Genomic DNA, 115,343 nt, shown 5'->3' on the forward strand with positions numbered 1-115,343 from the left:
ATCTATGCTTCTTGCAAACAGGTTCAGACTCACAATGCCTGCCCGACTCAGGTAATGTTCAAACGCGAGGTCTATACCCTTAGATAATTCAGGTTTCAGATTCGGATTGCCAGTGCGGTCAGGCCGGGTAGCGCTGTTTTGATTTGAAATACTCGGTATCGCAATCAAGTCATTTAAAGCAGGTGCACGGTAGGTACTGGTCAGACCTAGCCGGATCTGATCCTTGCTATCAGGAATACGCCAGACGCCATGCAAGACTGGGCTCCAGACCCTGCTATCGCTGTCTACATGCTGACGCGTCGATGAACTGGACGTATGTATACCTTCCCAACGCACGCCCGCATAAGCTGAGAACTGCGGGCTGATATCAAATTCATCCTGTACAAACAAAGCGATACGGCGCGTGCTGGCATCGAGGTTATCGCCTGATTCTGCATACTGCGGCAAACCGTTATCCAGCGACGTGCGGGTCTGGCTACGCTTACCCGCTTCCAGCTCCCAGCCCGTCGCTATCGTATGCGCATCGCCTATCGGCATAGTCAGTTTGCCGCCGGTATTTGCAGTACGGTCACGGGTATTGTTCACATCTGAAATCACGTCAATTTGCTGACCAGCCTGATTGAACTGATAGCGCATTGAAGAACTATTCATTTTCCCGAGTCCGCCGCCAAAGCGCACGACCAGCTTGCCATTGTTTTCAAATTTATGCTGCCAGTTACCAAAACCACGCAGGAAATTCGTCTCCGCTTCATTGGACGAATTCGCTGTCGCATATGACTGTGGCCCAAAGTAAGTGGACGAACGGAATAACTCATTGACCTGATTCCAGGTTTGAGAATTACTTTTCGACGTCATTAAAAATGGCTGAAAATTCAGGGTATCGCCATTTTCAAATTTATAGTTAAAACGCGGTGTCAGATGCAAGCCAGTGGTTTCACGATCGGTCTGATCCTGCTGGTGCTGCTTCAGCACCGTTTCGCCAGCAGTATTTTTTTCCAGGCTATCAGTCAAACTCTGGTCATGCTGCTTGTTTTTAAAGACAGAGCCACTCATGACATAACTCAGCGCGCCAGCCTCACCCGGCACAGTCAGCGCAACATTCGGTGCCAATCGTCCCTGCTCCGATCCAAGTGAAATTTTCAGGTCGGTAGTCTTTTGTTTGTATTCTTCACGCAAGACGATGTTAATCGTCCCTGCGATAGCCTGAGTACTGAACTCAGCAACAGCACCACGGACGATTTCTATACGCTCAACCTGATCCGGCGACAAGGAATCCATAGAAAACCCGCGTGGTGCACGTTCACCATTAATCAAAATTTGCGTATAGCCATTACCCATACCACGCATACGGATATCGCCGCCACGACCGGGGCGCCCACCCACCGTCACACCAGGCAAACGTTTTAAGACTTCGCCTAAACTGCTGTCACCATTACGATCCAGCTCTTCACGACCATAGATAATCTTGCCCGCTGTCGATTGCCTGCGCTCCTCCACTTCAGTGCGACCGCCGCTCACCGTCACTTGCTGCACCACTTCCTTACTCGTTGCTGGTTTTGCTTGCTTGTCAGACTTCCCCAAATCTGCTTTCGCCTTGGCCGGAGCAGTCGGAGCCTCTTTTACTGGTGCTTCTTCCTGTGTCGTCTGGGCATAACCAGAACTGACGGAAAACAGCATGCAAATTGCAGCTGCAATAGGAGAAAGGCGAAATGGTGTGAACATGAAAACTCTCTTGAACAGATGCTACGCTAAGGAGGCTTTGGCTGAGGACTAACTGGCTGGCCACCTGAAAAATGCGTCAGGAATTGAATGTCACTTATTGTATTTTTTGCTGCACCTAGGCGCCACCGATTTACCCAGTTGTTTTGTATAGAAATGAAACGAAGTGAGTCAGCTATCTATGTTTTGACCCAGATGCCTGATTTACCTCCTTGTCATTTCGCATCTTTACGAGGCAAAGAAAAAGCCCGCACACCTTACGGTATGCGGGCTTTACTCAATCAGACGCTGTGCGCTGAATCAGTTCATCGTTTAGTCCTGGCGTGCAGCCAGATTCAGATTTAATTGCGAACGCAATAAATCTTCTGTTTCGGGACGTGGATTGCTACGGGCATGTTCCAGCTTATCGAGGTAAGCAGGTGTTACGTCACCGGTGATGTAGAAACCATCGAAGCAGGAAGCCTCAATGTTTTTCAACAAAGGGTTCACATCGGAGATGGAACGCTTCATTGCATCGACGTCCTGGTATACCAGCGCATCCGCAGTGATTTCACGGCACACTTCCTCGTCCGAACGACCAAAGGCGATCAGTTCGCTACGTGTAGGCATATCAATACCGTACACATTCGGGAACTTCACTGGTGGCGCGGCGGACGCGAAAATAACCCGTTTAGCACCGGATTCGCGTGCCATCTGTACGATTTCACGGCTAGTCGTGCCACGTACTATCGAGTCATCGACCAGCAAAACACTCTTACCTTTGAACTCTGAGCCGATCGCATTCAGTTTCTGACGTACCGATTTGCGACGCACAGACTGACCAGGCATCATGAAGGTACGGCCGATATAGCGGTTTTTGATAAAGCCTTCGCGATAATCGAGATTCAGTTTCAATGCAAGTTCCATCGCCGATGGACGTGAAGAATCAGGAATCGGCATCACCACATCGATATCACCGGCGCTGAACTGGCTGCGTACTTTTTCAGCCAGATACTCACCCATTTTCAGACGGGTCAGATAGACCGAAGCGCCATCAATAATGGAATCCGGGCGAGCCAGATACACGTATTCAAACGCACAGGGATTGAGACTAGGATTATCGGCGCACTGCTGGTTATACAATTTGCCATCGAGGTCGATAAACAAGGCCTCGCCTGGCTCTACGTCACGAAGGAAAGTGAAGCCCAGACCTTCCAAAGCGACCGATTCACTGGCGATCATATATTCTCTGCCGCTCTCATTTTCCGAGTAGCCTATGCACAATGGACGGATACCGAAAGGATCGCGGAAGGCCAGCAAGCCATAACCGGCAATCTGCGCCACCACTGCATAAGAACCACGCACACGACGATGCAGCATAGACACCGCACGGAACAGTCCTTCAGGATCCAGAGAGTAACCGCTGGTCACTTCCTGAATCTGATGCGCGAGAATATTCAGCAGAACCTCGGAATCTGAATCCGTGTTCAGATGACGGCGGTCATTCTTGAACAACTCAGTTTTGAGTTCAACTGCATTCGTCAGATTACCATTGTGCGCAAGCACAATACCAAACGGCGCATTTACGTAGAAAGGCTGCGCTTCCTCTTCGCTGGTAGAACCGGCAGTCGGATAACGCACCTGCCCGATACCGACATTACCCGGTAAAGAACGCATATTGCGCGTACGAAATACGTCACGAACCAGACCATTCGCTTTGTGCATGGCAAATTTATTGCCGTGGTTGGTAGCTATACCAGCAGCATCCTGACCACGATGCTGCAATAGCAGCAGCGCATCATAAAGCAACTGATTTACGGGATTATTTGAAACGACACCTACGATGCCACACATGGTGGACTCCTAAAAAGACAAGTTAAAACCGAACATGTTGGGAAATCGACGCAGGCAGAAATGGGATCACGGTATGTGCCGCTGTTTCTGCCAAAGGACTGAGCAAGGCTTCTTTCCAGAAGGCTTGCTGTGGCATGGTGGTCATGCCGCATACTAAAACTGCCGCCAGGACTAGCACACAGCCTCTGGCAAAACCGAATAATCCGCCCAGGCCACGGTCTGCCAGCGATAAGCCGCTGGCCTTGATGACGGCATCGACCGCCATCATAACCAGAGCCATGAGCAAACGTACGCCGACAAACAGCAGGATAAATGCGACGATCAGGCGCACGATCTGGCCTGGAAAAAAAGATGGCAACCAAGAGGCCAGCAATTCACTGTAGGCGTTGGCAATGACAAAAGCGACAGTCCAGCTGACCAGGGACAGGATTTCCTTGATGAGTCCACGCATGGTGCTGATAACGATAGAGCAGATCAGTATCAGCAGAACGATGTAATCAAAGAGTGTCACTTAAATTCCCGCTCAGTTTGGAACCAAAGTACCGCTTAAACCCAGCTTATCCAGTTTAGCGCGCGCTTTATCTGCTTCTTCCTTGGATTCAAAGGGGCCGATACGTACCCGTATCTTGTCACCGGAACTGGTCGCTACCTTTTGCGTGTAAGAACGGATATTGGCGGACCTGAGTTTAGACTGCAATTCGTCGACTTTTTCCTGAGAAGCCAATGCGGCTACCTGCACAGTATAGGAAGATTTTTCTGTATGTTCAGCTTTTGTTGTTGCCTGTGGCTTAGCAGGCGTTTTCCCTTCCAGAATTGCTAATGCACGGGCGGCTTCATCGTCACTAGCTGCATTTTTCACCGGCTTGGCGGGCTCAGCTTTTGGCTCTGGCTTGCGTTCAGGCTTAGCTTCCACTTTGACTTCCGGCTTCACATGCTCTTTTTCAGACGCCTTCTGTGTCTTGTCCGTGGACTTAGGCTCGGGTTTCGCTTCAGCTTTGGACTCGGTTTTGATCTCTTTGATATCGCGTCGGGCTTCCGTCATGACGTCAGGCTGACGTTCAGTTTTGACGTTTTTTTCAGGTGTTGCAGCCAGTGCCGCTATCTGACCAGTTGCTGGTTTACTTTCCGTTTTGGGGAGTGATGGCAGATCCTTGGCTTTTGGCAAAGGTGGTGCTGGTTCGATAATTTCTTCAACCGGTTCAGCCGGTGTGATCACAGGCCGTCTGTTAGAACCAGCCTCGGCTGATTCAGCCTGATTTTGATTGGACGCCAGTTCAGGTGCTTTGTCTTTGGATGGAATACGGATTTGCACATCATCGCCCAAAGGTTTGGGTTCAGAGTCAAACAGCATAGGCAGACCAATTACAGCAGCCAGCGCAATCGCACTGGCACCAATCAAACGGCGACGCGCACGCTTTTTTTCAGGCAGGATAGGATCTTCTACCCTGGAACGACGGGAAGCAGCGGCTTTCTTAGTGCGCGAGCGCGTTTCCACGCTATCCTCTTCCGCGCGGGAGCGGAATTCGCCATTTTCATAGCTATCGGACGTATCTTGCTTTTTGAAACGCGAGAACAAACCCATGTGCAAATTTCTGTCTGGTTAGCAGTCCCCACCGGCACAAGCCAGTGGGGTCGCAAAATCATGTATGCATTGCAGATCTTCTGGCGCGCATCACACCCGCAACCGTCAGGAAAGATCCAAAGACCACTATTCTATCATTTTCCCCGGCTTTACTCATCGCATAGTGATAAGCTTCTTCAGGATTTTGAAATGTTTGTACGCTGTGTTCTGTGTCAGGGACCACGCCGGTATCCAGCAAACGCTGTTCTAACTGACCGGCCGACGCTGCACGCGGCAAAGGCAGATCAGTCACGCACCAGTGATCAATCTTGTCCTTCAACTGCGCAATCACACCATCAATATCTTTATCCAGCATAGAGCCGAATACCGCGTAGGTATAAGCATGAAAGCCCATGTTATCCATATTCTGCGCCAAGGTGGCTGCCGCATGCGGGTTATGCGCCACATCCAGCACAACCACCGGACGTCCTGGCATCACCTGGAAGCGCCCAGGCAAATCCACCATCACCAGACCGGTGCGCACTTCCTGCGCTCCAACCGGCAATACATCTTTAAGGGATTCTAAAGCAGCGAGTACCGCCGCTGCATTCAACAATTGATTCGCACCACGCAGACTAGGATAGCCCAGCGAATTGCGACGCTGACTGCGCCCACCATAATTCCATTGCTGCTTGTCGCCGTTATAGTTGAAATCACGCCCAAACAGCCACAAATCAGCACCTATCGAGGTGGCATGATCAATCAGGGATTGCGGTGGCACCGGGTCACCGCAAATCGCGGTACGGCCTGGGCGAAAAATTCCTGCCTTTTCGAAACCGATTTTTTCACGGGTATCCCCTAGATAATCAGTGTGATCGATATCGATGCTGGTAACGACAGACACATCCGCGTCAATCACATTCACAGCATCCAGCCTGCCTCCCAACCCGACTTCCAGTATCACCACATCCAGCGGCGCTTTGGCCAGCAAATCACAAATTGCGAGTGTAGTGAATTCGAAATACGTCAGCGAGACATCGTCACGTGCGGCTTCCACACGATCAAAGGCTGCGATAAATTCTGCATCAACCACGTTTTCACCATTGATACGGGCGCGCTCATTAAAGTCGAGAAAATGTGGCTTGCTGTATAAACCTACCCGATAGCCCGCCTGCATCAGGATGGCTTCCAGCATGGCGCAGGTAGAGCCTTTTCCATTAGTACCAGCAACCATAATCACCGGGCAGGAAAACTGTATTCCCATGCGGTTCTTGACCGCAGCAACGCGGTCCAGTCCCATATCAATTTCTTTAAAGTGGCGTTGCTCTAACAGAGACAGCCATGCAGGTAAGGTAGTTGGCAGATTTTGCATGATATAAAAAAAGCCCTCAGCAACGGGATCTGTACACAGACCCCTAGCCTTGGGCTTCCTGAAAAATAGGTTAAAACTTAAGCGACTGCTTCGGCAGGCTGGTTTTGCAGCAATGCGAGCAAACGGGCGATTTCTTCGCGCATCTTACGGCGGTCTATGATCATATCGATCGCGCCTTTTTGCAGCAGGAATTCCGAACGCTGGAAGCCTTCCGGTAATTTTTCACGTACTGTGTTTTCAATCACGCGTGGACCAGCGAAGCCGATCAAGGCTTTTGGCTCGCCAATCACCACATCGCCCAGGAAGGCGAACGAGGCAGATACACCACCCATGGTCGGATCGGTCAGCACAGAAATAAATGGCAGACGCTGTTCTGATAATTTGGTCAGCATCGCAGTCGTTTTCGCCATTTGCATCAAGGATAACAAACCTTCCTGCATACGCGCACCACCGGTAGCCGTGAAGCAGACAAACGGTACTTTCTGCTCTAACGCAGCTTGCACACCACGCACGAAACGCTCACCGACGACGGACCCCATAGAGCCCCCCATGAATTCAAATTCAAAGCAGGCTGCCACGACTGGCACCGACATAATCGATCCCCCCATCACTAGCAAGGCATCAGTTTCACCGGTGGTTTCCAGTGCGTCTTTCAAACGGTCAGGATATTTTTTACTGTCTTTGAATTTCAGTGTATCTACCGGCAGCACTTCCTGACCGATTTCATACCGTCCGCCTGCATCCAGCAAGGCATCCAGACGCTCACGCGCACCGATACGCATATGGTGGCTGCACTTAGGGCAGACATGAATATTGGCTTCCAGATCAGAACGGTACAACACCGCTTCGCAGGATGGGCATTTCACCCATAAGCCCTCAGGAATGGACTTGCGTGTTGCAGATTCCGAGCGCTGTATGCGCGGTGGTAACAGTTTTTCTAACCAACTCATGTTTTCTCCTCTTGCCAGTTTGGTTCTGACAGGTCAAGCACATGACCCCGCTAATACGGGGCCAAACAGTTGCCACAAAGTGCAATAGCCGCGTATTTTACTCGTCTAAAGCCTCTCTGACACCAGAAATAAAAGTTTTTACGGCATTCACAGCCTGATCCCTGGGGGTGGTTTCGAGCTCCTGAATAATCCGGGACCCGATCACGACCGCATCCGATACGCTGGCAATCGCCCGCGCCGTCTGCCCATCACGAATGCCAAAGCCAACACCAACTGGCACCTGGACATGCCGCTTAATTTTTGGAATCATCTCTGCCACAGCAGACAAATCCAGACTACCGGAACCGGTCACCCCTTTTAAAGACACGTAGTACACATAACCGGATGCGATTTTACCTACCAGCGCAATCCTCTCCTCGGTTGAGGTGGGCGCCAGCAGAAAGATCGTATCCATGCCATGTTGCTGCATGCTTTTTGCAAATTCTTCGCATTCTTCCGGTGGATAATCCACCACTAACACGCCGTCCACGCCTGCTTCTGCGGCAGCCTCAATGAAGACTTGCTGCCCCATGCGCTCTATAGGATTAGCATATCCCATCAGCACCACCGGCGTTTTTTGATTGTTTACTCTAAATTCGCGGACGAATTGTAATACATCCCTTAAGCCAACACCAAATTGCAATGCTCTTTCGGAAGCGCGCTGTATCACAGGGCCGTCTGCCATCGGGTCGGAAAACGGTACGCCCAGCTCGATAATATCGGCACCACCCTCGACCAGAGCGTGCATCAGCGGCACGGTCATGTCGGGTGCAGGATCACCGGCAGTAATGAAGGGAATCAGACCTTTACGTTGCTCTGCCGCGAGCGCAGCGAGTACGGATTGAATTTTTGACATATTGATAGACCAAAGAGGATAAACATCAGGCAAGCGGCGCCGGGCGACTTGTATTTTCTGGCACGGCTATGCTTGCCACTTCAGATACTGCAGCGACAGCACTCAGAACTTGAGACCTGCACGCTCTGCTACCGTGTGCATATCCTTATCACCGCGGCCCGATAAATTGGCCAATATGATTTTATCTTTCGGCAACGTCGCCGCCAATTTGGTCGCATACGCCAGCGCATGACTGGACTCCAGCGCCGGGATGATGCCCTCGATACGACAGCAATCATGGAAGGCTTGCAAGGCTTCCTCATCCGTAATGGTCACGTACTCCGCACGGCCGCTGTCTTTAAGCCATGCATGTTCAGGGCCAACACCGGGATAATCGAGGCCAGCTGAGACTGAATGCGTTTCTATCACCTGACCATTCTCATCTTGCAGCAAATAGGTGCGGTTTCCATGCAGGACACCTGGCGAGCCTGCCGTCAGCGAAGCCGAATGACGGCCGCTGTCTACGCCCTCACCTGCAGCCTCTACACCAAGCAAACGGGTTTGCTGATGGTCGATATAGGGATAGAAAATACCCATGGCATTCGAACCTCCGCCGACACAAGCGACGACATAATCCGGCTGACGCCCAGCCAACTCGGGCATCTGCCATAGGCACTCTTCGCCTATCACAGACTGAAAATCCCTGACCATCATAGGATAAGGATGTGGGCCAGCCACTGTTCCTATGATGTAAAACGTATTTTCTACGTTGGTGACCCAGTCGCGCATCGCTTCATTCAGTGCATCCTTGAGCGTCTTCGAGCCGGACTCGACAGGCACAACGGTCGCACCCAGCAGCTTCATGCGGTAAACATTCTGAGCCTGACGTTTGACGTCTTCCGCCCCCATATACACCACGCATTCCAACCCAAAACGCGCACAGATGGTGGCGGTTGCGACGCCATGCTGACCCGCGCCGGTTTCCGCTATCACGCGCGGCTTGCCCATACGTTTTGCCAGCAAGGCCTGACCGATCACATTATTGATTTTGTGCGCGCCGGTGTGGTTTAAGTCTTCCCGTTTAAAATAAATCTGTGCGCCGCCCATTAGCTCGGACCAGCGCTTGGCGTGATACACCGGCGATGGCCGTCCTACAAAGTACTTCAACTCCTGGCGAAAATCCTCCAGAAACTGCGGGTCATGCTGATAAGTCGCATAGGCGTCCTTCAGCTCGCTCAGGGCATGCGTGAGTGTCTCTGAGACAAAGCTGCCGCCATAGGGGCCGAAGTGACCACGCTGATCTGGCAAATGATAGGAGGCAGATTGGTAGATTGCCGTTGAAGCCACTGTGGCTGCTGTGGCTGATGTAACTGATGCATGCGCAGCTGCGCCTGCATCGGAACTGATGTTGGTCGTCATGACTATCCTTACAAATGGAGGTGATCAACACCCCGGAATATTGTCTGCATCTTGTACCGCACGTAGGAACGCACGGACTTTCTCTTCATCCTTGATTCCTTTTGACGCCTCGACACCACTGCTGATATCAACCGCAAAAGGACGTACCTGACTAACTGCGCCAGTCACATTTTGTACGCTCAAGCCACCACTTAAAACGACCCGAGGCGCGAGCTCTTTTGGAATGAGAGACCAATCAAACACCTTTCCACTGCCACCGTAACCATCTACAAAGGTATCCAGCAGCAAACCATTGAATAAAGGACTTGCATCACGATAGATGCGTTCACATTCTAACAAATCATCCGGCTTTGTGTCAGCCTTCACACGGAACGCTTTCAAAAATGGACGCTGCACCTGTGCCGCCAGCTGCGCGCACTGAATAGCACTCTCATCACCATGAAATTGAAGCAGCTGAACCGGACATTGCCGCAGCGTGTCCTGCAATTCCTGCCCACCAGGGTTGACAAACAAACCCACCGAAACCACAAATGGCGGCAAGCCGGATAACAGCTCAGCGGCACGGCCTGGTTCCACATAGCGCGGGCTGGGTGGATAAAACACGAAACCCAAGGCATCCGCGCCTGCTGCTGCAACTTGCGCCAGATCGCTATGATTCGTGATACCGCATATTTTTACTCGGGTTCGATGTCGCATGCTTGGCTACCTGTGTTGTTCTGCCCGCCGGTTGCGGGATGTTAAAAATAAAAAAATAGAGCACCGGCAGGTATTATGCATAGAAATCAGAAACCAGGCGTCGCAAGCCTGTTCAGTTCTGAGATAATCAGGCACATTCAATCCGGCATCCCCTGAGTTTCTATGACCCTGCTAACTGATCAGAAGCATACAACACGTTTATTTGAGCTGAACATTCAATGCCAGACTTTCGCTGAGGCACATCAGTTACTGATGCAAACGGCACGCACCAGAGGCAATCCATCCAGCGTTGTTGTGACACCCAATGTGGACCACATCGTGCGACTGGATCAACAATCAGAGTTCAAACAACTATACAGCACCTCCGATTTGATTTTCGCGGATGGCATGCCGGTCGTCTGGGCCAGCAAAATTACCAGCCATCCTTTACCTGAACGTGTCACCGGTGCCGATTTATTTGTATCGCTGTGCCGTGCAGCGGCAAACGAAGGCCTATCGATATTCGTGGTCGGTGGCATGCCAGGCCAGGAAGTAGAATTATTAGCCGCATTTGCCAGGGTCTATCCAGGATTGCGGGTTGATTTGTTCTGCCCTTCCATGCAATTCACCCCTGAGGGTGCCGAAGCCGATGAGGCGATACGCCGTATCCGCACTGCCAAACCACATATTGTGTTTATCTGCCTCGGCATGCCCAAACAAGAACTCTTTGCCTTCCGCTACCGCCGCGAAGAAAGCACGGACAATGCCCCGCTGCTGATGTGCGTAGGCGCAGCGATGGAATTCGCCCTGGGCCAAAAACGGCGTGCGCCGCTATGGATGCAAAAAATCGGTATGGAATGGTTCTGGCGCCTGGTCAGCGAACCACGCCGGCTGTGGCAACGCTACACGATACAAGGCACCAAGTTTTTTGGCATATTTTTGCGTGAATATCGCAAGCAAAAAAGCAAGCGTTGAAACATAGTTAAGCATAGATAATCTCGGCTCAGTGAGATCAATCGCAAACACAAAAAAAACCGCAAACTTCTGCGGTTTTTTTGTTACTACGGGAGATCGTCAGGCGAATCAGGCAACCTTCTTCGCATCGAAGAATTGTTCGTCTTCGGTAGAACCGTGCAATGCTGTGGTCGAAGACTGACCCTGCTGGATAGTCTGGGTCACTGCATCAAAGTAACCTGTACCAACTTCACGCTGATGTTTCACCGCGGTAAAGCCTTTTTCAGCTGCTGCGAATTCAGCTTCCTGCAATTCGACGAACGCAGACATCTGACGGCGTGCATAGCCATGTGCGAGGTTGAACATGCCATAGTTCAGTGCATGGAAACCAGCCAGTGTAATGAACTGGAACTTATAGCCCATTGCGCCCAGTTCCTTCTGGAATTTCGCAATCGTTGCGTCGTCCAGGTTTTTCTTCCAGTTGAACGATGGTGAACAGTTATAGGACAGCAGCTTGCCAGGGAACTTAGCGTGGATCGCATCAGCAAAAGCCTTAGCAAATTCCAGATCAGGCTTACCTGTTTCACACCAGATCAGATCGGCATATTCCGCGTAGGCCAGACCACGCGAGATTGCCTGTTCCAGACCGGGTTTAGTTTTGTAGAAGCCTTCAACAGTGCGCTCACCTGTGCAGAAAGGTTTGTCGTTATCGTCCACATCAGAAGTCAGCAAATCGGCTGCCTCGGCATCAGTACGGGCTAAGATCACGGTTGAAGTGCCCATGATGTCGGCGGCTAAACGTGCGGCATTCAGTTTTTCAATTGCTTCACGGGTAGGTACCAATACCTTGCCACCCATGTGACCGCATTTTTTTACGGAAGCGAGCTGATCTTCAAAGTGAACACCAGATGCACCTGCTTCAATCATGGCTTTCATCAGTTCAAATGCATTCAGCACACCACCAAAACCGGCTTCTGCATCGGCAACGATAGGGGCAAAGAAGTCGATATCATCTTTACCTTCCGACCATTGAATCTGATCAGCGCGGGTCAGCGTATTATTGATACGTTTAACCACGAGCGGTACCGAGTTAGCTGGGTACAGCGACTGGTCGGGATACATTTCACCCGCAACGTTTGCATCACCCGCAACCTGCCAGCCAGATAAGTAGATTGCTTTCAGACCTGCTTTTACCTGTTGCATCGCCTGATTACCAGTCAAGGCGCCCAGTGCATTGATGAAAGGCTCATTGTTCACCAGATCCCACAATTTAATCGCGCCGTTCTTAGCGATCGTGTGCTCAACCTTGATCGAGCCACGCAGACGAACTACGTCTTCTGCAGTGTAGTTACGTTTAATGCCTTTCCAGCGTGGATTGGTATCCCAGTCTTTTTGCAATTCAGCGACTTGCTGTGCACGTGTTGTCATGATGCTCTCCTGTGGTCAAAACGAATAAAAGTGGTGTTCCGTTGAGATCAATAATAGGAGATATTTTGCGGAGCAACAAGGTCTTATATAAGACATATAACAAATATTTTTCACTTTAAAATCATATACTTATATTTTAATTTTTGCGATATGAAATCTCTTTTCTTAAAATGAGAAAAATATTTTGTGCAGAGCCAGTTAATTTTCCACATTATGAAAACCAAATCTCACAATGCAGCAAATCATGACAACTCAGGCAACAATTTTGTTCTATATGAAGCTCCCCAGTCTCAGTAACATTGCAACAGTTGCTAAAATCCAAAAAATAGTCTGCCAAATACAACAACGCCCCATCCAAGTGGGGCGCAGAAACTGAATTTAACGATTCAAATCGCGTTTCATTACTATCTTTGACACAAAAAATTATTTACTAACAATTTGCATCTCGCATCTCAATAACACCTGATTCCAAACATAATTTCCAATACTGGTCGGAATCCATACACGCCATGAACTGAAGCAACGAGTAACTCATTTATAAAGCTGGACTCAATACAATCTCATACCAAGGTGTACGCTGGTTGAAATTCACTTGAAATCCCCCTGGAACCTGCTGAATATTTTGCTTGAGCAACGGAGGCAGACGACTCCCCTTTTCATCTAAAGGGTAAATCTCTATACGCGGATAAGCGCTGGGCACAAACAGCTGAAACACGATACGTTCCATCCAGACCGGCGCGACACCATCTCGTGACCCGGATGGCTTACCAGCAAGCCCGACATCAGGCTCTAAGGTTTTCCAAATCATGTTACCATTATATGGAATCAGCTTCTTGGCTAGTGCTTGCTCTTCTGCCCCCTGACTGGCTGTCGTTGCACCGCTGGCCACTAATAAAAGCCGCCTTGACTGCTTTAAGGGCAAACCATCGCGCGACCCCATCAGGAACGTGGCGTATTTACGCGCTTCGCCACTAATCTGGGGCTTCAGGATTTTTAAATTCAGATTCGCCGTATCCGACACGCCTAACTGCAGCGCACCGTATAGATTCTGCATCCAAAGTTGCGGCTGCTCACGCTGGTATACCAGTTGCTGGCCAGGCGCACGCACACTGACTTCGGCACCTGGCTCTGCGTCGTGCTCTGCGTCTGTGGTCGTGTTGGACATGCTCTGAATTTTACTCTGCGTCATTGCCGCAAAATCCATTGCTATACGCCTGCTCGTAGCCGTGTCTTCAGATAAGTGCATATTCGCACGCAAATAGCCGGGATAAACCGCAGGATTCACACTTTCCAATTGTGCGGCGAGGCTAAGCCTGACATTTGCCGGCAAAGCCAGCTGCGCCAGATCTGGATTAGGCTGTAATTGAAACTGGCGAAATAAGGACGAAGACAAGCCGGTTGTGACCAGTTGACCGCTGTGCCCGGTCAGGCTGAAGCTGTCCGGCGCAGGATCACGCAAATTTACATCCCCATATTGAAAGAAAAATAGCCCATCCCAGTCCTGCATGCTGGCCAGCGTAGCCATGACCGGGATAATCTCCGCAGATTGGCGGTTAGGGTAAGCCTGGTTAAACTCACTGATCACAAATGGCTTGCGTGCATCACGATAGTAAGCACGGCTCAGTAAATTATGCCAGCCGTCTTTCAACGCAGACTGATCCCGGATTTTCCAGTCATTTCTATCCCACTCCTTACCGGGAAACTGGTAGTGATCGACATAGACATGTTCATCCACATAATCCATCGCTACGTGCGAGTCTACATTCAGCAGTCCGCCATAATAGGCCTGGGTTCCAGCCACGGGCACCAGATTGCCGACCTCAGCCCTTACCGTTTTCTTCATCAATTCCAGATACTGCTTATCGCTTTCAGACAAAAAGCGCAGGAAATCGATGACACGACGTCCTAAGCCACTGTCAGGCAACTGATGCTGACGTTGCAAAACGGCAGGCACCGTCCATTGAAATTTCTCGAATACCCGCCTCAGCATATCCTGCGCCTTGAGGGTCCAGTCATCACCCTGCTCCAGGATAAGCCGGTCTTGCAAGCTCACCAGCAAACCACCTTTTTTGGGTAAGCTGCAGCTGTGCCAGACTACACATGCCTGCTCAATGCTGCCGTACTGACGCTGTATCCAGCGCTGCCATTGCAATTGCAAGATGCGTTGATATTCACCTTTGAGCTGATCTATCTGCTGCCTTTGCCATGCACCGACCAGTGAGGATTCATTATTAATTTCCACCATCGCCAGCACCGGGTCGTCATTCAATTGCAGACGACGCAGTAGTTGCTGAGCATATTCCACTTGCAGAGCCTGCATTCTGGGCTCAAACATATGCATAGGCTGGCTCGCAAACGGCATACGTTCGCCAGCAAACAAAGGGGTGATCTGATCCACCGCAGGCCTGAACGCATAGCCTACATGCAGATTTAAGTTGACGTATATCCCCTCATTCTTACAGGCGTCAATCAACAGCCGCAAACGCCTGATGGCTTCATGGTTAAAACTTGGATACGCACCGGTCGTGAGTATGCCCTGAGGCTTGCTTGTATCATCACTCAGCGTCGTATCCAGATGATGCAACCTGACTGCATTAAATCCCAAGCGCCGCAGCCGTTTTGCCAATTTGACCGCACCCTGCTCGTCTGGAAAATTATCTGCCGCCGAGAGGCTGATGCCAAAAAACCGCAAACGTTTATCGTCACCGGTATTTGGCCTTCTGTCAGCACCAGTCGTATAAAAATGAGCCTGCCTGACGAAGACGCGGTCGGCAGCGGTAATCGGCCGGTTCAGTCCTGAGAAATCCACGACTGGCTGCAACTGATCTTCGTTGACAGAAAAACGGTACCAGTCGAATTGTTCGGCACGCACGGTCTGGACTGTCAGTCCTGCCAGTAAAATCAGGCACCGCCAGCGTAAGGGCAAAGAAAATAATTTCATGAATAAAATCGCATCCAACTGACTAGCCTATAAAATACCAGCTATGCCAATAAAAAGACCGCCTGAATGACACCCGGTACGCAAAAAATTTACCCAACTGAGATGCATCCCTTGGAAATCGGGATTTTGCGTATCATTGTTGTGCTGTTCGTTGTTTTTTCTCTGCTGCCTTACGGCATTTCCTGGGATTATTCGGGCAAGTCCGAATTGACGATGGAAGGCTCCCTGACGACTAAACTGGAATGGGGTAGCCTGTTCCTGATTTCCGGCATGTTACTGTACCGTCATCTCGACACAGCATGGAAGTACCTGCGCGCACTCAATCCGTTTCTGATGATGGTGTTGGTCTGGTGTATTGCGTCCAGCCTGTGGTCACCGATAAGCGGCGTGACCTTCAAACGTGCGATTCAGTTATACGGCATCGTCGTGATAGGCATCAGCCTGCAACTGTCACCCAAGCCCCTGCATCTGATGATTGATTCACTGGTCTACACCCTGATGGCTATGTTAATGCTGTCATTTGTGATGGCACTTGCCTTCCCTGGCATAGGCATAGACTATGAGTTAAATGGTGCATGGCGTGGCGCACTGTCACAAAAGAATGAATTGGGCCAGGTCGCTGCGATGTCTATCCTGTTCTGGCAGGTGAAAGCTTGTCTGGAACAAGTCAGCTACAGAACCCTGTTACTCGCAATTTTATTCAGCTTTTTCATGCTGGTGATGAGCAAAAGCTCGACTAGCATGATCATCACTTTATCGACCAGCGGGATCTTTCACTTGCTACGTAAGCGGCATCTGAATTCGGATTACCCGCTGGTGCGGATTTTCCTTAGCCTGTTATGTATGGCTTTGCTGGCAGTCTATGTGTTTTATATGTTTGAGTCACGTATGCCAACCTGGGCAGAAATTTCATCCCCAATTGCGAGCATTTTTGGCAAAGGCTCAGATCTGACTGGCCGTACCGATATCTGGGAACTGGTCTGGCTGGAGATCAATAAACACTGGTTGCTTGGTCTGGGCTATGGCGCATTCTGGTTAGGCCCCGACAGCCTGTCCCAGTTTGTGATCGATGCTTTGCACTGGATTCCCCTGCAGTCACATAATGGCTATCTGGATATACTGAATGAACAAGGCATCATCGGCTTAGCACTGACTATACTGACCCTAGTGTCGCAAGCCTATTACCTGACCCGGCTCGCACAACACGATAAAATCCAGGCAGCGTTCTGGACTGCGATGCTGGTGGTGATCGTCGTAACCAACTTCACCGAAAGCAGCCTGTTCCGTGGCTTTGGCTTCCTGAACGTTTTCTTTATTTTCGCCCTGATTGCCGTGACCTCAGCCAATCAAAGAAACCAGGAACAGCTGCGTCTGCAAAGATGAAAATTCAGCGCTTGGTACCAGCCTGCAGATAACGCTGCCCCAGACGCAGGAATGGCGCTTCAACCAGACGCTGCGAGCCATCTGCCAGCGCGAATGAAGCCAGCATCATCAGGCAGAACCTGGCCGGCAGTGACCAGTCTGGTAACCAGAAAGTGATGATACCGAACACCAGCCAGTGATACAGATACAACGAATAGCTGATGCGCCCTATGTACACCATCGTTTGTGATGCCAGCAGGTGACTGACGAAATTAGACGCGGTAATCAGATACGTAAACATCAAGGTCAACGCAATGCCCTGTATCGAGTAACGCCAGGATTCGCGGAAATTCTCATCGCGTATCAACAAAGAAGCCAGCATGAGCAACAATCCGGCTATGGCTGCTTTGCGCTGTGCGAAGTACGCTGCCCAAACTGGGTAACGCGCCTGTATCAAGGCAAAGCAGGTTCCGTACATAATCGAATCTGCCCGCGTATCGGTGGCCTTATAGATACGATAATGAAGCAGATGATCCAAACCCACCCCATACACCAGGTACAAACGCCATAACAGTATCGCTATGATGAAGGTGAGCAAGCCAGCAAGAAAACGTCGGGGGAAAGCAATGCAAACCGAAAACACAAACGGGAACAGCATGTAAAAATGCTCTTCAACTGCCAGTGACCAGGTAATCGATAATGGTGGCGGCAACACGTCGCCACTAAAACCGACAAAAATCCCGAAGTAATTTGCGAAATAAAAAAACACCGACATCAGCTCTATCCACTGCCACTGCACACCGGCCAGTTGCATCACGCCAAGCGAGATCAGCACAAATACGATCAGCGCCGGCATCAGTCGAAAAAAACGACGTAAGTAGAATTTAGAAATGCTGATATGTTCAGTCTTATCCCATTCCGCAATCATCAGACGGGTAATGATGTAGCCACTGATAAAAAAGAAGATAGTCACACCCAAACCACCAGGCACGATATGGCCTAGCCAGGCGTGGGAGATCAGCACCAACAGAATGGAAACACCACGTAACCCATCCAGGGCTTGCAGGCGTGAATGCGAGGCAGAATTCATGTTAACTTCATTAAAAAAATCAGGAGGATTCCGCACCGCCATAGGCTTCGGGAACTTTGCCGGCAAAATGATTGAGCTTACCAAACTGCGATGCGACTATTCTGGCCCAGCTAAACGCACGCTGCGGTGCCAATAAAATAAATAAGACCACACACAGCATACCTATCAGTGCCTGCACTATTGCGCGCAGAGCAAGCCAGCAAGCCCTGAGCGGACGCTGTGCTGCGGGCGTCATCAGTAATTCTGTACGCATAAACAACTGACCGGTACGGAACGAGCGCTGTAATAACCATTTGCGAGTGGCACGCTCGGCGGGTACAGATTCAAACACGGGCGCATCATCACACCAGATCATTTTGGCACCGGCCATGTCGAGACGCCGGAATAAAACGGAGTCTTCGCCACCGGTACGCCCGAACGCAGGATCAAACACTGCGCCATTCTGCGCCTGAGCCAGTAAAACACTGCGTCTGACCAGTACGTTGCCGCTGCGTGCATCATGGTGATCAATGACCGTGCCGTTTGGCAAGCGCCGTCTTTCAAAATAGCCGCCACGCCTGACCCAATCAGGCGTGCTGGCATCGTATTCAGGAAGCACAGGGGCAAACACCACATCCGCCTGATAGCTGAGTTGCGCACTTTTGAGTTCTCGTAACCAGGAACTGCGCGGATATTCATCATCGTCGACCATACAAATCCACTCGCCATGCGCAGCATCAATCGCTGCATTCCGGGCCAGTGAGATGTTGGAGACGGGTAAATGGATATACATCAAGCGCCCACCGAACAGGGTGAGCTGTTTCTGCAATTCGGATTGAGCAGAGTGAGCAGGATCGTTGTCCACTACGATAATTTGCAGCGTGACATCCTGAATATCCTGCATCCGTATTGCATTCAGCAGGCGTGCCAACAATTGCGGACGCCGGAAAGTGCAAATACAGATACTGATTTCAACCATGTCCGCTTTTCCGCCTCGCGTTTTTTTTGCCACGACCTGGCATCCAGTTCAGTACAGCCTGGAGCCAGCTTTTCTTTTGCAGCGACTGGTGTTCGTTGTACACCGTACCGACAATTTCAACACCCGCTGCCTGCATATCATTTCTGACCTGACGTAAATCGCTGATACGAGTCAGGTCCTTCTTCGCCACCAGCAATGCAGCACCGACCTGATGTGCAAGCATCTGTGCATCGGAAGCGCTGCCTGAAGCATGGGTATCAACCACAAAGGCATCAAAATCTGCATGGCAGCTATCCAGCAAATCCTTAATGCGCGGAACCTGTAATAGCTCCAGAGGATTAGGTGGCCTTGGCCCCGATGGCAATAGCTGTAGTCCAGGTAATAAAGGGATCAATACTTCATCGAGCTGCTGACGTCCGGCCAGTACCGATGACAAACCATCGGGCGAACCCAGGGCAAAAAACTGATGCAGGCTGCCGCTACGTAAATCACCATCAATTAACAGTGTACGGCGCCCTACCTGTGACAAAGCAATCGCGAGGCTGACTGCCATATAGCTTTTCCCCTCGCCACTGACGGAACTGACGACCGCGATCCGGATTTTGTCCGCTGCATCAAATTTCAACAGCAATTCACTGCGCAAGCGCCGGATTTCTTCGGCCTCTTTTGAAAACGGCTGATGAAAAAAACACAGAGAAGAATCAGCTACACCGTTTAACAGATTCTTAGAAGTGAAACCAAACTGCTGGCCTAAGGCCTGATCAATCTGCGCCTGTGTCAGCAAACCGAGACGCAAAGCCGCATCACCAAAACGCAGCTTATGCTGACGTTGTTCATGCGCGATCTGTTCAATATGGGCTTCTGTCAGTAAACCTTGCTGCAGGAATAATTCGCCCAACCTGCCAACCTGATGCCGCTCTGATCGCGTAGAAATTGCCTCAGACATGCTTACTCCTTTGAGCAGTAGCGAAGTGTGAGCTGCCGCCATCCGTACGCTCTAAAAATCCTATCTGAGCCAGCACAGGCACATCAAACTCGCGTGCAAGGTCTTCAGCACATCGTACTTTGCGCTGCATCAGCTCCAGCAAGAATGCAAGACTGAAGCCAAACATCAATCCGGCAATCAGGCCAAAGACGAGGTTATTGCGCAGCAGTGGCTTAGCATGTTTTTCAGGTAATTCAGCCCAACGCATCACGGATGCATTAGAAATCGCGACATTACTGGTCATGAGCAATTCATCAAATTTTTGTATCGCGGCGTTATACACTTTTTGTACACTGTCGAGCTGGCGCTGATACGAGCTGATCACATCACGGTGACGCTTATTTTCAAAGGTCTTTTTCTGGTAACCAGCCAATTCTGACTCCATCACCTTTTCTTGCTGGCGCAAACGGGCTTCAGCGGAATTGACTGAGTCAACTGCGGTAGCCGATTCACGTTTTAATTTTTCTATCAGAGACTGGCGTTCATCCTGAATCGCAATATATTTTGGATGGCGCGGCCCCAGCGTCGTTTTAGCATTCGCAAGCTGAGTGTCGAGCGCCACCAGCGCCGCTTTTAATCCTGAAATATGGCCTATACCCGCGATTTCAGGTAAGTCAGAATTGGTGTTGCCCTGTCTGAGCATATTTTCCAAGGCCTGCCTTTTGGCCTGCGCCTCGACGCGTTGTAACTGAGTTTCGATCAGGCGATTACTCAGTACCCCCATCTGGCGTGATTCGACATCAGCGCGTTCATCCACATCGACGATCTGATGTTCTTGCTGATAAGCGGTGAGCTTCTTCTGGATATCATCCATCTGACGGCTCAGCGTCTCTAGTTGGGCATTGTATTGATCGCGGCGGGCACGGGCAGGTGCGTTTGCCATTTCCAGCGACAGGTCGATATATGCCTTGATCACAGCATTTACCACATCCCTGGCATGCGCCGGATCATGGGACGAGTATTGAATTTCGATGACACGGCTATTTTTATGCGGTGCGACTTCGATTTTATCAGCGATCGTTTCCGCCAAGTGCCGCAAACCACGCTGTTCGCCGTAACGAGCGATCAGCTTGCGTGCCTCTTCTGTATCATGTAGTCCCAGGGCAGCAATCACATGCTCTGCGGCTTTGACACTTTTCATGACGTCATACTGGGTTTGCAGATAGCTCTCGTCTTGCAGAGGATGGAACTGACGCCCTGCAATCGGATCGTTCATTTTGTAGTCGATAAATACATCTGCATTCGCCACATAGGTCTTGGGTACCAGCAGACTGGCAATCGCTGCCACACATACCGCAATCCCTGTCACGACAGCAATCAGATTACGGCGCGCATTGAGCATTGCACCTATCTGGGTAAAAGATAAAATCAGGTCAGCTGAGGGAGAGCGCATCGACTACCTTAAAATATACGTTCATTAACCACTACCACATCTCCTGGCAGCACAACATCTTTAATATTGGCAGGCATTTCTATCAGTTCGCCATGCTTGTCTTTACGATGAATCACAATGCGCGATGAAGAGCCACGCTCAGAAACGCCGCCGCCCACAGCCAGTACCCGCATCACATTCATCGCTTCTTCCATAGGATAGCTGCCGGGACGGCGTACTTCGCCATACACATAAAAAGTCTTTTGCTGACCGACGACCAACACATCATTGGGCAGAATTTTCTGCATCAGCTTTTCATTGTTTTTATGACTCTCGAACTCAATTTGCATGGTATCGACTTCAGCAGCATCCTGATCTGCACCTGCATTTTTACGTAATAATTTGACAGACTTATCTGCGCGCGTGGTCAATCCACCGGCCAGACTCAGCGCATCCAGCACGTTCAATTGTCCCTGCATAGGAAAACGACCTGGCCGGACCACCTCGCCAAAGACTGAGAAATTACGACTGATCTGCTGACCGATGCGTACTGCGACCTTGGGATTGATCAGGTACTGCCCCTGCTCTAATTTATTGGCAAACTGAATCGCCACATCCATGGTCGATTTGCCCTTCACTTCCATCGCACCAACCAAAGGTAAGGTGATAATTCCCATCGAGCCCACCACCACATCTGCACTCAGATCAGGCTGACCGAACACAGTAATAATCAGCTGATCCCCCTCACCGACAATATCACCGCGCGTTTCCATCATTCCAGAATCAGCGCTGTTTTCAAGTACGGCAGGAGCCTTTCTGGCAGGCTGACTGGCTACTGGCTGGTAGGAGAAGCTGAAATCCAGTTTTAAACGCAATCCAGGCAGTTGTGATGACTCTTCGGCATAAGCAACCGAAAAAAATGAAGAAAGCAGTATTCCGCAACAACAAACGCGGCGCATGTCACTCTTCAAATTTACAATTGGTGAAAAAATCATTGAAAACCGATTATTGGGGTGGAATGTGCTTATTTTATCGTGCTGTCGCACTTATGATTGCATATTTTTGTCATAGAAACAAAATTACCAGACAGTTTGTTTGAATTTTTTCCACATGACAATTATTCCAGCGTATTTAACGTGGGCAAACCCGGTTAATTCCAAGCGGTTTGCATGGGCGCCTCGCTTGCCTTATTCGCTGAATAGGGTAAAAGTGTACGCCAACCATCAACAAGTATGTCGCCCCCAGGCAGTCTGGATTGCACTTACCCAACAATTTCTACCTTTAAAATAGTGCAAAAAAAATATTTTCTTTTGCTCACGATGCCAGTTTAGCAAAAATCCCAAAAAAAACGCCTATCGGGATGAATCCCAATTAAATCATTGCCTTAAAGCACTTATTGCACACCAAACATGGTCACAAAGACAAAATATTAGAACCAGTGCCTCAAAATAATTTCCGCAATAACAATTGTTCACTTTCATTAATTGTCCTCAGCGCAGAGCTGCGCTACCATTGCACAAAAGGAACGACGCGAGCATGATGCGGCAGTTCTGGCCAACCTACCTTCCATACCCTCATCATTCGCTATGCAAAATATAACTACAGTCCCTTTGGTCATCATTGCCCCGGTACGCGACGAGGCAGATTTGATACGGCTGACACTGGACTCAATGGTGGCGCAAACCGTGAGGCCAGCTGAATGGATCATCGTTGATGACGGCTCCAAAGACGATACGGCTGCAATTGTGAATGAATACGCGCAAAAATATCCGTTTATCCGCCTCGTACAAAGGCCTGACCGTGGCTTTCGCAAGGTGGGTGGGGGCGTAGTCGCTGCGTTTAAATTCGGCATTACCCAAATCCAGCATCAGGACTACCAATACATCGCTAAACTCGATGGTGACATGTCCTTTGGTCCCCGTTACCTGGAAAAAATGTTTGCCGAGTTTGAGCACGATCCTCAACTGGCAGCGGTATCTGGCAAAGTGTTCCGTACTGAGCAAAATCAGCTTATAGAAGAAATCATCATTGATGAACATGTGGCCGGGCAGTTCAAACTTTACCGGCGTACCGCGTTTGAAGAAATCGGTGGTTTTGTCGAAGAGGTGCTATGGGACGGCATCGATGTCCACACTGCCCGCATGAAAGGCTGGAATACCAAGAGCTTTTATGATGAAGATGCGATACTGATGCATCATCGGCTGATGGGCTCGTCCGATAAAAACGTGTACCGTGGCCGCCTGCGCTGGGGTCGTGGTATCTGGTTTATGGGTTATCACCCACTCTATGCGCTGGCTTCCGGCGTTTTCAGAATGCGTGAAAAGCCCTTTGTAATCGGTGGTCTCCTGATTATTGCGGGCTACCTGGGCTCAGCTTTACGTGGTGCACCACGCTACGACAATCCAGAGTTCCGGCGTCATTTGCATCAATGGCAGCTGTCGCAAATCAAGAATTTATTTTTTAAATCCAAAGCAAAATAATAACGGATTCTATGTTCAGCCAATCGACCTCTGCTCATCACACGCAGCGTGCTCATCTGCTGTCTGTCCTGACGGGAATTGCATTCAGCATCGTCATTTGCCTCACCCTGTTTTGCATCATACTGAATGTAGAAACCGCAGACGTAGAGGTATTCGGGGTACGCATTCTGATCGCGGCACTCAGCAGCATGATTGTTTTTTCCAGCCACAGCCTGCTCAACTCCTTGCAAGACCGCCGCGCCTACACCTTGTTTCCCAAGCTGACCTGGCGCTGGTTTATTGTATTCATGGTAGTTTTACTGACCGCCTATGTTGAAAAATCTTCAGAACAATTGTCGCGCAAGGTGATGTTGCTGTGGCTGTGCATCACACCTTTCGTGTTGATGACGACTGCATTATTGATCCGTTCTACTGCCGTTTTGTATTATTCCAATCCAGCCCGGCGACGCAAAGCAGTATTGATCTGGTCGAATTCAGCGTGTGCAGATCTGGTCGACTCACTCAGGCATTCACCTCTGGCCGCTGTGGATATTGTGGGTTTTTTTGACAATCGCAGCGAATCGCGCCCCCCAAGTGGCATAGAGCGGCTGGGCAATCTGGAAGATGCAATTGAATGGATAGTCGATCCTGAAACCGGCAAGGTCAAGGTCGATGTGGTCTTTATCGGCATGAATACCAAGGAACCACCGGAATTGGCTGAAGTCATAGAAATCCTGTTTGACAGTACGGCCACTACCTATTTTGTGCCTGAATCGTTAATCTTTGGCATGCCGGGCATACAGTTGCGCGAACTGGCAGGCAAGCCGGTGCTTGCGTCCGTCGAGACCCCGTTTATCGGTGTGACCGCATTGCCTAAACGTCTGGTCGATTTTTTCGGCGCGTTGATTGGTCTGATTTTACTGTCACCCATCCTGTTATTTGTCGCACTTTGTGTCAAGCTGAGTTCACCAGGGCCAGTCTTATTTAAACAAAAACGCTATGGCATCGCCGGCAAAGCGATCAGTGTTTATAAATTCCGCTCGATGAAAATGGCAAGTAAGGATGCGCCGGTGATACAAGCTACCATCGGTGACCCGCGTGTCACCCGCTTTGGCAGTTTCATCCGCAAAACCTCGATCGATGAATTGCCACAACTGTTCAATGTACTCAAAGGTGATATGAGTCTGGTCGGTCCACGTCCACATGCAGTCGCGCACAATGAGTTATATCGCAAACTGGTGACTGGCTATATGTTCCGCCATAAAGTCAAACCCGGCATTACCGGATGGGCGCAGGTCAATGGCTTGCGCGGTGAGACAGATACGCTGGAAAAAATGCAGGCCAGGGTAGATTACGATCTCTACTATATGCAGCACTGGTCAATCTGGCTGGATTTTGTGATTATCTGGCGTACCGTCAAAGTGCTGTTCGGCGACAAAAACGCGTATTAATTTCTCCAAAGCTGAGTCATCTGAGTCCTTTTTGTCGTGTTCAACGATTGCAGGACTCAGGATTGACGCCAGGCTTTCAATTTCGAGCCCAAGGCGGAATCACGCAGATAACGCTTACCGCGCCACAAGCTGCCATGTACTTTTGCCAGCAAGGCCGGGCGTGACACAGCGCCTTCACACAATTCAGTAAAACCAGTGGCAAAACGCTGCTTATAGGCTTGCTCACCGCGCCCCAGATCAATCAGAGTAAGGCCCTCAGCCGCGCCGAATTCAGCGCAACGTGCGAGCAATATCAAGCCCGGTGAATACTCACCAAACTGCGTGTCATACCAAGGGAACCAGTAATGCAGGGTCGTAGCGCTGCGCATGCCAAAATGCGCGGCTACCAGTTTGTCACCTGCATACAGGACAGACAATACCCCCGAAAAATCATTCCCACGCTGAGCCTGTATCCCCTCCATCAATTGCCGTATCCAACCGATGGCGAAGATGTCAGCTTGCGGACCCAGCGTGCGTATGAATTGTTGCGACTTCCCATTCAGCAGCGCCTGAAAATCTGCGGCATCCACAGAACTGAATTCGAATCGCACTTCGCCCACACGCTGACCTAATTTGCGGGCATTGGTTTCTACCTTCTTTAACAGGCTGGCTTCGCGACTGGCAGCCAGCTTTGCAGCATAGGCAGCATAGCCACCGTCCAGATTCAGGCACAGCGAACGGCTGCCGGTCCAGGCATGGCTGGCAAATTCCTGCATAACGGCAGGCACATGATCGAACGCCAGATACGATTTGCCCATCGCCTTGAGCAGATCGGCCATAGGGAAAGTCAGTTCAGGCGCATGTAATACACCTTGATAATCGCTAAGACCTTCACCGATAAAATTGAGCGTTTGACCTGGGAGCTGATGGTAGGGAAACAAGCCCGCGACCTGCCCCGCATCTTCCATCACCAGCAAACGGGCGTCGCCACGCTGCTGCGCCACCAGCTGGGAAAAACGCGGGTGAAAATAAGGACTGTCATAGACGGCTGCCGTCTGCTGCAGACGATGCCAGCTTGAAATTAAGCCTGCGTCCAGCTCGGAAAAACTAATTATGCTGAATTTCATTGCCGTTTTCGCTGCTGTCTTCATTATTCAGAAAATACTGCTGCAAGCTCGTTTGCAAGCCTGTTTCTATCTGGCTCTCAACCAGGGCAGACAAGCGACTACCCTGCACCGGCGCATACACAAATACACGATAGACATCGGCGATACGCAATTCAGCCGGGTTTATAGTCAGCACCCAGTATTCTTGCTGATTACGCTCGGACCGCCAGCGCCGCCTGGCCGGTTCGGGAACTTGCTCAGGCATCACCTTAGCGACCCATTTCAGCTCAGCCATACGCTGTAGTAAATCCTCAATTTCATCAAGACCAAACCAGGTAAAGGTACGAATCTGGGCGATACTGACACTGGATAGTCGACCTTCCTGCCGCGCGCGAACCAGGACGCCAAGTATGCGCACCGCATCATCAAAGCGGCTGCCCGGTGTAGGCACATGCCACCAGCGTTCAAAACGCACCACCGGCAAAGCCGCAGCGATCACTGCCCCGACCAAGGTAATCAGCCAGGACAAATAAATCCAGACCAGAAAAATCGGTATCGCTGCCAAAGCGCCATACACAATGGTATACGTCGGAAAATGCGTGACAAACTGGGCAAACCCGCGTTTAGCTACCTCAAATGCAAGCGCTGCCACCAGGCCACCCCAGGCGGCATCCTGCCAGGCTACCGGGCGGTTCGGCACTGCGGTATAGAGCAAGGTGTACGCACCCGTGGTGAACAGAATGGACACCAAAGTATAAAAAACAGCGCCGACCAGCGGCACAACATTGACTACGCCACTAGTCGCCGTGAACAAGTAAGAGGTTGTAGAGATAGAGACGCCGATCAGCAAGGGCCCCAGCGTAACGATGGCCCAGTACACTAACACCCGCTGCACCACCGGGCGTGACCGCTTGACTTGCCAGATCTGATTAAAAGCGCGGTCTATCATCGCCATCGTCGCGAATGCAGTGAGCATCAACGCCACACCACCTACCGCAGACAAGCGGGTGGCCTTGGTCGCGAACTGGGTCAGATAACCAAGTATGGTGTTGGCTATTCCCTTAGGCATCAGGTTCTGCACAAAATACGCTTCCAGTGAGGTACGGAAGGTATTGAACAAAGGGAAGGCAGTAAAAATCGCGAGTGCCACCGTCAGGATAGGCACCAGCGCCAGTACCGTAGTGAATGTGAGACTACCCGCAACTTGCGGAAGTCGCCCTTCCTGCAACCTGCGTAATGCGAATTGAATGAGATTACGAATTTGTTGCCAGGTCATACCGCGCATAACTGCCTAATTAAATTTCACCAGACTCTATTTTAATGAGTTTAATGAGATTGCAAGCATAAAGCTTCATAATATAGGCCGTATGCGAAATTGATACCACGGTGAGCCACACTTCACAAGCATACTGAGAACCGAGATTTTTAAGAAAGACGTCCGATGAGCCATTCATCCATACCACTTACTCTGCTGGTTTTATATTATTCGCGTCATGGCAGTACCCGCAAAATCGCTGAATGGATAGCACAAGGAATAGAGAGTGTGCCCAATTGCGATGCCCGCCTGCGTACAGTGCCTCCCGTATCCAGCGATACCGAAGCAACCGCCGCTGCCATTCCCGACAGCGGCGCGCCTTATGTGGAACTACAGGATCTGGCAGAGTGCGCCGGTCTCGCTGTCGGTTCACCTACGCGCTTTGGCAATATGGCCGCCGCAATGAAATATTTTTGGGATGGTACCAGTGCCGACTGGTTATCCGGTACGCTGGCCGGCAAGCCAGGCTGCGTATTCACTTCGACCGGCAGCCTGCATGGCGGCCAGGAATCGACCTTACTCAGCATGATGCTGCCGCTCTATCACCATGGCATGCTGGTGCTTGGCATTCCCTACAGCGAGGCCGATCTGATGCTGACCTCCAGTGGCGGCAGCCCCTATGGCGCGACGCACTGGTCCGGGCTGGACGGTAAGAAAGCGCCGACCGATGAAAGCCGCAGGCTGGCGATCGCCCTCGGCAAACGTCTGGCGCAAAACGCACGCAAACTGGCAGCATCCACATGATCAGCCGCAGCCAACAACGCTTCCATCGTCTGGCTTGCATAAGCCTGCTCGCCCTGATCATACTGTGCATCGTCTGGGAGCTATGGCTGGCGCCGTTGCGCGCAGGCGGCAGCTTTATGGCACTCAAAGCCCTGCCCTTATTACTGCCTTTATGCGCCGTCTTAAAACGCGATAACTACACCATGCAATGGACCACTATGCTGATCTGGCTGTATTTCACTGAAGGTGTGGTGCGTGCCTACAGCGATCAGACACGTCTGTCAGCAGCACTGGCAATGGCAGAGTTATGCCTGTCGCTCTTGTATTTTATTGGTGTTGCTGCGTATCTGCGCCCTATCAAGCGGGCTGCCAAAGCAGCACAGAAAGCGAAACTCGTGCAACAGGATAGCGAACAACATGGATGATTTTCTAAGCGCCTGTCGCCTGTGCGTGGGCCACGCGAATGTGCTGACCGCGGAGCAGGACAAGACGCCTTACGAAACTGAGTGGCGACGCCGGGTACAAGGCAAGGCGCTGGCTGTCATCCGGCCCGGCAATACGAACGAAGTCGCAGCTATCGTCGCGCTGTGTCTTGCGCATCGGGTACCTATCGTGCCGCAAGGTGGCAATACCGGACTGGTGATCGGCTCTATCCCAGATCAGCAAGGGCGTGCCATCATTTTATCCTTGCGGCGTATGACGCAGATACGTGCTGTCGATGCGGGTAATTTCACACTTGTTGCGGAAGCTGGCTGCACCCTGGCGCAGGTACAACAGGCGGCTGACGCCGCAGGTCTGTTATTTCCGCTGTCGCTGGCTTCCGAAGGAAGTTGCACGATAGGCGGGAATCTGGCCTCGAATGCAGGCGGTACAGCCGTACTACGCTATGGCAATGCGCGTGAACTCTGTCTGGGTCTGGAAGTGGTCTGCGCGAATGGGCAAATCTGGCACGGGCTTAGCGGTCTCAGAAAAGATAACACCGGCTACGATTTGCGTCAGCTGTATATAGGCTCGGAGGGAACGCTGGGCATCATCACCGCTGCAGTCCTGAAGCTCTACCCCAAACCAGCAGCGCAAAAAACAGCCTGGCTCGCACTCGAATCCCCTCAGCAAGCCTTGCAGATCTTACGTGCGGCAAGCCAGGCGCTGGGCGCCATGCTGACCACGTTTGAACTGATGGCTGATATCTGCCTGCAGTTAGTTCTACAACATATACCAGGCAGTACCCCACCGTTGGCACAGCCTGCGCCCTATTATATTTTGCTGGAACTATCGGATCAGGAATCTGAACAACATGCCAACGTAGCGATGGAACAGCTGTTACAGCACTTGTTCGAGGCTGGACTGATCAGCGATGCCGTCATTGCCGTATCATTGCAACAGGCACGCCAATTGTGGTCATTACGTGAAAACATCTCGATGGCGCAAGCGGCCAAAGGTAAAAACCTCAAGCATGATATTTCCGTTCCGATTTCCGCTATCCCAGCTTTTATTACTCAAACCAATGCTTTGCTACAGCAGCACTTTCCAGCTTGTCAGGTAGTATGCTTCGGGCATATGGGCGACGGCAATTTGCATTACAACGTGTCACCACCAAGCGACAATCAAGACGCTTTTTTTGCCGCAGAAAAACAAATCACGACGCTGGTACACGATCAGGTGCAGTTATTCCACGGTTCTATCTCCGCAGAACACGGTATCGGTGCCATGAAGCGCGCTGATCTGGCAAAATATACCAGTCCCACCGACATGCTTTTAATGCGTACGATTAAGCAAGCTCTTGACCCACTCGATATCATGAATCCGGGCAAAATACTGTAACAGTGTTGCGGGCTTGCAGAACAGGGAGTCAACTCATGCATACCATCTACACTGTCCACGCCACGACGCTAGTCAGCTTGATGCTGCTGTTAAACGCAGCCCCAGCCCATGCCGAGACCTATCGCTGCATCAGTCAGGGGCAAACCGTTTATCAGGAAACACCCTGCCGTCAGGATCAGCAGGCAGCAGGAACCGTGCAGCCGGCCTCCCAGCCAACGAGTCAAGACAGCGCTGCGGCACGTACCCGGCTCAAACAGCAACAGGAAGAATTACGCCGTATCGATCAGCAGCGCCAGCACGAAACGGAACTGGCGGCAAAACAACAGCGCCACATAGCCGCAAAAGCAGAACGACAAAAACTAGCCTGTGATAAAGCCAGCCTGCAACTGCGCTGGGCAAAAGAAGACCTACGCCAGGCGACGCCTGTTAAAGAAGCGAAGGCCAGACAAAAACTCAAACGTCAGCAAGAAAAAACCAACCTGGCTTGCGCTCAGCACTAAGCCGTGTACGCTCTGCAAGTTGCGCGCAGTTTCGGCATAATAGCTGGCAGGAAAGAGCACTCCGCTCTCGCTACTCCAGAAAGAAAGCCCCTGCCCATGAGTCTGCTATTCACTCCAACTCAATTAGGAACACTCAAGCTCAACAACCGCATTGTGATTGCCCCCATGTGCCAGTATTCAGCACAGAACGGCATCATCAGTGACTGGCATCTGATTCATTTAGGCAGTCTCGCGCTGTCCGGCGCTGGCTTGCTGATTATCGAGGCGACTGCTGTCGAACCGGATGGGCGGATTTCACCGGCCGATGTGGGCTTATGGTCAGATGAAACCGAAGCTGCCCTAGGCAACGTATTGCAAGCGGTGCGCCGTTATTCCAACATGCCTGTTGCAATTCAGCTGGCGCATGCCGGGCGCAAAGCTTCGAGCCAAGTTCCGTGGGAAGGTGGTCAATTACTACAACCGCAAAATGGCGGCTGGTCAACCTGGTCGGCCTCTGCCATTCCGCATGGCGCGACTGAGACACCGCCAGTTGCGCTGGATGCGGCTGGCATCGCACGTGTGAAACGCGCCTTTGTCGATGCAGCAATACGCGCCCATCGCCTGGGCATAGACAGCATAGAACTGCATGCTGCCCACGGTTATCTGATGCATCAGTTTTTATCGCCCTTATCCAATCAGCGTGAAGATGAGTACGGCGGCAGTCTGGAAAACCGCATGCGCTTGCCTTTGGAAATTGTCGATGCGGTCAAAGCTGCGCTGCCAGCGGACTATCCGGTCGGTATCAGAATTTCTGCCAGCGACTGGGTGGACGGTGGCTGGGATCTGGCGCAAAGTATCGTTCTGGCGCAAGTGCTGGAACAACGCGGCTGCGCCTTTATTCATGTATCCAGCGGTGGTTTGTCGCCACGCCAGCAAATCCCGCTGAAACCCGGCTATCAGGTACATTTTGCTGCGGCGATTAAAGCTGCACTCAGCCACTTACCCGTCATCGCGGTTGGTCTGATTACTGAGCCTGAACATGCGGAACAAATCCTGCAAGATCAGCAGGCTGACCTGATCGCGATCGCACGCGGCATCCTGTATGACCCGCACTGGCCATGGCATGCCGCTGCCAAACTGGGCGGCACCGTTGAGGCACCGCCACAATACTGGCGTTCACAGCCGCGTGATCAGAAAGCCTTGTTTGGTGAAACCCGCATCGGCGGACGTTAACCCGGAACACAAAACCACAGCGACGAGCTAAGCAAAAGCGGACACCACATGGTATCCGCTTTTTGTTTTTGCCTGAAATCTTGAACCTGAAAAAAACTGCTGACTGACCTGAACACAGGAAGATCAGCAGCTACTGCACTAATCCAGCTTTTTCAGCGCCTCGCGCACGTAACTGACATTACTGCTGTTCGGCGCCAGCTCCAGATAGCTTTGATAAGCTTTTCTGGCCTTGTCTTTGTCACCGCCCCGCGCGAGCGCATCACCCAAATTCATATAGGCGATGGCCCGTGAAGGGTCCATACTGATGGTATTTTCAAACCAGCGTGCCGCCTCAGGATATTTTTGCTGTTTGAAATAAACAAAGCCCAAATTGTTGGCCGCCAGCGCAAAGTCAGGCCGGTATTTGAGCGCTTCGGTAAAAGCCGCTTCCGCTACTGCATACTGCTTTTCTTTGTAAAATTGCAGACCCTGATCATTGGCTCTTTGTGCCAACTGACGTGAAGAGCCCTGCACCAGCTTAGGTGCAGAAATTTTCTGTTCACCGCCATTGAGATTTTTAATCACAATCGGCGTCTCACTGCCCGGCTTGGCGGCAACTACACTGAGTTTATTATTGAGTGCGATTTCTTCTGAAGACAGCTGATTGGTTTTAGCACTTAGAAACTCCGTTTCGGCACGTAGTTCAAACACAAATTCGCCACCTTCCGAACCAGGTAAGCTGCCAAAGGCCGGCGTCTGCGCTGACATCCCGGCGACTGCCGGTGCCGTGTAGGCCGCCAGCTCAGTAGCGGTAATGATGCCATCCCCGTTCAAATCCGATTTACCGCTCAGGGCTTGTAGCAAAGTCCAGGTAAACACAGAATGCCCATTCGGGCCGCCGTCTGCGACTAACTGATCAGCACCGCCTGCAGTCAACATCTGACGTCCCAGGCGTTTCGCATTATCTTTGAGAAAAGCTGCATTGCTACCACGGGTAAGACCCAAACCGCTATAACAGGCATCCATGACAAAGAACACGTGCTTAGCCTGCAGGTTTTCTGCAATATTCTGCAAATCAGTCATAGGAATTGCATCGACCGACAACTGCGCCGGATCCGAATCAACTGGGATGATATACCCCAGATTACGTCCCGAACTCAGCTGACGGGTAGCACCATGCCCTGCAAAAAAAATAAAGACGCGGTCATCTTTTTTCAGTTTGCCATGACCTAACTGATCATGAAATGCAGCCAGTATGTGATTGCGTGTGGCTTCCGCATTACTCAGCGTGATCACCTTTTCCCTGGCAAAGCCAAAGCGGTTGATCAAGGTATCGCGGATCGCATTGGCATCCTGCACCGCATACTGCAGCTTAGGCCATTTCTGATAATCGTTAATGCCGATCACGACGGCCCAGCTATCCTGATAGTCGCTGCCCAGACTGACTTTTTCCGGTGCGGCCTGACGCTCTTTACCAACCTTGAATTCGCTGCCGTCCCAGGCCGCAAAGCGATACCCATCCGCGATCAGTTTATCCAGTACCAACGGCAAGGCTTTGACGGTACGCTCGTGGATATCATGGAACAGAATAATGCCGCGCTGCTCTTTTTCGACAGAGGACAGCACACGTTCTACGATAGAATTCGGCACCGGATCGGCCCAGTCCAGCGAATCAATATTCCACATCACCGAGCGCAACCCCAACTTGCTCAGTAATTCCATTCCCTCTTTATTCTTGGCGCCGTAAGGAAAGCGGAACAAGGGTGAACGACCGGGATCGATTGCTTTCAGTAACTGATCGGTCTGTCCGATTTCAGCACGCAGGTTATCGCCACTTTCTTTCGACAATAAAGCATGACTGTAGCTATGATTGGCTAAAGCATGGCCTGCGGCTTTCAGACTTTTGCTGATGTCCGCATTTTTATTCAGTTTTTCCTTACCCTGTGCATCAATATTGCCCACGTTACGACCAACTTCAAAAAAGACGGCAGGTACATTGTATTGCTTGAGTATCGCGGCGATTTCCTGGGTATAGCTGGCATGTGGGCCGTCGTCGAAACTCAGCACCACGGTTTTTGGCGGCAAGCCACGGCCGAATATCTCTTTTTCAGCACTCGCATCCGGAATGTCTGGATAAGGCAAAATCACGCCGTAATCTTTCAGTATCTGCTCGCGCTGATACAATTTGCTAAGCTTAGCCAGATAATCATCCCACCTCTCACGTTTAAGCTCAATGGAACGGGTTTCAAAGCGCGCGAAAATCGCCTTGAGTTCCTGGTCATAGTTTTGCTCTATGTCGGCCAGTGCACTCAAATCTTCCGAAATGCGCTTATGTTGTTTCACTGCAGGCAGCGTCTGCTCTTTCGCCACCAACCGCTGCAAATACGTGAGCACCTCGCGGAAGGCAAGGCGGTCAGCGTCGTATAAGTTGTCGCCCGATTCGATGTAATTGAGTATGCCGTTCACGTAACTAAGGCGCTGACCGGGGCTCAGGCTGGATGTTTGCTCTAACCTTGTCTCCAGCTTTTTCAAGCGTGCCAGGTTATCGTGGAATAAAGCGCTGCCTACCCGTATCGCTTCTTTGCGCTCTTTTTCACTCAGTTTTTTTTCGTCTGCCAGCAAGACGATCGTCTGGCGGTAGGCTTTGAGCAAGGCGGGTAGTTCTTCCGGTAACTCAGCCTGCACATCCTCAGTCTGTGTAAGGACAGGTGCTGCAGTCAAGGGAGTGGATTTGTAGAGATAGGCTGCGCCAGCAATGCCGCTCAGGCTTATCGCAGCGGCAATCAAATAATGGAATTTCATGAGTTAGTCATTGGCAAGTAGCATGGATACGGCTTTAACCATATGGTAGGTGAAAGCTATGCCTCTGTGGGTTGCTGACAAGATGAAAATTGTAAATATTTAGAAACACTTTGCCAGCTACGCCGTCTGATCAACATCACCCCCGTGCGCTGTGCAAACCCGGGAAGCAAACAATTTAGGCGTTGCAACCTTGAACTACAAGCTCAGATTATGTGCGATTGCGACAACTAGGTTTTTATGCAACATTGTATTTTTTAAATGCAAAAAACATTCTAAAAATCAAAAACGCCGTGCTAGAGTCGCCTCGCTATTGCATAAATGCATAATTTCCTGAATACCATGCCTTTTGCATAGCCCACCTACACCGAAGCATCTCGTGTCTGAACTGACTGAACAAGGAGATACCTATGTATTCAGCTGTCCCAGAAGCACCACAAGAGGCAATCAAAAATCGCCCACTGGAATTTTTCGCTACCGATAAAGCTGCCGTGCAAGCTATTGCTCAGGCCGCGGTCAGCGTGGAATTATTTACCATCCCGGTTTACATGAATTCCATGTATTCCATCTATGGTACCCACCAGATCAACTCCAAAGGCAACACCTATTACAAAGGCCGTCAATGGCCAGGTATGTCAACCAGTGCGCATCCGCATACCGCCAATGAACGCGCCTTTAATGTGATTTTCAGTGTATTCATCCAGGAAATGCTGCATCTGCAGATGGCGGCCAATCTGGCGACTGCAATTGGTGTCAAACCCCAATTTACTGCAGGTTCCGGCCTGCAAAATGCGGAACGTGGCTGGACGTGCTACGGCCCACAAAAGAGCGTCATCCCCTGTATCGTTGACCTGAAAGACACTCATAGTTATCACAATGTAAAAGTGAATCTGGAAGCGCTGAATCACAATCAAATACAGCTGTTTCTGGCGATAGAGCAGCCGGAAAAACAAGCACGTGAAGAATTGCGGCTCAATGCGCACAAGTATTTTCCGGACGTGCCGTTTGCTGGCTGGACTCCGTCCAAGGGCTTTGCCGACCTCCCTCTGTTCGGTACAATCGGTTATATGTATGAATGCTATGCACGCTACATCAGCATGGAATATAGCGATGGCCAGACTTTATGGCAAAAACTGTTTGTGAATGGATCTGTCCAGCAGGACATGTTCAATACGAATAACAGCTCCCACCCGAAAAAAGAATATCCCCATTTCTCTACCCTGTTCGGGCCGGAAGAGCAGGATGGCGGCGGCGCACACTCGTACAATAAAGCGATCGATATGATGTGTGCCATCACCGACCAGGGTGAAGGCAATGCGGCCGGTATCCGTCATTACCGCCACACCCATTTATTGCGCGCCGTGCAGCCGGATTACCGCGAGAACGATGAGGCACTCAAGGCCGATTATCCGTCCTATAACGGTGAAGGCAAGCCAGTCGCTTCAGCCGATGCGGCAGCGCGCTACCACAGCGCAGCCTTTGATCACTATGAGCGCTTCCAGGATGTCAAAAACATACTGGAATCACGCAGTGAAATAGTCTCTGAACGGCTGACGACCTGGGAACAATGGCATGCACAAGGTCATCACTGGACCAGCGACATGCTGATCAACCATGAATATGTCGCGGCCCAGGCGCCCACCAACATTCCAAAACCCGAGGAAGTAGCTGGCGCACTCAATCGTCTCAAAGCGGCGGGTACCGGCACCTTGAAGACCCTGAGTCAGGTTTCAGCCGGCGCTATTTATGGCATTACCTCTGTGCTGGATGAATACTGGCAGCAGCAAAGTACCGGCTTCCCTTACCCGTCCATGGTCGGCTCCGGTGACCGGATCGCTATTTGCTGGGCCATTACCGGCCAATCGCCCGATCTGTCGGTCTCTGTACCACTGCCAGACCCGGATACGCTGTACCACGCCTGTCAGGGCCTGCAGTTGAGTGGTAAAGACAGCAGTCATCAATGTGCAGCGATAGAGGTCTATCATACTTGTCGCGGCTCCAATGGCTGCCATGCCCAAGGTGGATGTGGCTTTGCCCAGCTCGATAGCGGCGGTGGCTCTTGCGGCAGTTCATCCTGTGGCAGCGTGAGCAACAAGTCCGCGTCCGCCCAATCTGCCACGACAGAGACTGCTGGACAAAATCTGTGTGGTGGTCCCACACCCGGCCCGGCACCATCGGATTTATACAGTGCCCCCAGCGACAATAAGTGCAAGTCATTTGGCGGGTGTGCGGTGCCGATTTCCGCATCGCAGTTGTATCCAGAGAGCGGCACCATGAAGCTCTATAACTTTGAAGATCAGCCACCACATCGCTCTATACCGTTGAATGAAACCATGCCTTTCCATCAGGGTGAAAATGTGTACGATCTGGCCTGGCAAGCCTATGTCAATGTAATGAAAGCCAGAAAACAGGAAGCGGGAACGCGGCCAGCACCGACTGATTTACGTCTTGCGCTGCCGCCATCAACCTGATTTTTGCTGATTTTCTCCAGCTTATTCATACACTGAAATGAAGACAACGACCACGTCAGGATCACACAGCAAAGCACGCCTGGGCCTCCCACACCTGGGCCTGGGTGTGGGTCTGCGGCATGTTCATTTTCAACACATACTCGAGCATGGCCCCGGGGTCGACTGGTTTGAGATTATTTCTGAAAACTTTATCGATCACCATGGTTTTGCAAAGCATGTATTGAATCAGATTGCCGAGCGTACGCCAGTCGTGATGCATGGTGTATCCATGTCTATCGGCAGCACCGATCCGCTCGACATGGTGTATTTGTCTAAACTCAGGCACCTCGCATCGGAAATCCAGCCTGCCTGGATTTCCGATCACTTATGCTGGACTGGCGTTCAGGGCATTAACAGCCACGACTTATTGCCCATGCCGTTGAACGAAGAATCTCTTCGCCATGTGGCGGCGAGAATCAGGCTGGTACAGGATTTTTTACAAAGACCGCTGATACTGGAAAACCCCAGTACTTATCTCGAATTTCAACATTCTGAATTCACTGAGTCCGCTTTCCTCGCCGCACTGTGCCAGGAAACGGGCTGCGGCCTGTTGCTGGATGTGAATAACGTCTATGTCTCGGCCTATAACCATGGCTATGATCCCCATGCCTATTTAATGGAGCTGCCGGCTGATCGCATTGTGCAGATACACCTGGCGGGACCAACAGACTGCGGCGACTATCTGATTGATACCCATGACCAGCCTGTCCCGACAGCAGTCTGGGCCCTGTACGCGCTGGCTCATCAACTGACCGGCGGTGTGTCGACCCTGTTGGAATGGGATGCCAAAATCCCCAGTTATCCAGATCTGCTGGATGAGTTACATAAAGCAAGACAGGTCATACAAGGCAATTTACCTGAGCCGCCCGCGGTCACCGCCAATCCGGCAGAAGCGCATGCCTTGGCAGGTTCATTACAAGCCTTGATGGCCTGATGCAGGTTACTAGTATGATGCCTAATCTGAACGATGTCTCTATGGCTAAATCTGAAGTAACACTTGTGCAAATACAGGCGTGGTTCATGACCGCGATCAGCCATGCTGACGGATATCGTGCGGGCCTGCACGCCGCACAACAAATGTTTGCGCTGAATGAGTCAGCGCTGCTAAAACCGGGTCATGAACAGGCCTCGCGTTTGCCTATCTATGCCAGTGGCTATCTGTTACGTTTGCAAGAGTGTCTGGAGGCAGATTACCCGGTACTGATGCAAGCCTTAGGGAAGGAATTGTTTCATTTTTTTTGCCGGCAGTATCTGGCTCATCATCCGTCGCGTTCGCCATCCTTATTTGATCTGGGCGCAGGATTTCCGAAGTTTTTGCAGCAGTCACAGCCAAGCAGTGGCGAGCACGAAATGGACCTGCTGTTTGCCTTTCCAGTCGAACTGGCATTTCTCGAGCGCGCGTATACCGAGGTATTGCGTGCACCCGGATTAGAAACCCTGTCTGTGACCGGCCACACACATAATCAGGAAACACCCGTCCCTGCGCTGCTGACGCTTATGTCAGATCTGCAAGCTCCTGTGGCACTGAATGCAGAATCCGATAACAGTGACTGCCCAGGCTGGTCAGCGGCGCCCTGCCTGCGTTTGCTGTCGGTGCAGTATCCTCTGGCAGATTTCTGGCACGCTGCCAAGTCGGCGACCGAAAGCAGTGCCGATCTTATGCAACCGGAACCGCAGCCCGGCTGGCTTGCTCTGAGCCGAATACGTTATCGTGTGCTGCTGCATACCTTACAGGAATGGCAATTCCATGTTCTTTACGCCTTGCAGCAAGCCGAAGCCCCGGTCAATGACATGGAATGGCTCGCTGGACAAGTTGCAGTACGCAGCGGACTGCGCACCACCGCTACGACGGATGCACTAGTTTTGTGGTTGCCGGTCGCGGCACAAGAAAATCTGGTTGTTCGCACCCCTTAACTAAGGCGCAGGGGCAAGCGGAAATTACACGCTCCGTGGAAGGCAGCACATTAGATCTAGCGCCTTACATACCTCCAAGAAGCCGATGAGCAAAGCTGAACTCAACGCACGCTGATGACTTGAACTGACGTGAAAATTCTCGAACCCAAGTTTTCTTTTTTTGGGAATTTACAGAATTTTTGAGATATGGGACTATCGCCGCCCAAATGAAAACAGCCATGACGAGCTTGCGACCTGGCTCGTCATGGCTGACAGTAAGATATTAAAAAGTACCCTTACTCAAAAAGCGCTAGCGACTTGTCTTCATCGTACACAAAGCACCTCAGGTATTGCCGCTTTGATTCGCAACGACCCTAGTCGCAGCATGGGTGGACGCAGGCTGGGTTTTGATTACTTGCATTGCGGTTGCAATCAAACCACTCATATCCCCGAGATTAGCCGGTACGATAATCGAATTATTGGTCTTCGCCAGATTACCGAAGGCACCAACATACTGCTCTGCCACCTTCAGATTGACTGCATCGGCACCACCTGGTGACTGAATCGCCGCAGCGGTTTTACGTATCGCTTCTGCGCTCGCCTCAGCGATGGATAATATCGCTGCAGCCTGACCTTCAGCGCGATTAATGGATGCCTGTTTTTCACCTTCAGAACGGGCAATAGCGGCCTCGCGTTCACCGTTAGCGATATTAATCTGCTCCTGCTTACGACCTTCAGATGCCGCGATCAGTGCACGCTTTTCACGCTCTGCGGTAATTTGCGCCTGCATCGCATGTAAAATCTCTTTGGGCGGCGTTAAATCCTTGATTTCATAGCGTAAAACCTTCACACCCCAGTTTGCAGCAGATTCATCAATCGCACTGACTATCGTGGTATTGATGTGATCACGCTCTTCAAACGTTTTGTCCAGTTCCATCTTACCGATCACTGAGCGCAAAGTGGTTTGCGCGAGCTGGGTAATCGCCGCAATGTAATTCGACGAGCCATACGAGGCGCGCATCGCATCGGTAATCTGAAAATATAAAATCCCATCGACCTGTAATTGTGTATTGTCTTTAGTAATACAAACTTGGGGTGGCACATCCAATGGGATTTCTTTGAGACTGTGCTTATAAGCAATACGGTCGATGAAGGGAACCACGATATTCAGACCGGGCCCTAGAGTGGCATGATATTTACCCAAACGTTCGACGACCCAGGCGTGCTGTTGCGGCACGACGTTAATTGTTTTGATGACGAACACCAGAGCCATGATGAACAGTATCAGGGCTACTCCGCCTATATTTTCCATATGATTACCTTTATTGTTATTAAGAGAAAAGTTGAAACGATGTATGCGTGATCGTTTCGTATTCAGCTACAACACGCAAACCACTACTGTCAAATTCAGCCGACTCAGGCTGGCCTGACAATCAGGCGACTACCCTGTACTTCCTGTATCTGATACGAGCCTGGCAATCCAGCACCGTGATGCAGCTCTACATCCCACATCGCGCCGCGATACATTGCTCTGGCCTGAAAACTGCCGACACCCAGATCGCGCCACTGCTCTACCTGTAAGCGCTGGCCGACATCCATATTCACATTCGGATCACGCTCTGCTTGCTGACCTGGTTTCCAGCCATACGGACTTTTATGTAATATCAGTGTGGCCAGTCCTCCTACCAAGCCCGCCACGATCAGTTGCGCACTGCTGGCTGCGCCAAAAAATGCGGCCAAAGCAGCAGCGGCTAAACCCAACGCTATCATTAATAAATAGAAAGTACCGGTCAGCAGTTCCAGACTCACCACTACACCAACTGCGATACACCATAGGGTCCAATTACTCATGCTTCAGCCTCCTGTTCTTATTGGTATTGCAATCGGAATTGCATTTTGATGGATAAAACGACAAAAATCAGCGGTAATCGCAGTCTAATGTATACACCGTTTCCATGAAACTTGTGTGACTGCCCTTCAGCCAGGCCGCAATAAAAAACGCGGACTGAACAAAATTCAGTCCGCGTTTTTTTCATGGCGACGATGTATGTATCGCTCAGGTGCCTGTTTATTTAGCGACCTTTGCCAGCTTTTGCCAGGTATCGACCACAGAATCAGGATTCAGCGAGATCGACTCTATCCCTTCCTGCATCAGCCATTCAGCAAAATCAGGGTGATCGGATGGGCCCTGACCGCAAATACCCACATATTTATCGAGTTTGCGGCAAGCCGCGATAGCGCGTGACAGTAAGGCGCGTACTGCAGGATCACGCTCATCGAAGTCAGCAGCCAATAACTCCATGCCGGAATCACGGTCCAGACCCAGTGTGAGCTGAGTCAGATCGTTAGAACCGATAGAGAAGCCATCGAAGTACTGCAGGAATTCTTCTGCCAGAATCGCATTGGATGGAACTTCACACATCATGATCAGACGCAGGCCATTTTCACCGCGTTTGAGGCCATACTGCGCGAGCAGATTCACCACTTTTTCTGCCTGACCCAGAGTACGCACGAAAGGCACCATGATTTCCACATTGGTCAGCCCCATGTCATTGCGCACGCGCTTCATTGCCTGACATTCCATTTCAAAGGATTCTGCAAAATCCGATGCCAGATAACGCGCTGCACCGCGGAAGCCCAGCATAGGATTTTCTTCATCCGGCTCGTAGCGTGAACCACCGATCAGTTTTTTATACTCATTGGATTTAAAGTCAGACAAACGCACGATGACTTTCTTAGGCCAGAATGCGGCCGCAATCGTCGCCACACCTTCTGCCAGTTTGTCGACATAAAAGGCTTTAGGCGATGCATGGCCACGCGCAACCGATTCTACTGCTTTCTTGAGTGCAGGATCGATGTTTGGATATTCAAGGATAGCCTTAGGATGCACACCAATATTGTTATTGATGATGAATTCCAGACGTGCCAAGCCCACACCCTCGTTAGGTACAGACTGGAAATCAAATGCCAGTTGCGGGTTACCCACGTTGAGCATGATTTTCAAAGGCAGCTTCGGCAATTCACCGCGGACTTCTTCGGTGACTTCGGTTTCCAGCAAACCATCGTAAATCTTACCTTCATCACCTTCAGCACAAGATACGGTCACCAGGGTGCCATCTTTCAGCATATCGGTCGCGTCGCCGCAGCCTACTACGGCTGGTACACCCAGTTCACGCGCGATAATCGCGGCGTGGCAAGTACGGCCACCACGGTTAGTCACGATCGCGGAGGCGCGCTTCATCACTGGTTCCCAGTTCGGGTCGGTCATGTCTGCGACCAGCACGTCGCCCGGCTGTACACGTTCCATTTCAGACGGATCGTGAATCACACGCACGCGGCCAGCACCGATCTTCTGGCCAATCGCACGGCCGGAAGCGAGCACAGTGCCACTGCCTTTGAGTTTGAAGCGTTGTTGCGCGTCAGTTGCTTTTTCCTGTGACTTGACCGTTTCAGGACGGGCCTGCAGGATGTACAACTTACCGTCGCGACCGTCTTTACCCCATTCGATATCCATAGGGCGACCATAATGCTTCTCAATGATGACGGCATATTTGGCCAGCTCAACCACTTCGTTGTCATCCAGCGAGTAGCGGTTACGCATTTCAACCGGTACATCCACGGTTTTGACTGAACGACCAGCCTTGGCTTCGCCAGTAAATTCCATCTTGATGAGTTTAGAACCAATGTTGCGGCGGATCACAGGCAATTTGCCTTGTTCCAGCATCGGTTTATGCACATAAAATTCATCCGGATTCACCGCTCCCTGCACCACGGTTTCACCCAGACCATAGCTGGAAGTGATAAACACCACATCCTTAAAGCCGGATTCCGTATCTATCGTGAACATCACACCAGCTGCGCCCAGATCAGAGCGCACCATACGCTGCACACCAGCTGACAGCGCCACTTCAGCATGGGTAAAGCCTTTATGAACGCGGTAAGAAATCGCGCGGTCATTGTAGAGCGAAGCAAATACGTGCTTCATGGCTTCCAGTACGTTCTCGATACCAACCACATTCAGGAAGGTTTCTTGCTGACCGGCAAAGGACGCATCCGGCAAATCTTCTGCTGTGGCAGAAGAACGTACTGCAAACGAGACCTCTCCGACGGAGTCAGCCACCAGTTTGTTATAAAACGCTTCAATTTCCTGTTGCAGACGCGGCTGGAACGGTGTGTCGATAATCCATTGACGGATTTCTGCACCAGCTTTCGCCAGTTCTTTGACGTCTTCGATATCCAGGGTTTCCAAACGGTCGGCGATACGTTTTGCCAGCGGCAAGCCACCGTTTTCGCTATGCGACAAAAAATCACGGAAAGCCTGCGCTGTGGTCGCGAAACCACCTGGTACGCGCACACCGGCCGTGGCCAGCTGGCTGATCATTTCGCCTAGAGAGGCATTTTTACCGCCGACAGATTCAACATCTGTCATCCGTAAATGCTCAAATGAGGCAACGTAAGTTGCTTCAGTATTTGCTGCGTTGGACATAACAACCTCTTTTTGATGGTAAGAAATCTGTACTGCTTCGTGTCTGGCCTAATTTTTGTTATTCTGGTCACCAGTCACGAAACACATGCTATTTCAGCATTTTACATGCTGTGCTGCAAAATGGATCGCTGCTGCACAATATATTGGAATGATATATTGACACGCAAGCAGAAAATTTTTTTCACCTACAGCATTCTTAATGCATAGAGCTCATGAGCGAATCCGACGTCAACAATAACCCTATTGCCAACCGCACCGTTTTCTTTGTCTCAGATGGAACTGGTATTACCGCAGAGACCTTCGGCCATTCTGTGCTGACTCAGTTTGATCTCAAATTCAGACAAATCCGGCTGCCTTTTGTAGATACCCTGGATAAAGCCCATGAGGCCTTGCGTCGCATCAATGACGCCTACACGACCGAAGGCAATCGTCCCATCGTTTTCTCTACCCTGGTCAAGACCGAACTGGCAAATGTTGTTTTTCAATCCAAGGGTTTGCACATGGATCTGATCCAGACCTTCGTGTCGCCGCTGGAACAGGAACTGGGGATCAAATCCACCCATACCATAGGTCGTAGCCACAATATCGCCGATACCGAGGAATATAAGAACCGTATTGAAGCGATCAATTTCTCGCTCGCGCATGATGATGGTCAGTCAAATAAGAATCTGTCCACCGCAGATGTGATACTGGTGGGTGTGTCACGCTCAGGAAAAACACCAACCAGCCTGTATCTGGCGATGCAGTATGGGATTAAGGCGGCAAATTATCCCCTGATACCGGACGATTTTGAACGCGGCAAACTGCCTTCGGTGCTGCCTGAATTTAAGTCCAAAATGTTTGGATTAAGTATTGCGCCGGAACGTCTGAGTGAGATCCGCAATGAGCGCCGGCCAGGCAGTAAATATGCATCGCTGGAAAACTGCCGCTACGAAGTGAATGAAGCAGAAGCGATGATGAAACGCGAAGGCATACGCTGGCTGTCCTCAACGGCTAAGTCGATTGAGGAAATCTCCACGACGATCCTGCAAGAAATTAAAGCCGATGTGCGCGTCTATTAACTGAGCGCAGATTTAGAATCACTAAGGGCTGAACGCGATGCGAGTTCAGCCCTTAGTGATTTTGAACGTTTTTTTCAAGGCTTTTTAAGTTAGCTGTTGTCTGACCTGCTCAAAAAAACAAATCGCAGCGCTGGCAGCCACATTCAGAGACTCTATTGCCGCCTGTTGCGGGATGGTCACAGTCTGGGTGGCCTTTGCCATCAATGCCGCAGACACCCCCTGCCCTTCATGGCCGAACATCCAAACCACAGGCTGGTTTAAAGTGGATTGGTAAATGGTGGTCTTAGTATGGGAACTGGTGGCCAGCACCGGGATCTTGCTGCGGTTCAGGACCTCGACCAGATCGCAATTCTCATAAATATGCAGTAAAAAATGTGCGCCCATGCCAGCCCGCATCACCTTAGGCGACCAGGCAGACACCGTGCCGTTGCTGCAAAATACATGACGGATACCGGCAGCTGCCGCACTGCGCAGTATCGAGCCCAGATTGCCGGGGTCTTGCAAACCATCGAGTACCACGGCCGTTTCTGTGAGTGCCGCGGGCACGGCACGCGCCGGAGTAGGCACGACGAACAGGATGCCGACGCCGTGCTCAACCTGACTCAGCGTCTCATACAAGGCATCCGGCAGACAGATTTTCTGCGCAGCATCGAGCAGGCTGGCGCTGACCAGCTGATTGACTTCCGTGTTCGCCAAAGCCGATTCAGAGACGACACAAATCTCTGGTGCACCCAACTGCTGACTGTAGGCCTGACACAAATGCACCCCATCGAGTAAGGTCCTGCCTGCCTTGCGGCGTGCCTGCGCCTGCGTCGCCAGCTGTCTGAGTTCTTTGAAAAGCGGATTATCCCGCGAGGTAATATGTTTCATGCTAACAAAGCCTTGACTGGCCCAAATGATTTTCTGTGTACCGGTGTGACGCCGTGCTGCTGCAAACGTGCCAGATGCAATGCAGTCGGATAGCCCTTGTGCTGATCGAAGCCGTAATCCGGATACAACTGATGCAGATCTAACAAGGCATGATCTCTGGCAGTTTTAGCCAGGATAGACGCGGCCGATATCGCCGGAACTTTGTCGTCGCCCTTGACGATGGCTTCTGAGCGCACCGCCATCACTGGACAGCGATTGCCATCGATCAGTGCCAGCTCAGGGGTAATGCTGAGTTGTTCAATCGCACGGCGCATCGCCAGCATGGTCGCTTGTAAAATATTGAGCTGGTCGATTTCCTCGACTGAGCTTTCCGCAATCGCCCACGCCAGTGCTTTTTCCTTGATTTCTACCGCCAGCGCATCTCTTTGCGCTTCGCTAAGCTTTTTGGAATCACGCAAACCGCTGATCGGCCGCGCCGGATCCAATATCACCGCTGCTGCCACCACGCTGCCAGCCAGTGGCCCGCGACCAGCTTCGTCGACGCCACAAATCAGTAAATCATCATGGCTGAATAGCGCCAGCGTTTGCTGCAACACTGTATCGCCCTGTACTTCCTGTGGCGCCTGCTTCTTTTTGGCCATCTTAAACCTTTGCAAAAAACTGCCTGAGCGCCACTTCATCGAGGTGGTAATGACAGATGCGCTGTGCGTCACCGCCCGGATGACGCCCGACCAGTACGGGCACCAGTTCGTCGTACAGACTCAACAGTTCGTCATCCGCGTCAACATCCAGCACATCCACGGTAAAAGGATATTGCTGGGAGTAGCTGTTTAATTGGGTCAGCATGTCATCACACAGGTGACAATAGCTGCGTGAATAGAGGGTGAATGCGATCATATCGCGCTGCCTGCAGTCAGTAAGCTAAAAACTGGCATTATAAATGCCGATCAGCAAAATACTGGCATATTTTATGTCTGCGGCGTACTTCACAGCACTGTACACTGAGGTTTGATGCGGTTCTCAAAGCAAAAACTGGCCAGAAGGCGCGCCAAACCTGGAGATTCAGAAAAACAGCGTCAACCCACAAGCCACTCAAAATAAAAAAACTGCCCACTTTAGGGGCAGCTTAGGAACAACTTAAGGTCAGCGCAACAGTTTGCTTTACTGCGCTTGCGGGCGTATCAGCACAAACTGCGATGCGTTTTCGCGCCTCACCAATAACACGGCAGGTTTTTTCGGGTCCAGCTTGGCCAGCATCGCATTGAATTGCTTGGTATCTTTCACGTCTATCTGATTCAGCGACAGTATCAGATCGCCAGGACGCAGACCAACGGCTGCCGCAGCACCATCAACGGACTCGATCACCACCCCCCCTGCAGGCAAGGCTTTCTTTTGTGCTTCATTCAAGTCAGCGACGTATACGCCGAGTAAATTGCTCAGCTCTTTCTTTTGCTTTTTGTCCGCTTTTTGCGCGACCTTGTCCGCATCACGCTCTGCCACGACCAGCGTCAGTTCTTTGATCGCATTTTTACGCCAGACACTCATGCTGACTTTGGTGCCAGGACGGGTAGCACCTACTGCCCTGAGCAATTCAGCACGGCTTTCGATATTTTGACCATTGAATTTCAATACCACGTCACCATCCTGTACACCGGCTTTTTCAGCTGGAGAACCTGACTCAACCGCAGCAATCGGTACGCCCTGCGCTTTTGGCAGGCCTAAGCTTTCTGCGATTTCTTTCGACATTTCGCCCATCTGCACACCGATACGACCACGCGATACACGGCCATGCTGCTTAAGCTGCTCAGCCACACGCATTGCCTCATCAATTGGGATAGCAAAGGAAATCCCCATGTAACCACCGGAGCGGCTATAAATCTGCGAGTTAATGCCGATGACTTCACCGCGCATATTAATCAGCGGGCCACCGGAATTGCCAGGATTCACAGCCACATCCGTCTGTATCAATGGCACATAGTCGCCGGTATCACGTGCTTTGGCAGAGATGATACCTGCTGTGACGGTATTCTCCAGATCGAATGGGGAACCAATCGCAATCACCCATTCACCTGCCTTGATTTTGTCAGAATCACCGATGGTGATCTTAGGCAGCTTACTCGCCTCAATTTTCAGTACCGCGACGTCGGTACCCTTATCACTACCGACTACCTTAGCCTTGAATTCGCGTTTATCCGTCAGTTTGACATAGACTTCTGACGCACCATCCACCACGTGTGCATTGGTCAGCACATAGCCATCAGCAGAAACGATGAAACCGGAGCCAACTCCGCGCGGCACTTCTTCTTCCTGTGGAGCCTGCTTACGATTGCGTGGTGCCGGTGTTTGCTTAGGAATCGGCATGCCAAAGAAGCGGCGGAAAAATTCCAGCTGCTCGTCATCTGCACCTTGTTGCTGACTGATTTTTTCTGTGGTGCGAATGTTCACAACAGCCGGGCCGGATTTTTCAACCAACTCAGTAAAATCCGGCAATCCGACAGGTGCAGCAGCCATTGCAACTGGGGTCAGTTGCATGAAGGTGGGGGCAACAAAGCCCATACAGGCACTCACTACTAAAGTGGACACCATTTTTTTAACTGGAGACAGTGTTTGTGCTTTCATAGTTAGTCAACTTCCTTTGTTTATTACGTATTAGCTATCACGTATTACTTGTTTGCTTTCAGCTCGATCGAATTCATGACCTGTCGAATCGCACTGACTGGCACTTCGCCTACCACGGTCAGCCAGTATTCGCCCTGACGTTTGCCCATGATAGTCATCGCGCCCTGTTGCAGACTACCTTCCGTCCTTCCCTCGCTATAAGGCTCGATAAAAACAGACATGGCAGCCAGTCCATCAGAAAACATCATTTGTATCACCTGATGCGATTTCGCTGTTTTGTTCGCTGCGGCGTTAGCCGAGGCACTGCCAGCATTGCCAGAGGCAGAGGCGTTATTCGCATTGGCCGGCGATGGAATGACGCGTTTCAATTCCTTGGTTTTAGTAAAACCTGCAGGCAAAGCCTTAACAACCCAGCCAGACTGTATATTGGATTGCACCGTCAGATTTTCAATACGCCATTGATTGACATTTGGAAAACTGGGCTTGAGTTTATTCTTGTCGATATCATTGACTTGCAATTGCGTGAATGCGATTTGCTCAATGACTTCATTTTTAGGATTGACCGTCTGTGCACGCAACATCAGTCCAGATGATTTTTCCGCACACAGACGATAACCATAACGAAAGCCATCCTTGGGTTCCAGCGAATAGGTCTGGCATTCAAGGCCTGCAACGCGGCTCATTTCACCTTTACGGATGGTATAAAAATCAGGCAGATACTGGGCATTCTGGGTCAATAAGGCCGGAAAGGACTCCTGACTGACATCTTTCTCCACCTGTATAGTTTTACTATCCGGCAGATAACAGGACACTTCGTCATTTCTGCGTATATATTCGCGTGGCTTACCGTCGAGTATTTCCAGTTTTTCTGTCTCACCGCCCGCATCCAGGTGGTGAGTGATTCTGGAGGTACGGATCTGACTCGCTTGCTGATAAACAAAAGTGCCGGAATAATTCATTTTTTGCGCAGAGGCTTGTATTTTGCGCAGCACGTGCTGAATTTCGCGCTTATCTTCCGCATTCTCAGTGGCAAACACCGAGCTGCTCAGCGTACACAGTAATGCCAGGTTCGCTGCGGTATAGAGACGACGACCAGACATCTTGTTATTTCTCCGCAGCCGGCGTAACGACGTTGGCGCGCGTCACATACTGCGCACCGCTACTGATGGCGGGTGAAAAGCGCTGATGCGCAATCAGGTAACTGTCTATACGCGGATCGCGCAGCATGTCCATTTGATTGCTGTTACCTGTTTTTGCTGCCTGCTCGCTACCATCAATCGCCGACTGAGCTGCCGCGGCAGTTTGTACCCGCGCGGAAGCCAGTTGAATTTCGGGTGTGGCATTCCTTGCTACAGGTGCCTGCTCGCTAACCACGGCAGGCTGCAGGATTTTGGGTGCGATGACCAACGCCAGCATGGCTGCCGCAGCGATGCCGGCAACCCCCGCGTAAGAACGCAACAAGGATTGAGAGAAGCTGCGCTTGGCCGCGTCTGGCTCCCGCTGATGCAGCGCCGGCATCAGCAATACCGGCTCAGACTCAAAGCGTGCGGCAAAACGTGCAGTAAAATCTGCACTCATAGGCTGAGCCAGGTCGTCAGACCGCAGCACATCGCCGATCTGATGATAAATATCCCAGTCCGTCTTATCGTCAGACGCGATCAGTTCAGCGATAGCTGCCTCAAGCTGGGCATCATCGGTTTCACCATCCATCAATGCGGATAAGTTTTCTTGTTGAGTCGTATTTTTCATCATCATTTTCATGGTCCTGCAAAGTATTTCTATCGCTGCCAGGCTTACCAGCGCTGGTCCAGATTGGTTCCCAACATGGGCCGTAAACGCTCGGCAATCGCCTCCCGCGCCCGGAAAATACGGCTTCTGACCGTACCGATCGGACACAACATGACTTCGGCGATCTCGTCGTAACTTAATCCCTCAATCTCACGCAAGGTAATCGCGTTCCTTAATTCTTCCGGCAAAGCCGCCATCGCGGCATTGACCGTTTGTGCAATCTGTTTACTCGCCAGCAAAGATTCAGGCGTATTAATATCGCGCAGACCTTCTGCATCAACAAAGCTTTCTGCCTCTTCCACATCGGCGTCAGTCGAGGTCGGTGCCCGGCGGCCTTGTGTCACCAAATGGTTTTTCGCGGTATTAATCCCGATCCGGTACAGCCAGGTATAAAACGCTGACTCGCCGCGAAAATTCGGCAAAGCACGATACGCCTTGATGAATGCCTCCTGCACCACATCCTCTGCTTCCGCCTGATCGTAGACGAGCCGGGACACGAGCCGCATTAGTTTCCTTTGGTATTTGGAAACCAGAAGCTCAAATGCCTTTTTATCTCCACGCTGCACGCGTTCGACCAGCAATTGGTCTATCTCGCGCTCTGTCGTCACTCAATCATCCCTATTCTTCTTCTGAACAGCTGGTATTTATCCCGGTCTCTTGCCGTACACACGGAATTTTTCCCGTTTTATGCCCCAATAGAGTCGCTTTCATTCAGGGAAGTTCCCGGATTTCATGACTTTCCTGATTTCTTTTTGCTGAAACTGCTGCAAACTGATCAGCGCACGCCTCAGGTCCCGCCGGACTGCTACAGGTGCGGAATCTGGCATCAGCAAAAAATATAGTTTAGAACCATCCTCACGCACAAATTCCAGCGCCGCCAGATGACTCCAAAACAGAGATGCAGGCCCCAGCGTACAGACCTGAGCAGGCGACCAGGCAGGCGCACGCCAGACATGCAGCAGACACAGTCCATCGCTGCTTACGATGACGCGCAAAGTTCGCTGGGTCCGCCACCAGTGCCAAATCTGACGAGCGAGCAAGATACCTGAAATCACTGTCAGTGCAACCATCCATGGCCAAGGGCTATTGATAATTAACAATGAATAACAAACACTAAAACAGGTACCGACTGCCATAATCAGCACAAATACCAACAAAGCGCGAGAGGGCCTCAGATCAGCAAGCACAGATGACGGCATCAGCCCGCTCCCCTAAATGAAAAAAGCACTTCATTCCCGAAGAAATGAAGTGCTTTTATGCAGATGCTTTGCATCAGTCAGATGTATGAGGCAATCAGACTTTTGCAAAGATCAGCGTGCCGTTCGTTCCACCAAAACCAAACGAATTTTTCATCGCGTAATCAATCTTGACATCTCTCGCTACGTTGGCGCAGTAGTCGAGATCACATTCAGGATCCTGATTAAAGATGTTGATTGTTGGCGGTGAAATCTGATGATGCACAGCCAGTACCGAGAAAACAGATTCCAGACCACCCGCACCACCGAGTAAATGCCCGGTCATGGATTTGGTGGAATTGACTGTCAGCTTGTAGGCATGATCACCATAAGCAGCCTTGATCGCATCTGTTTCGTTTTTATCACCCAGAGGCGTCGATGTGCCATGCGCATTCAGATATTGAATCTGATCCGCATTCAGGCCGGCATTTTTCAATGCATTGACCATACTGCGGCGCGGGCCATCCATGCTTGGAGAAGTGATATGGTAGGCATCACCACTCATACCGAAGCCAACGACTTCTGCATAAATTTTGGCGCCGCGGGCTTTCGCATGCTCATACTCTTCCAGCATCATGACACCGGCACCTTCACCGAGCACAAAGCCATCGCGGTCTTTGTCCCACGGACGCGATGCCGTTGCCGGATCATCGTTACGTGAAGACAAGGCACGCGCTGACGCGAACCCACCCAATCCCAGCGGGGAAATCGTGGATTCAGCACCACCGGCTATCATTGCGTCTGCATCACCGTATTCAATCATACGGGCAGCAGAACCGATGCAATGCAGACCTGTGGTACAGGCTGTGACGATCGCAAGATTTGGCCCCTTCAGACCATACTTGATCGACAGATGACCGGAAATCATGTTGATAATCGAGGCTGGCACAAAGAAAGGACTGATGCGACGTGGACCACGTTCAATCAGCGTTTCCTTGGTTTCTTCTATCATAGGCAAGCCGCCGATACCAGAACCCACAATAACGCCGACACGATCAGCATTTTCTTCTGTGACAGTGAATCCACTATCCTGAAACGCCTGCATCCCGGCAGCAATACCGAAATGGATGAAGGTATCCATGTTACGGGCTTCTTTTGCCGGCAGATATTCCTCGACATTGAAGCCTTTCACTTCTCCCGCGAAATGCGTAGAAAAGGGAGTTGCATCAAATTTGGTGATCGTGGCAATACCTGACTGACCAGCCTTGACGGCATCCCAGGCACTGGAAATTGTATTACCTACTGGAGAAATACATCCCAGACCGGTTACCACGACACGACGTTTAAGCGTACGACTCAAGCGCTTCTCCTGGATTTAAAAACGGGGTAATGAATTACGCCTTGAGGTGTGCAGTTGCGTAATCAATCGCTTGTTGCACTGTTGTGATTTTTTCAGCTTGCTCGTCAGGGATTTCCATTTCGAATTCGTCTTCGAGCGCCATCACCAGTTCAACTGTATCCAGGGAATCTGCACCCAGATCATCAACGAAAGAGGATTCGTTTTTGATGTCAGCTTCAGCGACGCCCAGTTGTTCAGCGACGATTTTCTTAACGCGTTGTTCGATATCGGACATGTGTATCTCCAGTGAAAAAATCAAAAATAAGGGCCTACAGAAAGTGCGCGCATTTTAGCAGGTTTGTAGACAAAAAATGCAAGACCCAATTTATTTAGTCATAACTCCGCTTAAAATCGGTGAAATGTCTAACTTTTACCAACAAACTACCAGATACCTACGCAAAGCCGTTCCAAACTAAATTGACAGTAAACAATCAAGTCAGTCGAATCCGGCTATGCCGGCATCCTTTTTTAAGCCAGGTACATCCCGCCATTTACGTGCAGGGTGGTACCGGTAATATATCCGGCATCAGGTGAAGCCAGGAATACAGTCGCGGCGGCGATATCTTCGGGACGGCCAAGTTTCGCCATCGGAATCTGCACCAAGATCGCTGCTTTTTGCTCATCGCTGAGCGCCTTAGTCATATCAGTATCAATGAAACCAGGCGCAATACAGTTAACCGTGATATTGCGGCTGCCTATCTCACGCGCCAATGCACGACTCATGCCAGCCACACCGGCTTTAGCTGCAGCATAGTTCATCTGCCCCGGATTGCCGGAAGAACCGACCACGGAGGTGATATTAATAATACGACCATGCTTGGCTTTCATCATGCCGCGCAATACGGCGCGCGACAAGCGTGCGACTGAATTCAGATTGGTGGTGATCACATTATCCCAATCCTCTTCTTTCATACGCATCGCCAGCTGATCTTGAGTAATCCCCGCATTATTCACGAGTATGGACAGACTGCCGAACTCTTTTTGAATTTCTTCAACCAGGCCGGAGCAGCGTTCTACGTCGTTCACATTAAAGGCAACGCCCATACCCGCTTCAGGACTGATTTCAGCGAGGTAGGCAGAAATTGCCTGCGCACCGGATTCCGTGGTTGCAGTGCCAATCACTTTGGCACCGGCCTGCGCCAGCGCAACTGCAATTGCCTTACCGATGCCACGTGATGCGCCTGTGACCAGCGCGACTTGATTTGTTAATGCTTGAGTCATTTTAATAATTCCAAGACTTTTTCTAAACTTGCCTGATCAAAAATAGCTTCGCCGACCAATTCACCCTGTATGCGCTTAGTCAAACCGCTCAATACTTTACCCGGACCGCATTCAATCACATGACTGATGCCAGACTGGTGCATGGCCTGCACCGTTTCCACCCAACGCACCGGACTCGCGGCCTGGCGCACCAGCGCATCTTTGATTGCAGATGGATCGCTGACTATCGCCACATCGACGTTATTAATCAGCGCGATTTGTGGGACAGAAAAATTCAGCTCTGCCATATAAACCTGCAAACGATCCGAAGCTGGCTTCAGCAGCGACGAATGGAATGGTGCAGACACTGGCAGCGGCAATGCACGCTTGGCACCTTTGGCCTTAGCGATTTCACAGGCGCGCTCAACTGCAGCCTTGGAACCCGCAATCACGACTTGCGCCGGCGCATTGAAGTTAACCGCCTCAACCACTTCACCCTGCGCCGCTTCAGAGCAAGCCGCTTTCACATCGTCGTCACTCAGACCCAGGATCGCTGCCATGCCACCCTGGCCAACCGGTACTGCCTCTTGCATTGCCTGTGCGCGGAAACGCACCAGTGGCACAGCATCTTTAAAAGCAATCACACCCGCAGCCACCAACGCAGAATACTCACCCAAACTATGACCTGCCACCAGGCGTGGCACGGCACCACCAGCCGCGATCCAGGCGCGATAGCAGGCTACCGCCGCAGTCAGCATTACAGGTTGCGTATTGGTCGTCAGGTCCAGTGCTTCTTTCGGGCCCTCCGCGATCAACTTACCCAGGTCAAATCCCAGTGCGTCTGAGGCTTCCGCAACGGTTGCCTGCACCACAGGATTATCAGCAAAGCCATTGAGCATGCCGATAGCCTGAGAACCCTGACCGGGAAAAACAAATGCAAATTGGGTCATTTTTCTAAGTCTCTCTTTATCGAATAACAGAAATGAATTTCTTCCTTAACACTGCACCATGCTGCCGGCTCTGCATGCACTCAGGCAGCAAGCACGTCTTACATCTGTACGATTGCCGCGCCCCAGGTAAAGCCACCACCCACACCTTCCAGCAAGACTTTATGCCCAGGCTGCACGCGACCATCACGCACGGCCAGATCCAGCGCCAGCGGGATCGAGGCCGCCGAGGTATTCCCATGCTGATCCACCGTAACAACCAGCTTCTCCAGCGGCAGGCGCATTTTCTTTGCGGTGCTTTGCATGATACGGATATTGGCCTGATGCGGGATCAGCCAGTCGATATCACTGGCTTGCAGTCCAGCCAGTTCCAGCGCCTCATTCGCCACTTTCTCCAGTACCGTCACCGCCAGCTTAAATACCGCCTGACCATCCATGTGCAAATAGGCACTGCCAGCCAATACGCCCTGCTCTACATTCCCCGGCACGCACAGGATATCCTGATGACTGCCATCTGCATGCAGCTTAGTTGCCAGCACACCTGGCGCTTCCGAGCGTGACATCACCACTGCGCCCGCACCATCACCAAACAATACGCAAGTAGTACGGTCTTCAAAATTCAAAATACGCGAAAAAACTTCAGCACCAATCACCAGTACGTTTTTGTGGGCACCGGATTTAATCATGCTATCGGCTACCGCCATTGCATACATAAATCCACTGCACACCGCCTGCACGTCCATCGCCGCCGCACCGTTCAGTATCCCCAGCTTGTTCTGCACCACACAAGCTGTACTTGGGAATCCACCGAGAAAATCGGGGGTCGATGTGGCAAGGATAATCATGTCGATATCCGAAGCAGTCATGTGTGCTGCTTCCAGCGCACGTTTTGCCGCTTCGACGCCCAGATCGCTGGCTTTTACACCAGGTTCTGCGTAATGGCGGGAGGCGATGCCGCTGCGGGAAAAAATCCAGTCATGCGATGTTTCTATCCCTTTAGCGGCAAGCTGCTCTGCCAACTCATGATTACTGACTGCTTTAGGCGGCAGATAACTGCCAGTACCGATAATTTTGCTGAAAAAAGTCATGCGGTTTTTTGTACCAGTGGTTCGTTATATTCAGACGAAGCCGGGTCTGCCACCGGCATCAGTTTCGCCATCGAAGTCGAGATACGGGTGAGCACATCATTTTTTGCAGCGTCAAACGCCCGCTGTATCGCCCACTCGTAACTGTATTTATCCGCACTGCCATGACTCTTAAATACCAGACCGCGCAGACCCAGCAGGCTGCCGCCGTTGTAATTCGAGGGATTCATGGTACGTGAGATAGATTTCAATGCGCCACGTGCAATCAATGCACCCAGCATATTGAGGGGATTGCTCTTAAATGCGTCGGTCAGGGTGGTTTTTACAAAACGCCCCATGCCTTCCGCTGCTTTCAGGGTCACATTACCAACGAAGCCATCGCAAACCACGATATCGGTAGTACCCTTAAAGATGTCATTGCCTTCCACGTTGCCATAGAAGTTCAGCAGACCACGCTCATGGTCGGCGCGTAGCAAAATCGCGGTTTTTTTGACCACGTCATTGCCTTTAATATCTTCTTCACCCACGTTCAGTAAGCCTATGGTCGGACGCGCATTGCCTTCCAGCGCTGAAACCAGGGCTGAGCCCATAATCGCAAACTGATGCAAGTGCAAAGGTTCGCAATCGACGTTAGCGCCGAGATCCAGCATATAAGTGGGACGATTTTTTTGATTTGGCAACATGCTGCAGATCGCAGGACGGTCCACGCCCTGCATCGTCTTTAGCACGTAGCGCGAGACTGCCATCAGAGCACCGGTATTGCCGGCGGAGACACAAGCCTGAGCTGCGCCCTCTTTCACCTGAGTCAGCGCGACACGCATAGAAGAATCTTTTTTACGGCGCAGAGCAATCTCGATAGGATCGTCCATCGCGACCACTTCGGACGCATGGATTATCTTCAGACGCGGATGATTGCTCGCATGGTTCTTTTTCAGCTCTTCCTGAACTTCAGATTCCAGGCCAACCAGCAGGAACTCGACATCCGGTTCGCGATTGGCAAAGGCAACAGCTGCTGCCACAGTAACCGCAGGCCCATGATCCCCGCCCATGCAGTCAATGGAAATTTTTATTGTCATGTAGTATTACGCAACTTCAAGCCGAAACGCCTAGTGTATCAAATTAGAGGACTATTTCAGTTATTTTCATTGCTAATTTGCAAGTATTTAATAAAAAAACCGGCAAAACAAGGCTTTTACCGGCACCGGTGCTGCAAAATTTTCAAGAAAACCCGTTCAAGCGCATGCATCCCAGAAAATTTTGCCCATAAAAAAAGCGGCGCCAAGTTCTAGACTTGTCACGCCGCTCTTTTTACCAAGAAAACGAATTATTCGTCGTTCTTAGTTTTCAATACTTTACGACCACGGTAAAAGCCGTTAGGGCTGATGTGGTGACGCAGATGTGTCTCACCAGTTGTTGGCTCGATACCCAACTGTGGTGCAGTCAGGAAATCGTGGGAACGGTGCATGCCACGCTTGGATGGGGACTTTTTATTTTGCTGAACTGCCATGATAACTCCTAATACTTCAAAAAATGTTTCTAAAAATTTACACACCTGGCTAAAGAATGCGCACATCGCAATGCGAACATCGCCAACCAAGAATCCCTAACAATACTTCGACCTGAGTGTTTTTTCAGAATAATGCCACTAGGTACGCCCATTTATTGTCTTCAGCACGGCAAACGGCGATTCTTTTTTACCGACTTCTGCGTCAATCCCTGCAGTAGGTTTTGCTGAAGCCAACGATACATCCGGGCATACTGCATGTTTGGGCGATTGGGGTATTGCCAGCAGCGCCTCATCCTCTATCAAATCCATGATATTGAACGTTTTACTGCCTACTACAACATCGACCTCGTCATCTTCTAGCAATGCCTCAATTTCATCAGCATTTTCTTCGTTTTTGGCGAGTATCAATACAGACTCTGAATCTATCTCATATGCAAACGGTACCAGACAGCGCTGGCAAATCAGATTCACATTACCAGTCACATCCAGTATCAGGCGAGGATGCCCCAGCTGATCCTTACCACCTGTCAGAGACCAATTCAGACTCCCTTCGGTGCCTGCACATTCCTCAGCCAGACGGGGTAAATCTGCGACCAGTATGCTTCCAGAACGCTGCTCTTCGAGCCGGCAAAACGTGAAAGCGTCAATCACAAAAGCTTGCATAGGATTATTTGAACCCAGAAAACCTGCGATAATAACAGCACTTGCGCTTCTTAGTCAAAGGTCAGGCCGATTTTTTTCAGAAAAATCATATGCTTGCAGTGCATTTTTTCTGTTCAGCACGCGAGCCAAGCCTGACCCGGTATCAGCGCAGCATCCCTGACACTTCTCAACGCCAGCCAACAACGATGATAAACCCGACAATTATACTGGCTTCCAGCTCTGCTTACCGCAAAGAATTACTATCCAGACTGCAACTACCCTTTCTGAGTATCTCCCCTGACATTGATGAGTCCCCCAAACCCGGAGAAAGTCCGGCCGATACTGCCCTACGCCTGGCGCAGCAAAAAGCAGCCGCCATCGCGCAATTGCATCCCGATTCCTTAGTAATCGGTTCAGATCAAGTTGCTACGCTGGATGATTTGCAAATCGGAAAACCGGGCAACCATGCCAATGCGCTCAAACAATTGCAATTGATGCGAGGGCGTGAAGTGATTTTCCATACCGCACTATGCCTGCTCGACAGCAGACAGCAGGCGCCCCAGCCTTTACAATTGCGCAATGTACAGACCAGAGTACAGTTCCGTGATCTCAGCGATGCAGAACTGGATGCCTACCTGCACCTGGAACAGCCTTACGACTGCGCAGGCAGCGCTAAGAATGAAGCCCTGGGCATCAGCATCCTGTCCGCGATCCATAGCGATGATCCGACCGCATTGACTGGCCTGCCGCTGATCGCGCTCACGGATATGCTGAGGCATGCCGGCGTACGCTTCTTTCGCTGAACGCTGCACGCTGCAAACCCGCTGACTCCCGAATACCCAAATTTCCAAAGAATACTCACCCTTATGATGAAAACCGGCACCTTATTTTTGATTCCCAATACCTTGGGTCTGTGCGAGACACAACAAACCAGCCTGCTGAGCACCATCATTCCAGACGCGGTACAGCAAATGTCGTCGCAACTCGGCTATCTGGTCGCAGAAAATGCCAAAACCACGCGCGCCTATCTCAAATTCCTGTCCCAGCAGCATCCTTTGCGACTGGCCATGCAGGAAATTCAGATTCAGGAATTGAATATCAATACCCCGGCGCAGGCATTAGAAGGCTTATTGCAGCCCCTGCTGCAAGGGCACGATGTGGGCCTGATTTCTGAAGCCGGTGTGCCTGCCGTGGCCGATCCGGGCGCCAATCTGGTCAGACTGGCGCATAGCAAGGGCATTGCGGTGCGCCCACTGGTCGGTCCGTCTTCGCTATTACTGGCATTGATGGGCAGCGGCCTCAACGGTCAGAGTTTCGCGTTTCACGGCTATCTGCCGACCGATGCCGCACTGCGTGCCAAACGCATTAAGGAACTCGAAGACCGTTCACGCAAGGAAAAACAAACGCAGTTGCTGATAGAAACGCCTTACCGCAACGCAGCCATGCTGGAAGCACTGGCAACGCAATGCCAACCGTCCACCCTGATCTGTGTCGCGACCGATCTGACACTGGCCAGCGAAGCGATACGCACGCTGACTGCCGCGGAATGGAAGAAGAAATTAGCAGCCAGCCAGGCACCGGATTTCCATAAAAAGCCGACGGTATTTCTGTTCCTCGCCACATAAAAACGCACGACCGGTTGATTTTTCTAATTTCAGCTAAGATGGATGTTTTTAGGAAATGACGTAAAACAAGTCCGCTGCATCTCAGCGCCACCTGTTTTGCGCCCTCCCCCTACATGCAATCGTTACCGGAGCCATCCATGCTGAATTTTGATTTTTACAATCCTACCCAGATCCTTTTCGGTCAAGGCAAGATTGCTGACCTCGACAAAGTTGTTCCCAAAGAAGCCAAGGTATTAGTGCTATATGGCGGCGGCAGCATCAAGAAAAACGGTGTGTTTGATGAAGTCATGCAAGCCTTAGGGCAGCGCAGTGTGACGGAATTTGCTGGCATAGAACCGAATCCCAGCTACGAAACGTTAATGAAAGCCGTCGCTGTCGCGCGCGAACACGGCATCGACTTTTTGCTCGCGGTTGGCGGCGGCTCTGTCATCGACGGTACTAAATTCGTCGCAGCTGCCGCGTTGTTTGAGGGCGAAGACCCATGGGCGATACTGGAAAAACGCGGCAACAATATCACCCGTGCCCTGCCCTTCGGGAGTGTACTGACCCTGCCGGCTACCGGCTCGGAAATGAACGCCGGCGCTGTCGTCACGCGCCTGTCGCTGCACGCCAAACTGGCATTTTCCAACCGACTCTGCTTCCCACAGTTTTCTGTACTGGACCCAAGTAAAACCTTCAGCCTGCCAGTACGCCAGGTCGGCAATGGTGCAGTTGATGCCTTTGTGCACGTGATGGAACAGTATCTGACTTACCCGGTCAACGCGCCAGTGCAGGACCGCTTTGCAGAAGGTCTGCTGCAGACCCTGATAGAAGAAGGCCCGAAAGCACTCGCCAATCCGGAGGATTATGAAGTACGCGCCAATCTGATGTGGTGTGCCACCATGGCACTGAACGGCGTCATTTCCACCGGCGTGCCGCAAGACTGGGCGACCCATATGATAGGCCACGAACTGACGGCATTGCATGGTCTGGATCATGCGCAAACACTGGCCATTGTGCTGCCAGCCATGCTCAGGATACGCAAAGACGCCAAACGCGCCAAACTGCTGCAGTTTGCTGACAGAGTCTGGGGCCTGCGCGAAGGCGAAGAAGATGCACGCATAGAACAGGCGATCAGCCGCATGCAAGCCTATTTCGAGCAAATGGGCGTCAAAACCCGCCTGCGCGACTATGGCTTAAGTGCAGCCGATATTCCCGCCATCATCAGCGCACTCGAATCGCACCGCATGATCGCGCTGGGTGAAAGACGCGAAGTCACACCCGACATCAGCCGTCAGGTGCTGGAACTGAGCGTATAAGCTTAAACCAGCTCCCTGAAGCAAAACGCCCACTGTTTGATGCAGTGGACGTTTTGCTTACAAGAGGAATGCAACAGTAAGTCAACGCTTAGCGGACGGCACTTTCAATATGGCAGTGCAGACTCAGGAAGCGCAACGCGCCACTGTAATTGCTGTCCCAGTCATCCATCAGATAATTATTGGCTTCCTCGATAAAATTATCCCAATCTTCCAGCAAACCTTCCTGCTTTTCATGAGGTGCTGCCGTTTTAATCCACTGGCTAGCCAGCTCATGTGTAAAACCCCGTTCGCGGAATTTTTTCACGATGCTTTTCGCGTTCTTTTCCGGCAGGCTGGTTTTAGGCGTGACGCCTGCTGCGATGCAGACAAACAAAGTCATGAGCGAGTCCACATCGGTTTTACCCTTGGTCAGACGGGTCCATTCCTTAGAGACCAGTGCATCATACGCCGAGGTATCCTCGATTTCATGATCGCGCAGATAATAGCGATCCTTGAGCGAAAACACCAGCTTATCCAGCGATGCTTTTTTATCTTTAAACAGTGGCAGATCGTGCTCACAGATTTCCTGCACGATGCGCCGCACGAGCGGATGAAACTGCAGCGGCACCTCGGAGATATCCAGCATCTCCATCGCCTGCACGCGTTCTTTCGGGGTCAGGCCGCGTATCGCGTCGACCAGGGTGGCAAATTCCACCTGATTTTCCAGACTGCCATCCTCGCCACCAAACACGGTCACCAACAAAGCACTGCGCACGATACCCACTGCCTCTGCATCCTCATCCTGCAGATAGCTACGCGACAAACCCAGCACTTCACCGAACCAGAAGCCGGCTTCGATTTCCAAGGCATTTTGCTGGCGATGTTCCAAAGCCTGGCGGTAATCCGCCGGATTGTCGCGTAAGGACCAGGCTTCCAGAAAATCCTCGACCTTACCCTTGACCTCGCGTCCCAGCAAGGCGTATTCCGGCATCGCAAACAAGGCCTTGAGTAAACCTGAACCACCACGCGACAAAGTCAGAAACGTATTATCCCGTATCAGTTTGGCTGCAATCTCCAGATCGCCGCCTGAGGTTTCCAGCAAATACAAACTCGCCAGATTCACGATACGCTTACGCGCGAGTTCAATTTCAGGGCGCAGGTATTTACTGCCAAACGCTTCAGCGATCTGCACCATGCCTTTAGGTGCCTCAGTTTCAATCGCCGCGATCTTACTGCTGGTCAGGATGGCGCGTTGCACCCCATAGCGCAAGGCGGTTTCAAAAAACGGACGCTGATCGAGTACCGCAAGCTCAAAATTGCTGCTTATTTCGCTCATGTGGCTTATTTCCTTCAATTCCAGAGGTAACTATCAAAAGCCGCACACAGTCTAGGGCCTGTTAACATTTAAATTGCGAGATGCGTTCAAGCCAAAACGTGGGCTGGCAAGGCGTGTGTCGCAGTCAGGGCTGGTGCCCCTGACAAGACACACAACGCAGTCCAGCGCGCGTTTTGGATTGAACCCGGAGGGAAAGGGGTAAAACAGCCGCATGGCGTTGTTGCATCCCGCTGACAGTGATCACACTGATGCGCGGGCTGCGCCTAGCCCTGCAACTGTTTTACCCCTTTCGCACACGTAATTTAAATGTTAACAGGCCCTAGCTACGCTGTGCACAACTGATGGGCCCATAAAAAATGCAGAAGACGTCATCCGCGCTCTGCATTTCAGGGAGCGGGCCCGCCGCGCGGGCCCTGTCTGCGATCCACCTGTTACAGTGCGGACTCCTCATCGTCATCGTCATCACCATCATCATTGTTTTTCGGCGCTTCTTCAGGCTCCCCCTCAGCGGCAGCCGCTTCCGGATCATCGCTTTGTAAATTCGCCAAATACACTTTGTAACGTGCACGTAATTTCATCAGCACTTCACGGAAAATTTCTGGCAATTCGTAGCGCAGGATATAGGTCACCTGCATCCAGTCATGATCTTCCAGGTTCGCCATATCTAAGGGCGACGCCAAGCCCTCGTTGTCATGGTCGAGGTTCATCAAATCATCTTCACGTGCAGCGGTGCGCTCGCCGTCACCGTATTCGTACAGATCAAAGGTCGCATACTTGTAAAAATGTTCGACCATCTGGGTACGGTCGAGCAGGTAATCGACCAACGCGTCGTAGCCGCCATCCACTTCCGCGATTTCATACAAAAATTCCGCCGGATCAGCACCATCACGGAAAATGACGGAATTGATCATGCCGCGCAATTGCTCATGGGTCTGGTCACCATAACGACGCTCCAGTACCACGGCCTGAGCGAATTGTTCAGGTGTGACCACCAGATTCACCAGTGACTCTTTGGATGCGTCATATTCACGTATCACGGCCAACAAATCCTTGGCAGGCAAATCATCCAGCGCCGCAACCAACGCTTTGTCACCATGGGTTTCCGCGATATTCGCCAGCGCGAATTCAGCGCCGGCGATGTCGCCAGCTAAAATCAAACTCTGCGCTTCAATAACTGCAGGTAAAGTCATACTCAATTTTCCTTAATCTTTACGGTCAAAGCCTTGTTCGGCCAGCCAGTCAGCCCCCGCCTCACCCAAATCATAGTCGTCACCATCATCGCCATCATCACGGCCATGACGTCCATACTGGCCATCAAGATCGCCGTTTTCACGATCTTCAGACTCGTCATCAAGCTCATCATGATCCGTGTCATCAGCCGCATCGGCTGTGCTACCTGCACGTCGGCTCTGCGCGCCACGCATCAGATATTCCAACACGGCGGCGATCACCAGAAAGCGGTCACCGGCAGCTTCGGTTTGCACGACTTTCGCCAATGGCTCAGCCCAGGGTTCCAGCCTGACCGCAGTAGCCAGTGTTTTCCAGGCGGGCAAACTAGCCTGCTCTTTGGCAGTCAGTGCCTCCAGCGCGAGCGGGTTGAGAAAAATAAAACCCTGATGAAAGGCCGAGGCCAGCATTTCTGGATTGCTTTCCATCATAGGCAACAGCAAAGGCAATTGTTCCGCCTTTTCGCGCAAACGCGCCTTCAGAATATTTTTGCCTTCGGAATCAGATTTCAGATCGTCGATTTCAGCCTTATAGACCGCCATCAAATCCTCAAAAAAACGGGACAATTTCACTGCAATACTCCTGATAAATAAGCTTTCCAGATTTCGCTGGCGGTTTCCAGCGGCGAATCCAGCAAATTACGGCGTCGGTTCTCATCATAGGCCGCGCGCTTACTGTCGTCGGTCAGCACATCATAGGCTTCCTTCACCGCATGAAATTTGGCAGGCGCCAGTTCAGAATCATTGCGGTCAGGATGGAATTCCGCCGCTTTCTGGCGGTAAGCTTTTTTGATATCTGCCAGCGTCGCATTCGGCGCGACACCGAGAACAAGGTAATGGTCTGTCATCTGCTCTCTGAGATCGGTAAAAAACAGAGCGGCTGCAGGATTGCAGCCGGTCTAAGTTGGTCTGTTTTGGTCTAAGTTTTGGCAGACCAAAAGCTGGTCAGCCAAGGCACAGTCTGGTATCAGTCCTGATTCATTCAATGGTCCGCACCATGACCTGACCAGGCTACTCCCGACTATACGGCGATCAGTGGTGATGACCACCAACACCGTGCGCATGACCATGTACCACTTCTTCATCGGTCGCAGCACGCACTTCCAGCACTTCGGTATCAAAACGTATAGTCATGCCAGCCAGAGGATGATTGCCGTCGAGCTTGACCACACCTGCATCGATACTCAATACACGGAACTGCATGGTTTCTTCCGTTTCTGGATCGCGTGTTTCAAACATCATGCCAACTTCGATATCCGGCGGGAAGGCACTGATGTCTTCTTCACGCACAAATTCAGGAATCACATCACCAAATCCATCTTCCGGCTGCAACACCACCGAGACTTTATCACCTGCTTGCTTACCCTCTAAAGACGCTTCCACAGCAGGCAAAATATTATCGTAATCACCATGCAAATACACGATAGGTTCACGATTCTGATCGATCAGCTGGCCTTCCATATTAAACATAGAGTAATTCAGGCTAACGACGGTATTGGCTTTGATTTGCATGGCTAAAAAAAGGAAATGAGAGGAAGAACCGGATCTGGTCAGCATTGTGGACATTGCCAGCAAGCTGTCAGAGCGGCACGGGATTGCCAAATTCGTATTTAGTCTGACAATTCCCGGTTAACTGACTCGCTATTGTACCAGAGCCAGCCGCTCAGCTGCAGCCTGTCAATCCGCCAACCCACTCTTGAAGCGCAACGGATGAAGACTTAAACGCCTATTTTCTCCAGCATAGAGCCAATTTCACGCAAGGCAGGTTCCAGTTTGGGATGCTGGGCTGCAAACTTGGCGGATAAGGCCAGCGAACGTTCACTCAGTGCGGCAAATACAGGATCATCGTGCTGACGGTCTGCCTGTAAGACGTGATGGATATCCTGATTCAGATCTTCCAGCATGGATTTCAATTCGTCATCCAGCGCTGCCTGCCCGGATAATTCAGTATGCAATTGACTCAATAACTGTTTTAACTGTTCTCGTTTCATGATCCACTCCGGATTTGAATAATCGGCTCTGTGCTGAGCGCCGGTTCGACTTACGTCATTTCAGTTTAGCTGGCGTCCAGCGGATATACCAGCACCACCGCTTCCGCTGCGATGCCCTCTTGCCGTCCCAGATAGCCTAGCTTCTCATTGGTTTTGGCCTTGATATTGACCTGAGAAACAGGCACCTGCAAATCTTCTGCCACATGCGCAATCATCAGCGGGATATGCGGCGCCATCTTCGGTGCCTGTGCAATGATGGTTGCATCCAGATTACCAACCGCGTAGCCCGCTTCATGCAGACGCTTAACGGCTTCGCGCAATAAGACCCTGGAATCAGCCCCCTTAAAACGCGCATCGGTATCCGGAAAATGACGACCGATATCACCCATGGCCGCAGCACCAAACAGCGCATCAGTTATCGCATGCAGCAAGACATCGGCATCAGAATGGCCCAGCAAACCCAGCGTATGCGGGATATCAACCCCACCGATAATCAGTTTGCGATCCGGCACCAGCGCGTGGCAGTCATAACCTTGCCCGATACGGAAAGGAGGGAGTTTATTCTTCATCAAATCACCTGTAATTTTTTAATACTTACTTGAAATCAGCTCAATTTCAGCTGAAATTCAGCGTTCGCGGGCTCAACCCGGCAGCAGATTCATCAAACGCGCCACCTGTTCCAGATCGGCAGGCTGCGTCACCTTCAGATTGCAGATATCGCCAGCCACCAGCAGCGGCGTATAGCCAGCGGCTTCTACCGCACTGGATTCATCAGTCACTTGCGCAGCCTGATCCAGTGCATCACACAGCAACGCATAACGGAACATCTGCGGTGTTTGCGCCAGCCAGACCTGCTCGCGCGGTATGGTTTCCACCCTGCCTTGCTGATCTGCATGCACACGTTTCACCGTATCCACCACCGGCAATGCCAGCAAACCGCCCACCGCATGTTCACCAACCTGTGTCAGCAAATCCTGCAACAAAGACTGCGTCAGGCCGGGACGCGCGGCATCATGCACCAGCACCCAATCCTGCGCCTGTACGCGACCGTCCGCCGCCAGCGCTGCCAAGCCCTGGCGCACGGTATCGCGCCGGGTGGCACCACCACAGCGCAGCACCGTCAGCTTGTCATGCGCTGCCAAAGCCTGATCAACATACGCATCTTCCGGGCTCACCACCACATAGATATGGCTGACTGGCGAAAAATCCAGGAAGGCATTGACGGTATGCTGCAACAAACTGGCAGCGCCAATTTGCAAATATTGTTTAGGGATATTGCTACCCATACGCGCGCCTACGCCGGCGGCAGGAATCAGGGTGATATAGGCTGGCGAAGAGGACTTGTCGGCGTGTGGACTGGTTTGCTGCATAAAGTCAATTGGCCGCCCGCTGCCGGACGAGCCTTCGTTTATAATTAGGCGCTCATTTTAACCGTGTATGTCTGCCCGGTGACTCGCATAACCAGACTTTAATTTCGGTCTGACCTGACAACCACAGACGAAAAGCACAGCAACTGACCGACCGTTATAACGGCAAGGTGTTTCACCGCACTGTTTATTCACCAAATCAGCCCAATTCAGCCGCAATGTCATTTGATTTCAGCAAAGCCCTAGCAAAACCCGGCCACCGCTACAGCTTACCAGCGCTGCATGGCTCCTCTGACGCCTATGCACTGGCGCAGGCCGCAACCACGTTAAAGGCGGAACAGCGCATGCTGACGGTGTTTGTCGCCCAAGCCGGTGATGCACAACGCCTGCTGGATGAAATCCCATGGTTCAATCCGGAATTGCGCTGCCACCTGCTGCCCGACTGGGAAACCCTGCCGTACGACGCGTTTTCGCCGCATCAGGATCTCGTATCGGAACGACTGGCCAGCCTGCATGAAATTCAGAATGGCCGCTGTGATGTGTTGCTGGCCCCCGCCAGCACCGCCTTGCTGCGTATGGCGCCACCATCCTTTCTGGCCGCTTATACCTTTTTCTTTAAAAAAGGCGATACGCTGGATGAAGCCAAACTCAAAACCCAGCTCACGCTGGCAGGCTACAACCATGTGAATCAGGTGATGTCACCCGGTGAGTACTCGGTACGCGGCGGACTGATCGATTTATTCCCCATGGGTTCCGCACTGCCCTACCGGCTGGATTTGTTTGGTGACAGCATAGAAAGCATCAAGACCTTTGATGCTGACACCCAGCGCTCTATCTTCCCGGTACCCGAAGTGCGCTTGCTGCCGGGGCGCGAATTCCCTATGGATGAACCGGCGCGTGCTGCTTTCCGCAGCCGCTGGCGCGAACAATTTGAGGGCGATCCTTCACGCAGCGCGATCTACAAAGACATCGGCAATGGCATTGCATCAGCCGGCATCGAATACTATCTGCCCCTGTTTTTTGAAGAAACAGCCACGTTATTTGATTACCTGCCAGCGCAACCGTATTTCGCTTTACTGGGCGATGTCGACGAAGCGATCAAACGCTTCTGGACCGATACCCGCTCACGCTATCAGTTCCTGAAGGCGGACCGCGAGCGCCCGGTCTTGCCACCGGAAAGCGTCTTTCTGCGCGACGAAGATTTTTTCAGCCTGCTGAAAACCCAGGCACGCTGGGTGTTACCAGCAACGGACAAGGCCACGCCTGCCTCCGAAATCAGTGCCTTCCTGCCTGATATCGCTGTCAATCGTCGCGCGGATGATCCGCTGACCAATCTGCGTGCATTTTTAATGCAGACCGATAAGCGGGTCATGATCTGTGCTGAAACGGCAGGCCGACGCGAGACCCTGCAACAGTATTTCAATGAATTTGATATCGCACTGACTTTGTGTGATGGTTATACCGATTTCATCACCGGCGGCGCGCGCCTGATGTTGGGCGTCGCCCCTTTGCATGCCGGCTTTATGCTGGCCGAAGACATCGCCTTTATCACCGAGGCCGAGCTATACGCAGGCAGCGGCAAACGCATAGGCAGAAAAAAACAGGAAGCAGTGACCCAGGTCGAGCATATGGTGCGCGATCTGTCCGAACTCAAAATCGGCGACCCTGTGGTGCATAGCAACCACGGTATCGGGCGCTACATGGGCTTAATCAGCATGGATCTGGGGGAAGGTGAAACCGAATTCCTGCACTTGGAATATGCCAAGGAAACCAAGCTATATGTGCCGGTCGCACAATTGCATGTGATTTCGCGCTATTCCGGCGCTTCGCCGGAAGACGCACCGCTGCATAGCCTGGGTTCCGGGCAGTGGGAGAAAGCCAAACGCAAAGCAGCCCAGCAGATACGCGATACCGCAGCTGAATTGCTGAACCTGTATGCGCGCAGAGCCACCCGCCAAGGGCATGCATTTGAATTCTCAGCCAGAGATTACGAAAGCTTCGCTGAGAGTTTCGGCTTTGAAGAAACCCCTGATCAGGCGGCTGCGATCAATGCCGTGATCGCGGATATGACCTCAGGCAAGCCGATGGACAGGCTGATCTGCGGCGATGTGGGCTTCGGTAAAACGGAAGTCGCACTGCGTGCGGCCTTCGTTGCGGTCATGGGTGGCAAGCAGGTCGCAATCCTGGCGCCGACTACCCTGCTGGCAGAACAACATGCACAGACTTTCGCCGACCGCTTCGCTAACTGGCCAGTACGTATCGCCGAATTATCACGCTTCCGTACCGGCAAAGAAGTCAGTCTGGCCATCAAAGGCATGGGCGATGGCACCGTCGATATCGTGATCGGGACCCATAAACTGCTGTCAGATGATGTGAAGTTTTCAAGGCTGGGACTGGTCATCATCGACGAAGAACACCGCTTTGGCGTGCGTCAGAAAGAAGCGCTGAAAGCCTTGCGCGCCGAGGTTGATGTGCTCACGCTGACAGCCACGCCTATCCCACGTACGCTGGGAATGGCACTGGAAGGCTTGCGTGACTTTTCGATTATCGCCACCGCACCGCAAAAACGGCTGGCCATCAAAACCTTTGTACGCAGTGAAGATGATTCCGTGATCCGGGAAGCCTGCCTGCGCGAACTCAAGCGCGGTGGTCAGGTCTATTTCCTGCACAATGAAGTGGAAACCATACAGAACCGTAAAGCCATGCTGGAAGCCTTACTGCCAGAAGCGCGGGTGGTGATTGCGCATGGTCAGATGCATGAACGCGATCTGGAAAAAGTGATGCGTGATTTCGTGGCGCAGCGCTTTAATATTCTGCTGTGTACCACGATTATCGAAACCGGTATTGACGTCCCCAGTGCGAATACTATCCTCATGCATCGCGCCGATAAATTCGGTCTGGCTCAGTTGCATCAGCTACGTGGACGGGTTGGCCGTTCACACCATCAGGCCTATGCCTATTTGCTGGTCCATGACGTACAGGGTCTGACTAAGCAGGCTAACCGCAGGCTGGAAGCGATTCAGCAAATGGAAGAACTGGGCAGCGGCTTCTATCTTGCGATGCATGATCTGGAAATTCGTGGTGCCGGCGAAGTGCTGGGCGATAACCAGTCCGGCGAAATGCATGAAATTGGCTTCCAGATGTACTCAGACATGCTCAATGAAGCGGTCCGTTCGCTGAAAAACGGCAAGGAGCCCGATCTGGCTGCACCTTTGCAAAGCACCACAGAAATCAATCTGCATATACCGGCGCTGTTACCCAACGAATTCTGCGGCGATGTCCATGAGCGCCTGTCTATCTACAAGCGCCTGGCCAATTGCAGCAAACCGGCTGCGATTGATGATCTACAAGAAGAATTAATCGACCGCTTTGGCAAATTGCCTGAGCAGGTCAAGTCCCTGCTGGAAACCCATCGTTTACGCGTTGCTGCCAAGCCGCTGGGCATTATCAAAATTGATGCCCACAGCGAAGCTGCCACTTTGCAATTTGAGCCGCAGCCACCGATAGATGGCATGCGCATCATCGAACTGGTACAAAAGAACAAGCACATCCGCTTGAATGGACAGGATAAATTGCGCATCACCGCCAACATGCCTGATCTTGCCAGCCGCGTAAATCATATTAAACAGACTCTGAAAGCCCTGCATTAAGATGACGCAATCTACGACACCTGCTTTTCTGACCTTACATAGTCCAGCCGCATTCAATGAAGCACAACTGGCATTGATTCATACCCTCAGCACACACCTGGCGAGCGAAGCCAGCTTACTGAGCCCACAAGTCGCCCGTTACACACTGGCCGCTGCCAGCAATAATCTGGAACAGGCAACTGCGATTGCAGCCTGGCGTGAACAGGCCGATCAACTGGGTCTGGACAGTGCCTTGCTGCCAGTTCAGCGTCGTCTGAGCGAGTTTGGCTTACTCGCGATGGATATGGATTCCACCCTGATCACGATAGAGTGCATCGATGAAATCGCCGACATGCAAGGACTGAAGCCGCAGGTATCTGCCATTACCGAAGCCGCCATGCGGGGTGAACTCGACTTTCAGGAAAGCCTGAAGCGCCGGGTCGCACTGCTGCAAGGGCTGGATGCCAGCGCCTTAGAGCGTGTATATCAGGAACGCTTACAACTCTCGCCCGGCGCCGAACGCCTGATCGCAGCGGCACAGGCTGCGGGCCTGAAAACCTTGTTGGTATCAGGTGGCTTTACCTATTTCACGGAGCGTGTGAGCCAAGGTCTGAAACTCAGTTTTCACCATTCCAATGTGCTGGAAATCATCGATGGCAAACTGACCGGCCGCGTCACTGGCACGATCGTCGATGCCGAAGAAAAACGCCGTACCGTGGCTGCTATCTGCGCGCAGCTGGGCATCCCAGGCAGTGCTGCCATTGTCATGGGCGATGGCGCTAATGATCTGCGTATGATGGAGATCGCCGGCCTGTCGGTCGCCTTCCGCGCTAAGCCGGTAGTACGCGCTCAGGCCAGTATCGCACTCAATCATTGCGGACTGGATGGCGTATTGAATGTGTTGATGTGAGCGCGTTGTGATCCTGAAGGTGAACTCAAGCGAGCGCAACGCGCTTGCTCTCAGTTGATCTCACCGGCCGCAATTCAAACTCAAATTTAAAATTCGAATTTCAAATTCAAATAAATAGCACGACCGTATTTTTTAGCTTACACTCATGCAAGTTTTATCCATCACAGACTGTCCCGCCAACGCCGGCTAAGCAGATGCAAAGCTGGCTGCCTATATGGTCAGGAAGTCCTGAACAAAACAATACAGGAGACCAGCAATGTTTGAAGACTTCATGGGTACCATGCCCGTCGCTGCGCGCCAGCAATTTGATCATGCAGCGCTAGCCGATTATCTGCGTCAGCATGTCCCCGATTTTACGGCTGCGATGGCTGATCAGCTGCAGGTAGAGCAATTCAAAGGTGGACAATCCAATCCCACCTTCAAACTCAGCGCGGGCCAGCAGCGTTATGTGATGCGCGCCAAACCCGGCCCGGCAGCCAAGCTGCTACCATCGGCACATGCGATAGAACGTGAATTCAAGGTCATGGATGCCTTACAAAAAGCCGGCTTCCCGGCTGCTCGCCAGTATGCGCTGTGCACCGATGAGGATGTGATAGGACGCGCCTTTTACATCATGGAATACGTCGACGGCAGAGTATTGTGGGATCAGTCGCTGCCCGGTATGACGCCGGTGCAAAGAGCTGAAATCTATGATGAACTCAACCGAGTGATCGCGCAATTACACAGTCTGGACTATGCCGCGATTGGCCTCGCGGATTACGGTAAACCCGGCAATTACTTTGCACGTCAGATCGATCGCTGGACCAAACAATATCGCGCCTCAGAAACAGAAACCATAGAGGCCATGGACAGACTGATAGAATGGCTGCCACATCATATCCCTGCCGGTGACGACACCAGTATCGTGCATGGCGACTACCGGCTAGACAATATGATGTTCCACCCGACTGAACCGCGCATCATGGCAGTACTGGACTGGGAGCTGTCCACGCTGGGCCACCCGCTGGCCGATTTTTCTTATCACTGTATGAGCTGGCATGTATTACCGGGGCAGTTCCGTGGCATCAAGGGACTGGATCTGAAAGCGCTGGGGATACCGGATGAACAGTCGTATATCGCCAAATACTGTGAGCGGACTGGTCAGCAAATTCGTGCTGAAGACTTTAATTTTTACCTGGCCTATAACCTGTTCCGTATGGCTGGCATTTTACAAGGCATCATGAAACGCTATGTCGATGGCACCGCATCCAGCGCGCAGGCCAAAGCTTCGGGTGAGGCGGCGCGCCCCATGGCAGAGCTGGGCTGGGCCTATGCGCAGCGCTGAGTGACTTTGGCACACTGATGAAGCCGCATCGGTGTATGAATTGCGAATCAGTCAGCAAAATTGTCAAAACATCTGCATAATGGTGGGCGCATATTTCTGGCGGCAAGAGCAAGATAACCTGAGCGCCGCTCAGCCGGATCAGCCCTCAGAATGCCGCCCCCACCCTGCTAACAAAGACAAAGGAAGATCATGATTGACGTTTATTCCTGGCCTACTCCAAACGGTCACAAAGTGCATATCATGCTGGAAGAATGCGATCTGGCGTACCGGGCAATTCCCATCGATATCGGTGCGGGCGACCAGTTCACACCCGATTTTCTGGCCATCTCCCCTAACAATAAAATCCCCGCCATCGTCGATGCTGACGGGCCGGATGGCAAACCAATTTCACTGTTTGAATCGGGAGCAATTCTCGTATATCTGGCGGGTAAAACAGGTCAGTTTCTTGGCAATACCGACCGTGAGCGCTATCAGACTCTGCAATGGCTGATGTTCCAGATGGGCGGTTTCGGCCCTATGCTGGGACAGGCGCACCATTTCCGTATCTATGCACCGGAAAAAATCCAGTACGCCATTGACCGTTATACCAATGAAGCGCAGCGTCTGTATGGCGTGATCGATCAGCAATTATCGAAAACGGAATTCCTGGCGGGCGACCATTACACCATTGCCGATATCGCAGTATTCCCATGGACCAGGTCGTTTGCCAATCAGGGCATAGACTGGGCCGACTTCCCGCATGCCAAGCGCTGGTTCGATCAGATCAACACACGAGCTGCGGTGCAACGCGGCGTACAGGTATTGGCCGATTTACGCAAACCGCTAACCGATGACAAAGCGAAAGATGCTTTGTTCGGAAAAACACAGTACGCAAAAAAATAAGCGATGCCAGGGCATTTGCGCCAAATTATGCTGACTATGGAGTGAGCTCATTGCTACAATGGAATCACTCCAATTTTACAGAGTGACGTATGCGCCGGATAATCAAAAAAAACAGGCTGAAATTAGCCGCGGAAAGCCAACGTCTCGTCAATCTCGCGTTGGCTGTCGCCCAATCCGCAAGCCGGATTGAAGACAATGCCTGGCAAGCCAGGCTCGATACCTATGTTCGCAAAAACCTCAGACTACAGCATCAGGATCAGCTTGATGGTGCGGCTGAGCATGTGTTCCACAGCCATCCGCATGGTTACGAAGTGCTGGTAGAAACGCTGGAAACCATCAGCACTTCCTGCACCCTGAGCCATCAGGGACAGGACTGGCAATGCCTGCTGGTGGCGGCCCCCGTGCTGGCCTGGACCCGCTATGACATTGCGTCCGGCGCATTGCCTGCCAACATACTCAGTCACCTGCATCAGCAAATGCAGACCCATGTACTGGCAAGTGCCACACGTTTGCAGTTGCTGCCCAATCTGTATTCTATCGATCAGTTGCCACGCAATCATTGTGAGACCTTCAGCCTGCTGGAAAAACAGGCGCAGGCGCTGGTCACACAAACGCAGTCAGCGGCTGAGGCACAAAAAGAAAAAACTGTGCCCTTCCTGGCAGATATACGCTTTTTGCTTGGCATAGTCGCAGCGCCGGCAGGTGAGAATCTGTTCCGCTGGCAGCAACTGGATGCCCCCTATGACAGCGAAGCGGCCAAAACCCTGTGTCTGGAGTCCTGGAAGGCAGGAACCGAAGAACAGTTTAAACATGTCTTACCCGGATGTGGGATAGACCTTCTATTACCGGAAGCCTATTTCAGTGCCTGCCGTGACGCTGATGTTGCGATCCGCCCGGCGTCAATTCTGGCCGCCGTGTATTACCTGACACAGACTTTGGAAAAAGACAGTAGCCATTTCCGTGTCGTGATCGGTGCCTGCACCAATGCTGACAATGCCGGTCAGGTCGATGAATTACGTCTGAGTTTCCTGCTCAACGACACGCCGGAAGTGATCTACGGCGTGATCTGGCCCTTGTATCAGGCAGAAGACCAGCAAACCGCTATCGGTCTTGATGATCAGCAGGACTTACAAGGCGACATTCCTGAAATCCTGCGTCAGGCTGGCATCACCGACATCGTGCTGCTGGATGAAATTTTTTCTATGGAATTCTGCGACGACTGCGGCACACCGCTGTTTCCGGATCATGCAGGCGATCTGGTACATCCGGAAATGCCGGACGACATTCCCGCACCAGGTACTGCACATTTCCATTGAGATGAATTCTGTGCCCCGTCTTATGCGGGGCTTTTTTTTATCGTCTTTATCTGCTTTTATTCGCAGTCCTGTACTGCGTAGTTTCATCCAAACGCTGTAGACGCAAAAAAATTCTTGTACCAGTTCACTTAAACCAAGGTAGAATCGTTGCGAACGATCGTGCTATTCTAGTTTTTGCAGTATCCCTTCGTCGATAACCACAATGCGGCAACCGGAACCCGGTCAGCCCAGTCCCGTACAGGAGACAGTATGGATTTGAATTACAGCGCGCAAGATCTTGCCTTCCGTGATCAGGTCAGAGCTTATCTGGACACCCACCTCCCGCCCGATTTGCAGCACAAAGTGCTCAATCATTTACGCTTATCCAAAGAAGACTATGTGCGCTGGCATCGTATTCTGGCCAAACAAGGCTGGGTTGCGCCCGGCTGGCCGGTGGAATACGGCGGTCCGGGCTGGAGTGCGACCCAACGTCATATTTTTGAAGAGGAATGTGCGCGTGCTGGTACCCCGGCAATCCTGCCGTTTGGTGTGAATATGGTGGCACCGGTGCTGATGGCATTCGGTAATGAAGAACAGAAAGCCCATTACCTGCCACGCATTTTGAGCTGCGAAGACTGGTGGTGCCAGGGCTATTCTGAACCCGGTTCAGGCTCAGACCTGGCCTCGCTAAAAACCCGCGCCGAACGTCAGGGTGATCACTACATCGTGAACGGTCAGAAAACCTGGACCACGCTGGCTCAGCATGCCGATATGATTTTCTGCCTGGTGCGCACCGATCCGGATGCGCGCAAACAGGAAGGCATCTCCTTCCTGCTCATCGACATGAAAACGCCGGGTATTACGGTAAGACCCATCATCATGCTGGACGAAGACCACGAAGTGAATGAGGTGTTCTTCGACAATGTGAAAGTACCTGTCAGCAATCTGATCGGCGCTGAAAACAAGGGCTGGACTTATGCGAAATATCTGTTGGGTCACGAGAGAACCAATATCGCCGCCGTCGGCCGCGCCAAACGGGAATTACAATTCCTGAAGCGCGTCGCTGGCAAGCAGCAAAAACGCGGACAATCGCTGCTGGCAGATCCGGTCTTTGCGCACAAAGTAGCAGCGCTGGAGATAGAAATCATGGCGCTGGAAATCACGGTCTTACGTGTGATTTCTCAGGACAGTGGCAAGCCCGGTCCGGAAGCATCTCTGCTCAAAATCAAGGGCACAGAAATTCAGCAACGCTTAACCGAACTGATGGTAGAAGCCGTTGGCCCCTATGCGCTGCCGTTTGACCCGGCCTATCTGGACGGAGAACAGGCACATAGCGTGTCTGAACAGGATGATGCTGCGCCGCTGGCTTCGTATTACTTCAATTTCCGCAAGACCTCCATCTATGGCGGTTCGAATGAAATTCAAAAGAACATCATCACCCAGATGATACTGGGACTGTAAAGGAGCGCGCTATGAATTTTGATTTCAGTCAGGAACAGATTCAGTTTGCCGACGCACTCCGTCGCTGGGCAAATCAGGATTATCAGTTTGAACAACGTAAGCATATTATTCAGTCTGCCAGCGGCACTTCTGACCATGCATGGGCAGCCCTGACCGAGCTCGGCGCGCTGGCGCTGCCTGTTCCGGAAGACCAGGGTGGTTTTAATGGCAGCGCTGTGGATATGCTGGTGCTGATGCAGGAACTGGGACGGGCACTGGTAGTGGAACCCTACTTCGCCACGGTATTTGCGGCTGAATTCCTGAAACTGGCGAAAGCCCATTTTGATATTCTGGAACAGGTAGCAACGGGTCAGACTAAACTCGCAGCCGCGCTGTATGAAGCGCAATCACGCCATGAGGCTTACGATATCAAAACTACCTTCACGCCCAGCGCAGATGGCTATGTGCTGAATGGAAAAAAGACGGTCGTGATTCACGGTGCGCAGGCAGATCATCTGATCGTTTCCGCCAGAGCGGGCGGTGATCAGTTTGCAGCAAAAGGCATCATGCTGTTTCTGGTCGATGCACGCAGCGCGGGTGTCAACCGTCGCGACTACCGTACACTGGATGGCATGCGTGCCGCCGATATCAGCTTTGAACAAGTACAGTTACCCGCTATTGCCTTGCTAGGCCGTGAAGATGGCGGTGCGGACTTACTGGATGCCGCGCTGGACTATGGCACCACCTTGCTGTGTGCGGAAGCGGTCGGCATTATGGAAGCCACCATTGCCGCCACACTGGAGTACCTGAAAACCCGTCAGCAATTCGGCGTGCCTATCGGTAAATTCCAGGTGCTGCAACACAGGATGGCGGACATGTATATGGAACTGGAACAGGCACGTTCTATGGCCATGCTGGCAGCGGTGAAGCAAACCAGCGCTAATACGCAGGAGAGAAAACGTACTGTCTCGGCAGCCAAAGCACGGGTTGGTCAGGCTGCGCGCCTGATTGGCCAGCAAGCAGTACAATTACACGGCGGCATGGGGGTCACGAATGAATTACCGGTGGCGCACATGTTTAAACGGCTCACCATGATAGAACTGAGCCTGGGTGATACCGATCACCATCTGACCCGCTTTATCGCACAATCCGATTTTGTTCCCGCCTGAGACAGCCCCCGGAAAAATCCCAGCCTCTGCGCTGGGATTTTTCTTCCCCTATCAAGTCTGCACACGAAAGGAAGGAAAATACGATGTCCGAGCAAACCAACTGGTGGTTTTTTGAAGACTTTATACCCGGTGCAGTCATAGAACTGGGGCAACGCAATGTCACAGAAGAGGAAATCCTGCGTTTCGCGACAGAATTTGACCCACAATCCTTTCATATCGATCATGAGCGTGCGAAAGACTCTATCTTTGGCGGCGTGATCGCCAGTGGCTGGCATACCTGCAGCATGATTATGCGTATGGTGGTGGATGGTTTTCTAGCGCGCTCGTCCAGCATGGGTTCACCAGGTGTGGATGAAATACGCTGGATCGTGCCGGTCAAACCTGGCGACGTCTTGAGCGTCCGTGCTGAAACCCTGTCCCGCCATGCTTCGGTATCCAAACCTGACCGAGGTGTCGTCTATACTTTGTGGACCGCTGAAAATCAGCGTGGCGAAGTTGTGTGCGCCATCAAGGGTATGGGCATGTTCGGACGTCGCCCGCACTGATATCGCATAATCCGGGCAGCAGCCGGGTTAAAAAATAGTATAGTCAACATTACACGCTAAGGATATTGTCAAGCTTGTGTTATGTCGGCTACTATCAGGCGCATTGCGCTTATTTGCGAAAAAACCATCAGGAGAATATGCATGAGTGAGTCCACGAAATCCCTGCCAACACAGATCAGCAATCTGGCACGCCGGCGCTGGCTTGCTTCAGGCAGTGTCGGTGTAGCCGCTGCAGGACTGGCGGGTTTACAGCAGAATGCAATCGCACAAGCGGTCGCCACCACTGCAACAGCCAGCCCAGCCGCAAAGCCCTTGCCATCTTATGTGAGCTGGAAAGATAGCTCCGCACTGATAGTGCACTCCAGCGGGACGATAGAAACACGGCGCAGCGCCTTCGGCACCAGCGTGATCACCCCGGCTGAACAACTGTATGTGCGCAACAACCTGCCGGCACCCGATGCGTCCATCATAGCCAATCGCGATGCCTGGGAATTGCAGATCGAAGGCGTGAAACGTCCTGCCACACTCAAGCTCCAACAGTTGAAACGTATGGGGCTGGAAACCGTCACGGCTGTATTGCAATGTTCAGGCAATGGACGCGGCCTGTTCCCAAGTAAGCCCAGCGGTACGCCCTGGCAGATCGGTGCTGCAGGTTGTGTGGTCTGGAGCGGCGTACCGGTACGCGCGCTGATCGCAGCACTCGGCGGCGTGGCCGATGGTATGGTGTATATGACGGGTACCGGCGGAGAAAAACTGCCGGAAGGAATAGATCCGAAGTCGATCATGGTAGAGCGCTCGGTCCCCCTCAAAGCACTGGACGAAGCGATACTGGCCTGGGAAATGAACGGTGCTCCACTCCCCCTCGCCCATGGAGGTCCACTGCGTCTGATCATACCTGGCTACGCAGGTGTCAATAACATCAAATACATCAAACGTCTGGCCTTCACCACGGAACAAACCGAAGCCAATATTCAAAAGCATGGCTATCGCATTTCGCCACCGGGCCAGAAAGGGGATGCGACTCATCCTTCCGTCTGGGAAATGAATGTGAAGTCCTGGATCAACTCACCGGCACCGGAAACTGGTGATATCCCAGCTGGTGATACACTGATACAAGGGGTTGCGTTTGGCGGTATGCATGCAGTCAAAACAGTAGAAGTGTCTGTTGACGGTGGAAAAACCTGGAAAGCTGCACGCTTTATCGGCCCGGACATGGGTAAATACGCCTGGCGTCAGTTTGTGTTGGCGGTGCGCCTGGATGCCGGCAACTATACCATCGCCTGTCGTGCAACCGATAGCCAGGGTCAGGTACAGCCAGAAGCCAGGGCAGAAAATGCGGGCGGCTATAACAACAACAGCTGGAAAGATCATGCTATGCAAATCAATGTGGTGGCAGCATGAATAAGCAACTGATACGCGCAGGAGCACTCCTGCTAGGCATGACGGCCGCACTGACCACAGTCAATGCGATCGCTCAGAATAAAGATCAGGATGGCACTAAGGCGCTTGAAGCTGGCAAAAAAGTGTTTACCCAAACTGCGCAACCCGCGTGCATCGTATGCCATACGCTCAGGCATGCAGGTGCAAGTGGTGAAATCGGGCCCTCACTGGATGAATTAAAACCGGATGCGGCCCGGGTAGAAAAAGCGGTCAGGAATGGAATAGGTCAGATGCCCGCATTTAGCAATCTGTCAGATGCGGATATCCGGCTGGTAGCAAAGTATGTGTCCACCGTAGCCGGTCAGTAATTCAACGAACAATTGACCGCACAGGTAAAAAAAAGCTGCCCAATAAACGGGCAGCTTTTTTGTTTAATTCTTCGTTTCAGACGGCAACTTATTTTCACGCCACTCCGGCATGCCGCCTCGATACCAGTATATTTTGGTTACGCCGGTGGCCTTAGCGACGACCGATGCCTTATATGACTTCCAGCATTCCGGTCCATTACAGTAAAACACCAGCGCTTTTTCTTTGCCTAACTTCGTAATCGCCGAATAGTCATCCAGGCTGGAATCGAACTCTCTGTCCTTAAGACTCTTTTCCACATAAGGAGCGTGGATTGCCCCCTTAATATGCTCCTGATCATACTCTTTGACCGAACGGGTATCGACCAGCACAGCACCTGAGGCCGCCAGTTTCTGTACTTCTGCAGAACCAACGGTCGCCACACCGGATATGACTTTAGGAGTCAGAATACCCAGCGCCGCAATGTAAGCATATTGTGTTTCATCTGCACTGCTGGTGGTCACCATTTTTCCCAGACCAGCGGCTTCTGCATCCGACCCGGATAACCAGCGCAGCACTTTCTTTTTCTCTGCATCAGGCATGGATTTTTTAACCATCAAGGCCAGACCGGAAGGCAGTTCAGGAGTGGACTTCAACACCACTGCGACCTGTGGATTGGCCTTCATCCAGACTTCGGCTTCTGCCTTCGACGCGATCGTCACATCAGCAATATTGGCGCTCAGCGCCAGCAAACCGGCACCGCTGGTCTTACCATAGGTGACGCTCTTCAGACTTTTCAGACTCAAACCGGCCTCATCCAGCAAGCCCTTTGCGACATAAGCACGTACCGAATCCTGTTGAGTCAGGTAAAGGCGCTTGCCTCCCAGCTGATTCACGCTGCTAATGTCCTTGCGGGCGATCAGCACAAACTCAGAATTAATTTTCTGACGCGCCAGCAATTGATACTGATGTGAAATCGCAGAGGCCGTGACATGCGGTGGCCCTACCAGCATATCGTTTTCCTGAGTCCGGGTGGCACGCATGACATCCGTCAGATCCGATGTTTGTTTCAACACAACCGGTGCACCGAGCGTGCTAATCAGGGATTGGGTTGGAACGCTGCCAAAAGACAGGGACTTTTTATTGGTCTCGTCAGCCGGATCAATACCAATCAATACTTTGTAGTCTGCCATCGCGTACAGTGGGCAAGCGAGAGTCAACCCCAGCAGCAGATGCTGCCAATCATTGCGTTTCATTATGCGCATTTCATTCACAGATGTTAGTCAGCCCAGTCACTCAAGGCAAAATATATCAAAAAATGAAATTTTCACAGATAACAATCGTGTCAGGCAAGCACATTCGTTTACTAACTGACATTTTACACAGTGCTACGGGCACAAAAGCCTGCTGTTTCACCAGTTTTTATACGGATTTTTTATCAGGCTGGCATTCGCATAACGGCGATCATGACTGACCTCTTCTCCCAGCCAGGATGGGCGCACGAATATCTGATCTTCGGCATTCAGTTCTACTTCTGCGACCACCAGACCCGCATTATCGCCAAAAAACTCATCAACTTCCCAGACTACACCATCACGCGCAATGCGGTAACGCTGCTTTTCTATCAATGGACGCTGGCATACCTCGTCTAACAGGGCACGCGCATCTTGCAGCGGAATCGCATATTCCCATTCGCCGCAACTGATGCCGGTGGACTTGCTTTTGATGGTCAGACAGGCAGCGCCCCCCTCTATCCTGACACGCACGATGCGCTCAGGATCGGTGCTGATATAGCCCTGACATAAGAGGCTGCCAGTCGTGCCTGCGCGCCAACTGTCATCCACCACCAGAAACTTACGTTCAATTTCTACACCCATTTTTTCCTGCCTGTTCTGTTTATCTTGCTCAATCTTAACAATAAAAAAGAGAGCGCCGCAGCGCCCTCTTCCGCCTTCAATCTGCGCCCTGTTAAGCGCTGACAGATTTCAGGATAGGCTGCAACATCGCTTCGCCCAGTTTGGCACTACGTGCGCCGTCCCAGCCTACTTCTGCATCTGGCAGATTGTCATTGTCTTTGAACGGCAGCTCCAGAGTCAGCGATACGCATTTATAGGTATGGCCTATGTATTTAGATGCCAGTTTCAGCATATCTGCATTGTACTTCGATGCCTCGTAACCGATTTTAGTCTGGAAATCCGGGCTCGCTGCGCAGAAGCTGTCGACGAACACTTGTTGCTCATGCGCCTGCTGTTCGGTAAAGCCTTCTATCATCTCGCTGCCTGCTACGAATACATAAGGCAAGGCTTCATCACCGTGAATATCCAGGAAGAGATCGCAACCAGTTTCTTGTATCTTGTTTTTCACATGATAGACTTCCGGGCTTGTTTCCAGCGATGGTGTCATCCACTCACGATTCAGATTCGCGCCGGCTGCGTTGGTACGCAGATTGCCACGATAAGCGCCGTCCGGATTCATGTTCGGCACTACATACAACACAGCCTGATCCAAGATTGCACGTGCAATCGGATTGGCAGGATCAAGCAAAGCATTCAGCATGCCTTCAACCAGCCATTCGGCCATGGTTTCACCCGGATGCTGACGCGCAATCACCCAGACTTTTTTCTTGGCCGACGGATCTCCAACGACTACCAGGTTCAGATCGCGGCCATCGACGGTATTGCCCAGATCCTGCACGCGTGCCAGCGGCGATTGCTCCACCGCACCCAACAAGGACAAATGACGTTCCCAGCTGTAAGGCTCAAAGTAAGCGTAATACACGCTGTCAGTCTCTGGAGTATGGCGAATAGTCATGACTTTGCCATCGAATTCCGTATCGACGCGGAACCAGTTTTCACGATCGTAGCTGGCGACAGCGCGATAGTTTTCCCAGCCCTTGGCATACGTAGCCTCACCCGCGTTCAGAAAACGCATCACCGTTTCCTGATCACGCGCACCTTGCAAACGGAAATGGAACCATTGCCAGATATCCGCATGCGAGTCTTTGCGCAGCTTTAATTCGATGTCGCCCGCTTGTTCCGCTTTTACGACTTCAATCGCGCCCGCGTCGAAGTTCTGACTGATTTTAATTGTCATATGAGTTTCAGATTGATCGTTTATTTTACCGCCAGTCAACACTGCACCTTTGGGTTTCAGGTTAGACGGCGACCTATGCACCGTATTGTCACAGCTTTTCAAGAATATGAAAATAATTTAGTCAAATTTTGCTTTGAATATTTTCAAATCTAATTTTCTATCAAAGTATGCGGCGACTTCCCTATGCGTATCAAAATAGCTACTCCACTTACCTTAGCGATTGCGACTTAGGGTGCGCTCAGCATACAATCAGTTAAAAATAGCTGTTTATCTATATTAAATGACATCAATCTGGAGAAGCCAGGTATGAAAGCCGTGATTGCTACTGCCCTTCTTTTTCTGTTGGCCTCCCCGCACTGTAAGTCTCAGGAGTCTTGCCAGCCCGCGAGTTTAAATATAGAACTGGAACAGGTCTTGGAACGTGACCAGAGTTCGCTCCAAAAATATAATCTGGCAGATCAGGAGCAAAGATTTGCACCCAGCGCTGAACATCTGGCAGATAAAGAACGCTTACTAAAATTGCTAAAGTCCGCAATGCAGCAAAACAAAGAAATTTTCGAAAAAATCATCGCTGACTGTGGCTGGCCAGATGCGCGAAAACTGAGTTACAAGGCCAACACGGCACTTTTTCTGATTGTTCAGTATGGCAGCAAAGATGAGCGCATCAGGTATTTCCCCTATTTTGAACAGCAATATCAGGACAAACTACTAAACAGCCAGCGCTATGTCATGATGGTAGATCGCATGCGTTTTGATCAGGGGCTGGCCCAGTTGTATGGCACGCAGTTTTTCCCGGAGAAATCTGGCACCGCTGTATATGGTGACGTATTTGAGCCCGAGAAGCTCAATGAAAGACGCGAACAGATGGGTATGATGCGTATCAAGGCATTTGATGACGCTTACCCTCAGCCTAAACAAAGCAGAGACAAAGCCAAAACGGATTCAGCAATAGGGAAAAAGCATTCCTGAGTTTTTATCGCTCGGTATAGAACGCCCCAACAGAAACGCGCCTCCCAGACAAATTGCGGGCAGCAGTTAAGGAACGACCAGCAACACCTTCACGGTGGAATCTACCGACGCCTTGTCGATATAGGCCAATGCGCTGGGTTCTGCAGCGACCGCTTTCTTGACTGCCGCATCATTTGGAAATTCTTTTGGTGCGGTTCCCTTGCCTGAAAATGAAGCCTTGGCCCAAATCGCCTCTACCTGAGCAGGTGTTTTTTTGATGACCTTTTCATAGAATTCCTTACGTATCGCTGCATCCTTGCTTTGATCCAGCGGTGTGAAAATTGTCGAACCTCCCAGAAAAAACTGAGAAACCTGCTCTGGCAGCATACGTGTTGCCTGGTTGGCCGGATTCGTGACAACGACAATCTCTGCCGACGCGGGTAGCGCATTTATTGCAACTAACAATGCAAACATCAGTCGTGTTTTCATCATATTTCCTTTTACCAAATGTTGGACAAGCCATAAGCATTTTCATGACCATCTTTGATGGCGCAGATTGTTGCCTGTGATGTCTGCCTGTTAAAACAGTCGATCGTAAGAGATGCGGAACACGTTGACGTTACCGCCAAAGTTATTCGTGACGTCCTGATTTTTATCCAGTTGTAGTTTGACGGCACTTTTTGCATCGACGTCATACCGCAGAGTCAGGGATAAGCGTTTGTAGGACTGGGGTTGATATTTCGTCAGATCAGACGATTTTTCTTTATAACTGGCGTAGTTCAGAAACGGCGTCCAGGCGCCCATGCGATATCCGGCCCCCAAGGTAAATGCAGGTGCCGTTACGCTAAATCCGCCATCCTGGAAATCTCTCGAAAGCTGGGTCAGTTCACTCAAGACAAACCACTGATCCAAATCAAGATTGACTGCAACGCCATAGGCCTTAAGTTTGGCAGCACTGTCCAAAGCAATGGAATTATTGATTACCTTTACATCGGACTGAACATACACCGCCCTTACCGTAAGCGGCCCCCGCTCAAGCTCTGCATCTGCACCAATGATATTGCTCCAGGTGACGTCGGTCTGACCGCTGTAAACCAGTTTTTCATAGAGCGAGTCTTTTGACTTCTCTTTACCGCCAAACACGCTGAATGCAACATTGTTATCCGCCACACTGGTCCGGTAACGGACACTCGCGCCGTTATAATTGGTCACTTCCCAGCCATATAACTCCGGCGGTGGACTGACCCACGGGTAGGCCACGCCCACGTCCTGGAAATCGGAGTAAAAATACAGCGGTATGCGCTTACGCCCTACCTGAACTTCCCATTCTTTATTCAGTTTATAACTGGCATAGGCCCATTGAATATTGGGCGTGGAATCAGTACCACGCACCACCACCTGCCCCGTCAAATTGAAGTCTTTGCTAATGGCATAAGTCGCCTGCACGCCGGCCCGGGATTCAGGCTGCAAAGAAAAACTGTTGTTGTAGACACCCGCATTTGACCAGTCCGCTACATAGCAGGGGCAGGTTTTATCATTGATGGTAGCCGGCCCGATATAGTTTGCCGGTAACTCACCGCCAAAGCTACGTCCACCAACGACGGACAAAAACCCACTGACTTTGAGTTTAGATCCTGCATCCGCCTCCTCAGCATACGCGCTACTGACAGAAAAGCTGAGCAAGCCCAATACACTGCCACACAATCCGGACCAGAGTTGAAGTTTAACTGAAGTCATCATGCGATCCTTTAGATAAATTGCCAAATGCGTTTGACGTAGAAGCTGCGCTGTAAAGCCGTTTCAGAAATCTAAGGTGCTGGGGACAGGTGCGATATGGAAAGCTTCCGTGGCAATCCTAAAGCTTGAATTTTGTATCTTTAGCCTGTCAATAATGCTTACGAACAACTACAGTGTAGGTCAGTCTTGACGCGAGCAATCTGAAATTTTCCACTTCAGTTGCTACGACGCAACCACTTGAAAAGAACTGTCAGATGAACGGCAGCTCACAGGATGTTGCATATAGGCATTGCAGGGTATATCGAATAATGAGTGCTGACTCATTTGACTATGCCATATGCACAAACACCATCATTCAAACGGTGGTGCGAACTTGAGCGCGCCGGCAATACGGTTCCAGGCATTGATTGCAGCGACAGCAGAAGTCAGAAATGTAATTTCCGTTGCTGTGAATTCAGCTTGCAACTGAACATAAACTGAATCAGACACCGGGTGTTGCGTCATATTTGTCAGAGCCTCAGTCCACGCCAGCGCAGCCCGTTCGCGCGATGTGAACACCCCCGCGTCCCGCCATGTTGCAAGCAAATCCGTTTTGACTGCGTCTATTCCTATCTTACGCGCCAGATTTAAGTGATATTGAAGGCAAAATGCACAACCATTCAGTTGTGAAGCTCTTAATTTGATGAGTTCAATCAATGGCTTCTCTAAACCTGAATCATCTATCGCTTTCCCAAGCAGGCTTAATGCATGCACAACACCTGGCGCGGTATTTGAAAAAGTGTCCCAAGTGATGGTCTGGCTTGAAGCGCTTAATATCGTCATTGCTTTTCCTTGAAGTTAATTACATTTACAGAAATTAATACCATGTTAATAGCGTGACAATTGACCGTAAAATTAGAGAATAAGTCTTGCTATCACAGATCTTCGCTTGCTGTTTTTTACTGACAAAGGCAGTGCAAAAGCTATAATATCAGAACTATGATAATAATATTCGAATTCTTACATTATGAAAAAAATAAGCTTCACCCATACGTCGGTTCCTGAAGCAGGAGAAGGCAAACGAGGAGAGAAAGGGCATATTGGCTACTTGTTACGACAAGCATATGCCTCACACAGAACCCGTATGGAGCAAGCCTTGAGAGAAACTGGTCTGACACTTCCTCAATTTTCGATACTCACCATGCTGGCAGCTTATCCAAACGCATCCGGTGCGGAACTGGCCAGGCTATCACTACTCACACCACAGACAATGAGTGTCATCGTAGCCAATCTGGAACGCGCCGGTTTCGTCGTTCGCACCCCACACAAAGTCCACGGCAGAATTCAGCAAATTCGCATTACTGCAGACGGTGCAGAGATTTTATCCCGATGCAAGTTGCTGGTTCAGTCGGTTGAACAATGCCTGCAGACAGAATTAAGCGATCAAGACGAAGCCTTAGTGAGGCGATGGCTGGTCAATGTTGCCAAGTAGGCCAAGTCGCGATGCGCCACCCCGATTGAGATTACTCAGCGTAGCAAAAAATGGACGCAATAAGCTTGAAGTTAGAATGAGCTAAATAACTGAATTTGATCTGACAATTCCACACTTCAAACCGGGCGACTGTCAGATCGGGGCGCAACTACGACAAATTACTTAGTAGGATTCGACACACATATCTAAACCGGTAACTCTCATCTTTTCAAGTCGATGTGTCAGATCAAGTCTGAACTAATACAAATTACTACAACTAAATCACTTGATCATTAGTGTCGCTTTTGCGTAATTTGATCCAATATTAAATACCTCGACGGTTTGCACGAGTTCTTTTGCCTGAGAACTTAGGCTCAGAGTAGCTGCAGCCATTTGCTCAACCAACGCTGCGTTCTGTTGAGTCGTTTGATCCATGTCAGTGATCGCATGATCCACTTGTGTGACACCTGCAGCCTGCTCCTTACTGGCAGTGCTTATTTCTGCAATCAGAGTGCTGACATTCTTAATAGACGCAAGGATTTCTTCCATTCTTGTACCAGCTTCGTTGACAAGCGTGCTCCCAAGTTCAACTCTTTCCATATTGGACGTGATTAAGTCTTTTATTTCCTTTGCTGCAGATGCGCTACGTCCAGCCAACGATCTGACTTCTGTTGCAACAACAGCAAAACCACGACCTTGCTCTCCCGCCCGCGCAGCCTCAACAGCTGCATTCAATGCCAGGATATTCGTTTGAAATGCAATTCCGTCTATAACACTGATAATATCTGCGATCTTTTTTGAAGAGTCATTAATTTCCCGCATTGTGGATACAGTACGATCGACAACTTGCCCTCCCCGCTCCGCAACACTAGAGGCATGGCCAACTAACTGGTTTGCTTGTCGGGCATTTTCCGCATTATTACTAACTTGTGAAGTTAGCTGCTCCATTGACGCCGCCGTTTCCTCTATCGAGCTTGCTTGACTTTCAGTTCGCGAAGAAAGATTTTGATTTCCCTGAGCGATTTCTAAGCTGGAAGTCGCAATATTTTCCGCACCACGTCGCACCTGCGCGACAACGCCAGCCATGCGATTTTGCATTTCGGCAACCGAATGAAGAATACTATCTGGACTCTTTATTTGTGACTCATGCACAGCCTTTAAGTCGCCATGTGACAATTTATTCAAAAGCACATTGATTACCTCAGGCTCCGCACCCAGCGTTTTTTGAATATTTTTCCAAATTAAAACACCGAGGGTTATTGAAATCCCCAGTGAAAATAAGGCTGTGCAGAGTAAGATTATTTTTTGTGTGTTAGTCGTTGAAGTTGTATCCAGGATAAATGCATTGACTCGCTCATCGGTGATTCTTTCATAATCGTTGATCGCCGCTGTCAGCTCGGCGAGTGTTGGGGTACAAATTTCTCGAATTTTGCGGGTCGCGTCATCCCTTTGACCATTTTTAAGATCGCTAATGATTTCTTTGGCAACAGGTCGATATTTCGATTCAACTACTTTTATTCGATCGATACTGTCCGTGACATTCTTCGGGAGCTGTGCAGATGTTGCTGCCGACTCAAGTTCACGAATGTTTTTTTCAATTTTTTCTTGAAATCGATCAAATTCTTTAAACGTTACCTCTAATTGGTTCTTTTCTTCCAGAATGGCTGCGTTCCTGACTGCGATTGCCCGTCCATCTGCTGAGCTTTTTAAAGCACTCGCAATTTCAAGGCGATGCAATATCCCATGCGTCAACGATGTCAACTTATCACTTACTGAACCAAGAAAAAAGTATGCGGAAGCTCCAAGCACTAAGACACAAATATTGCTGATAAGGAGCGTGCTAAGCAGACGATTCTTAAAACTGAGTACCATGGTATGTTGCCCTCGAGTTCAATTTTGATAAATGCAAAAAAATCCTGACGCAATTTATGTTTCCGCATGGAACTTATCTAAGAATGGCATACTTACACGCAACTAACTACTTAAAATTTAACTAAATAAATAAATTTTACAATTCACAAAACACTGAACTTCAGAATGAAGCCCATGCTTGCACAAGCAACAATCACGTGGATCACATTACATTTGAATTTGAACAATGCAATGACTGCGCCAAGCATGATTAAACCCGACGCCCAGTCGATACTCGCACCGAATCCGTTTGGCCAAAGTACATGATAGCCAAAAAATAAGGCTAGATTCAAAATAACGCCTACGACAGCTGCGGTAATTGCAGTCAACGGCGCGGTAAAGTTGAGGTCGTTGCGAGTGCTTTCTACAAACGGCCCACCAGCCAAAATAAATAAGAAAGACGGCAAGAAGGTAAACCATGTAACGACAATGGCGGCGACTACGCCGCCTAAAAATAATGCATCGGATCCAAAAATGGTTTTAACGTAGCCACCTGCGAAACCAACGAACGCCACTACGATGATCAACGGACCGGGCGTCGTTTCTCCAAGCGCCAAGCCATCCATCATCTGCGTCGAAGTCAACCAGCCAAATTGTGCAACGGCCCCTTGATATACGTAAGGCAGTACTGCATAGGCGCCGCCAAAAGTTAGCAAGGCTGCCTTGGTGAAGAACCAGCCCATCTGGGGCAAAGTGTGGCTCCAGCCGCAAATGAATACTAACAGCCCCATCGGGACTAGCCACAGTGCAGCTCCCACTAAAGCAACTTGAAGCAAGCGGGGCCAACGAAACCGCGCGTGTTCTGGTGTCGGCGTATCATCATCGATCAACGACGGACCATAATTTTTATCGGCTTGCTCATGTCCGCCACCGTTTTTGAAATGGTGGGGTGCGAATCTGCCACCAATATAGCCTGTCATTGCAGCGAAGAGGACAATCAGCGGAAATGGAAGATTGGCAGCGAAAATAGCAGTAAATGAGGCCATAGCGATGCCCCATAACCAGTTATTTTTAAGCGCACGCGTACCGATACGGTGGGCTGCCTGCACTACAATCGCAGTGACTGCCGGTTTGATTCCAAAAAATAAGCCCGCGACCAATTGCGTCTCACCAAAGGCAAAATAGATACACGACAGCGCAATCAAAATCAGCAATGACGGCAATATGAACAAAGTGCCTGCCACCACACCGCCCCAGGTGCCATGCATCAGCCAGCCGATGTAGGTGGCCAATTGTTGGGCTTCTGGACCAGGGAGAAGCATGCAGTAATTGAGCGCATGCAAGAAACGCCGCTCAGAGATCCAACGCCGGTTTTCCACCAACTCCTGATGCATGATCGAAATCTGTCCAGCCGGGCCGCCAAAGCTGATCAATCCCAGCTTCAGCCAAAAGGTGAATGCCTGCCAAAAGCGAACAGAATGCGGCGCTGAAGTGGCGCTGGTCTCTACCTGAAGTCTGATTTCTGTCATGAAGTTACTCTTCCTTTGTCTCAGAGCTGTCCGCCAGATGTGGCAACTTCCCGGCTTTGGCGCGATGGATTCATCAATCAAAAAGAGCAATCAAGCTCTGCTCTCATGCTCTAGGCCTGCGTGTAGTGCAATTCAATGGTGGCGTGAACTATCTCTTCGTGAACGGAAAGCCTTTTACGCACCTCATTTGTCGTCAGTAACCGGTCTTGCGTAACAACGGTCATTGCACACGAATAGACTTGTGCACCAACCCGCCAAACATGCAAGTCAGTTACTCTTGTGCCGCCGGCGTCATCTCGATTTTCGACAACATCTCTGATTTCGTCGACCACAGGATGATCCATCTCGCGGTCAAGTAAGACTTTTCCAGTATCTACGATAAGGCCTTTGGCCCAGACTGCAACCAGTACAGCGCCCATGATTCCCATCAGCGGGTCAAGCCAGGCCCAACCAAAAAACCAGCCCCCAAATAGTGCAGCAATCGCCAGTACCGAAGTCGCAGCATCAGCTATCACGTGCACGTAAGCAGATTTAAGGTTCAGATCATGGTGGTGTTCGTCATGGGATTGCCCATGACTATGGTCGTGTAAATGCACATGATCATGATGATGCGCTTTACCCAAGATGAATGCACAAGCAACATTCACGATCAATCCTAAAACAGCAATGATGATCGCTTCTTTATATTGGATAGCCTGCGGAGAAATAAGCCGTTCTGCGGATCCAATCACCATCATGGCAGCAACACCTAATAAAAATATCGCGCTGGCAAAACCGCCAAGAATCTCAACCTTCCATGTACCAAAAGCAAAACGGGGGTCATTTGCATATCGTCTGGCAGTCGCGTAAGCGAAAGCTGACAAACCAATCGCAACTGCATGAGAACTCATATGCCAGCCATCCGCTAACAAGGCCATAGAATTAAACCACCAGCCAGCCCCGATCTCAATCAACATCGTGACAGCCGTTATCCACATGACGACCCGAGTACTCTGCTCAGCAGCCTCATTACTTGTGTGAAAACGGTGATCATGTGTCCAATCGGAACATTTTTCAATTTGCACAGTAACTCCTATTTAATATATGTGCGAAGGACTGCGATCAGTTCCTCTGCCCCTTGATTACGCAATGCAGCGCTGGAAATTTCCGGGTCGGCGATATGTGTACGAATATGCCCTTCCAGCACCTCCGCCATCAAACCGTTAATGGCCCCACGTGCAGCTGCGATTTGATGAAGGATTTCGGCACAACTTTTCTCGGAGTCCAGTGCACGCTCCAACCCTTCGATCTGCCCGCGAATTCTTCGCACCCTAGCCAACATTTTCGTTTTTTCATGGATAGTATGTCCCATATAGCCTCACTCATCATAGCATAGGGGGGTATAGTACCAATCTTACAAATGGATCTCAAGTGAACTCAATTTATTCGTCCAGCTGCACATAAGTAGCCACCTAGCTGCAAGCTAAACCTCAGCCTTCTCTGAAAATCAAACACGTCGACAGCTTAGTAAATTTCATTCGTTTTAGATGAAACGACAGGACTCCTCTCACCTCACCTCACTGGCGATTGGAATGCTAGTCAGAAACAGTTCCTAAGCGGGAATTCGTCTTCACTACCCTATTCTTGTTCGAGGCTCTTGAAGGAGATATTGGAAAACTACACTGGCGTTGGGGTAAAAACCAGGAAAGAAGAGCATTGGAGTCAAATCCCCAGAAAGCAAAAAGGCCAATCTACTGATTGGCCTAAGTCCTTGATTTTATTGGTCGGGGCGAGAGGATTCGAACCTCCGACCCCATGCACCCCATGCATGTACGCTACCAGGCTGCGCTACGCCCCGACTCGAGGCACAGATTATAGTAGATGATAAGCATTTTTGCCATGTACCCAGATAAAAATACCCGATGCCTGGCCAGACTGCCTCTTCATTTGCACAGCTTCAGTCAACCCCTATTGGTATCCCTCATATAACGCAATCAGAGTGCGGCGCCCAACATCGGAAAAATTCAGAACACCATACAGCATGAAAAGATGGGCTTTGCGCTGTGCGAACTCAGCAAGCTGTGCTGAAACAGTCGCTCAACGCTGAGGCCGGTTTGTAAGCCCAGGTTCAGCCAATGGGCTTATGATAGACGCGTCAAAGCGAAGGATAACCCAATGCTACCCGCCTACATTACGCATCACGACTGTCTCCTGCACGATATGGGGGAGCAGCATCCGGAATCCCCAGCCCGGCTGGGTGCTGTCAACGATCAGTTACTGATCCATGGGTTGCTCGATTATATGCATGCGTTTGATCCACCGCTGGTCACCCAACAACAGCTGACGCGTGCACACGATGACGCTTATCTGGATAATTTTGCCCAAACCGGAGCCAATGTGCCGGACGACGGCTATGTACAAATCGACCCTGACACCCGCATCAATGCTTACTCTTACCTGGCTGCGCAAAGAGCCGCAGGAGCCGCGGTGATGGCGGCGGAACTGGTTGCGAGCGGCAAAGCGCCGGTCGCGTTCTGCAATATCCGCCCACCCGGCCATCATGCGGAACGCGCAGCGGCTGGCGGATTCTGCTTTTTTAATAATATCGCGGTGGCCATTCTGCATGCGCTGGATACACAAGGCATCAACCGGTTGGCATTGCTCGACTTTGATGTACATCACGGCAATGGCAGCGAAGATATTCTGGCGGGCGATCAGCGTGTTTTAATGTGTTCCAGCTTTGAAAAAGACATTTATCCGTTTTGCGGTGAAGTTCCCAAAGCGACTAATATGATTAATGTTGGCCTGCCTTCGCGTTCAGGTGGCAAGCTGTTCCGCGAAATGGTGGCGGCGCACTGGCTGCCTGCGCTGGACGCATTTGCACCGGAGATGATCTTTATCTCAGCCGGATTCGATGCACATCGCGAAGATGACATGGGCAATCTGGGCCTGGTGGAGGCCGACTTTGCCTGGGTCACTAAAGAAATCGTGGCAGTCGCCAATAAGCATGCGCGTGGCCGCATTGTGTCCTGCCTGGAAGGCGGCTATGAATTGTCGCCGCTGGGACGCAGTGTCGCTGCGCATGTACGGGTCTTGATCGGTGCGGATTAGGACGTTGTGGCACATCACTTAACAAAGACGATTATGGACAAACACTACCTGTCATCCTTATTTTCTCCGCAATCCATCGTGGTCTTTGCCGGACCACAGGAGTCGTCAGAACCGCAGGCTGATCAAGTTCCAGAACAACGCAACAGCCTTGCTAAAGTATTGGTGGCGGATCTGCAGGCAAGCGGCTTTCAGGGTCCGGTCAGCTATCTGGACATCAACATGACAGGTACATTGGGTGATCTTGCAGCATCGCGTGCTGATCTGGCACTGATCGCACTGCCGAATGCACAGTTAGCTGATGCCCTCGAAGTGGTAGGACGCATACAATGCCGGGCCGCGGTGATCGTGTCCAATGGAGTCGACAGCCAGCTTGCTGCGCATTTGTACCAAATTGCGCGTCAGCACAATATTCATTTACTGGGCCCGAATTGCATGGGTTTCCAGCGACCTAAAAATCAGCTCAATGCCAGCGTGCTGGGCAAACTGGCACGGCCGGGCAGCATTGCTGTCGTGTCGCAATCCGGAGCACTGGCCAGCTCTATCCTGGACTGGGCAGCAAAAAGCGGCATCGGCTTTTCAGCAGTGGTGTCATTGGGTGCAAATACCGTGGTGGATATCGCCCAGGTGCTGGACTTCCTGGCCGAAGACCGGCATACCCAGAGTATTGTGGTTTATCTGGAAGGCATACGCCATGCGCGGCGCTTCATGAGTTCGCTACGCGCAGCTGCCAACGCCAAACCGGTCATCGTACTCAAAGCAGGTCGTCAGCCGGATGGTTCAAAAGCGGCTTTAACTCATTCAGGCGCGATTGTCGGCAGCGATGCCATTTTCGATGCGGCCCTGCAACGCGCCGGCGCTGTGCGAGTGCGCTCTATGGTACAGATGTTTGCTGCCATCAAATGCCTGTCGGCGCGCTATTTGCCGGTGGGACGACGACTGGCAATCATCTCAAATGGCGGCGGCCCTGCCGTGCTGGCCGCGGATGTACTGAATGAACTGGGTCTGCAACTCGCCACGCTCTCCACCCCCGATGCAGAACAACTGACGACACGCTTATCACCGCTGGCTTGTGTGCGCGACATACTGGATCTGGGCCAGGATGCCGATGCCAGTCATTTCCGCGCTGCGATTCAGGCTTGCGCCCATAGCCAGCAAGTCGATGGCATGTTGGTAATCCTGTCACCTACCCCGGGCATTGATACCGGTACCATTGCGCAGGCACTGGCTGATGAGCAGCCGAATGTGGGCAAAACCATGATCAGTTGCTGGATGGGCGATGAACAGGTCGCTGATGCACGCAAGATACTGTACCGGGCTGCGATACCAAGCTTCCGCACGCCTGAAGCCGCAGTCGACGCCTTCCATCATATTTCTCTGTTTCACCAGAACCAGCAATTGCTGCGCCAGGTGCCCTCACCCTTATCACAGCTGGCTAAGCCAGACATAGAAGGGGCGCGCATCCTGATTGAAAGTGTGCTGGCTGAACGCCGTAAAATTCTGACCGAAATGGAATCCAAAGCCTTGCTCGCGGCTTTTCATATTCCAGTCACCAAAACCATACTGGCACGCTCTGCGACTGAGGCCATGCTGGTAGCGAATCAGTTATGCTACCCGGTCGCACTTAAAATCGACTCACCCGACATCCCGCATAAATCCGATGTACAGGGTGTAGCACTCAATATAGGCAATGCCGCTGCGGTACGCGATACCTGGCAGGATATGCTGGCACGCATCAGCCGCTTGCGTCCTGACGCTAAAATTCATGGCGTCACGGTACAGAATATGTCGGGCAAACCAGATGGGCGCGAGTTATTTATCGGTGTGTCGACCGATGAGTTATTTGGCCCGGTGATTTCCTTTGGCGTTGGCGGCGTGCTGATAGAACTGCTGACTGACCGCAGTATAGAACTGCCGCCACTGAATCAATTCCTGGCGCACAGACTGATAGAAAGAGTCAGATCATCCAGTATTTTGCAAGCATGGCGCGGTGCGCCCGCAGTCGATCGGGAAGCGCTGGAGCAAATCCTGTTACGCGTGTCGGAAATGGTATGCGCCCTGCCGCAATTGCGCGAAATGGATATCAACCCAGTCATCGTTGATGAGGATGGTGCGGTGGTGGTGGATGCGCGTATCGTGATCGACAATGTGGCACTCAAACCCGGCAACTACGAGCATTTGGCGATTTCGCCTTACCCGTCGGACTCGGAAATGGAATTCCCGCTGCGCGATGGCAGCCGCTACATCGTGCGACCCTTGCATCCACATGATGCCGGTATGCTGCAAACCCTGGTGCGTGGCTTGTCCGATGAAAGCCGCTATTTCCGCTTTGTTTCTTCGATTAAGGAGTTATCCGAGCGCATGCTGGCCAAATTCACCCTGATCGACTATGACAGGGAAATGGCACTGGTGGCAATCTATCCGGAACGTACCGCCCTGCCCGATGGCGGCTTTGCAGAGACGGAAAAAATCATCGGCGTGTCCCGCTACGTGACCAATCCCGACAAGAGCAGCTGTGAATTTTCTTTGCTGATCGCCGATGAATTCAATGGCCAGGGCCTGGGTTCACGCATGATGCTGTCCATCATAGAAGTGGCACGTAACCGTGGGCTGAACCAGATCGAAGGTCTGGTACTGAGCAAAAATGCGTCCATGCTCAAGCTGATGCGTAGTCTGGATTTCCGGATACAGGCTTATGAAGATGATCCGGATTTCCGGCTCTGCGTGAAATCCCTATAAATCAGCCTGCTTCGGAGGCGCTCTGCGATTGAGTCTCAGGAGCAGGCTGTGTAGTCTTAGCGCGACTTACGGCCACGTTGATACAGTTGGATAAACGACTCGTAGAAATCCGCACCACTGCGCTCATAGCCATCTTCAGTAAAATGGATCAGATCCTGACCTGCCAATGGTGGATTGGCCGCCGCATAGCGCTGTATGGAGCAGGCACCACCCATGGCTTTTTCCCAATCCCAATACAACAGTTTTTCCTCGATCGCGATTTGCTTTTGTATGGTTTGCACATTCCTGAGCGCAGCTGGGATTTTGTAACGGCAGCCGACTTGCTCGCCGGGGCCGGTTTTTCTGGCTGAATTGGGTGCGCCGATCAGCAATATCGCGGCTTGCGGGGCTGCGGCGCGCAGATTACGTACCGAGGTTTGCAAGTCGTTGTAATACGCTTCAAAATCAGGCTTAACATCAAAGGCTTCGTTAGTCCCGTAGGACAAAATCAGCAAATCGGGTTTACGCCAGCGCAGCTGATCACGCAGGGCTTCCGGTTGCCAGCGCAGGATCACACGCTGCATCGCACCGACCACGCCCAGTGCATCCACCGTCACGCCAGGTGCCAGCGCATCAATGACGATGCCGCCCAGCTCTGCCGGTGTCTCGTCGGCGCGCAGAAAAAAACTGTTCTGCTCATTGCCAGCGCCATACACGTAACTGACTTGCCAATCCTGCGACAACGGCGCAGCCAGTTCGCGCTGTTCGCCATCCGGCATGACAATGCGCCAGCCACCCGACGTCACGTCACTGCTGCGGCGCGACCAGACGCTGACGCGCAGCGGGCCATTGACCGGAAATTTGGGCTGTATCTCCATGTAGGCACCAGAATCAGGTAAATTGGCGACGCCGCCTACCGGGAAATTCTCAGGGTTCGCGCGCGCGATACGGGTTTTCCAGTTACCGGCCATTTTCATCAAGACCTGGGCCGAACGTTGATTTTTGACGTAGCCCGGCGTAATCCAGCCTATGCCAGCATTGCCAAAACGTTGCTGCATGCGGTCGCGAAACGCATGCGTAAAGTAATCGCCACCGGTATGCGAATCACCAAATTGCATAATCCTGAGCACATCCTTGCTTTCCCCACGTTCCAGCGCTGCCATCTGGCGCCAGACACGATGGATGTGAGGATCGCCATAATCCACAACCTGCGCCAGCCCTGCCGCCTGACTTAGTTGCGGCAGTAACAGGAACAGCGCAGTTAAACAGCTTAATGTGGATTTACGCATCAGTTTCAATCAGTGGTTCAGGAAGAAGAGGAGGACGTCACAGACGTGGTGACTGGCGACGAGAGTACACGACGCTCTTTGCGGCGCGGATGCGCAAGCGGACTGGAGACCGGACTGCTCACTGTTTGCGCGGCTGGCTGTACGACTGGACGTGGCGCCTGACTCAGGCTCTGCGTCGCGCTGTCATTCTGCGCCTGCTCTGTGTTGGCAGGCTGTGGCAACACGAACTGACGCATCACCAGTTGTGTGATCAGCTTATGCCCATCACGCGTAAAATGCACGCCATCGCCACTACGGACCACAATCTGTTCACCGTTTTTGCCGGTAATCGTGCGCTGATACTCGTCGGCTTTGTCGCTCAGAATTTCACGCGTGGACAGATAGCGTGAGGTGCCGTCTTTCATTGCCCCCGCATACAATTGATTCAGCACCGGCACACCTTTCTGGATATTGTCTTTCCCCATATTCGGTGCGCCCAGCCAGAGTACTCTCACATGCTGAGAGTGCGCAAAGTTCAGGATACCTGCCACCCGCTCTGCGTACAGGCGGCGCCAGGTCTCGCTGCCGAAAGGCTCATATTTCCCGCCCAATACCATATCCCAGGTATCGTTGGCACCCATGAAGATCACCAGAATACTGATTTTTTCTTTAGGGATCAGTTCACGGATGCGGCCCGGCCAGTCAAAATAATTCGGATACGTCAGCCCTGTGCTTTGCTTACTTACATCCAGTGCTTTGACCTGCACATTCTGCAAAGCACGCGCCAGATGCGGTGCGACGCCTTGCATCATCGAGTCGCCGACCAGCAATACACGATCCGTCTTGGACAACACGATACGGCCGTCGTCTGCCAGCCGTGCAAACTGCGTCACAGCGGGCAGCTCTTCACTATCGCCGCTGTCAGCCTGTGCAAGTTGTGCTGAGACGGTATGTGATACAGATGCAGGCGCTGCTTCCGGATTCATGTTAGCAGCACTGACCGCCGCATCTGCGCCAGTCGAGTCATTTTCCTTCCGGCGCGCTGCAGTTTCTGTTTGCACTGTGCTCAGGGTACCTAATTGCTGAGCATGCGCCTTCAGCGACAGGCCTGCCTGCGCCGAGCTCTTAATCACTGGCTCGGAGACTTGCACAAAATCCTGTTCTGAAAGCGCAGCTTTCCCGTACAACAGCACATTTGCCGCCAACACCATACGCTGCTGTATTTCTGCCGCACCGGATAAACGGTTTTGCAGTGCAGATTCCAGCTGCGCACTGAGTACTGGCCCCTGACGCCACCAGGCATGCGGAATCGCCGTCGACAAACCCAGTTCGGCGTGACGCGTCTGCTGCCAGTACAAATCCAGCGCATCCTGACGCAACCAGGCGATCAGCACCAGGCTAGAGCCCAATAAACTCAGCACCCGCAGCACAGTCGCTGGCTGCGGTTTACGTTCTGGATGATCACCAAAATACATATTCATTCTGTTTAGTACGAATAATACAAAAATGCAGGCACGCCAGAGGGGCCCAGATAATTAATCAGTAAGACGGTCAGTGTCACCGCCAACACTTGCAAGGGCCAAGGCGTTTTTTCCAGCCAGCGTACGGCCTGTCCTTGCCAGCGCTCATACCCTAATGCACCCGCAAAGAATACGCCCAGCAATAAGAACCCGGCCATCACATTCATTTGCAGCGGGCCGTCAGTACGTGTGAGTCCGGCCAGATAATGCAGCGCTTCCTGCCAGTTCTCAGCACGGAAAAATACCCAGGCCAGACAAACGAAGTGGAAGCTGAACACGGCACCGGCCAGACCCTGCACCCGCTTGCCAGTCAGGCGTTCAAAACCATTTTGCAGCACCATACCCAAACCATGTAAGGCACCCCAGATCAGGTATTTCAGACTTGCGCCATGCCACAGACCGCTGATCAGCATAGCGTTGAAAATCGTCATCTGGGTCAGCCACCAGCCACCACGGTTGCCGCCCATGGGGATATACACATAATCCCGTATCCAGGTCGACAGCGAGATATGCCAGCGGCGCCAGAATTCACGCAGACTGGTCGCCAGATAAGGCTGGTTAAAGTTATCTGCCAGACGATAACCCAACAATAACGCGAGCGCGATCACCAGATCGGAATAACCGCTGAAGTCAAAATAAATCTGTATCGCAAATGCATACATACCGACCAGCAGCTCCAGCCCTTGATAGGCATCCGGATTGGCAAACAGTGGTTTGACCCAGGCATCGGCCAGCCAGCTGGCCAGCCAGACTTTCTTGATCATTGCACTTAGCAGCAGACAAAGCGCCAGCGCCGGGCGCTGAATTTCACGCTGTTCACTTGCTTCGATTTGACTTATTAAGCCGGCAGGTCTGCAAATCGGTCCCGCAAACAAGGTCGGAAAAAAGGCCAGATACAGGCTGCCATCCAGCCAGGAAGCGGGTTCACGCTCACCGCGTGCGAGCGCAACCAGATAGGCTATCGATTGAAAAGTGTAGAACGAAATCCCGACCGGCAGAATGATATCAAGTGCCGGAATCGCCCATTGCCAGTGAAAAAACGCCGCAACGCTTAACATGCCTTCACGGAAGAAATCAAAGTATTTGAATACGGCCAGGTTCGCCACCGACAGCGTAATCGCGATCGCTGGCAAACTGCGTCTGAGTGTGGGTCGCCAGCTGACAAGCTGACTGGTCAGACTGATAAACGAAGAATAAACCGCTAGCACAGCCGCAAAACGCCAGTCTATCGAGGCATAGATGCCGTAACTGGCCGCCAGCAAAGACAATTTCTGCGCAAGCGGCCATTTCATCAAAGACCAGTACAGCACCAGAAACAGAAAAAAAACGAGCGCAAACTCAGGAGACAAATAACTCATACATGAACAACAAAATTGAGGATAGCGCTGACAACGACCTGTAATCAGTCAAAGACTCATGCGGTTAAACCAAGGTACGCCTGACTACGCCCAACCATGCCTCCGTTAGCGATTTGGTCAACGCAATCTGGGGGACCCTTGAGTCACATCAGGAAAACAAAGCTGCGCGCCTGAGCTGGCAATTGGTATTTCCAATTTACATTATTCTAACATTGACTGACACCGATGGTCAGTAAGCTTGTTGTCTGTTGACACCTGCAGGCAACAAGCCCTGCTCGCGATAACGCTTTACATTGCCTGCGACTATCTGTGCCGCACTCTCTTTATCCGTCGGCGCAGAACAATGTGGCAGCACGGTTACAGCAGGATGTGTCCACTGCCAGCTGTCCGGCGGCAGCGGCTCGACCGCAAACACATCCAGCACCGCGTGCTGCAAATGCGTGGCATCCAGCGCTGTGCGCAAATCCTGTTCGACCACGATGGGACCACGTGCAAAATTAATCAGACTGGCACCTGCGGGCAGCATGGCCAGCCGTTGAGCATTAATCAAGCCCGTCGTTGCGGCAGTGAGTGGCAGCAGGCATACCAGGATATCAGTCTGCGCCAGCATCGCCGCCAGGCCCGCCTCGCCGCTATAACAATCGACGCCATCTAAATGCTTCTGCGTGCGGCTCCAGCCCAGCACAGGAAAACCAGCCTGCTGCAAACTGCGCGCTGCCGCCTCACCCAACGCACCCAGTCCCAGCAAACCTATCTTACGCTGTGCCGCACGGCGATATACTTGCGACTGCCAGCGTTGTTCTTTTTGCTGCTGCAAATAACGCGGCATATCACGATGCAGGTAAAGCACCCAGGCCAGCACGGCCTCAGCCATCGTTGCCGCGAGACGCGGATCGATCAGTCTGACAATATGCACCTGACTGTCCTGCATTTCAGCCAACAGACGCTCTACCCCGGCCCATACGGAATGCAGCCAGACCAGATTCGGACAGGCTGCCAACTCAGCCGGATCAGGATTGGCAACTATCGCAACCGTCACTGCCGCTTGATCAGCTGGACTCAAAGCAGAAAAGGGCACGATGCGCTCGTCTGGCATGGCTGCCTGCAAAGCCGCCACCCAGGCATCGGTCGCGGCATAGCCAGGAGCGGCCAAAAAAGGAAGTGGGGGAAGCGAAGGACGCAAATCAGCAAAGGCATTGGTGGATACAGCAGAATTCGGCATGGTCGTTCAATCTGAACTTCGGAAAAGCGCATAGCATAGAACTTTCCGCATAAAATTGCAGGTTTTTCAGCCTGCAATAACGCTTATGCCTAAACCACCTGCCCCCGACTCCAGGCTCAATCTCAGTCCCGCCGACTGGCTGGCCTGGTTCGATGGTTCTTGCAAGCCCAATCCGGGGGCCTGTCAGATCGCCTGCATTTTGCAGGGACCGGACGGCCAGCGCATCACACATACTCAGGCGGCAGGCCACGGTGACAGCAGCGACGCCGAATACCAGGCGCTGATCCTTTGCCTGCAACTGGCCCAGCGCCATGTCGCGCCCAGCCAGTCGCTGCGCATCCATGGTGACAGCCAGGTGGTGATTGACGATGTGCTGGCACGCTATGGCAAAACTTCAGCCCTGCTCGCGCATTACCGCGAGCGCTGCCTGCAGTTGCTAAGTGCGTTGGCGAATACACAAACAGCCTGCGATCTGCAATGGATACCGCGCCATAAGAATATCGAAGCCGACCAGTTAATGCGTGCCCAGTCCTGATTCTTGACGCGCATCAGCGGGCCCATCGAATGCTGAAAATTGTCGCAAGCTTTTGATTATTCAGCAAAAAACCGCAGCGACCCCGGCAAGCGCCAGCACTTTCCGGTACAATCGCGCCCATGAATGCTCAGCCTAAAAATTTATTTTCTTTTCCGCGTTACCGCGCCGATGTCGGCGCTGGCCGTACTGCCCCGTTTTTACCCATGTCCCGCGCCGAAATGGACGCCTTGGGCTGGGATAGTTGCGATGTGATCCTGGTCACGGGCGACGCCTATATCGATCATCCGAGTTTCGGTATGGCCCTGATAGGCCGCCTGCTGGAACACCACGGCTTCCGGGTCGGCATCATCAGCCAGCCAGACTGGCATTCGGCCGAGTCTTTCCGAGTGTTGGGTAAGCCGAATCTGTATTTCGGGGTCACCGCAGGGAATATGGATTCCATGGTCAATAAGTACACGGCTGACCGTAAAATTCGCTCGGAGGATGCTTACACGCCGAACGGTGAAAAAGAGAAACGCCCTGACCGCGCACTGACTGTGTATGCGCAACGCGCACGCGAAGCGTATCCGGATGCGAATATCGTCGTTGGCAGTATTGAGGCCAGCCTGCGCCGTATTGCACACTATGATTACTGGTCAGATAAAGTCCGGCGTTCAGTGCTGCCAGATTCCAAGGCGGACATTCTGTTATTCGGCAATGCTGAACGTGCGCTGATTGATCTTAGCCACCGTCTCGCTGCAGGTGAACCGATCAAGCAAATACGCGACCTGCGCGGTACCGCCTTCATGGTACCACGCGGCTGGTTGCCGGATGAAGAATGGACCGAGATTCAGTCGGTGAAAATCGACAAGCCGGGCAAAGTCGATGCGCATACCGATCCGTATGCGATGACGCCGGAAAAAGATGCGAAATGCAAAACCGAAGGCGGTGCGCCAGACAGCGGCACCTCCACAGCCAGCACAGCTGCCGCCGAGGCAAAGCCTGACGTAGTTCAGCAACAGACTATTCGCATCATGAGCCGCGAAGAGCGTCAGCTGATGCTCAAAAACCGCCATCACAAAAGCGTGATACGACTGCCTTCGTTTGAAGAAGTCAAAGACGATCCGGTCATGTATGCGCATGCTTCACGCGTATTCCATCTGGAAGCCAATCCCGGCAATGCCAAAGCCCTGGTGCAGGCGCATGACGGACGCGATGTCTGGCTGAATCCGCCACCGCTACCGCTGGCCATGGATGAAATGGACGGCGTGTATGACCGTACTTACGCACGTGCGCCCCACCCTTCCTACGGCAATGCGCGCATTCCAGCGTGGGAGATGATACGCTTCTCGGTCAATATCATGCGCGGCTGCTTTGGCGGTTGCACCTTCTGCTCGATCACCGAGCATGAAGGCCGTATTATCCAGAGCCGTTCCGAGCCCTCCATCCTGCGCGAAATCGAAGAAATCCGAGACAAGGTCAAAGGCTTTACCGGCACCATTTCCGATCTGGGTGGCCCGACTGCGAATATGTACCGGCTCGCCTGCAAGGATAAAAAGATCGAGGAATCCTGCCGCCGCCTGTCCTGCGTCTACCCTGGCATTTGCTCTAATCTGGGTACCGATCATAGCAAACTGATTTCGATTTACCGCAAAGCGCGTGCGCTGCCCGGCATCAAAAAAATCCTGATCAGCTCCGGCCTGCGCTACGATCTGGCGGTGCGCTCGCCCGAATATGTGAAGGAATTAGTCACCCATCACGTGGGTGGTTTGCTGAAAATCGCACCGGAACACACAGAGCAGAATACCCTGTCTAAGATGATGAAGCCTGGTATCGGGACTTATGACGAGTTCAAGGAAATGTTCGACCGCTATTCGCGCGAGGCAGGCAAAGAACAGTATCTGATCCCCTACTTCATCGCCGCCCATCCGGGAACCACCGATGAAGACATGGTCAATCTGGCGCTGTGGCTCAAAGAAAAAGACTTTAAGCTGGACCAGGTGCAAACCTTTATGCCTACTCCAATGGCATTGGCGACCACCATGTACCACACACGCAAGAATCCACTCAAAAAAATCAGCGATGAATCTGAAGTGGTGGAAACCGCGCGTTCCGGTAAGGTCAGAAAATTCCATAAAGCTTTATTACGCTATCACGCACCTGAAAACTGGGAAGTCCTGCACGAAGGCTTGTTGCGTATGGGGCGGCGCGATCTGATCGGTAACGGCCCACGTCATCTGATTCCCTCGCGTCAGCCAGCGGTGGCACTGACCGTGGAAAACAGCGGCGTGCTGAATGGACGTCGTGTGGCAGCACCCAAAATCAATACCTTTGGCAAAAAACCAGCCAGCCGCACGGCAACAGCCAGTACCAAACCAGCGCCCCCCGCTTCGCGCAATGGACTTAGCTATAACAGTGCAAAACCGAAAGCCAAGCCAGCCCAGGCGGCAGGCGCTCATAAATCGGGACGCCGCGGATAAACAGCAAGCACGCTTAGCCTGACCAGAAAGCCACATGCCGGATTTGCATGTGGCTTTTTTTTGGGCTGAAGGCAAAGTCATCATCTTGCTGATGTACAATAAATTGTCGGTACGTCCCCTTTTCAACAGCCTACCAGTCCGGAGGAAGTATGAAACACATGAAAACCGTCTTAATCCTCGAACATACCGAAGAGGTATTCGATAAGCTGACCTGCGATGTATGTGGCACAGAGTCGCACTGGGATGAAAACTGGAGCAACAATGAGCATGAAAAAGTGATCACCACGATTTCACTCGAAGAAGAAGATTCACGTGCCAGCGGTGGCAATTCCAAACTGACCCAATATCATATCTGTCCGGCTTGCTTTAAAACCCAGCTTACTCAATGGCTGGAAAGTCATCGCAAAGCAGAACCTACCGTGACCACCTCGGTCTGGTAAGCAACTCCGGTGCTGTACTTCCGGTGCTGTACTACATGCACAAATACCATTTTCAGGCTTTTTTCACGTCTGACCGGACGCGCCGACAAAACATCGCCGCGTGATCCGGTTATAATGCAAGGTTTTATTGCATTAGAAAAGCGACATTATGGAAGCCGAACGCCTCAATAGCCTGTCCTCCCTGCTTGCCGACCTGACGGTCCGTGAAGCCGAACTCCGGAGGTATCTTTGACTTCGATATCAAGTCAGAGAAACTGGAACAAGTTAACGCCGAATTAGAAGATCCTAACGTCTGGAACGACCCGAAACGGGCGCAGGACTTGGGTAAGGAAAAGAAATCCCTGGAAGCTGTGGTCAATACACTGACCGAGGCGGAAAGCGGCCTGCGCGATGCAAACGACTTGTTTGCAATGGCCAGGGAAGAAAACGACGACGACACCTTAGAATCCATCGAAGCCGATACGCAGCATCTGCGCGAGCTGATCGAAGGCATGGAATTCCGTCGTATGTTCAATAATCCTATGGACCCGAACAACTGCTTTATCGATATCCAGGCCGGTGCCGGCGGTACCGAAGCGCAGGATTGGGCTTCCATGCTGTTGCGTCAGTATCTGCGTTATTGCGAGCGCAAAGGCTTTAAAGTCGAAATTCTGGAACAATCCGATGGTGACGTGGCAGGTATCAAAACCGCGACACTGAAAGTGGAAGGCGAATACGCCTACGGCTTCCTGCGCACAGAAACAGGCGTACACCGTCTGGTACGCAAATCGCCATTCGATTCCAACAATGGCCGCCATACTTCTTTCTCCAGCCTGTTTGTGTATCCTGAAGTGGATGAGTCGTTTGAGATCGACATCAATCCGGCGGATGTGCGTACCGATACCTACCGCGCTTCCGGTGCCGGTGGTCAGCATATTAATAAAACTGACTCCGCTGTACGTCTGACCCACGGCCCTTCCGGCATAGTAGTGCAATGTCAGAATGACCGCAGCCAGCATCGTAACCGTGCAGAAGCCTGGGAAATGCTGAAAGCTAAGCTGTTTGAATTAGAGTTACGCAAACGCATGAGCGAAAAGCAAAATCTGGAAGACTCCAAGACCGACGTCGGCTGGGGCCATCAGATCCGCTCTTATGTGTTGGATCAGTCCCGCATCAAGGATTTACGCACTGGCTTTGAAACAGGGAATACCAAAGCCGTACTGGATGGCGATATCGACGAATTTATCGCCGCATCCTTAAAGCAAGGCGTCTGATCGCTGCCATACAGTCCGTGTTCAGCATGAATCCAGACTGAAATCCGCAATATCCGTAATACCGTAATACTGCTGCTGCCTGACTGGCAGCAGCCCATCCATCAGTCAGCCACTATTTAGCCGGGCCTGTGCCCGTAACACTGAGAGAACTCTTATGTCAGACATTCAAAATCAAACAGCCGCCGAATTGCCGGTCGATGAAAACTCTATCATCGCTGAGCGCCGCGCCAAGCTGGATGCGATCCGCGCCAAAGGCATCGCCTTCCCTAACGACTTCCGCCCTCAGCATAAGGCGGCAGATCTGCAGGCGCAATACGGCGAAGTCGGTCGCGAAGAACTGGAAGCCATGAATGTGGAAGTCAGCGTGGCTGGCCGCATGATGCTCAAACGTGAAGCAGGCAAAAAAGCGGCATTCGCCACCTTGCAAGATGCATCCGGCATCAAAGCAGATGGCCGCATCCAGCTGTATGTGACGCTGGATAAAACCGGTGAAGAAGCAATGGAAGCCTTCCGTCATTATGATCTGGGCGATATCCTGGGCATAGAAGGCGTACTGTTTAAAACCAAGACGGACGAACTGACCGTCAAAGTCACTACCCTGCGCCTGCTGACCAAATCGCTGCGTCCGCTACCAGACAAATTCCACGGCCTGGCCAATCAGGAAACCAAATACCGTCAACGCTATGTCGATCTGATCATGAGCGAAGACACACGCCGCACATTTAAGGCACGTACGGCAGCGATGACATCGATCCGCAATTTCATGGCCAGCCATGAATTCATGGAAGTCGAAACGCCGATGCTACATGTAATTCCAGGCGGTGCGGCAGCCAAGCCATTCATCACGCATCACAATGCGCTGGACATGGAAATGTATCTGCGTATTGCACCGGAACTGTATCTGAAGCGCCTGGTGGTCGGTGGCTTTAACCGTGTGTTTGAAGTCAACCGTAACTTCCGCAATGAAGGTGTGTCGCCGCGCCACAATCCAGAATTCACCATGATGGAATTCTATGCAGCCTATGTGGATTACAAATGGCTCATGGACTTCACCGAACAAGTCATCCGCAAAGCAGCAGAAGATGCGCATGGCACAGCAGTACTGACTTATCAGGGCCGTGAGCTGGACCTGTCCAAGCCATTTGAACGCCTGACCATCGTTGGCGCGATCAACAAATATGCACCGCACTATACGCATGAACAATTGCACGATGCAGACTTCATCCGCACTGAGTTGCTGAAGTTTGGCGTCAAGCCTTTCGCCACAGCTGGTCTGGGCGCGCTGCAACTGGCACTGTTCGAAGAAACAGCAGAAGCACAGCTGTGGAACCCGACTTACATCATCGACTATCCAGTTGAAGTCTCGCCACTGGCGCGTGCTTCTGACAGCGTGGCTGGCATTACTGAGCGCTTTGAGTTGTTCATGACTGGTCGCGAAATCGCCAACGGCTTCTCCGAGTTGAACGATGCAGAAGACCAGGCTGCGCGCTTCATGGCTCAGGTCGCCGCTAAAGATGCAGGTGATGAAGAAGCGATGTACTTCGATGCTGACTATATCCGCGCTTTGGAATATGGTCTGCCTCCGACCGGCGGCTGCGGCATCGGTATCGACCGTCTGATGATGCTGATCACCGATTCACCGAACATCCGTGACGTAATTCTGTTCCCGCATCTGCGTCGCGAAGACTAAGTGAGCTAAGTGAGCTAAGTGAGCAGCTAACAGCAAACCAGCCTGGTTTTGTGTATCATTCAACACGAAATGAAATACACAAATTCCACGCTGATTTGCCAGTCTGCATATTTTGCACCTAGCGTAAGCAACAAGCTTGCTGATCACGCTAAAGTGTCGCCTTGGGACTGTGTAAGCAGTCCCATTTTCTTTTCCACCTGCCCTTATGTCTGCCCAACATCCGCTACGCAAACTGTTGTCCTATGCCAGTGCCTATAAAACCGATTTCCGGCTGGCTACGCTGTATTCTGTACTGAATAAATTCTTTGACGTACTGCCCGAAGTCTTGATCGGTGTTGCGGTCGATATCGTGGTCAATGGTGAAAAAAGCTTCTTAGCAAAGCGTGTGCTCGGTGGCTTCGGCATTACGGAGACCTGGCATCAGCTGGTTTTGCTTGGCGTGCTGAATGCGGTGATCTGGATGGGCGAATCCTGGTTTGAATATCTGCTGTCACTGAAGTGGCGCAAGCTCGCACAAAATCTGCAGCATGATGTGCGGCTGGATGCTTATGACCATGTACAAAAACTGGACATGGCGTATTTTGAAAATCAGCGCACCGGCAATCTGATGTCCATCCTGAATGAAGACATCAATCAGATGGAACGCTTCCTGAATGGTGGTGCGAATCAGATCATTCAAGTCATTTGCTCCTCCATCATGGTCAGCGCGGTCTTTTTTGCCTTACAGCCCTCACTCGCAGTGATTGCGCTATTGCCGGTTCCTGCCATTTTGTTTGGTGCATTCTGGTTCCAAAAGCGGCTGGCGCCACGCTATGCAGAAGTACGCGAAGCCGCTGGCGATGTCAGTGCACGACTGAACAATAATCTGCTCGGCCTGGCCACCATCAAAGCGTTTGCAACCGAAGAATTTGAAAAGCAACAGATTGGCGCGGCCAGCAATGCCTACCGCAACGCCAATGCGCGCGCAATTGCTGTCAGCTCTGCGATTACGCCAGTGATACGCATGGCGATACTGGCTGGTTTTACCGCAACTCTGGTCTACGGCGGCTGGCTGACCCTGCATGATGAACTGGCGGTCGGCGCCTATTCGGTACTGGTCTACCTGACCCAAAGACTATTATGGCCGATGACGGGGCTGGCAGAAGTCGCCGACATGTACCAACGCTCTATGTCGGCGATAGACCGCGCCATGAATTTGCTGGACACACCAATACAAATTCGCTACGACGGTAAGGCACTGCCGCAAGCACAAGTCAGTGGCGATATCCGTTTTGAAGATGTGAGCTTTGCTTACGGTGAGCAAACCACACTGCATCACATCAATCTGCATATTCCCGCTGGTAAAACGGTGGCCTTTGTCGGCTCTACTGGCTCAGGCAAGTCGACACTGGTGAAGTTACTGTTACGTTTTTATACGCCTGCGTCCGGCCATATTCTGTTGGATGGTGTCGCCAGCGACAGCCTGAACCTGCAGGATCTGCGCCGCGTGATTGGCTATGTGGCCCAGGATAGTTTCCTGACCGATGGCACCATTGCCGAGAATATCGCCTATGGCCTGGAGCAAGTCAGCGATGCCGATATCGCCGCAGCCGCGCGTGCCGCGGAAGCGATGGAGTTTATCGAGAAGCTGCCTTTAGGCTTTGCCACCCGCATTGGTGAGCGTGGCCAAAAACTGTCTGGCGGTCAGCGCCAACGCCTGGCGCTGGCGAGAGCAATTCTGAAAAATCCGCCTGTATTGATACTGGATGAAGCAACCAGCGCGGTTGACAATGAGACCGAAGCTGCGATACAACGCAGCCTGGATGTCGTAAGTAAAAACCGGACCACCATAGTGATTGCACATCGTCTGTCCACTGTCAGACAAGCCGACTGCATACACGTAATGGAGGCCGGACGTATCGTGGAAAGTGGCAGCCATGAACAGCTGTTGGCATACAATGGCAGTTATGCCGCATTGTGGCGCCTGCAAACTGGAGAAAGATGATACCTATATGAAAAAAATTCTGATTTCCTGCGCCACCGGCGCCCTGCTCACCTTGCTGGTGGTCGCTACCTATCAGACCGTACAACACGTCAACCGCATTGCGCCGGCCAGTACGGAAACGGTGACGCCGCAACTTAAGCCTTTAGCGGTCAATCCATCCTGGGTTAAACAAGGAACACCAAACTTCCGAGCTACTGAATTTTTTAAATCCAGCGACGGAAAAACCAGTTCTGGTATTTTTGAATGCGACGCCTCTACCTTTGAATGGCATTATCAGCTGGACGAGGCCATCTATGTACTTGATGGTGGTGTGGAACTGGATTACCAGGGTAAGCGCTTTACGCTGAAAGCCGGTGACAGTGCATTTTTCCGCGCTGGCACCACTGCGACCTGGCATGTGCCATCGCACATCCGCAAAACCTGGACCTTGTATGACGCGGGAAAAATGCCGCGTACCTTCGCAAAAGTCAGCAATTAATCAGTGCAGGCGGGCTGCAATCGGTGCTAACAGCCCGCCGATTCTGATTTAACCTACCGCACTGGCCAGCGCCAGCCCGCTCAGAAAAGCGTTCTCGACTTTGCCGCCACCTTCCAGGCCGTTAGCAAACCAGTCGCCACACACACCGATACCTACCTTGGCATCCCACAGGCAAGTCTGCTGCAATGGTTGCTGCGCCTGTGAATAGCGCCAGCGATGCACTACGGCATAAATCGGTTGTATCCAGGAGCCTGTCGCCTCATGGAAAGCCTTGAGTAATTTTTCTTTGGCACGCTCAGGTTCATCTTCCAGATGTTCCTCACTCCAGGCCCGTGTTGCATGCGCGACCCAGCGCTCACCTGCACGGTGCTGCGGTTTAGCGTTATCCTTGGCAATCCAGCCCAGACGCGATTGCTGCACCCAGGCGCCGTCATACGATAAATCCAACGCAGTCTGGAAACCCAGCATCAAACACCAGCAAGGCGACAGCCGTGCCTGCTCAGCCTGTGCTGCAAAGGCAGGCAGCGGCTGCAACAAAGGAATGGCCTGATCTGACGGTATGGCCAGTATCACCGCATCAAATGGCCCTGCGCTGGCCGCCACACTAACCGTACTGGACTGAATTTTCAGCAGCCACTGGCCCTGATACGCCTCCAGCGCCAGCACCTGTTGATCGGACCGCACGTCGAGGCCATGTGCCAGATGCTTACCCAGCGCATTCATTCCTGGCACCGCCACGTAGGGCTTGGAATGACGTCCCGCAGCTTTTACCACCCCGGCTTCCAGGTTCACCAGGCGTGCATCCCATGGTTGCACCCAACCGACTTTTTTCCAGTCGGCGACTTCTTTTTTAAAGCGGTCAGTCGTTGCAGTGAAGTATTGAGCACCGTGATCAAAGCCGCCTAATTCGGTGTGACGGGTACTCATGCGTCCGCTGACACCCAGACTTTTCTCGTAGACCGTCACATGATGTCCCTGCATTTGCAAATGACGGGCGGCAGTTAAGCCGGATAAACCCGCACCAACCACAGCGATATGCATATTCATTTCCTTTTTTCTGATCAGGGCTTACGCAAAACCGCCGCAGCGGCGTTATGACTCCTTGTCTTACATGCTTACTGCCTGCGTCGCCAGGCCTTGCTGGGATAATTTTGCGTAAGTCCTACTGATAAAACCGCCATGCAAAGACGGCAGCGATAAACAAAAACGCCCGCAACAAACATGGGCGGGCGTTATGCTAAGCGATTACCGTAAGCGCTGCTCAGGACTCGTTATCTTCGACTGGCCAGTCGCGGATATAGGCCTTGAGCATTTTGTTTTCAAAGCTTTGCGCTTCGAGTACCGCCTTGGCTACGTCGTAAAAGGAAATCACGCCCAGTAAGGTTTTAGCGTCCATCACTGGCAGATAACGCGAGTGTTTTTCCAACATCATGCGGCGTACTTCATTGACCTCCGTTTCGGGCGTGACTGTGATCGGATGATCATCCATGTACTTGCGTACGGTGCCATTGCCCAGTGAACCGCCATTTTTATGAATCGCACGTATCACTTCACGGAAAGTCAGGATACCTGCCAGATCGCCGTATTCCATGACGACCAGAGAGCCGATATCTTTTTCTTCCATTACGCTGACCGCCTCCGTAATTGGCGTGTCCGGCGTAATCGTGAACAGGATATTGCCTTTTACCTGAAGAATTTCGGAAACTTTCATGGATGCGATCTCCTCTGATCTGGTTGTTTTCTGGCTGAGCTTGGATGGTGATACAAGACACCGAAAGACCTGGACAGCATACGCAGCCATCAGGCGACAGTGTGTACACCGGGTACACTCTTGCGTCAGCGCCATGTTTTTACTCTGCACACCAATGTATCTTAAGCGATGCAAAAAATCCAGCGCAACTACATTATTTTTAGAGCAAAAACCTGGATTTCGCATGACGCTGTATGGCGCGAGTGGTAGCATGGCGGCGTCACAAAATGGAGATACCAGTTTATGAGCGGACCACGATATCCGGGCTTTGACACACTGTCCCTGCATGCAGGTGCCAGCCCCGATCCAAGCACAGGCGCACGCGCCACCCCGATTTACCTGAGCTCGTCATTCAGTTTTCAAAACGCGGATCACGCTGCAGCCTTATTCAATATGGAAAAAGCGGGACATGTGTATTCACGCATTTCCAATCCCACGAATGCAGTGCTGGAAGAGCGTATTGCGGCACTGGAAGGTGGCGTAGCCGGTCTGGCGGTTGCCAGTGGTCAGGCTGCACTGCATCTGGCGATTGCCACCATCGCCGGTGCCGGTTCCCACCTGGTCGCTTCGCGTGCCTTATATGGTGGCTCGCATAATTTGCTGAGCTACACCATGAAGCGCTTCGGCATAGAAACCACCTTTGTGGACCCACGCGATCCGGATGCATGGGCTGCCGCCATTCGCCCTGAAACCAAGGCCTTATTTGCTGAAACGTTGGGGAATCCCGGGCTCGATGTCTTGAATATCCCTGTGGTCGCTGAGATCGCACACAGTCATCATTTACCTTTGCTGGTGGATTCCACCTTCACCACGCCCTATCTGTTAAAACCGCTGGATCACGGCGCTGATCTGGTGTTCCACTCCGCCACCAAATTCCTGTGCGGCCATGGCACTGCGATCGGCGGTGTACTGGTGGATGGCGGCAGCTTTGACTGGCAGGCCGCGCATCAGCACACTGGCCGCTTCGCTGAATTATGCGAACCCTATGACGGCTTCCACGGCATGGTATTTGCCGAGGAATCCCCGGTAGCTGCGTTTGCCTTACGCGCACGGCGCGAAGGTTTGCGCGATTTCGGCGCCTGCATGAGTCCACATAATGCCTTCACCATTTTGCAGGGCGTGGAAACGCTGAGCCTGCGCATGGAGAAGCATGTTACCAATACCAGACAGATCGTCGAATTCCTGCTCAGTCATCCGGCCGTAGACAGCATTTCCTATCCTGAACTTGAAAGCCATCCGGATTACGCGCTGGCTCAGCAATTACTGCCTAAGGGTTGCGGCGCCGTGTTCTCGTTCAACCTTAAAGGCGACCGTGCGGCTGGTAAGCGCTTCGTTGAATCGCTACAGGTATTTTCTCACCTGGCCAATGTCGGCGATGCCAAGTCGCTGGTGATCCATCCTGCCTCTACGACCCATTTCCGGGTTCCCGCAGATCAGCTCGCCGCATCGGGCATCAGCGAAGGTACCATGCGCTTGTCCGTCGGTCTGGAAGATGTCGGCGATCTCAAAGACGATCTCAACCGCGCCTTAAAAGCCGCACTGAAAGGAGCATGAGATGCAGCTAACCATAGATAACAAGACCGCTTACGCCTATACCGGCGGCAAAACACTGCGTACCGGGCAGCCAACACTGGTGCTGATCCACGGTGCACAGAATGATCATTCGGTGTGGGCACTGCAAAGCCGTTACCTGGCCAATCATGGCTACAACCTGATTGCACTGGATTTACCTGGCCACGGCCTGAGTGCTGGCCCTGCCCTGAGCAGGGTAGAAGACATGGCTGACTGGGTACTCGCTTTCTTACTACAGGCAGGCATAGAACACGCTCATCTGGCCGGTCACAGTATGGGTTCGCTGATCGCGCTGGAAGCCAGCTATCGCGCACCTGCCGTAGTCAGCAGCCTGAGTCTGATCGGCACCGCGTATCCGATGAAGGTATCGGACGCTTTACTGAATGCGGCACGCGACGAGGAACAAAGCGCAATCGACATGGTGAATATCTGGTCGCACTCTGGCCCGGTCGCCCGTGCGTCCTGTCCGGCTCCGGGCATGTCGCTGCATGGCATGAGCCGTCGCCTGATGCAGCGAATCGCAACACGCAATCCGGCGGAAAAAGTATTTCATATCGACTTCAGTGCCTGCAATGCCTATGCCAATGGTGAAGCGGCGGCCGCCGCAGTGCGCTGTCCGGCGCTGTTTGTATTAGGCCAGCAGGATATGATGACGCCCGCCAAAGCAGGTAAAGCACTGAGCGCCGTAATTCCGCACAGTCAGGTACGCGTGATCGCCAACAGTGGTCATTCGCTGATGAGCGAGCAAGGTGATGCGGTGTTAACGGCTATGCAAGCATTTTTGCAGGGCCAGCGATGAACTTGGAAAATCTGGTTTTATTTACCGCAACCGAGGCAGCGATGTCGCTGTCGCCGGGACCTGCGGTAATGATGGTGGTCGCTTATGGCATCGCACGTGGCTGGCGCACGTCCTTGTTTGTCACTTTGGGCATCCTGAGTGGCAATGCGATTTATTTTTTACTCTCTGCCACGGGCCTCAGCGGCGTGCTGCTGGCGTCGCCACAGCTGTTTATGGGTATCAAGTATCTGGGAGCGGCGTATCTGGTGTACCTGGGTCTGTCTGCGATCACGGGCAGACCTTCACCAATCACGCTGTCGCAGTTATCCGGCAATACGCTGAGCCCTCGCCGGATTTATCTCAACGCACTGATGCTGCAATTGACGAATCCGAAAACGATGCTGACCTTTGTCGCCATCCTGCCGCAATTCATTGATCTGCAACAGCCGGTTGGCTGGCAAATGCTGATGCTGGCAGTCTGCTCCATGATCCCGGAGTTTTTCATCTTGCTGGCCTATGGCATGCTGGCGTCCAAAGCCAGTCATTTAGCGACGCAAGAGCGCTATGCGCTGATCACCGAACGCATCGCAGGTGTGTTAGTGTTGCTGGCAGGTGTCATGATCGCGATTGTCTGATATGGCGCCGAGCTGTCAGCGCTTTGCATCGCAGACGATGCAGATGCAAAGCGCAACTTGTGTCAGGCAGAGTTTTTTGTAGCCAGCTGCGCCAGATAGTCAGCACGGAAACGACGCAGTATAAAGTCCTTGAAGTTTACTTCCTTGAGTTGTGCCCAGGCTTGAAGGCGTTTGATGCGCGAGGCCTCTCTCGCTTCGGCGATCTGCGCCGGATCCAGCGCACAACTG

The 115,343-nt window shown here is 51.7% G+C and carries 104 protein-coding genes and 1 tRNA gene (2 of these 105 cut by a window edge); 41 read left to right on the forward strand and 64 right to left on the reverse strand.

From position 1 onward, the window contains the following. From H8K47_RS08250 to H8K47_RS08290, 9 genes are all read right to left on the reverse strand, one after another. Positions 1–1,677, reverse strand: partial view of a TonB-dependent receptor plug domain-containing protein gene (locus H8K47_RS08250; protein WP_186880930.1) — the 5' portion only. The gene continues 555 nt to the left of window position 1, outside the view; the window shows 1,677 of its 2,232 coding nt (coding positions 1–1,677); it begins with the start codon at positions 1,675–1,677; its stop codon lies off the left edge, out of view. 354 nt (positions 1,678–2,031) lie between these two features. Further along, the gene (gene purF, locus H8K47_RS08255) at positions 2,032–3,552 is read right to left on the reverse strand and encodes an amidophosphoribosyltransferase (RefSeq protein WP_186880931.1); all 1,521 of its coding nucleotides are present in this window, start codon (positions 3,550–3,552) and stop codon (positions 2,032–2,034) included. 22 nt (positions 3,553–3,574) lie between these two features. Next, the gene (locus H8K47_RS08260; RefSeq protein WP_186880932.1) at positions 3,575–4,063 is read right to left on the reverse strand and encodes a CvpA family protein; all 489 of its coding nucleotides are present in this window, start codon (positions 4,061–4,063) and stop codon (positions 3,575–3,577) included. A gap of 12 nt (positions 4,064–4,075) precedes the next feature. Then, positions 4,076–5,134 carry an SPOR domain-containing protein gene (locus tag H8K47_RS08265; RefSeq protein WP_186880933.1) on the reverse strand — a complete coding sequence of 353 codons (1,059 nt, stop codon included), beginning with the start codon at positions 5,132–5,134 and terminating at the stop codon, positions 4,076–4,078. 58 nt (positions 5,135–5,192) lie between these two features. Beyond that, the gene (gene folC / locus H8K47_RS08270; protein WP_186880934.1) at positions 5,193–6,485 is read right to left on the reverse strand and encodes a bifunctional tetrahydrofolate synthase/dihydrofolate synthase; all 1,293 of its coding nucleotides are present in this window, start codon (positions 6,483–6,485) and stop codon (positions 5,193–5,195) included. A gap of 77 nt (positions 6,486–6,562) precedes the next feature. Continuing rightward, on the reverse strand, positions 6,563–7,435 hold the full coding sequence (accD, locus tag H8K47_RS08275; protein WP_162018670.1) for an acetyl-CoA carboxylase, carboxyltransferase subunit beta: 873 nt from the start codon (positions 7,433–7,435) through the stop codon (positions 6,563–6,565). 97 nt (positions 7,436–7,532) lie between these two features. Next, the gene (gene trpA, locus H8K47_RS08280; RefSeq protein ID WP_186880935.1) at positions 7,533–8,330 is read right to left on the reverse strand and encodes a tryptophan synthase subunit alpha; all 798 of its coding nucleotides are present in this window, start codon (positions 8,328–8,330) and stop codon (positions 7,533–7,535) included. A 102-nt stretch (positions 8,331–8,432) separates the two neighbouring features. Then, the gene (gene trpB, locus H8K47_RS08285; RefSeq protein WP_186880936.1) at positions 8,433–9,728 is read right to left on the reverse strand and encodes a tryptophan synthase subunit beta; all 1,296 of its coding nucleotides are present in this window, start codon (positions 9,726–9,728) and stop codon (positions 8,433–8,435) included. Between the two features lie 24 nt (positions 9,729–9,752). After that, a complete protein-coding gene (locus H8K47_RS08290; RefSeq protein ID WP_186880937.1) occupies positions 9,753–10,424 on the reverse strand; it encodes a phosphoribosylanthranilate isomerase in 672 nt (223 codons plus the stop codon). A gap of 162 nt (positions 10,425–10,586) precedes the next feature. On the opposite strand from H8K47_RS08290, the gene H8K47_RS08295 reads away from it, so the two are divergent. Next, the gene (locus H8K47_RS08295) at positions 10,587–11,378 is read left to right on the forward strand and encodes a WecB/TagA/CpsF family glycosyltransferase (protein WP_186880938.1); all 792 of its coding nucleotides are present in this window, start codon (positions 10,587–10,589) and stop codon (positions 11,376–11,378) included. 108 nt (positions 11,379–11,486) lie between these two features. Here the strand turns inward: H8K47_RS08295 and aceA are convergent, their stop codons facing one another. Further along, entirely contained in the window at positions 11,487–12,785 is a 1,299-nt protein-coding gene (aceA, locus tag H8K47_RS08300) for an isocitrate lyase (RefSeq protein ID WP_186880939.1), read from the reverse strand. 535 nt (positions 12,786–13,320) lie between these two features. Beyond that, a complete protein-coding gene (locus tag H8K47_RS08305; RefSeq protein ID WP_186880940.1) occupies positions 13,321–15,726 on the reverse strand; it encodes a cellulase family glycosylhydrolase in 2,406 nt (801 codons plus the stop codon). 66 nt (positions 15,727–15,792) lie between these two features. Here H8K47_RS08305 and H8K47_RS08310 point away from each other — a divergent pair, with 66 nt between their 5' ends. Beyond that, on the forward strand, positions 15,793–17,109 hold the full coding sequence (locus H8K47_RS08310; RefSeq protein WP_186880941.1) for an O-antigen ligase family protein: 1,317 nt from the start codon (positions 15,793–15,795) through the stop codon (positions 17,107–17,109). A 4-nt stretch (positions 17,110–17,113) separates the two neighbouring features. Here H8K47_RS08310 and H8K47_RS08315 read toward each other — a convergent pair whose 3' ends face one another. The 5 genes from H8K47_RS08315 to H8K47_RS08335 are packed head-to-tail and all read right to left on the reverse strand — an operon-like array spanning position 17,114 to position 22,269. Next, positions 17,114–18,178 (reverse strand): acyltransferase family protein, encoded by a 1,065-nt coding sequence (locus H8K47_RS08315; RefSeq protein ID WP_186880942.1) that lies wholly within the window; start codon positions 18,176–18,178, stop codon positions 17,114–17,116. 19 nt (positions 18,179–18,197) lie between these two features. Next, positions 18,198–19,136, reverse strand: coding sequence for a glycosyltransferase family 2 protein (locus H8K47_RS08320; protein ID WP_186880943.1), 939 nt, complete (start codon positions 19,134–19,136; stop codon positions 18,198–18,200). After that, entirely contained in the window at positions 19,129–20,082 is a 954-nt protein-coding gene (locus H8K47_RS08325) for a CpsD/CapB family tyrosine-protein kinase (RefSeq protein WP_186880944.1), read from the reverse strand. The genes H8K47_RS08320 and H8K47_RS08325 overlap by 8 nt, the downstream gene beginning before the upstream one ends. Then, positions 20,075–21,514 carry a hypothetical protein gene (locus tag H8K47_RS08330; protein ID WP_186880945.1) on the reverse strand — a complete coding sequence of 480 codons (1,440 nt, stop codon included), beginning with the start codon at positions 21,512–21,514 and terminating at the stop codon, positions 20,075–20,077. The genes H8K47_RS08325 and H8K47_RS08330 overlap by 8 nt, the downstream gene beginning before the upstream one ends. An 8-nt stretch (positions 21,515–21,522) precedes the next feature. Further along, entirely contained in the window at positions 21,523–22,269 is a 747-nt protein-coding gene (locus H8K47_RS08335) for an SLBB domain-containing protein (protein WP_186880946.1), read from the reverse strand. An 810-nt stretch (positions 22,270–23,079) separates the two neighbouring features. Here H8K47_RS08335 and H8K47_RS08340 point away from each other — a divergent pair. Both H8K47_RS08340 and H8K47_RS08345 read left to right on the forward strand, forming a co-directional pair. Beyond that, positions 23,080–23,973, forward strand: coding sequence for a glycosyltransferase family 2 protein (locus H8K47_RS08340; protein WP_186880947.1), 894 nt, complete (start codon positions 23,080–23,082; stop codon positions 23,971–23,973). Between the two features lie 11 nt (positions 23,974–23,984). Further along, positions 23,985–25,403, forward strand: coding sequence for an undecaprenyl-phosphate glucose phosphotransferase (locus H8K47_RS08345; RefSeq protein ID WP_186880948.1), 1,419 nt, complete (start codon positions 23,985–23,987; stop codon positions 25,401–25,403). Positions 25,404–25,459: 56 nt separating this feature from the next. On the opposite strand, the gene H8K47_RS08350 is transcribed toward H8K47_RS08345, so the two are convergent. Continuing rightward, positions 25,460–26,509: a GNAT family N-acetyltransferase gene (locus tag H8K47_RS08350; RefSeq protein ID WP_186880949.1), complete on the reverse strand. Its 1,050-nt coding sequence runs from the start codon at positions 26,507–26,509 to the stop codon at positions 25,460–25,462. Continuing rightward, positions 26,490–27,773 (reverse strand): YihY family inner membrane protein, encoded by a 1,284-nt coding sequence (locus tag H8K47_RS08355; RefSeq protein WP_186880950.1) that lies wholly within the window; start codon positions 27,771–27,773, stop codon positions 26,490–26,492. Before H8K47_RS08355 ends, H8K47_RS08350 begins: the two co-directional genes overlap by 20 nt. A 156-nt stretch (positions 27,774–27,929) precedes the next feature. Here H8K47_RS08355 and wrbA point away from each other — a divergent pair, with 156 nt between their 5' ends. The 5 genes from wrbA to H8K47_RS08380 all read left to right on the forward strand — a co-directional run bounded on the left by wrbA (position 27,930) and on the right by H8K47_RS08380 (position 32,059). Next, on the forward strand, positions 27,930–28,547 hold the full coding sequence (wrbA, locus tag H8K47_RS08360) for an NAD(P)H:quinone oxidoreductase (RefSeq protein ID WP_186880951.1): 618 nt from the start codon (positions 27,930–27,932) through the stop codon (positions 28,545–28,547). Then, positions 28,544–28,951, forward strand: coding sequence for a DUF2069 domain-containing protein (locus H8K47_RS08365; RefSeq protein WP_186880952.1), 408 nt, complete (start codon positions 28,544–28,546; stop codon positions 28,949–28,951). Before wrbA ends, H8K47_RS08365 begins: the two co-directional genes overlap by 4 nt. Further along, a complete protein-coding gene (locus tag H8K47_RS08370; protein ID WP_186880953.1) occupies positions 28,944–30,347 on the forward strand; it encodes an FAD-binding oxidoreductase in 1,404 nt (467 codons plus the stop codon). The genes H8K47_RS08365 and H8K47_RS08370 overlap by 8 nt, the downstream gene beginning before the upstream one ends. Before the next feature lie 35 nt (positions 30,348–30,382). Continuing rightward, complete coding sequence (locus H8K47_RS08375) at positions 30,383–30,847, forward strand: DUF4124 domain-containing protein (protein ID WP_186880954.1); 465 nt, start codon at positions 30,383–30,385, stop codon at positions 30,845–30,847. Positions 30,848–30,943: 96 nt separating this feature from the next. Next, positions 30,944–32,059, forward strand: a complete 1,116-nt coding sequence (locus H8K47_RS08380) for an NADH:flavin oxidoreductase/NADH oxidase (RefSeq protein ID WP_186880955.1) — start codon at positions 30,944–30,946, stop codon at positions 32,057–32,059. Positions 32,060–32,197: 138 nt separating this feature from the next. Here the strand turns inward: H8K47_RS08380 and H8K47_RS08385 are convergent, their stop codons facing one another. Further along, complete coding sequence (locus H8K47_RS08385) at positions 32,198–34,840, reverse strand: polysaccharide deacetylase family protein (RefSeq protein WP_186880956.1); 2,643 nt, start codon at positions 34,838–34,840, stop codon at positions 32,198–32,200. A 407-nt stretch (positions 34,841–35,247) separates the two neighbouring features. Here H8K47_RS08385 and H8K47_RS08390 point away from each other — a divergent pair, with 407 nt between their 5' ends. The 3 genes from H8K47_RS08390 to H8K47_RS08400 are packed head-to-tail and all read left to right on the forward strand — an operon-like array spanning position 35,248 to position 39,261. After that, a complete protein-coding gene (locus H8K47_RS08390) occupies positions 35,248–37,308 on the forward strand; it encodes a ferritin-like domain-containing protein (protein ID WP_186880957.1) in 2,061 nt (686 codons plus the stop codon). A 37-nt stretch (positions 37,309–37,345) separates the two neighbouring features. Then, positions 37,346–38,281, forward strand: coding sequence for an MNIO family bufferin maturase (bufB, locus tag H8K47_RS08395; protein WP_186880958.1), 936 nt, complete (start codon positions 37,346–37,348; stop codon positions 38,279–38,281). 14 nt (positions 38,282–38,295) lie between these two features. After that, positions 38,296–39,261, forward strand: a complete 966-nt coding sequence (locus H8K47_RS08400) for an HvfC/BufC N-terminal domain-containing protein (RefSeq protein ID WP_186880959.1) — start codon at positions 38,296–38,298, stop codon at positions 39,259–39,261. A 322-nt stretch (positions 39,262–39,583) separates the two neighbouring features. On the opposite strand, the gene H8K47_RS08405 is transcribed toward H8K47_RS08400, so the two are convergent. The 3 genes from H8K47_RS08405 to ppsA all read right to left on the reverse strand — a co-directional run bounded on the left by H8K47_RS08405 (position 39,584) and on the right by ppsA (position 43,726). After that, the gene (locus tag H8K47_RS08405; protein WP_186880960.1) at positions 39,584–40,552 is read right to left on the reverse strand and encodes an SPFH domain-containing protein; all 969 of its coding nucleotides are present in this window, start codon (positions 40,550–40,552) and stop codon (positions 39,584–39,586) included. 104 nt (positions 40,553–40,656) lie between these two features. Further along, entirely contained in the window at positions 40,657–41,091 is a 435-nt protein-coding gene (locus H8K47_RS08410) for an NfeD family protein (RefSeq protein ID WP_186880961.1), read from the reverse strand. A 217-nt stretch (positions 41,092–41,308) separates the two neighbouring features. After that, positions 41,309–43,726, reverse strand: a complete 2,418-nt coding sequence (ppsA, locus tag H8K47_RS08415) for a phosphoenolpyruvate synthase (protein WP_186880962.1) — start codon at positions 43,724–43,726, stop codon at positions 41,309–41,311. Positions 43,727–43,938: 212 nt separating this feature from the next. Between ppsA and ppsR the strand changes: the two genes are divergently transcribed. Continuing rightward, complete coding sequence (gene ppsR / locus H8K47_RS08420; protein ID WP_186880963.1) at positions 43,939–44,787, forward strand: posphoenolpyruvate synthetase regulatory kinase/phosphorylase PpsR; 849 nt, start codon at positions 43,939–43,941, stop codon at positions 44,785–44,787. 84 nt (positions 44,788–44,871) lie between these two features. On the opposite strand, the gene H8K47_RS08425 is transcribed toward ppsR, so the two are convergent. From H8K47_RS08425 to H8K47_RS08500, 16 genes are all read right to left on the reverse strand, one after another. Beyond that, positions 44,872–45,657, reverse strand: coding sequence for a TrmH family RNA methyltransferase (locus H8K47_RS08425; RefSeq protein WP_186880964.1), 786 nt, complete (start codon positions 45,655–45,657; stop codon positions 44,872–44,874). Beyond that, positions 45,654–46,298 carry a ribonuclease HII gene (rnhB, locus tag H8K47_RS08430; RefSeq protein WP_186880965.1) on the reverse strand — a complete coding sequence of 215 codons (645 nt, stop codon included), beginning with the start codon at positions 46,296–46,298 and terminating at the stop codon, positions 45,654–45,656. The genes H8K47_RS08425 and rnhB overlap by 4 nt, the downstream gene beginning before the upstream one ends. A 1-nt stretch (position 46,299) precedes the next feature. Then, positions 46,300–46,554: a glutaredoxin family protein gene (locus H8K47_RS08435; protein ID WP_186880966.1), complete on the reverse strand. Its 255-nt coding sequence runs from the start codon at positions 46,552–46,554 to the stop codon at positions 46,300–46,302. 264 nt (positions 46,555–46,818) lie between these two features. Continuing rightward, positions 46,819–48,276: a DegQ family serine endoprotease gene (locus tag H8K47_RS08440; RefSeq protein WP_186880967.1), complete on the reverse strand. Its 1,458-nt coding sequence runs from the start codon at positions 48,274–48,276 to the stop codon at positions 46,819–46,821. Positions 48,277–48,320: 44 nt separating this feature from the next. Beyond that, the gene (locus H8K47_RS08445; RefSeq protein ID WP_186880968.1) at positions 48,321–49,376 is read right to left on the reverse strand and encodes a MucB/RseB C-terminal domain-containing protein; all 1,056 of its coding nucleotides are present in this window, start codon (positions 49,374–49,376) and stop codon (positions 48,321–48,323) included. A 4-nt stretch (positions 49,377–49,380) separates the two neighbouring features. After that, entirely contained in the window at positions 49,381–50,031 is a 651-nt protein-coding gene (locus H8K47_RS08450) for a sigma-E factor negative regulatory protein (protein ID WP_186880969.1), read from the reverse strand. Between the two features lie 38 nt (positions 50,032–50,069). Then, positions 50,070–50,672, reverse strand: a complete 603-nt coding sequence (rpoE, locus tag H8K47_RS08455) for an RNA polymerase sigma factor RpoE (RefSeq protein WP_186880970.1) — start codon at positions 50,670–50,672, stop codon at positions 50,070–50,072. A 99-nt stretch (positions 50,673–50,771) separates the two neighbouring features. Further along, the gene (locus H8K47_RS08460) at positions 50,772–51,263 is read right to left on the reverse strand and encodes a protein YgfX (protein ID WP_329604154.1); all 492 of its coding nucleotides are present in this window, start codon (positions 51,261–51,263) and stop codon (positions 50,772–50,774) included. 94 nt (positions 51,264–51,357) lie between these two features. Further along, complete coding sequence (gene fabF, locus H8K47_RS08465) at positions 51,358–52,599, reverse strand: beta-ketoacyl-ACP synthase II (protein ID WP_186880972.1); 1,242 nt, start codon at positions 52,597–52,599, stop codon at positions 51,358–51,360. A gap of 34 nt (positions 52,600–52,633) precedes the next feature. Then, complete coding sequence (acpP, locus tag H8K47_RS08470; RefSeq protein ID WP_162018707.1) at positions 52,634–52,873, reverse strand: acyl carrier protein; 240 nt, start codon at positions 52,871–52,873, stop codon at positions 52,634–52,636. 233 nt (positions 52,874–53,106) lie between these two features. Continuing rightward, positions 53,107–53,859: a 3-oxoacyl-ACP reductase FabG gene (fabG, locus tag H8K47_RS08475; protein ID WP_186880973.1), complete on the reverse strand. Its 753-nt coding sequence runs from the start codon at positions 53,857–53,859 to the stop codon at positions 53,107–53,109. Next, complete coding sequence (fabD, locus tag H8K47_RS08480; protein ID WP_186880974.1) at positions 53,856–54,788, reverse strand: ACP S-malonyltransferase; 933 nt, start codon at positions 54,786–54,788, stop codon at positions 53,856–53,858. The genes fabG and fabD overlap by 4 nt, the downstream gene beginning before the upstream one ends. A gap of 98 nt (positions 54,789–54,886) precedes the next feature. Next, positions 54,887–55,873 carry a beta-ketoacyl-ACP synthase III gene (locus H8K47_RS08485; RefSeq protein ID WP_186880975.1) on the reverse strand — a complete coding sequence of 329 codons (987 nt, stop codon included), beginning with the start codon at positions 55,871–55,873 and terminating at the stop codon, positions 54,887–54,889. Continuing rightward, positions 55,870–56,946 carry a phosphate acyltransferase PlsX gene (gene plsX, locus H8K47_RS08490; protein WP_186880976.1) on the reverse strand — a complete coding sequence of 359 codons (1,077 nt, stop codon included), beginning with the start codon at positions 56,944–56,946 and terminating at the stop codon, positions 55,870–55,872. The genes H8K47_RS08485 and plsX overlap by 4 nt, the downstream gene beginning before the upstream one ends. A gap of 248 nt (positions 56,947–57,194) precedes the next feature. Then, positions 57,195–57,377, reverse strand: a complete 183-nt coding sequence (gene rpmF / locus H8K47_RS08495; protein ID WP_162018712.1) for a 50S ribosomal protein L32 — start codon at positions 57,375–57,377, stop codon at positions 57,195–57,197. Between the two features lie 138 nt (positions 57,378–57,515). Next, the gene (locus H8K47_RS08500) at positions 57,516–58,028 is read right to left on the reverse strand and encodes a YceD family protein (RefSeq protein WP_329604155.1); all 513 of its coding nucleotides are present in this window, start codon (positions 58,026–58,028) and stop codon (positions 57,516–57,518) included. 197 nt (positions 58,029–58,225) lie between these two features. On the opposite strand from H8K47_RS08500, the gene H8K47_RS08505 reads away from it, so the two are divergent. The 3 genes from H8K47_RS08505 (at position 58,226) to H8K47_RS08515 (ending at position 60,942) form a co-directional block, all read left to right on the forward strand. Further along, complete coding sequence (locus H8K47_RS08505; protein WP_186880978.1) at positions 58,226–58,822, forward strand: Maf family nucleotide pyrophosphatase; 597 nt, start codon at positions 58,226–58,228, stop codon at positions 58,820–58,822. Positions 58,823–58,885: 63 nt separating this feature from the next. Next, on the forward strand, positions 58,886–59,644 hold the full coding sequence (locus H8K47_RS08510; RefSeq protein ID WP_230405159.1) for an SAM-dependent methyltransferase: 759 nt from the start codon (positions 58,886–58,888) through the stop codon (positions 59,642–59,644). A 137-nt stretch (positions 59,645–59,781) separates the two neighbouring features. Further along, positions 59,782–60,942 (forward strand): iron-containing alcohol dehydrogenase, encoded by a 1,161-nt coding sequence (locus H8K47_RS08515; RefSeq protein ID WP_186880979.1) that lies wholly within the window; start codon positions 59,782–59,784, stop codon positions 60,940–60,942. 88 nt (positions 60,943–61,030) lie between these two features. Here H8K47_RS08515 and H8K47_RS08520 read toward each other — a convergent pair whose 3' ends face one another. The 8 genes from H8K47_RS08520 to ispD all read right to left on the reverse strand — a co-directional run bounded on the left by H8K47_RS08520 (position 61,031) and on the right by ispD (position 66,844). Then, positions 61,031–62,257 (reverse strand): hypothetical protein, encoded by a 1,227-nt coding sequence (locus H8K47_RS08520; RefSeq protein WP_186880980.1) that lies wholly within the window; start codon positions 62,255–62,257, stop codon positions 61,031–61,033. Positions 62,258–62,688: 431 nt separating this feature from the next. Continuing rightward, positions 62,689–63,447: a hypothetical protein gene (locus H8K47_RS08525; protein WP_186880981.1), complete on the reverse strand. Its 759-nt coding sequence runs from the start codon at positions 63,445–63,447 to the stop codon at positions 62,689–62,691. A 12-nt stretch (positions 63,448–63,459) separates the two neighbouring features. Then, positions 63,460–64,056 (reverse strand): hypothetical protein, encoded by a 597-nt coding sequence (locus H8K47_RS08530; RefSeq protein WP_186880982.1) that lies wholly within the window; start codon positions 64,054–64,056, stop codon positions 63,460–63,462. After that, positions 64,053–64,331, reverse strand: coding sequence for a DnaJ domain-containing protein (locus tag H8K47_RS08535; RefSeq protein WP_162018720.1), 279 nt, complete (start codon positions 64,329–64,331; stop codon positions 64,053–64,055). The genes H8K47_RS08530 and H8K47_RS08535 overlap by 4 nt, the downstream gene beginning before the upstream one ends. Before the next feature lie 184 nt (positions 64,332–64,515). Continuing rightward, entirely contained in the window at positions 64,516–65,040 is a 525-nt protein-coding gene (locus tag H8K47_RS08540) for an FKBP-type peptidyl-prolyl cis-trans isomerase (protein WP_212681355.1), read from the reverse strand. Between the two features lie 161 nt (positions 65,041–65,201). Continuing rightward, a complete protein-coding gene (locus H8K47_RS08545) occupies positions 65,202–65,474 on the reverse strand; it encodes a DUF4404 family protein (RefSeq protein WP_186880983.1) in 273 nt (90 codons plus the stop codon). A 65-nt stretch (positions 65,475–65,539) separates the two neighbouring features. Further along, a complete protein-coding gene (gene ispF, locus H8K47_RS08550; protein ID WP_186880984.1) occupies positions 65,540–66,043 on the reverse strand; it encodes a 2-C-methyl-D-erythritol 2,4-cyclodiphosphate synthase in 504 nt (167 codons plus the stop codon). A 72-nt stretch (positions 66,044–66,115) separates the two neighbouring features. Continuing rightward, positions 66,116–66,844 carry a 2-C-methyl-D-erythritol 4-phosphate cytidylyltransferase gene (gene ispD / locus H8K47_RS08555; RefSeq protein WP_186880985.1) on the reverse strand — a complete coding sequence of 243 codons (729 nt, stop codon included), beginning with the start codon at positions 66,842–66,844 and terminating at the stop codon, positions 66,116–66,118. Between the two features lie 215 nt (positions 66,845–67,059). On the opposite strand from ispD, the gene mfd reads away from it, so the two are divergent. The 10 genes from mfd to sorU all read left to right on the forward strand — a co-directional run bounded on the left by mfd (position 67,060) and on the right by sorU (position 79,783). Beyond that, positions 67,060–70,491, forward strand: a complete 3,432-nt coding sequence (gene mfd, locus H8K47_RS08560) for a transcription-repair coupling factor (RefSeq protein ID WP_186880986.1) — start codon at positions 67,060–67,062, stop codon at positions 70,489–70,491. Between the two features lies 1 nt (position 70,492). Continuing rightward, positions 70,493–71,380 carry a phosphoserine phosphatase SerB gene (gene serB, locus H8K47_RS08565; RefSeq protein ID WP_186880987.1) on the forward strand — a complete coding sequence of 296 codons (888 nt, stop codon included), beginning with the start codon at positions 70,493–70,495 and terminating at the stop codon, positions 71,378–71,380. Positions 71,381–71,636: 256 nt separating this feature from the next. Then, entirely contained in the window at positions 71,637–72,704 is a 1,068-nt protein-coding gene (locus H8K47_RS08570) for a phosphotransferase (protein ID WP_186880988.1), read from the forward strand. A 189-nt stretch (positions 72,705–72,893) separates the two neighbouring features. Beyond that, on the forward strand, positions 72,894–73,586 hold the full coding sequence (locus H8K47_RS08575) for a glutathione binding-like protein (RefSeq protein WP_186880989.1): 693 nt from the start codon (positions 72,894–72,896) through the stop codon (positions 73,584–73,586). 89 nt (positions 73,587–73,675) lie between these two features. Next, the gene (locus H8K47_RS08580; RefSeq protein ID WP_186880990.1) at positions 73,676–74,902 is read left to right on the forward strand and encodes a DUF2863 family protein; all 1,227 of its coding nucleotides are present in this window, start codon (positions 73,676–73,678) and stop codon (positions 74,900–74,902) included. A gap of 249 nt (positions 74,903–75,151) precedes the next feature. Further along, a complete protein-coding gene (locus H8K47_RS08585) occupies positions 75,152–76,342 on the forward strand; it encodes an acyl-CoA dehydrogenase family protein (protein ID WP_186880991.1) in 1,191 nt (396 codons plus the stop codon). 11 nt (positions 76,343–76,353) lie between these two features. After that, positions 76,354–77,490, forward strand: a complete 1,137-nt coding sequence (locus H8K47_RS08590) for an acyl-CoA dehydrogenase family protein (RefSeq protein ID WP_186880992.1) — start codon at positions 76,354–76,356, stop codon at positions 77,488–77,490. 83 nt (positions 77,491–77,573) lie between these two features. After that, a complete protein-coding gene (locus tag H8K47_RS08595) occupies positions 77,574–78,035 on the forward strand; it encodes a MaoC family dehydratase (protein WP_186880993.1) in 462 nt (153 codons plus the stop codon). Positions 78,036–78,176: 141 nt separating this feature from the next. Continuing rightward, entirely contained in the window at positions 78,177–79,436 is a 1,260-nt protein-coding gene (sorT, locus tag H8K47_RS08600; protein WP_186880994.1) for a SorT family sulfite dehydrogenase catalytic subunit, read from the forward strand. Continuing rightward, a complete protein-coding gene (gene sorU, locus H8K47_RS08605) occupies positions 79,433–79,783 on the forward strand; it encodes a SorU family sulfite dehydrogenase c-type cytochrome subunit (protein ID WP_186880995.1) in 351 nt (116 codons plus the stop codon). The genes sorT and sorU overlap by 4 nt, the downstream gene beginning before the upstream one ends. Positions 79,784–79,846: 63 nt before the next feature. On the opposite strand, the gene H8K47_RS08610 is transcribed toward sorU, so the two are convergent. The 3 genes from H8K47_RS08610 to H8K47_RS08620 form a co-directional block, all read right to left on the reverse strand. Beyond that, positions 79,847–81,016 (reverse strand): rhodanese-like domain-containing protein, encoded by a 1,170-nt coding sequence (locus tag H8K47_RS08610; protein WP_186880996.1) that lies wholly within the window; start codon positions 81,014–81,016, stop codon positions 79,847–79,849. 156 nt (positions 81,017–81,172) lie between these two features. Then, complete coding sequence (locus H8K47_RS08615) at positions 81,173–81,637, reverse strand: CYTH domain-containing protein (RefSeq protein WP_186880997.1); 465 nt, start codon at positions 81,635–81,637, stop codon at positions 81,173–81,175. Between the two features lie 91 nt (positions 81,638–81,728). After that, the gene (locus tag H8K47_RS08620; RefSeq protein WP_186880998.1) at positions 81,729–82,853 is read right to left on the reverse strand and encodes a M14 family metallopeptidase; all 1,125 of its coding nucleotides are present in this window, start codon (positions 82,851–82,853) and stop codon (positions 81,729–81,731) included. A gap of 306 nt (positions 82,854–83,159) precedes the next feature. Between H8K47_RS08620 and H8K47_RS08625 the strand changes: the two genes are divergently transcribed. Beyond that, a complete protein-coding gene (locus H8K47_RS08625) occupies positions 83,160–83,822 on the forward strand; it encodes a DUF6624 domain-containing protein (RefSeq protein WP_186880999.1) in 663 nt (220 codons plus the stop codon). 66 nt (positions 83,823–83,888) lie between these two features. On the opposite strand, the gene H8K47_RS08630 is transcribed toward H8K47_RS08625, so the two are convergent. The 3 genes from H8K47_RS08630 to H8K47_RS08640 all read right to left on the reverse strand — a co-directional run bounded on the left by H8K47_RS08630 (position 83,889) and on the right by H8K47_RS08640 (position 86,360). After that, positions 83,889–84,293 (reverse strand): hypothetical protein, encoded by a 405-nt coding sequence (locus H8K47_RS08630; RefSeq protein WP_329604158.1) that lies wholly within the window; start codon positions 84,291–84,293, stop codon positions 83,889–83,891. Between the two features lie 87 nt (positions 84,294–84,380). After that, the gene (locus H8K47_RS08635; protein ID WP_186881000.1) at positions 84,381–85,541 is read right to left on the reverse strand and encodes a porin family protein; all 1,161 of its coding nucleotides are present in this window, start codon (positions 85,539–85,541) and stop codon (positions 84,381–84,383) included. Between the two features lie 348 nt (positions 85,542–85,889). Further along, positions 85,890–86,360 carry a carboxymuconolactone decarboxylase family protein gene (locus tag H8K47_RS08640; protein WP_186881001.1) on the reverse strand — a complete coding sequence of 157 codons (471 nt, stop codon included), beginning with the start codon at positions 86,358–86,360 and terminating at the stop codon, positions 85,890–85,892. Positions 86,361–86,544: 184 nt separating this feature from the next. Here H8K47_RS08640 and H8K47_RS08645 point away from each other — a divergent pair, with 184 nt between their 5' ends. Continuing rightward, positions 86,545–87,009, forward strand: a complete 465-nt coding sequence (locus tag H8K47_RS08645; RefSeq protein WP_186881002.1) for a MarR family winged helix-turn-helix transcriptional regulator — start codon at positions 86,545–86,547, stop codon at positions 87,007–87,009. A gap of 261 nt (positions 87,010–87,270) precedes the next feature. Here the strand turns inward: H8K47_RS08645 and H8K47_RS18620 are convergent, their stop codons facing one another. The 5 genes from H8K47_RS18620 to H8K47_RS08670 form a co-directional block, all read right to left on the reverse strand. Then, on the reverse strand, positions 87,271–88,860 hold the full coding sequence (locus H8K47_RS18620) for a methyl-accepting chemotaxis protein (RefSeq protein WP_186881003.1): 1,590 nt from the start codon (positions 88,858–88,860) through the stop codon (positions 87,271–87,273). A 143-nt stretch (positions 88,861–89,003) separates the two neighbouring features. Next, positions 89,004–90,368, reverse strand: a complete 1,365-nt coding sequence (chrA, locus tag H8K47_RS08655) for a chromate efflux transporter (protein ID WP_186881004.1) — start codon at positions 90,366–90,368, stop codon at positions 89,004–89,006. Between the two features lie 110 nt (positions 90,369–90,478). Further along, on the reverse strand, positions 90,479–91,432 hold the full coding sequence (gene dmeF, locus H8K47_RS08660; protein WP_186881005.1) for a CDF family Co(II)/Ni(II) efflux transporter DmeF: 954 nt from the start codon (positions 91,430–91,432) through the stop codon (positions 90,479–90,481). A gap of 8 nt (positions 91,433–91,440) precedes the next feature. Beyond that, a complete protein-coding gene (locus H8K47_RS08665) occupies positions 91,441–91,719 on the reverse strand; it encodes a metal/formaldehyde-sensitive transcriptional repressor (RefSeq protein ID WP_186881006.1) in 279 nt (92 codons plus the stop codon). 409 nt (positions 91,720–92,128) lie between these two features. Beyond that, positions 92,129–92,205, reverse strand: a tRNA-Pro gene (locus H8K47_RS08670). Positions 92,206–92,522: 317 nt separating this feature from the next. Between H8K47_RS08670 and H8K47_RS08675 the strand changes: the two genes are divergently transcribed. Both H8K47_RS08675 and H8K47_RS08680 read left to right on the forward strand, forming a co-directional pair. Then, positions 92,523–93,458: a histone deacetylase family protein gene (locus H8K47_RS08675; protein WP_186881007.1), complete on the forward strand. Its 936-nt coding sequence runs from the start codon at positions 92,523–92,525 to the stop codon at positions 93,456–93,458. A 33-nt stretch (positions 93,459–93,491) separates the two neighbouring features. Continuing rightward, positions 93,492–96,194 carry a bifunctional acetate--CoA ligase family protein/GNAT family N-acetyltransferase gene (locus tag H8K47_RS08680; RefSeq protein ID WP_186881008.1) on the forward strand — a complete coding sequence of 901 codons (2,703 nt, stop codon included), beginning with the start codon at positions 93,492–93,494 and terminating at the stop codon, positions 96,192–96,194. A 56-nt stretch (positions 96,195–96,250) separates the two neighbouring features. On the opposite strand, the gene H8K47_RS08685 is transcribed toward H8K47_RS08680, so the two are convergent. The 4 genes from H8K47_RS08685 to H8K47_RS08700 form a co-directional block, all read right to left on the reverse strand. Then, positions 96,251–97,462 carry an SGNH/GDSL hydrolase family protein gene (locus tag H8K47_RS08685; RefSeq protein ID WP_186881009.1) on the reverse strand — a complete coding sequence of 404 codons (1,212 nt, stop codon included), beginning with the start codon at positions 97,460–97,462 and terminating at the stop codon, positions 96,251–96,253. 17 nt (positions 97,463–97,479) lie between these two features. Then, the gene (locus tag H8K47_RS08690) at positions 97,480–98,916 is read right to left on the reverse strand and encodes an SGNH/GDSL hydrolase family protein (RefSeq protein ID WP_186881010.1); all 1,437 of its coding nucleotides are present in this window, start codon (positions 98,914–98,916) and stop codon (positions 97,480–97,482) included. Positions 98,917–98,927: 11 nt separating this feature from the next. Beyond that, complete coding sequence (locus H8K47_RS08695) at positions 98,928–100,319, reverse strand: MBOAT family O-acyltransferase (protein WP_186881011.1); 1,392 nt, start codon at positions 100,317–100,319, stop codon at positions 98,928–98,930. A gap of 229 nt (positions 100,320–100,548) precedes the next feature. Next, complete coding sequence (locus H8K47_RS08700) at positions 100,549–101,541, reverse strand: 2-hydroxyacid dehydrogenase (RefSeq protein ID WP_186881012.1); 993 nt, start codon at positions 101,539–101,541, stop codon at positions 100,549–100,551. Positions 101,542–101,626: 85 nt separating this feature from the next. Here H8K47_RS08700 and H8K47_RS08705 point away from each other — a divergent pair, with 85 nt between their 5' ends. The 7 genes from H8K47_RS08705 (at position 101,627) to H8K47_RS08735 (ending at position 110,380) form a co-directional block, all read left to right on the forward strand. Next, complete coding sequence (locus tag H8K47_RS08705; protein WP_186881013.1) at positions 101,627–102,076, forward strand: ribonuclease HI family protein; 450 nt, start codon at positions 101,627–101,629, stop codon at positions 102,074–102,076. 119 nt (positions 102,077–102,195) lie between these two features. Continuing rightward, positions 102,196–104,535: a YgiQ family radical SAM protein gene (locus H8K47_RS08710; RefSeq protein ID WP_186881014.1), complete on the forward strand. Its 2,340-nt coding sequence runs from the start codon at positions 102,196–102,198 to the stop codon at positions 104,533–104,535. A gap of 158 nt (positions 104,536–104,693) precedes the next feature. Next, on the forward strand, positions 104,694–104,975 hold the full coding sequence (locus H8K47_RS08715) for a hypothetical protein (protein ID WP_186881015.1): 282 nt from the start codon (positions 104,694–104,696) through the stop codon (positions 104,973–104,975). Positions 104,976–105,123: 148 nt separating this feature from the next. After that, positions 105,124–106,228, forward strand: a protein-coding gene (prfB, locus tag H8K47_RS08720) for a peptide chain release factor 2 (RefSeq protein WP_162018772.1) whose coding sequence is annotated in 2 segments (ribosomal slippage) — positions 105,124–105,204 and positions 105,206–106,228 — 1,104 coding nt in all. Because the reading frame shifts where the segments join, the coding sequence is not laid out codon by codon here. A gap of 154 nt (positions 106,229–106,382) precedes the next feature. After that, positions 106,383–107,918: a lysine--tRNA ligase gene (lysS, locus tag H8K47_RS08725; protein WP_186881016.1), complete on the forward strand. Its 1,536-nt coding sequence runs from the start codon at positions 106,383–106,385 to the stop codon at positions 107,916–107,918. Between the two features lie 205 nt (positions 107,919–108,123). Further along, positions 108,124–109,902, forward strand: coding sequence for an ABC transporter ATP-binding protein (locus H8K47_RS08730; RefSeq protein ID WP_186881017.1), 1,779 nt, complete (start codon positions 108,124–108,126; stop codon positions 109,900–109,902). 7 nt (positions 109,903–109,909) lie between these two features. Next, entirely contained in the window at positions 109,910–110,380 is a 471-nt protein-coding gene (locus H8K47_RS08735; protein ID WP_186881018.1) for a cupin domain-containing protein, read from the forward strand. Positions 110,381–110,428: 48 nt separating this feature from the next. Here the strand turns inward: H8K47_RS08735 and H8K47_RS08740 are convergent, their stop codons facing one another. Further along, positions 110,429–111,421: an NAD(P)/FAD-dependent oxidoreductase gene (locus H8K47_RS08740; RefSeq protein WP_186881019.1), complete on the reverse strand. Its 993-nt coding sequence runs from the start codon at positions 111,419–111,421 to the stop codon at positions 110,429–110,431. A gap of 220 nt (positions 111,422–111,641) precedes the next feature. Continuing rightward, positions 111,642–112,091, reverse strand: a complete 450-nt coding sequence (locus H8K47_RS08745; RefSeq protein WP_186881020.1) for a CBS domain-containing protein — start codon at positions 112,089–112,091, stop codon at positions 111,642–111,644. On the opposite strand from H8K47_RS08745, the gene H8K47_RS08750 reads away from it, so the two are divergent. The 4 genes from H8K47_RS08750 to H8K47_RS08765 are packed head-to-tail and all read left to right on the forward strand — an operon-like array spanning position 112,090 to position 115,115. Beyond that, complete coding sequence (locus tag H8K47_RS08750) at positions 112,090–112,377, forward strand: hypothetical protein (RefSeq protein ID WP_186881021.1); 288 nt, start codon at positions 112,090–112,092, stop codon at positions 112,375–112,377. The two genes, H8K47_RS08745 and H8K47_RS08750, sit on opposite strands and share 2 nt — an antisense overlap. Next, positions 112,374–113,684, forward strand: coding sequence for an O-acetylhomoserine aminocarboxypropyltransferase (locus H8K47_RS08755; protein ID WP_186881022.1), 1,311 nt, complete (start codon positions 112,374–112,376; stop codon positions 113,682–113,684). The genes H8K47_RS08750 and H8K47_RS08755 overlap by 4 nt, the downstream gene beginning before the upstream one ends. A 1-nt stretch (position 113,685) precedes the next feature. Then, the gene (locus H8K47_RS08760) at positions 113,686–114,501 is read left to right on the forward strand and encodes an alpha/beta fold hydrolase (RefSeq protein WP_186881023.1); all 816 of its coding nucleotides are present in this window, start codon (positions 113,686–113,688) and stop codon (positions 114,499–114,501) included. Next, complete coding sequence (locus H8K47_RS08765) at positions 114,498–115,115, forward strand: LysE family translocator (RefSeq protein WP_186881024.1); 618 nt, start codon at positions 114,498–114,500, stop codon at positions 115,113–115,115. The genes H8K47_RS08760 and H8K47_RS08765 overlap by 4 nt, the downstream gene beginning before the upstream one ends. A 62-nt stretch (positions 115,116–115,177) precedes the next feature. Here the strand turns inward: H8K47_RS08765 and H8K47_RS08770 are convergent, their stop codons facing one another. Further along, on the reverse strand, positions 115,178–115,343 hold the 3' portion of the coding sequence (locus tag H8K47_RS08770) for a sulfotransferase (RefSeq protein WP_186881025.1). It continues 899 nt past the right edge of the window; the window shows 166 of its 1,065 coding nt (coding positions 900–1,065); its start codon lies beyond the right edge, outside the window; the stop codon is at positions 115,178–115,180.

Source organism: Cognatundibacterium rugosum (genome assembly GCF_014284365.1).
In the GTDB taxonomy this organism is placed as follows: domain Bacteria; phylum Pseudomonadota; class Gammaproteobacteria; order Burkholderiales; family Burkholderiaceae_D; genus Undibacterium; species Undibacterium rugosum.

Bases quoted from the DNA above. Each gene is read 5' to 3' on its own strand.
- H8K47_RS08525 (WP_186880981.1), bottom strand. From the start codon at position 63,447: ATGACTTTACCTGCAGTTATTGAAGCGCAGAGTTTGATTTTAGCTGGC.
- H8K47_RS08450 (WP_186880969.1), bottom strand. From the start codon at position 50,031: ATGATGATGAAAAATACGACTCAACAAGAAAACTTATCCGCATTGATG.
- aceA (WP_186880939.1), bottom strand. From the start codon at position 12,785: ATGACAACACGTGCACAGCAAGTCGCTGAATTGCAAAAAGACTGGGAT.
- H8K47_RS08705 (WP_186881013.1), top strand. From the start codon at position 101,627: ATGCCTAAACCACCTGCCCCCGACTCCAGGCTCAATCTCAGTCCCGCC.
- H8K47_RS08545 (WP_186880983.1), bottom strand. From the start codon at position 65,474: ATGAAACGAGAACAGTTAAAACAGTTATTGAGTCAATTGCATACTGAA.
- H8K47_RS08405 (WP_186880960.1), bottom strand. From the start codon at position 40,552: ATGGAAAATATAGGCGGAGTAGCCCTGATACTGTTCATCATGGCTCTG.
- H8K47_RS08340 (WP_186880947.1), top strand. From the start codon at position 23,080: ATGCAAAATATAACTACAGTCCCTTTGGTCATCATTGCCCCGGTACGC.
- H8K47_RS08380 (WP_186880955.1), top strand. From the start codon at position 30,944: ATGAGTCTGCTATTCACTCCAACTCAATTAGGAACACTCAAGCTCAAC.
- ispD (WP_186880985.1), bottom strand. From the start codon at position 66,844: ATGCAGCAAACCAGTCCACACGCCGACAAGTCCTCTTCGCCAGCCTAT.
- H8K47_RS08665 (WP_186881006.1), bottom strand. From the start codon at position 91,719: ATGGGACATACTATCCATGAAAAAACGAAAATGTTGGCTAGGGTGCGA.
- H8K47_RS08355 (WP_186880950.1), bottom strand. From the start codon at position 27,773: ATGCGCGGTATGACCTGGCAACAAATTCGTAATCTCATTCAATTCGCA.
- H8K47_RS08335 (WP_186880946.1), bottom strand. From the start codon at position 22,269: ATGATGGAAACGCGCGGTGATATTGTCGGTGAGGGGGATCAGCTGATT.
- H8K47_RS08485 (WP_186880975.1), bottom strand. From the start codon at position 55,873: ATGACTTTTTTCAGCAAAATTATCGGTACTGGCAGTTATCTGCCGCCT.
- H8K47_RS08305 (WP_186880940.1), bottom strand. From the start codon at position 15,726: ATGAAATTATTTTCTTTGCCCTTACGCTGGCGGTGCCTGATTTTACTG.
- H8K47_RS08735 (WP_186881018.1), top strand. From the start codon at position 109,910: ATGAAAAAAATTCTGATTTCCTGCGCCACCGGCGCCCTGCTCACCTTG.
- H8K47_RS08595 (WP_186880993.1), top strand. From the start codon at position 77,574: ATGTCCGAGCAAACCAACTGGTGGTTTTTTGAAGACTTTATACCCGGT.
- H8K47_RS08520 (WP_186880980.1), bottom strand. From the start codon at position 62,257: ATGAGCGAAATAAGCAGCAATTTTGAGCTTGCGGTACTCGATCAGCGT.
- H8K47_RS08365 (WP_186880952.1), top strand. From the start codon at position 28,544: ATGATCAGCCGCAGCCAACAACGCTTCCATCGTCTGGCTTGCATAAGC.
- H8K47_RS08535 (WP_162018720.1), bottom strand. From the start codon at position 64,331: ATGACAGACCATTACCTTGTTCTCGGTGTCGCGCCGAATGCGACGCTG.
- chrA (WP_186881004.1), bottom strand. From the start codon at position 90,368: ATGACAGAAATCAGACTTCAGGTAGAGACCAGCGCCACTTCAGCGCCG.
- H8K47_RS08385 (WP_186880956.1), bottom strand. From the start codon at position 34,840: ATGAAATTCCATTATTTGATTGCCGCTGCGATAAGCCTGAGCGGCATT.
- H8K47_RS08610 (WP_186880996.1), bottom strand. From the start codon at position 81,016: ATGAAACGCAATGATTGGCAGCATCTGCTGCTGGGGTTGACTCTCGCT.
- H8K47_RS08330 (WP_186880945.1), bottom strand. From the start codon at position 21,514: ATGCGCTCTCCCTCAGCTGACCTGATTTTATCTTTTACCCAGATAGGT.
- H8K47_RS08410 (WP_186880961.1), bottom strand. From the start codon at position 41,091: ATGAGTAATTGGACCCTATGGTGTATCGCAGTTGGTGTAGTGGTGAGT.
- wrbA (WP_186880951.1), top strand. From the start codon at position 27,930: ATGAGCCATTCATCCATACCACTTACTCTGCTGGTTTTATATTATTCG.
- H8K47_RS08740 (WP_186881019.1), bottom strand. From the start codon at position 111,421: ATGCATATCGCTGTGGTTGGTGCGGGTTTATCCGGCTTAACTGCCGCC.
- H8K47_RS08695 (WP_186881011.1), bottom strand. From the start codon at position 100,319: ATGAGTTATTTGTCTCCTGAGTTTGCGCTCGTTTTTTTTCTGTTTCTG.
- rnhB (WP_186880965.1), bottom strand. From the start codon at position 46,298: ATGGCCAAAAAGAAGCAGGCGCCACAGGAAGTACAGGGCGATACAGTG.
- H8K47_RS08750 (WP_186881021.1), top strand. From the start codon at position 112,090: ATGGATGCGATCTCCTCTGATCTGGTTGTTTTCTGGCTGAGCTTGGAT.
- H8K47_RS08400 (WP_186880959.1), top strand. From the start codon at position 38,296: ATGATGCCTAATCTGAACGATGTCTCTATGGCTAAATCTGAAGTAACA.
- H8K47_RS08350 (WP_186880949.1), bottom strand. From the start codon at position 26,509: ATGAAATTCAGCATAATTAGTTTTTCCGAGCTGGACGCAGGCTTAATT.
- bufB (WP_186880958.1), top strand. From the start codon at position 37,346: ATGAAGACAACGACCACGTCAGGATCACACAGCAAAGCACGCCTGGGC.
- H8K47_RS08325 (WP_186880944.1), bottom strand. From the start codon at position 20,082: ATGTCTGAGGCAATTTCTACGCGATCAGAGCGGCATCAGGTTGGCAGG.
- H8K47_RS08345 (WP_186880948.1), top strand. From the start codon at position 23,985: ATGTTCAGCCAATCGACCTCTGCTCATCACACGCAGCGTGCTCATCTG.
- H8K47_RS08290 (WP_186880937.1), bottom strand. From the start codon at position 10,424: ATGCGACATCGAACCCGAGTAAAAATATGCGGTATCACGAATCATAGC.
- H8K47_RS08460 (WP_329604154.1), bottom strand. From the start codon at position 51,263: ATGCCGTCATCTGTGCTTGCTGATCTGAGGCCCTCTCGCGCTTTGTTG.
- lysS (WP_186881016.1), top strand. From the start codon at position 106,383: ATGTCAGACATTCAAAATCAAACAGCCGCCGAATTGCCGGTCGATGAA.
- H8K47_RS08295 (WP_186880938.1), top strand. From the start codon at position 10,587: ATGACCCTGCTAACTGATCAGAAGCATACAACACGTTTATTTGAGCTG.
- H8K47_RS08690 (WP_186881010.1), bottom strand. From the start codon at position 98,916: ATGTATTTTGGTGATCATCCAGAACGTAAACCGCAGCCAGCGACTGTG.
- H8K47_RS08640 (WP_186881001.1), bottom strand. From the start codon at position 86,360: ATGACGATATTAAGCGCTTCAAGCCAGACCATCACTTGGGACACTTTT.
- H8K47_RS08685 (WP_186881009.1), bottom strand. From the start codon at position 97,462: ATGCGTAAATCCACATTAAGCTGTTTAACTGCGCTGTTCCTGTTACTG.
- H8K47_RS08575 (WP_186880989.1), top strand. From the start codon at position 72,894: ATGATTGACGTTTATTCCTGGCCTACTCCAAACGGTCACAAAGTGCAT.
- H8K47_RS08580 (WP_186880990.1), top strand. From the start codon at position 73,676: ATGCGCCGGATAATCAAAAAAAACAGGCTGAAATTAGCCGCGGAAAGC.
- H8K47_RS08700 (WP_186881012.1), bottom strand. From the start codon at position 101,541: ATGCCGAATTCTGCTGTATCCACCAATGCCTTTGCTGATTTGCGTCCT.
- H8K47_RS08425 (WP_186880964.1), bottom strand. From the start codon at position 45,657: ATGAAACATATTACCTCGCGGGATAATCCGCTTTTCAAAGAACTCAGA.
- ispF (WP_186880984.1), bottom strand. From the start codon at position 66,043: ATGAAGAATAAACTCCCTCCTTTCCGTATCGGGCAAGGTTATGACTGC.
- accD (WP_162018670.1), bottom strand. From the start codon at position 7,435: ATGAGTTGGTTAGAAAAACTGTTACCACCGCGCATACAGCGCTCGGAA.
- folC (WP_186880934.1), bottom strand. From the start codon at position 6,485: ATGCAAAATCTGCCAACTACCTTACCTGCATGGCTGTCTCTGTTAGAG.
- H8K47_RS08435 (WP_186880966.1), bottom strand. From the start codon at position 46,554: ATGATCGCATTCACCCTCTATTCACGCAGCTATTGTCACCTGTGTGAT.
- rpmF (WP_162018712.1), bottom strand. From the start codon at position 57,377: ATGGCAGTTCAGCAAAATAAAAAGTCCCCATCCAAGCGTGGCATGCAC.
- H8K47_RS08635 (WP_186881000.1), bottom strand. From the start codon at position 85,541: ATGATGACTTCAGTTAAACTTCAACTCTGGTCCGGATTGTGTGGCAGT.
- H8K47_RS08745 (WP_186881020.1), bottom strand. From the start codon at position 112,091: ATGAAAGTTTCCGAAATTCTTCAGGTAAAAGGCAATATCCTGTTCACG.
- H8K47_RS08715 (WP_186881015.1), top strand. From the start codon at position 104,694: ATGAAAACCGTCTTAATCCTCGAACATACCGAAGAGGTATTCGATAAG.
- H8K47_RS08445 (WP_186880968.1), bottom strand. From the start codon at position 49,376: ATGTCTGGTCGTCGTCTCTATACCGCAGCGAACCTGGCATTACTGTGT.
- H8K47_RS08265 (WP_186880933.1), bottom strand. From the start codon at position 5,134: ATGGGTTTGTTCTCGCGTTTCAAAAAGCAAGATACGTCCGATAGCTAT.
- serB (WP_186880987.1), top strand. From the start codon at position 70,493: ATGACGCAATCTACGACACCTGCTTTTCTGACCTTACATAGTCCAGCC.
- H8K47_RS08675 (WP_186881007.1), top strand. From the start codon at position 92,523: ATGCTACCCGCCTACATTACGCATCACGACTGTCTCCTGCACGATATG.
- H8K47_RS08755 (WP_186881022.1), top strand. From the start codon at position 112,374: ATGAGCGGACCACGATATCCGGGCTTTGACACACTGTCCCTGCATGCA.
- H8K47_RS08310 (WP_186880941.1), top strand. From the start codon at position 15,793: ATGACACCCGGTACGCAAAAAATTTACCCAACTGAGATGCATCCCTTG.
- H8K47_RS08570 (WP_186880988.1), top strand. From the start codon at position 71,637: ATGTTTGAAGACTTCATGGGTACCATGCCCGTCGCTGCGCGCCAGCAA.
- sorU (WP_186880995.1), top strand. From the start codon at position 79,433: ATGAATAAGCAACTGATACGCGCAGGAGCACTCCTGCTAGGCATGACG.
- H8K47_RS08760 (WP_186881023.1), top strand. From the start codon at position 113,686: ATGCAGCTAACCATAGATAACAAGACCGCTTACGCCTATACCGGCGGC.
- H8K47_RS08590 (WP_186880992.1), top strand. From the start codon at position 76,354: ATGAATTTTGATTTCAGTCAGGAACAGATTCAGTTTGCCGACGCACTC.
- H8K47_RS08370 (WP_186880953.1), top strand. From the start codon at position 28,944: ATGGATGATTTTCTAAGCGCCTGTCGCCTGTGCGTGGGCCACGCGAAT.
- H8K47_RS08680 (WP_186881008.1), top strand. From the start codon at position 93,492: ATGGACAAACACTACCTGTCATCCTTATTTTCTCCGCAATCCATCGTG.
- trpA (WP_186880935.1), bottom strand. From the start codon at position 8,330: ATGTCAAAAATTCAATCCGTACTCGCTGCGCTCGCGGCAGAGCAACGT.
- H8K47_RS08505 (WP_186880978.1), top strand. From the start codon at position 58,226: ATGATAAACCCGACAATTATACTGGCTTCCAGCTCTGCTTACCGCAAA.
- H8K47_RS08710 (WP_186881014.1), top strand. From the start codon at position 102,196: ATGAATGCTCAGCCTAAAAATTTATTTTCTTTTCCGCGTTACCGCGCC.
- H8K47_RS08630 (WP_329604158.1), bottom strand. From the start codon at position 84,293: ATGATGAAAACACGACTGATGTTTGCATTGTTAGTTGCAATAAATGCG.
- H8K47_RS08510 (WP_230405159.1), top strand. From the start codon at position 58,886: ATGATGAAAACCGGCACCTTATTTTTGATTCCCAATACCTTGGGTCTG.
- H8K47_RS08625 (WP_186880999.1), top strand. From the start codon at position 83,160: ATGAAAGCCGTGATTGCTACTGCCCTTCTTTTTCTGTTGGCCTCCCCG.
- H8K47_RS08615 (WP_186880997.1), bottom strand. From the start codon at position 81,637: ATGGGTGTAGAAATTGAACGTAAGTTTCTGGTGGTGGATGACAGTTGG.
- ppsR (WP_186880963.1), top strand. From the start codon at position 43,939: ATGAGCGAATCCGACGTCAACAATAACCCTATTGCCAACCGCACCGTT.
- H8K47_RS08540 (WP_212681355.1), bottom strand. From the start codon at position 65,040: ATGCTGACCAGATCCGGTTCTTCCTCTCATTTCCTTTTTTTAGCCATG.
- fabG (WP_186880973.1), bottom strand. From the start codon at position 53,859: ATGACTCAAGCATTAACAAATCAAGTCGCGCTGGTCACAGGCGCATCA.
- H8K47_RS08620 (WP_186880998.1), bottom strand. From the start codon at position 82,853: ATGACAATTAAAATCAGTCAGAACTTCGACGCGGGCGCGATTGAAGTC.
- H8K47_RS18620 (WP_186881003.1), bottom strand. From the start codon at position 88,860: ATGGTACTCAGTTTTAAGAATCGTCTGCTTAGCACGCTCCTTATCAGC.
- sorT (WP_186880994.1), top strand. From the start codon at position 78,177: ATGAGTGAGTCCACGAAATCCCTGCCAACACAGATCAGCAATCTGGCA.
- purF (WP_186880931.1), bottom strand. From the start codon at position 3,552: ATGTGTGGCATCGTAGGTGTCGTTTCAAATAATCCCGTAAATCAGTTG.
- trpB (WP_186880936.1), bottom strand. From the start codon at position 9,728: ATGACGACCAACATCAGTTCCGATGCAGGCGCAGCTGCGCATGCATCA.
- H8K47_RS08645 (WP_186881002.1), top strand. From the start codon at position 86,545: ATGAAAAAAATAAGCTTCACCCATACGTCGGTTCCTGAAGCAGGAGAA.
- acpP (WP_162018707.1), bottom strand. From the start codon at position 52,873: ATGTCCGATATCGAACAACGCGTTAAGAAAATCGTCGCTGAACAACTG.
- mfd (WP_186880986.1), top strand. From the start codon at position 67,060: ATGTCATTTGATTTCAGCAAAGCCCTAGCAAAACCCGGCCACCGCTAC.
- H8K47_RS08440 (WP_186880967.1), bottom strand. From the start codon at position 48,276: ATGAAAGCACAAACACTGTCTCCAGTTAAAAAAATGGTGTCCACTTTA.
- H8K47_RS08375 (WP_186880954.1), top strand. From the start codon at position 30,383: ATGCATACCATCTACACTGTCCACGCCACGACGCTAGTCAGCTTGATG.
- H8K47_RS08585 (WP_186880991.1), top strand. From the start codon at position 75,152: ATGGATTTGAATTACAGCGCGCAAGATCTTGCCTTCCGTGATCAGGTC.
- H8K47_RS08515 (WP_186880979.1), top strand. From the start codon at position 59,782: ATGCTGAATTTTGATTTTTACAATCCTACCCAGATCCTTTTCGGTCAA.
- plsX (WP_186880976.1), bottom strand. From the start codon at position 56,946: ATGACAATAAAAATTTCCATTGACTGCATGGGCGGGGATCATGGGCCT.
- H8K47_RS08320 (WP_186880943.1), bottom strand. From the start codon at position 19,136: ATGGTTGAAATCAGTATCTGTATTTGCACTTTCCGGCGTCCGCAATTG.
- H8K47_RS08315 (WP_186880942.1), bottom strand. From the start codon at position 18,178: ATGAATTCTGCCTCGCATTCACGCCTGCAAGCCCTGGATGGGTTACGT.
- fabD (WP_186880974.1), bottom strand. From the start codon at position 54,788: ATGACCCAATTTGCATTTGTTTTTCCCGGTCAGGGTTCTCAGGCTATC.
- H8K47_RS08765 (WP_186881024.1), top strand. From the start codon at position 114,498: ATGAACTTGGAAAATCTGGTTTTATTTACCGCAACCGAGGCAGCGATG.
- H8K47_RS08730 (WP_186881017.1), top strand. From the start codon at position 108,124: ATGTCTGCCCAACATCCGCTACGCAAACTGTTGTCCTATGCCAGTGCC.
- H8K47_RS08390 (WP_186880957.1), top strand. From the start codon at position 35,248: ATGTATTCAGCTGTCCCAGAAGCACCACAAGAGGCAATCAAAAATCGC.
- ppsA (WP_186880962.1), bottom strand. From the start codon at position 43,726: ATGTCCAACGCAGCAAATACTGAAGCAACTTACGTTGCCTCATTTGAG.